This window comes from Flavobacterium reichenbachii, from assembly GCF_002217435.1.
GTDB classification, from domain to species: domain Bacteria; phylum Bacteroidota; class Bacteroidia; order Flavobacteriales; family Flavobacteriaceae; genus Flavobacterium; species Flavobacterium reichenbachii.
On record NZ_MUHF01000011.1, the window covers coordinates 1 to 115,343 of the forward strand.

The window sequence follows — 115,343 nt, forward strand, 5'->3', positions numbered from 1 at the left end:
TCAATCAACGGCACAGCTTTAACAGGTTCAGCGCAGACTATTGCAGTTCCAAACGGAACAGTTAATATCTCAGCTTCAGGAGTGATTACTTTTACACCTTCAGCGAATTTTAATTCAGCAACAGCGATCAGTTTCCCTTATGTGGTTTCTGATGGAAATTTAACAGCTACAGCCAATCAGATTATTAAAGTAGATGCAGTAAACGATGCGCCATCTGCAGTAAAAGACGATTATGCAGTTAACGAAGGCGGCACTCTTACCGTTACAACCGCTAAGGGAGTTTTACTAAACGACAGTGATGTTGATGGTGATGCTATTACAGCTGTTTTAGTTTCAGGTCCATCAAACGGAACTTTAACTTTAAATGCAGACGGTTCTTTCACTTACGTTCATAACGGAAGTGAAACCACAACTGACAGTTTTACTTACAAAGCCAATGACGGAAATCTGGACAGTAATACAGTTACAGTTGAGATTACAATTAATCCGGTAAATGATGCGCCAATTGCAGCATTAGACAAATATTCAGTAAACGAAGGAGAAACACTTACAGTTACAACAGCAACTGGAGTTTTATCAAACGATACTGATGCAGAAGGAAATACCTTAACAGCCATTTTAGTTTCAGGTCCATCAAACGGAACTTTAACTTTAAACGCAGACGGTTCTTTCACTTATGTTCACAATGGAGGCGAAACTACATCAGACAGTTTTACTTATAAAGCTAATGATGGAAGTTTAGACAGTAATACAATTACAGTTGAGATTACCGTAAATCCAATTAATGATGCACCGGTTGCAAACGATGATACAAATCAAAGTATTCCATCAACAGCTGCAGCGACATTAATCAATGCGCTTACAGCAACAGATGTTGACGGAACAATCGTAAATTATACAATTCTGACTTTACCAGCAAAAGGAACTTTAGCCTTATCAGGAAATCCAATTGCAGTAAATCAAGTATTAACACCTGCAGAAGCAGCAATGATAACATACGACCCAAGTGGAACTTTCACAGGCGTAGATTCGTTTACTTTTACAGCGACAGACAATTCAGGTGCATCAGCAGTTGCAGCGATTATTAGTATTCCGGTAGGAAATAAAGCACCAACAGCAAATGATGATACAAATTCAAATATCCCTTCTAGAGCTGGTGCAACAGCAATCAATGCTTTAACAGCGGCAGACACAGACGGAACAATTGTAAATTATATCGTTCTGACATTGCCATCTCATGGAACTTTAGCTTTATCAGGAACCGCAGTTACAGTAAATCAAGTTTTAACTCCTGCACAAGCAGCGATGCTGACTTATGATCCAAGTGGAACATTTTCAGGAAATGATACTTTTACTTTTACAGCAGCAGATAATAGCGGAGCAGTAGATGCAACGCCGGCAGTAGTTACAATTCCGGTTGATAAATCGGTATTAGTTGCCACACCAGATCCAGTTGGTTCTGTGGTAGGTATTAATGAACTGGTAGAAGTGGTAAATGTTTTAACAAATGATACGCTGAACAACAATCCTTTAGTACTTACAGATGTTAACTTAGATGTTTTAGTTAAAGATCCAAACAATGTAATAACGCTAAGACCAGACGGAACAGTTGAATTAATTCCAAATGCTCCGGCAGGAACTTATACTTTGACTTATGAAATCTGCGAAAAAGCAAATGCATCAAACTGTACTTCGGCAACAGTTACAGTAACAGTTTCGGCTCCTAAAATAACCGTAACAGCAAGCAGTTATTGTTCAGATAACACACCTTATGTTACTTATAAAGTTGTTGCAGAGAATTTTACACCAAAAACTTTAGTAACCATTAACTGGATTGACAGTGCTAATAATATCGTAGCAACGCAAACAAACATGCCTTTGAGCGGCAATGTATTGTGGCCTGGAGCTGTAGTTGACAGCAATAAACTGCCAATTGACTGGCCGGGATGGGTATTGGTAAACGGACAATGGGTGGAAGGTAATGATGGATTTGAATTAACAAGACCGGCAGTTACTATGCAGTTTACATTGAATCCAACAGAATCTGTAATCGTAAATTATCCTGCGCCATCAGCTGGTTGTAATGCAAAACCTCAATTTGGAATTGAAGCAGGAAACGATGATGATATCGCTATTGCAGACGGAATTAACGGTTCTCTTGAAATTATCAATGTTTTAGACAATGATAAATTAAATGGTGTTCCGGTTAATCCTTCTGATGTTATTTTAATAGGAAATAATTTTCCAAAAGGAATCACGCTAAACAGCGACGGAACTATTGATGTAGCTCCGGGAACTAAAGGCGGAGATCACACGTTGACGTATCAAATTTGTGAAAAAGCAAATGGATCAAATTGCAGTACAGCAACAATCCACATTTTTGTAGAAGTGCCTGCAATTGCACTTGTTATGAAAGTAGAATTTGACGATAATAACAAAAACGGAAATGCAGAAGCAGGAGAAACTTTAACGTATACTTTTACAGTTACAAATACAGGAAATGTTCCGCTTCAAAACATCAAGATTTCAGATCTTTTGCCAGGAGTTGTAATCAGCGGAGGACCAATAACTTTAGGAGTTGGCGCAAGCGATACTTATACTTTTACGGGAACCTATGTTTTAACTCAGGCAGATGTTAATGCCGGAACTTTCAGCAATCAGGCAGCTGTTTCGGGAGTTACGCAAAGCGGCATCAGCGTAGTTGATAAATCAGATTCTGAGAATGCCAGCGGGGATAATGCAACAGCAATTGAACTAAACAGCTGTAAGTTAAAAATCTTTAATGCAGTTTCTTTAAATGGAGATGATAAAAACGAGAGATTTTACATTCGAGGAATAGAATGTTATCCAAACAATACAGTTCAGATTTTTAACCGTTGGGGAGTTTTGGTTTTCGAAAGAGAACATTACAACAACAATGATATTGTATTTAAAGGTTTCTCAGAAGGAAGAACAACCGTAAAAGAGTCAAATGGTTTACCAGAAGGAACATATTATTACATAGTGCGATATAGTGACAATAATGCTAAACCGAAAGAAGAGGCAGGATATTTATATCTGACTAAATAATATTCTATGTAAAATAAAATGGCTTAGCTGCGGTTAAGCCATTATCCTAAAAATAAAGTAAATGAAAAAAATAGTTTTAGTTTTATTGTTTTGTTCTGCCGTAAGTTTTGCCCAGCAAGACGCGCAGTTTACACAATATATGCACAATACCATTAATATAAATCCTGCTTACGCAGGTTCTCGCGGCGTAATGAGTGTTTTTGGTTTATACCGTACACAATGGGTTGGACTTGACGGAGCACCAGAAACCGGCACATTATCATTAAATACACCCGTAAATAATAATGTAGGATTAGGATTCTCAGTAATCAATGATAAAATTGGTCCAACAAATGAGACGAATTTTGCGGTAGATTTCTCGTATTCAATTCCAACATCTGCGACAACAAAACTTTCGTTTGGTATAAAAGGATCGGCTAATATTTTTAATCTTGATCCAAATAAATTAAATCCGGAAGATCAGGGAGATCCTCAGTTTTCAGATTTTAAAAATAAGTTTTCACCAAACGTTGGAGCAGGGGTTTACTATCATTCAGATAGAGGATATATTGGTTTATCGGTTCCGAATTTTATTGAAACAAATCGTTACGATGATAATGAAACGGCCATTTTTAAAGAACAGATCAATTACTATTTAATTGCCGGTTACGTGTTTAATTTAGATCGTTATGAAATGATCAAATTCAAACCAGCAGTATTAGCAAAAATGATCGAAGGTTCTCCGCTTCAGGTTGATGCGTCGGCAAACTTTATGTATAATGACAAATTTGTTTTGGGAGTTTCTTACAGATGGAGCGCCGCATTAAGCGCAATGGCCGGATTCCAGGTAACGAAAAGTATGTATATAGGTTATGCTTACGACAGAGAAACAACCAAGTTGAACAATTACAATTCAGGATCGCACGAAATATTCCTGCGTTTTGAATTCTTAAATAATTACAGCCGAATAACATCACCAAGATTTTTCTAAATATGAAGATGAAAAAAATAGTATATACCCTTTTTATATCCTTTTTCTTTTTTAGCGGAATGGCACAAAAAGCACTTCTAAACAAAGCCGAAAAAGAATATAATAATTACGCTTACGCAGATGCCATTTCTATTTATGAAAAGCTGGCAGTTAAAGGTTACGAAGATGAAAAAATGTTTCAAAGATTAGCAAACGCTTATTATTTTAATGCCGAACTGCCAAAAGCAGCAGTTTGGTATGAGAAGCTTTTTGCTATGAACGCCAAGCAGGAACCGGAGTATTTTTATAGATATGCACAAGCACTAAAATCAATTGGTGATTACGCTAAAGCGGATAAAATGCTCGAGGAGTTCAATAAAAAAACAAATACAGACAGCAGAGGAATTTTGTTTGAAAACAACAAGAATTACTTAGAGCAGATTAAACTAAATTCTGGCCGATTTGAGATTTCAGATCTTAATATAAATTCAGAAAGCTCAGATTTTGGAAGTTCATTTTTTAACAATAATCTGGTTTTTAGCTCAGCAAGAAAAATTGGAAAAAAAGAAGGAAACACGTTTAAATGGACCAATAAATCTTTTACCAATCTTTATATTGGAGCCATAAAATCAGATGGTACTTTAAGTACGCCTGTTCTTTTAAACAAAGAGATTAATTCGAAGTTTAACGAATCGACTCCGGTATTTACAAAAGATGGGAAAACCATGTATTTTACCCGAAATAACTTTTTGGATGGAAGACGCGGAAAAGACGATAAAAAAATTACGCTTTTAAAATTGTACAAAGCCAGTTTTGTGGATGGAAAATGGACCAATATTGTTGAACTTCCTTTTAGCAACAATGCCTATAGTACAGCACATCCGACTTTAAGTTTAGACGAAAAGAAATTGTATTTCGCATCAGATATGCCGGGAACTTTAGGTCAGTCTGATATTTACAGTGTTACGATTAATTCTGATGGAACTTTCGGGAAACCCGAAAATCTTGGAAAAAACATCAATACCGAAGGAAGAGAAACTTTTCCTTTTATTTCAGGAGATAACGAACTATACTTTGCAAGTGACGGACGTCCAGGACTTGGCGGACTTGATATTTTTGTTTCGAAAATTTTAGAAAACGGTGCATTTGACGCGGTGCAGAATATCGGCGAACCAATCAATACAAAATTTGATGACTTTGCTTTCATAATAGACAGCAATACACGCAAAGGTTATTTCTCTTCGAATAAAAATGGAGAAAAAGGAAATGATGATATCTACAAGTTTACAGAAACAAAAAAACTGCTTTGCGAAAGAACATTAACCGGAACTATTTTTGACAGTAAATCCAATGAAACGATAGAAGCGGCAAAAGTTACTTTATTGGATGAAAATAACAAGGTAATTGAAGAAGTGACAACCGGAAAAGATGGTGTTTACAGTTTTAAAGTAAACTGCAGCAAAAAGTATTTAGTTAGAGTTGAAAGAAAGCAATATCCAGCCAAAGAAAATTACATTGCCGTTGGAACTGGTATAGATAACAAGTTAGATTTTACTTTAGAGAAAGAAAAAATTGCACTTGTAGAACAGCTTCCGGCATTGAAAAAAATTAAAATCGGAACAGATTTGGGTAAAACATTAAACATTTCGATGATCTATTTTGATTTAGGAAAAGCTGTTATCACAGAAGCCGCTGGAGTTGAGTTAGAAAAAATCTATGCCGTGATGCAGGAATATCCAAAAATGAGAATTGACATTCGCTCGCACACAGACAGCAGATCATCGGCAAAATCAAATTTGGTTTTATCAGATAAAAGAGCAAAATCAATTATGGCTTGGCTGGTAAACAAAGGTATCGATGCAAAACGCTTAAAAGGAAAAGGTTTCGGTGAAAGCCAGTTGCTAAATAAATGTAAAGATGGTGTAAAATGCAGCGAAGAACAGCATCTTGCAAACCGAAGAAGTGAGTTTATGATTTTATCAATTTAGAAAATAAATATCATTTAAATAAACGGCAAGTTTGAAAGCTTGTCGGTTTCAACAACAAAAAAGCCGAGAAATCTATAATTTCTCGGCTTTTAATTTTTACTACAGTTTTCTTCATTTTATTTGAAAAAACATGTATAGTAGTTTATTTTTTCCTTTTAAAACTGCGTGGAGCTTATTCAGAATCAAAGTTTTCTAGATTACAAAAAAGGTTCAGTCAACTGATGATTAAACGAAAATAATACAAGCCCTACTTTTGATTTGATATTGTACTTCTCAAATAAAGCGGCCCTGTAAGTTTCAATTGATTTTATGGACAAATTCATAATTTCTGCCATCTGTTCATAGGTTAATTCTCTCTCGTCGCAAACCAATCTAAGGAAATCTAATTCTCTTTGAGTTAAAACAATATTCCTTTTTTTCTCACCGTTATGATCATAATTCCGCACGCGCTTAAGAATTTCAGAAACGTTGTTGTATCCTATTTTTATAATGTTATCAATGGCAAATTTTAAATCGTGGGCTGTACAATTTTTATGCAAAAAACCTCTCGCACCATGATGATAAGCGGCATCGATTATTTGCTCGTCAAGATGTTGTGTCAACAGTAATATTTTGTATTCTTCTGCCTTTTCTTCCAGTGACTTTAATACCTCAATGCCATTCATATGAGGCATGGAATAATCCAGGATATAAATATGCGGCGAAGGTTTTAGTGGTAAAGCCTGCAGGAAATCATCACCATTATCAAATTCATAAATTACTTTGTAGTTGCCTATTTTATGCAGTAATTCCTTTAGACCTTGTCTTACAATAGCATGATCATCGATAATACAAATAGTAGTCTGTTCCATACTTTAAATTCTTTTATTTTCAGAAAGTGTAATTTCAGTACCTGATCCCACCTGACTTTCTACAGCCAAATGATACGCTATACTATCTGCTCTGTTTGCCATGTTGATCAATCCTAAAGATAATTTGTCTTTTTTGTCGATAGAATCAAATCCTTTACCATTATCTGAGATTATCATTTTGAAGTCAGGGCTGGTCGTTATAAAAATATTCAATTTAGAAGCTTTAGCGTGTTTAAAAACATTATTTATGCATTCTTGAAAAATGCGATAAATAATTATCTTTTCATTATCATCAAATCTTTTTACTTCCATCTCTTCAAAAGAGTATGAAATGTCAATTTTGCTGTTTTTTTTCAACCGCTTTATTTCTGTGGCTATAGCTTTTATCAAATCTTGCTGTACTAACAATTGACTGTTCAAGGCATGGCTGATGCTTCGTATGGATTTTGATAAATTTCCAAGTGATTGCGATACAGGTTCTAATGTTTCTCCCAGTTCGGGAGAATCCAGCTTTATATTTTCAATTTGAAAATTGATGTATGTCAGCTGCTGTCCAGCATCATCATGAAGATCGTTAGAAATATTATTGAGTACCTGTTCCTGAGTTTCGATTACAGTTTGAGTAATAGCTTTTTGGAAATTGAGATCTTTCTCATGCAGAAGTTCTGTGTATTTTTTTATCTTATTAAAATAAAGACGGATCAGAATAACACAAAAAGTCAGTATTAAACCAATAAAAATGAAGGCTATTATTATTCCAATTACGACTTGATTCATTTGTAGTTATTATTTTCTCTGTAGATGTAGATATTAATTAAAGAGTAATAGGCGATGCAAACTATATTAACAATGAAAACATATAGTGTAACCTGGCCAAATAAAAGCATTTTGGTAACTCCTAAGGCTTTGAATCCCAACATTAAACCCATGCCGAAAAAGAAATACACAGGAGCAAACAAAAGGAGATAATTATTAGATAAGAAATACATTAAATTTTCTTCTTTTAACTGTTTGTAACTTTCATAAATGAAAAGTGAGACGTATAATAAGGCGCCAAAAACAAAAGTGTAGTAATTATATGCATCTGTAATTTCTATAACTATAAAATTAACAACTGAAAACAGTACAAAAAGGCAGAGTATTATGTTGGACATTTTTTTACGATTTATGATTTCTCTAAATGCGAGCATCCAAAAAATATCATGAAAAATAATACTGATATTAAATGGTATTCGAATTGGTCTACTGTTATAGACCAGAATAGAATTTATCAGTTCCGTAAAAAAAACTACAAAAAGGATATACAGTACATAGCGGTGCATTTTAATTTTCCATCGCAAGTTCCATAATGCAAAAAGCAGCGTTATTAAAACGCATGCTTTTATGGGATTTATAATGTCTAGTATATTCAAATTGCGTTATTTACAGAGGTTTATTAATATTAGGATTAGGATTCTGATCCTTTTTTGAAGGATCAGTTGAATAATCAAAATATGGGGTCTCATTTGCTGATTGTGTGTTATTAGGATTTCCATTTACCTGAATAGCAACAACTGGTTCTCCAGATTTATCTATCATGGCAAAACTGAAATGAAATTCGGCATTATCATTGTTTTTACCATATTCTTTTGCCAAACTTCTTATTAAAGCTGTGGAAAAACGATAATAAGGGCCTCCTTCTTTTGATATATATTCAGACACCATTTTCAATGTATCAATTTTATTATCTTTATGTTCTATATTTAGATAGGCATCATATCCATGATTCTTAATAATTTTTTTAAGATTCCCCCATGTAATAACATACTTCCCTTTTTGATCAGTTAAAGTACCTTTTACTTTATGATCTCTTAAAACCGCTTCTTCTAATACTTTGCGTTTAACTTTATCGCCATACTGTTTTAACCATTTCGCTTTTTCTTCAGTATTGGGCAACTTGTAATAGTCATCTAAAGTCAAAGAATCACTTTTAGAAGCTAGTGTATCAACATTAGTTTCGGTGGCCACAGTCGTGCTTTCTTCTTTTTCTTTTTTACACGCCGTAATGGTTAAAATAAACATTAAAATTAGGGTACATTTTTTCATGATTAAAGTTATTTAAGGGTTAATAATTTATTCTTCAAATTTTACAATTATGCTCACCTTCATGGTAGGGTAAAACCCTATTTTATCAGATTTTACCCCTATTAATCATTTCTTTAGCTAAAGTAGCGATTTTCCTGTAAATAAAATATAATTTATTAAAATCTAAAGGATTAGTTAAAAAACTGCATTTTTCTTAGGTATTTACCCTAGTTGTTAAATTATAGACTGAGGTACTTTTGGAATGCATATTAGAAATAATGCAGCCAGGCAGCCGAAAAGGGAATTATAGAGTAGGCAGAATTAAACACTTAAAATTATGTCTAGAGAAATTAAATCTATGAAAAATTTATTTACCCTTTTGCTGCTTTCTTTTGTCACTGTACTGTTTGCACAAAACGATCCACCTGAATATATAAAAAATGCCGTTGATAAATATTATCGAGATATTGGTATTAGTATAGATAGAACTAAACTTCCTAAAATAGAATTTCTTAATTCAGATGATAAAAATATAAGGCAGCAAAATGCTAATGGCAAGGATGGTAAAATGTTATTAACCCCGGCTGCAATAAATCATTTTTTTGCCTCAGAAATATCAAGTTATGTCACATCTTCCAAAGATCTAACTTTTCAAAAAGCTTATGCGGTTTTGAGCACTTCTGATAAAACATTGTTTTTAGGAGGCACTTTTGATACCAGAAAAGATGACACAGATGCCGTCAGTTTTTTACTTACTACTGGTATTAAAGCCAAAGTTGATGATGATTTTACATCAATTTATAAAAATGGAAAATTACAGAACGATTTAGGATTTATCATAAAGTTCCACTGGATAGGAAATGGCAGCATTTATTATGAGGGAGAACAAGAAGAAAAAATGAGCACTTTCCGAGAAAATGCAATTGAAAAACTTATTAAGGAAGCAGTTTATGATAATGCCTCAGATGATAAAACTACTAAGGAAAAACAAACTGATTTCTATAAAAAAATTGCTAAGGAAGAAGTGGATTATATACGGAAATTCAGGTTATATACTCTAAGTACAGATCATTGGTTTTCATTTGAAACATATATACCTGTTTCACCACGTCAGTACGAAATAATAAACGATATATCGACGACTGATGTCAAAAAAGAAAATTTTTATCCTTGGTACATTACTGCTGGAGCTACAAAATATTGGAAATGGAGTAGTGGAAAGTCCTGTTACATAAGTGGATTTGGGAATATCAAAAATAATAATACTATAGAAACAGAAGCACTTACAAAATATACTCTTCCCGTATACAGCCCTGAAAATAGTTCTCTTATTGAAGAAAATAAAACAGTTTATGGAGGTGATTTTCAACAATTCATAACTCCTTCTTTAAGTGCCGAATTTGTCAGCTTTTTTGTCCTAGATGGTACATTTGGTTTTAGTTCTGGGGTAGATAAGACTTTTGGAAAGTATGATACCTTAAACTGGAAACTTGGAGTGCCTTTTAGTTTAAAAGATAAGGAAGGAAAGCCGTCTGTTAATTTTGAACTTGTATGGAAAGAAGTTGATAAAGATCATTTTGTGGGAATTAATGTCGGATTTACTTTTGGAAAATTCATACAGTAATTTCAAATGAAACTTAATAGAATGAAAATAGTTTTAATTGTAAAATAATTTATTAAAATAAAAATGGAAACAAAGAAAACAACCACAACAGATTCAGTTTTTGATTTAAATACATCAACATTTTTGCCAGCTGAAGAATATCGACATGTTTACAATAATAAAATAATTTGTGTTACAGATTCTAAAGGTTATCCTGAGCCAGATAATTGGAGTCCGACTAAAATTAGGGTAGAGGCTACAGATGGATTTATACCTCTCTGGGATATCGGGGTAAGTTTGAACTGGCGATTTAGTAAATCGTTTGATAGTTATTTTAAAAATCCAGAAGCAGCAAAAAATGGGGTAAGAAATCTTTTTGTGCAGGCAGCAGTGGGCTGGAAAGAAGCATGTCCAATTAAATTTCATGAAGTCAAAGACGGATGGGACTTTGAAATAGATATGCACACAGAGGACTGTGATACTTCAGGTTGTGTATTAGCATCTGCATTCTTTCCCGGAGCAGGCCAAAACATATTCTACATATACCCAACCATGTTTAAACAATCTTATCAGGAACAAGTAGAAACGATTCAGCATGAAATGGGACATATTTTTGGCTTACGCCATTTTTTTGCTAACATTAGTGAAACAAGATGGAAAAGCGAATTGTTTGGAACCGATACACCTTTCTCAATTATGAATTACGGTGATAAAAGCAAGTTAGAAAACAGTGATGTTGAAGATTTAAAAAAATTATATCAATTAGTATGGAGTAATCAATTAACTGAAATTAATGGAACCCCTATAAAAAAGTTCGTTTCTTATCATATGAGTAAGAGTGGAACAATTGATTCTGCGATGACTCAGGGTTTACAGCTTTTGCAGATTAGCGCTGAGCCTTCTTCAGACGGATCTGTAAATTACTTAAGGGCAGATAATTATTATGCAGATCAGTTTTCATGCGTAGTACCTGGATACAGTTATTACAGACTCACCAATATGCACACTACTAAAACCATTACAGGCTGTGTTACAAAAAGCTGGCTCTACGACGGAAAAGAAGTTTTTGAATATATAGCTTTTACTTTAGCTCCGGGTGAGTGGAAAATATTTGGATGTTTTTTTGTAACAGTGAGCCAGCGTATAACCTTCAAAATTTGTTCTTTTTATGGAACTGAACAGAAATGTTCATGTTCGGGCAAATAAGTTAAACAGAGAAACTACGACAAAATTATAAACAAAACATTAAATAAAAGATCATGGGACAAACAGACTTAAATTTAGCAGCTGAATATCAAACAGCTATATACACGGCAGATCCGCTTAAGATCGCATTTATTTTAAACAAGGTTATTCATAATCCCGATACCTCTATCATTGTCGAAACGGGTAAAAATGAATATTGGGTTTTTTATACCGGAAATGCTTCGTTATTTCCAGAAGATGCTAGTATTAAAAACTTTAAAATAGAAAATAAAGAAAGTAAAAATATAAAAGTACACGACGATTCTGTTTCAGGACCTGATCGTTGGGTGTCAGAAATCGTTAAAATACAACGTGGTGATTTCTTTTTTACAGATATCTGTAATGCTATAAACAAGATACGAAATAAGAATACCATCAGGATAGTTGTTGAACAAGGAGAAGATGTGAATCGAAAATTACACTTTTATTATAAAAAATAATCTTAGGATTTAATTTTTGTGAAATCGAAAAATTGAGCAGCAGGCAAGATAAAATAAACAAATTGACTGTTAATAAAAGCATGTCTGTCCCAAGTTTATAAAATGATTACAAATATTTTTAATACTTTATTAAACATGAAAAATTTAAGCTTTATTTTATTTCTATTGATCTTTTTTCCATCCAAATCTTTTAATCAAAATACTGTTCACGGACCTTCCATAAAGATTGGGTATAGTACATTGGAAAAGTATTCATTTGGAGTCGGATATAATTTTTTAAAATTCAAAGATGATTGGGGTTGGTCTAGACCCTCTCATAACTATTATGTTGAGTACATTCCTGAATATAAAGCAATTGGTTTGTCAGCAAATTTACAATACACTTTAATATTTGTTGAGGCTGGAATGGAAGCGAGTTTTCGTTCAAAAAATGAAAATGACCAATCTTATTTTTCATTTTATCCTCATATAGGTTTTGATTTGATTAATCTTGATTTATCACTTGGTCCTGAATTCTTAACCTATAAATCAGATGGTAAGAATATTGGTTTTAAAATATCTCTTAAAATTCATCCGAAACTATTTAATCAAGGTGCAAACAGATTAAAATTTAAAAAAAATGAGTAATTGGTTTTTTTGTTACTGCAAAAGGTGCTCCAATAGAAGCAATAATTGGGTTACAAGCTCAAACAAAAGATTGGTCTAATAACCGTAATTCTGAAAAAGATAGATGGGAAAGAACTTCCATCGTACTTACAGCAGGTTTTCCATTCAATTAAAAATCTCAATTTTCAGGCTTTATATTTATTATAGTGCTGAAACCTTAAAACACAAAACCTGCGAATCTTTCGATTTGCAGGTTTTACACTTTTAAAAAACTCTTCTTTAAGTTTTTTGCAATAATTGTTTTTCCAATCTGTAACAATTATATATTTTTCACTTAAAATACATAAAAATAAACGAGTAAGATTTTAAACTCCCTCATGAATCAATTGAATGATCAGGTCCAAAAAGCGAACTGTAAGTTATTACAAAGTTTTTCAGTGTTATTACAAATTAGCTCTACTGCTCTTTGATAAAGTTTTATTTTGTTATAAAATTGCGCTTGATTTAAAGAAAAAAACTGCTTTATTCCAGTACTTTTTTCTACTTAAAATGTAGTTGAGCATGAAATACAAAAATATATTACTAGTCAATGATAATACTGATGATGCAGAGATATTTGTATCGGTATTAAATGCAATTAATCATAAAATCAAATCTTCAGTAGAGGACAGTGCACTTGAAGCCCTAAAAAAGCTTCAAGATTCAAAATTATCACCAGATATAATTTTCCTGGATTATAATATGTCATATCTTGACGGAAGTGTATTTCTTAAATTACTTCGTGATATTAAAAGTCTGAAAAAAATCCCAGTTGTGCTTTATTCCCAGAATTCAGGAGTTATGCTGCAGGATGCATTAAGCAAATTCAAAAAAGTAAAGTTTTTGAAGAAGCATTCGAATTTTAGAAAGCTTTTCGAATCACTTCAAAAGATAATGATATCTGAAAAGGCTGTAAAAAAAAAGAATAATGGGTTTAAAATTGAAGCTTCGGATGAAGGTATTTAATCTAAGTTAAAAACCGTCTTCACCATTGGGCTTATTTTTTATTTATTTTGGATGTTGTGCTACGCTGTAAGCAGCAGTTTAATTGTAATACTCAGATATTGTAATAATTGTTCTTTTTTCTTTTTCTAAAATTTCTATCCCATCAGAGACTAAATTATCTTCTGGATCTTCATCTACAAACTCCAAAAAAAATGATGAATTGCCATTGTCAATTTTTTTAAATCGACCTTCAATGAGCTTTTTACAATAGCTGTCAAATTTAAATTTACATGCTATATCATTAATTTTTCTTATTAAAGTACTGTCTAATTCCTGATTTGGGTAAATATCTGTTTTAATTTCTACTGAACTGACAAAATGGTCACAACCCCCTTTATATACAGTTAGAGTATCACCATTGTATAGGAATGTGGCTTTGTTAATTTTTGAATCCCAAACATATTTTTTGATTTCAAGTTCATTCAGCCATTCTTCTGTTATTTTTTTATAATTGTCATCAAACGCACAATCTGAATTGTTTTCTAATTCCTCATTATCTATTTTAGAAACCGTATCGGATTTAATATTTTTAACTATAATATTTTCTTTTTGTGTTTTCTTTTCTGAACAAGAAAGAGTTATAATTAATAACAATGTATAATAGAATGTTTTTTTCATAAAATTATTTTTAAACTAGGATATATTTCTAACGATGTCCGGCTTTATCTACCCTAATTAGGTCGGTATTTTTGGCAGTATTAGTGTTTTTCTGTTTTCAAAAATAGAATTTTTATTTTATAAAACTTCAGACGTACTGATTATTAATTTTATAATTTTTGTATTAATATGAAATTAAATTTAGATGTTCTTGGTACTTTGAACAATTAGCAGGAACAAGGATAGAACCCGTCAAGAAAAATAATTATAATAAGCAGTCTAATACAGTTTCGAACCCTAAATTCGGCAGGTTTTGATTCTGCTGGATTTCTAGTTTTAAAGATCTCCATAAGCCACGATTCTGCCGCAAAACTTAATTTAAAGATTTCAATATAGTTAAAGATGCTTTTTTAGCAGCAGGAAGCATTCAAATATCTAACCGCTTTATTGAGGATTTTTATGAAATAGCATATTTGATTTGTGATCTAGAATAAAGTTATTAAACAGATTTATTAAATGAATTTTTTGCATGCTGAGGAAATTGTAACAATTTTGATTTTAATTTATATATTAGCGCTGAATACACTCTTTTTCTGCATCAACAAATTGAATTTTTTATAAGTAGTTTGTTATTGTTGGTAAAAGCCATTGACAGCCATTTAATTCTCAATAAGAATCAAATTAATTAATGAAAAAAGAACTCACCGATCAGCAAATAAAAGAAATTAAAGAAGCATATTTAAAAGATAATTTATCTGTTGAGAATCAAATTATAAAATTAATTGTTGCAGGATATGATGAGAATACTGCAGAAGAACTTATTAATAAAGTAATTAAAGAGTACAAAAAAGAACTTGTAGAAGCGGCTCAGGAAGAAAGCGAAAATAAAGAAACCCAAAAAATTACAGGAAGTATCATATTTTTAGCGGCTGTTTTAGGTCCGGTTTTAAGTATTAAAGGATATGAGTGGTATATATTGGCAGCGATTGTTGCGGGAGTTGCTGGATATTTTGACTTGAAAAAACAACCAATAGCAGGGCTGGTCAGATCAATAGTTTTAGTTGTTTTATTCCCGTTAGCCTTTGAATTATATATAAATACCAGAAGTTCTTATTATGTTGTCGAGCTGTTAATTCCCTTTTTTATTTGTTTCCTTATCTCATATTTATTCCAACTCATAATTTCTAAGATATTTTATCCTGAAGAAATTTAAATTTAAAAGTATAATGATGTTATCTAAATACAATTATAATGAAAGTTTAAAACGCTTTGAACCAAAAGAAAAAAGATGCAGCTATTGTTTTCAAAACGAAAGTGAAAATATTAATAATTATGATTTTATTAAACTTTATAAAGTAAAAGACAGAACTAATTTTGTTATCTACAGGAGTTTAAAGTATGAAGAAATGGAGATAGGTATTTCAAGATGTAATAGTTGTGTTGAATTTCATGAAGAAGCTTCCCGTAAATCTCCAATATTAAAATATGCAGCTTATATGTTAATTCTAATTTTTGTATTACCTGCTTTTGGTCTTAAAGTTTTTATAGTTGGTATTTCATTGAGCGTAGTCTTGTTTTTGCTATTACATAAATATGCAGCAAAAAAAAATAATCCAACAGAGAGATTAACATTAAAACAGGGAATTACATCAAATGTGACCATTCAGGATCTTGTTATTTCAGGCTGGATATTCGATAAGCCCTCGGCATAATTAAGAAAGAACACATAGCTGTTGATCGTGTATTTGAAAATACTGTTTATATAGCGGGAAGGAGACTAGAACACTCCTGATAAAAAACTAAAAAACAACGTATTTCTAAAAGAAAAAAACCTGCGAATCCTGGGATTTACAGGTTTTACCACATTTTTTGAGGGTATTTGAAAAGATTGAAAAGGTGACCTTTTTACTTCTTTTACCCTTTTGGTGGGGAGAGCAGGATTCGAACCTTATCGTTGAAGTCCTGTCTATACTAGGTTTTATAAAATGTCTTTGACAAAGTGCACCGATTCTGCACCCAAATTCAATTTTACTATTTCAATATTAAATCATGCACAAAAATTAAGGTACTAACTAATTAACAGACAGTAGTATTATTCTTTTTTTGTATTACAAATATATCAAAAATATTGAATATTTAGGTTTAAGAGATTAAAGCATTATTCTAGAGTAGTAAAAAAGGTATCAACTCCATTCCCACTATTGCCGAAATTATCATCTGGTATTGCTTAGTTTGAATGCAATCTTCAAAAAATCACTGTCGTCCTCATCATCTTTCAATTCGAACCAGATTGATTGTATTAATAACAAGCCGTTAATGTCATTTGTAAACAAATTTGTTTATATTTGCAGTATGAAAAGGGAATATGAGAAATATAAGGGAATTCATCCAGGGGCAGTACTGGAACGCGAGCTTGATAAACGAAATCTGGCACAGCGTCCCTTTGCACAATCCCTGTTTGAGCATCCCCAGACTATCAATGCTATTATAAAAGGGAAAAGAGATCTCAATACTGCCTTAGCGCTTAAAATAGAAAGTGCCCTTGGACTTGAAGAGGGTTCGCTTTTGGTGCTTCAAACGTATTATGACATAAAAAAAGAGAAGCAAAAAACATTACAGGGCAATCATCCCGAGATAAGCAGGCTTAGAAAGAGTCTTTTTTGGGATACTAATATCAATACGATTAACTGGGAAAGTCAGTCTAAGGCTGTTATCAGAAGGGTTTTTGAGCGTGGAAATATCAGTGAAAAAAAAGAAATCATCCGATTTTACGGGACTGAGAGAATCAAGGCCGTGATCAGAGAAGCCGTTGGAAAAACGTATATTAAAGCCAAAAGATCATGATGTACTGGAAAACAGTAAATCCATTGTTGAGAGAGAGTCTTCTGCAGCTTATGCAGGCGGATGAATTTAAAGTTTTTCGTCTGGTTGGAGGAACAGCGCTGAGTCTTCAAATCGGACATAGATTGTCTGTTGATATTGATCTTTTTACAGATGAAGATTATGGAAACATAGATTTTGATATACTTGAGAACTATTTGATGGCAAATTTTCCTTATACAGATAAAGGATTTGGGGGTATTGTAGGTATGGGTAAATCTTATCTTATTGGTACAGATAAAGATAATACTGTGAAGCTGGATGTTTACTACAGTAATGAGAAGTTTATTGAGGACGCCATTGTAATGGATGGAGTGCGTATGGCAAGTGTAAAGGAAATTATAGCCATGAAGGTAGATGTTATTTTAAGGGGAGGCCGTAAAAAAGATTTTTGGGACCTGCATGATCTTTTACCTAAGTACGATATAAAAAAAATGCTGAGCCTGCACAAACAGAGAAGTGAGTATACTCATGATGAAGAAAAAATCCTGCAAAACTTTATTGATTTTACTTCTGCTGATGATGATTTTGACCCTGTCTGTCTTAAAGGCAAATATTGGGAATTTATAAAGGAAGACATTCAGGCCGCAGTAAAGAGAAGTTAAAACAAGAACAGAGAAAATATTCTAGTAAATACAATCGTTTGCTAAAAAGAAAAAGCCTTTAGATATTACTCTTTAAAAGCTTTTGACTTTTAAAGTTTCTTTTGAAACTAGCAGAGTCCTCTCATCCAGAACCTGTCTTTTGAGATCAATGGTAGCAGTCTTTCCCAAACTGTCTCAAAAAAAGGTGCACCTATAGGTGCCCTCAGGAAAATTGTTGAGACAATACAGTAGCGGGAAGCATTAAAATATCTAACCAGATTATCTTGGATTATTATGATATTTTAAAATACGCATCTTAATTTTTTCTTTTGCATAGCCACTCAAATAAATGCGAAAAAGAATCAATCAAATTAAAAGGTCTTTTGATATTTGTAGTGAAAAAAAATATATATTTGAAAGTAAATAATGTGTGAAATTTATCACACATATCAACCCAAATTTATTTAGACTAGGTATTACAAATGTTGGCGACATTCTGAATAGGTTCTGCTTTAAAAATTTAGTTTTGTATTTGAGCAATAGAGCAGCAGTTTTATTTCAGATGGTTTTTAGTTTGATTTGACCGATTATGGGAAAGATAGCTTGAAAGGTTTGTTTAGTAAATGGGAGATTATTAAAAAGTTAGTTAATTAGTTATTTTTTTGTTTTAGAATGTTTGTATTTGTGATCTGTGTTTTCTTCAGTTTTTCCTCTTTTTAAGGTAGATATGTGTAAATTTTTGTTGCTTGGTAATTAATTTTTAAATCGCTGTTATGATTATAGAAAATACTTTAGAATCAAGTACTAGTCTTAAATTAATAGTTTGGCTACATATCAAAACGAGAATTTTAAAATTCATTATAATAAAGATATTTTTAAATCACGGCATCATTCCTAGCTTGCATTATTGATAATTTTTGAATTAATATGTATTAGGTGAAAAATTAACGAATTGTTAGTAATCTTTGAAAGAATTGGATAGGTTTTTATTTAAAAAATAAAAATACAGTATTTGAAATTAACTATTTAAGTATTTAACCCTTGTGTTAGCCTGACTTCAGCTATATTATTACGTTTTTAGTTATTTTTTAATTGTTTTCTCAAAAAGTTAAAGTGTTAATGAAAAGTAAAAATAAAAAGAGGGATTTTGTAGGAAAATAAAATTAAAAAAAACAATATTTGCTTATAAAACGAAATTTTAAAAGACTTTTCTCTCGATAAAAAATCTAAATAAATTTAAATTTTTGTCAAAACCGAAAGTCTAACAAATTATCCTTGAAACATATGTTTATATTCAGATAAATATAGAAATAAATTATAGAATCTACTTAAAGAATATATTAAAGTTTTAAACATTGGTTTTAAAAAGAACAATCACAATCTTATAGTAATAATCTAATTATAATATATGAATAAATTTTTACCTTTTTTTTTCTTTTTTCTTTTAAAGGCAGGTTATGGACAGAATATGCCAGTAATTACCCCTTTAAACCCAAACCAGGCTGAAATAAGTAAATATGCGTCAATGCCTCTAGGGACATTTACAGGAATTCCCCAAATAAGTATTCCTTTATACAATATCGAAACACCAAACTTTAATTTTCCATTATCAATGAGTTACCACGCCGGTGGAAATAAGGTTGATGCCTTGGCATCTGATGTTGGATTAGGTTGGTCTCTACAAACTATTCCTTCAATTACTCGAAGTGTTAATGGTATTGAAGACGAACATGCACAGGGATTTTTCAATAATTGGAATTACGCCTGGGGTTCGGGTGAAACATTTTTAGATTATTATCAAACTGATTTTGATTCTTATTCAGCAAAATTGTTTAGAGCATTTGCATACAACAATCCATATACTACCGATTTAGGCCCAGACGTTTTCTATTACAACTTGCCTGGTGAAAGTGGCAGGTTTATGTATGATAGATCGTCTAATCAATTTATAACATTTCCGAAATCTAATATAAAAATAATTAAAATACAGAATGGTTTTACTAGTGAATCTCTTAGTTTTAAAATAATAGCGACAGATGGTACCATTTTTATTTTTGATATTCATGAAAAGGGATTTGAAATATTTAATCAAAATGCCGGCAGAGAAATTACAACATCCTGGAAGCCTTCAGTAATGATGTCTGCAAATCAAAAAGATTCGATAACTTTTGAATATAATGATGAATATTATGATAATCCAGTTCTTATTCCTGAAAAGAAAACATTTAGTGATGAGTATGGAGGAGAAGGTCATTATCAAGAAACTCTTATAGCTTCACCCTGGACGCAGTTTGTAAGACATAACTTAAAAGTAATTTCTAAAATTAATTTTAAAAATGGTTACGTAGTATTTACTAAAAATTCGAGTGTACGTGAAGATTTAGTGAAAAAAGAAATTACTAATATGGTCGTAGACCCAAAGGGTTATAGTTTAAATAATGTAAAAATATTTAATAAAAATGACTTTTTAATAAAGCAGTTTGATTTTAAGTATAAATACATTTCTAATTCATTGATTACTATGGCTAAACCAGAAGGAAAGTGGATGTTATTGACTTCTATTGAAGAAAAACCAAACAGCCAAAATGGTAATGCTTTAGTTTATTATTTTTCTTACAATGAGAATAATGTTCCTTCTTCCAGAAGGAGTTATGGAAAGGATTATTGGGGGTTATATAATGGGGTAGAAAACAACGAAAAACTTCTTCCTACAGTTGTTTTTCAAGGAGGTAATTATGATGGAGCCAATAGGGATGTAAATCCATACCTTTCTACATTCGCTATTTTAAAAGAAATTAAATACCCAACAGGCGGAAGTACTGAATATGATTTTGAAAGTAATATGATTGATTTTGACAGCAGTTATCTTCCACCAACATTTAGTAAGGATGAAAATAGTAATACGTACGTAGGAGGTTTAAGGATTAAAGAGGTTAGAAATTATAGTGATGTCTTTTCCTTACCTACTACAAGGTTAAAGTATAAATATACAAAGAGTTATGCTTCTAAAAAATCTTCAGGATTATTATTTAACGATAACTTTTTTCCTGACATACCAGAAGGTGTACAAAATTTAGTTGCGACTTTAAAGTGGCTTGGGTATGATTTTTTTCTTCAAAATGCCCCAGCTCCATATTTTTATAATGCTGTGGTTATTAAATCTAATCCAACTGTGCAAGGTGTTGATTTTAGTCAAACTAATGCTATTGGTTATGAAAATGTAATTGTAGAAAGGGATAGTCTTGGAGTTACTTCAGGATATACGGAGTACAAATACTCAGTCAGTCAGAATGTGTATTCACAGCAACGTCATCAGTCAGGTAATACTTTGAAAATGGTTGCTTTTAATCAAGGAGAAGCTGATTGGGGTAATCTATTACAGACAAATATTTACAAGAAAAAAGCTAATGATCATGTTTTAGTTCAGAAAAAAAATAATCTGTACGATGATGGCTCTGGTTTGGGTGGAGTTTTATTTACAGAATTCAGAAAAAAAATAGTCAATAATTTGACCTTTTTAAATGAAAATTTTGATCCAATTTCAGCAGATGTAATTTATAATCACGTTAATGGTTATCATTATTCTGCATATGAAAATTTCGAAGATCTTGTAAATGATAAAATATATACTAAAGATGAATATACGGTTTATGTTGCAAATACATTTAAAAAGAATTTATTAAGCGAAGAAACAGTAGATTTTTTCAATAATGATTCTATAGCAGTAAAGACTAATTATTTTTATAATAATTATAATCAATTAATAAGAAAGAAAAGTAAAAATAGTTCAGGAAAACTGCAGTCAGTTGTTACAAAACATCCACTGGATATCGATATTAATTCTGCATCGCAGGCTGAACTAGCATTAATAGAGAAAAATGTAATTGATATTCCTATTGAAAGCGCTTCCTATATAGAAAGAAATTCAAATCAAGAAGAGAGACTTTCGCTGTTGAAAACGCAGTACAATGTATGGCCTCAAAATTTAGTTCTGCCTGGTGTAGTGCAAAGCTCAAAAGGAGCTGATAACTTAGAGAATAGAGTTGTTTATAATAATTATGATAGTTATGGCAATGTTGAGGAAGTGTCAAAAGAAAATGGGACACACATTATTTACCTGTGGGGATATAATAAACAGTATCCTATAGCAAAGCTTGAAAATGCTGTACGTTCGGCTGTTTTAGCTAATTTATCGGGACATAATACTCTGGAAGGATATACAGAAACTGATATTGTACAAATTGAAAATTTAAGATCGTCTCTGGTTGATGCGATGATCACTACATATGCTTATAAGCCTTTGGTCGGAGTCATTTCGGTTACAGATCCAAAAGGATACAAAGTTAGTTATGAATATGACCAATTTAATCGTCTTAAGACTACAAGGGATAAGGATAATAACATACTTTCTAATACTGAATATAATTATAAGGATATATTACCGCCCTTGGAAATTAAGATCAGCAGTTCTCAAAACAAAGCTATTGCTGGAGATATGCTGACATTTACAGCAGTTCCAGCTTCAGGATCAGGAAATTATTCATTTAAATGGACAGTAAGTAATAAAAATTTGAATCAAGTATTTACTACAACTACAGGATCTTTAAATATTACTTCAACAACTGCTCACGAACCGGGTTTTACAGTTATTTGTGAAGTAAAAGACATTACTACACAGGATTTCGCTGTTTCTTATCCAGTAAAAGTTGAATTGTTTAAAATGATGGAAGTACCGGATATTTTTCAAGAACAAAAGGGAAGAATTTTTAATTTAGGAGAACAGGTTGTGCTTAGAATAAACAGTAATAATATAATAAATGGTTCAGGGCAGTATGAATTTACATGGGAAAAACAAGTCCAGAACTACAGCATCCATACTTCTTCGGCCAGTGCTGTAGCGTATACTATTGATCAATACTGCTGTCCTTATTTTGGAGTTTTATGTAAAATTAAAGATTTAGTGACTGGCCAGGAGGTATTTAAAACAATAAATGTTACAGATATTGCGGGCTGTCCTTAAGAAATGAAGATTAAAAAGGTACAGTTTTTTAATGCCTTTAGCACAAAACTATCTTATGTAGATTTAAATCAGATTTACGGTTTAATCCACTTAAGAACGTTTAAAACTATTTCATTTTTTATAAAGCAATATTAAAAGTAAGCTAACGATTTATATGAAAAAAATAATTTATCTATTTTTAGTTTTGGCGCCTTTTCTAATGGCGGGCCAAACTGTTACAGAAAATTTTATAAAGACAACGCAGTATAAAATTCCCAGCCAAACTGTGATAAGTAATCCTTCGGCTTCTCAGGCTACCCAGAATATTACCTATTTTGACGGACTGGGAAGACCTATCCAGCAAGTTGCAGCTCAGCAATCCAATTCAGGAAATGATATTATTACCCATATCAAATACGATGGATTTGGCAGGCAGGTTGAGGAATATCTTCCGTTTAAATCTTCCAATGCCAATATGGCTTTTGATCCCCTTGCAGAAACAAATGTATTGTCTTATTATGCAAACCCTAATCCTGCCGTTAACGGAAATCCATCACAGGAGGCTACAACAAATCCTTTTAGCCGAAAAGAACTGGAAGCATCCCCTCTTAATCGCGTCTTGAAACAGGCTGCACCGGGCAACGACTGGAAATCCGGATCAGGGCATGAAATAAAAATGGACTATCAGGCTAACACAGCCAATGAAGTGATATTATTTACGGCCAGTACTACCTGGAATGCCAATCTGGGATTATACTCTATAACACTTTCCGGTAATGGATACTATGCAGCCAATGAGCTTTATAAAACCATTACCTATGATGAGAATACTGCCCCTGTGCCTTCTGAGACCAACGGATCAACAGTTGAATTTAAAAACAAGGAAGGACAGGTTATCCTGAAAAGAACCTATGGAACTGTTGGAACCGGAACTGTCAACGAAAAACATGATACTTATTATGTCTATGATGTTTATGGAAATCTGACGTATGTAATTCCGCCCAAGGCAGCTGATTTAATTGGTACAATAGCAAGTGAGGCTGATCTCACATCAACAGCAGTAGTTAGCTCAGGTAACACTTTGAATCTCAGGGCAACCAATTCCATTACATTAAAAGACGGATTCCATGCCCAGTCAGGCAGTGTTTTTTCGGCGGTTATAGATAACAGCAGTCAAAGTGTTCTGGATAATCTATGTTACCAGTATAAATACGACTACCGTAATCGATTGGTAGAGAAAAAACTACCGGGCAAGCAATGGGAATTTATCGTTTATGATAAGCTCGACAGGCCTGTCGCGACAGGACCTGCCAACTCTCCTTTTTCGGATATCACATCCGATGGATGGGTCATTACAAAATATGATGCTTTTAGCCGTCCGGTATATACCGGCTGGACGAATGGGACTGCTGCTACTACTGCCGGAAGAACAGCATTACAATCTGCCCAGAACGATCCTGCCCTTAGCGTCATTAATGAGGGCAAGCAAACCAGTGGAAGTCTTGACAGTATAGCTGCCTATTACAGTAATGTCGTAGCTCCTACGAGTTTCAAACTCCTTACCGTTAACTATTATGATAATTATACTTTTCCAAGCACACCCGCAATTGCAATACCAACAAGTGTAGAAGGACAGGATATTTTAACAACTACAAAAGGCCTCACAACAGCTTCCTGGACAAGAATACTAACCACAAGTGGTGTTGCCTTGGGAGAAACTACTGCCACTTTTTATGATGCCAAGGCAAGACCTGTTCGCATCTTTACGCAAAACTATCTGGGTGGTTATACTTATACAGACAGCAAACTGGATGCTTTTTCGGGACAATTGCAATATAGCATTACAAGACATAAAAGGACAGCCTCGAATGCTGAGCTCATGACAAAAGATGCTTTTACCTACTCGCCTCAGGATCGTTTGCTTACACAGACACATCAGATTAATGGAGGTGCAATTGAACTTATTGCCGACAATACCTATGATGAACTGGGTCAGTTGATTTCTAAAAAAGTAGGTAACAATATTCAAAATATTAATTACACATATAATATCCGTGGATGGCTGAAAGACATCAATAATGTAAATGCACTTACCCAAGGTAGCGATCCTAAAGATTTATTTGCTTTTAAGATCAATTATAATCTGCCAACTTCCGCAATTTCCGATGTAAAACCATTATACAACGGAAACATATCGGAAACCTATTGGGCAACCAATTCTGATGCAGGGATTATAAGATCTTATGGGTATCGTTACGACAATTTAAACCGACTCAAAGATGCCGTGTTTAAAAATGCAGATGCCCTGACCAATACCTATAATGAGGCATTAATTTATGATAAAAACGGAAACATCCTAAGCTTAAAACGTAATGGAGTAAATAGTGGAAGTTTTGCTCTTATTGATGACTTAACATACAGTTATGCAAACACTAATAACAGCAATCAGCTTATGATGGTGGTCGATAATGCCCCGGCAGCTTCCAAGGCAGTCGGTTTTCTGGACAGCGCTTCAAATGCGGCGGATGATTACAGCTATGATGCCAATGGTAACATGATAAAGGACAACAACAAAAACATTGCCTCTATCGCCTATAATCACTTAAACCTGCCGGTTAAAATTACCTTTGCCTCGAGTGGGAATATTGAGTATATTTACAATGCAGCAGGGCAGAAGGTGCAGAAAATCGTTAATGAAACAGCAAAACCTGTCATAACAACAGATTATTTGGGAGGTTACCAGTATGAGAATGCGACATTGAAATTTTTCCCGACAACTGAGGGCTATGTAGAACCTTCTGGAAGTTCTTATAAATATGTATACCAATATAAGGATCATCTGGGCAACATCCGCTTGAGTTATGATAAAAATCTTGTCATTCAGGAAGAAAACAACTATTACGCTTTTGGACTCAAACACGAAGGCTATAACAATGTAAAAAATGGTGTAGAGAATAAGTATAAGTACAACGGCAAGGAGCTTCAGGATGAGCTGGGGCTTAACATGTATGACTATGGAGCACGTAATTATGATCCAGTTTTAGGACGTTGGATGAACATTGATCCTTTATCTGAAAAAGGTAGAAGATGGTCTCCTTATGCTTATTGTTATGATAATCCTATTATATTTATTGATCCTGATGGTATGTATGCTACTCCTCCTGATTGGTATATTGATGAAAGGTCAGGAAAACTCTTAGGACAGGATGGAGCTGAAACAAATAATGTTAGAATTATTAATGCAAATAATTTTAACGATATTAAAGAAGCAAATGGTGGTTCTACTAAATCAGCAGAAGCAACTGCTCAATTACAAAACTCAGATGTAAGTAAGACGGTTACGGTTAATGACACACAAATTCAGCAAGAACTGCAAGCTGTGGGAGATCAGTCACGTAAAATTGAGCAACAAACTTATATTGTTTTGGATAGAGATAAAGCAGAAGTTAAAGCTGTAAGAGGCGCTCCAGGAGTTGACGGAGAAACCACTATGTCATATAACACTATTACAACTAAAGACGCTGAATACAATACTGTAGGTGGAAATTTGCTTTTAGGTCAGGCTCATGGACATAATAAAACACAAAAAAGTGGTATGGAAAATGGAGTAGGAACATCAACAGTGGACAAGAATACAGCCGCAAGTTCGGGTGTGACAATTTATGCAATTGAAGCTTATGATGCAGTAGTGGGCGGACAATCTAATATTAGTAGAGTTACACCAGCCGGGACAGCAACAACAAATATAGGGAAAACTAAAGGTTATGGCGGAACAGGAGAAGGGACTTTTAATGTGGGTTTAGATACATTAAATAGGTGGAGTGGTATTGGTAAATAACTATTAATTTAAACATTATGAAAAATATAATTAATCTAGGCTTTTTATTTTTATTTACTGGTTGTTCATCAATTAATACAAAAGATATAATTCCGTACTTTATAGGTTTTGATGCTGAGAAATCAATTTACGAAGAAGTTTCTAAATCCACAGAAAAAGATGTTGTTTTCTATATAGAACATCTTGCAGATACAACTTTAAAATTTCATTTGATAAATTCAAGAGATAATGATTTTTTAATAACAAATAGAAAACTCTTTATAAATGATAGGTTTTATCCAGTGATTTTTGATACTGATTATTTATTTTATTCAGAAATAAAGAATGGTCATCCAATTATTTCTTTTGAAGTAAAAAAAAATACTTATGAAGATATTAGTATACCAAGTATTGAGGAAAGAGAGAAGAACATTGAGTTATATGGATATAAAAAAAAACTCCTTATAATTGATAATAGTATCTATTGGGTTGTTGATAAAAAAGGGAAATTATTGCACACTAATTCAATTAACAAAAAATAATAGTGTGCAAAAAGTGAAACCATTTCTTTTTGAGGTAGTGTTCCAGAATAGGCATTTTTATAAAGTAATGGGTAGTGTATCAGATTAAGAGACGGAGATGTAAAGCTTATATTATTTGAATGGAATAAAAAAGATACCGCAACTGTCGATAACAGAAAGTTCAAATCAATTTTTACTAATTTGGAAAAAAGAATCTCCGAAAAAATCGGACAATATTCATCGAAAAGAATTGTAAGTGAAAAAGTAAAAAATGGCAAGACTTACAGAGATGAAGTTAAATGGAAAACTTCCGAATTAAATGCTTATTTATTTAGATTTGGAGACAGAAATAACCAATTTAATCAAATTAGATTGTCAATATATAAAGATTAAGAAATAATAATGACAATGGCTGCTAAATAAAGTGGGCAATGTGATTATAGATTTCCTTCCTAAAATTAAAAAAATAGTTAAGGGTGCACTTTTTTGCACCCTTAACTATTTTAAATTCCTTTATAAAATTTCTTTTTCTTTTTTTGTTTAAACTGTTTCGAAACATACTCATTTACTTTTTCCCCGCGGAGCAGTATATCTGCAAGATTTTCTTTTACATACTCTTGCGATTCGATATTGTGAAAGTTTTCTGAAGTCGTTGAATTGGACTTTTGAAATTTCCTTTCAACTGCAAGAATATTTATGGCACAGCTTTCCTGAATTCCTTTTGCGCTGAATTCTTTTCCCAGACTGCTTCCGTTGAAAACGGATCTAGTTTTATGGTCAACGTAAGTTATTCCGTAAAGCTGTCCGTCCCTGCTTTTTCTTAGTATCATATGAATACTTTCTCTTTCCAATATTTTGGATAATTTTTCGGGAGAAAATATGCTTTCACGAAGGAAAGCAAGTTTTACGGCATTTTTCACATATTTTTTGCAAGATTCTTTCTTTGCCTCATTAGACTTAAACTTTCCTTCCAGAAATTTTAAGGTGGGTCTGCTGTAGAATTCGCTGGCTTTTATCGGCACGCCTATCGGTTTTGAATTCTGGTCAAGTATCTTGTAAAGCAGTCCATTATTTTTAAAAACTCTCGATTCCTCGCTTCCTCTGTCAGCATGAACATTGTAGAGGTTTAAAACTGCGTTGAGTTCAGGCAGACTTGAATATTTATAGTCAAACAACACCTGATTTAAAACTGAATTGATAGCCTTTCTGGACTCTGCTTTTCCGTATTGGACTCTGCCGACATCTATCGGATTTAACGAAAATTGTTCTTTCTGTTTTCTTCCTTCGGCTTTTACAAGTCCGAACATTTCTTCAATTTCTTTTCTTGCAGGTTCTGATTTTCTGATTCCCAGCAAATGCAGATCGATTCTTTTTCCGTCTCTCTGAATGTTGTTTGTCACGATATGGCAGTGCGGATGCCCTGCATCATAATGCTGATACACCAGATAAGGCTGTCTGCCAAATCCCAGTTTTTCCATATAGGTGTCTGCAATTTTAGCCAGTTTTTCTTTCGAATGATTCTCCGAGGGATCAAAGTTGAGCGAGATATGCACTGTGTTTCGTTTCACATTGGTATTGAGTTCTGCCAGTTTTAGGAAGCGGTTTAATTTTGAAGTGAAACTCAGTTTTTCCAGCTCCAGCGGATAATTCACAGCACTGATGCATTCCGCTTTTCCGATCTCAACTTTATTTTCGTTGTAATTCAGAATGCCTCTTATGGAAGAGCTTGTTTTTATCACTGCAACCATTTTTCTGCAATTTTCTGGGTGTGGCCTGAAACCTCTTCCATTTTATCAAAAAGTCTTTTTCTCTGGATTTCGAATAGATAAAGATGCCCTTTAAAATCGGGAACAGTTTTGAGCGTGTTTATCTTTCTGGCAATTTGGTTGATATTATTGCCTATCGCCCTTAATTCGGAAGTAAGCACAGCTGTCTCTTCCATCAGTTCGTCTAAGGACTGGTTTCTGTAAGTGGCTACAATTGGTTTGTTGAATAAGTGTCTTCTGATGTGGTCACTTAATTTTCGGCAGGTGCTTGCTCTGAAGGCCTAAAATAAAAAAAACCTGCAAATCGTTGAATTTGCAGGTCTTCAGACATTTTTTGTGGCTTTTTAAAAAGAATGAAAACTTTAAGTTTTCCGCCTTTTAGGCCTTTCCGTGGGGAGAGCAGGATTCGAACCTTAAGTCCCGGACCCCCCGTATTTCCTTCATTTTTATTTTTGCACCCAATGTTGCCATAAAACTCAAACTACCAATTTTCTAAAAATGGTTCAGGTAATTTTTGCTTTAATTCGTTTAAAATGAGTGTTATAATTCTTATGTGCTGAATTGCAAAAATTCATAATATTTCTACAATATGTAAAAAATATTTCAATCCTTTTTAATGAAAAGTTTTAAAAAATTAACGCTATAACTTTTAGTCGCAAAAAGGTATCAACTTCACATCTTTTTGAAGAACTCTATACAATTCCAAATCAATCAAATCAAAGTTCTCTAAAGAATAATTATCTGTTTTTTTAAATATTATATCTGTAAAAAGATTAATTATCTTTAAAAAATAAGTAAAAAGGAATATTTGTCTGATTTTTGATTTTAATTAAAATTATTAATCTTTTATTTTGAAATTTGTAAGGTAAAAAAACTAAACACCATCATCAAATGAAAGCGAATATACCAGAAGATTTAAGAATAAACGAAAAGAAAGATATTGAAAACACCCATAATACAATCAAGAATGATTTTGCATTCACATTAAAGAGTATTTATTTCAATGAAAACTATATTCCGTCCAACAGCACACGTGCAACAACCAACTTTGCAAATTTGGCAAGAGGAGCGAGTCGCCAAGAAAACTTACGCAACACTATTAATATGATTAACAATCGTTTTAATGCATTGGCGAACTGGGATAATCCTAATAACGATCGCTATTCGGTTGAATTAGAAATTGTTTCTGTTTATATAGATATAGATGGCAGTGGTAAAACATTCCCATCTATTGAGATTTTAAAAACGCATATTATCGATCACAAAACAGGTAAACGCATTGAAGGCATTGTTGGAAATAATTTTTCTTCTTACGTACGCGATTATGATTTTAGCATATTGCTTTCAGAGCATAACAAGGATAAAAACAACTTTAGCATTCCTGATAATTTTGGTGAATTACACGGGAATTTGTTTAAGTATTTTGTAAATTCAGAAACGTACAAAAAAAACTTTATCAAACCACCCGTTATCTGTTTGAGTGTATCAGACAGTAAAACGTATCACCGTACAGGAAATCATCACCCGATATTAGGTTTTGAATACCAAACCGACGATTCTTCTTTAACAGAGCAATACTTCAAAAAAATGGGCTTGCAGGTTCGTTGTTTTATGCCGCTTAACAGCGTTGCCCCTTTAACGTTTTATTTCTTTGGCGACTTGCTGACTGATTATACAAACCTTGAATTAATCAGTACCATTAGTACAATGGAAACGTTTCAAAAAATTTATAGACCTGAAATTTATAATGCCAATTCTGTCGCAGCAGTTTGCTATAAGCCTAGTTTGAAAAACCAAGACCATTCTTTAACAAAAATTGTATACAACCGAGAAGAGCGTGCCCAGTTAGCAATTGAGCAAGGTAAATTTGCAGAAGAATATTTCATTAAGCCTCATAAAAGTGTATTAGAACAGTGGTCTGCCAATTTTGCTCTTTAATTGATACAACAACACATTAAAATTATTTTATTATGAAGAAATTATTATTACCCACCTCAATTGTTGGAAGTTTACCAAAACCTGCCTGGCTTGCACCACCTGAAAAACTTTGGTCACCTTGGAAATTAGAAGGCGATCAGTTATTTGAAGGGAAACAAGATGCTTTGCGCATTTCTTTGCAGGAACAACAATTAGCAGGGGTAGATATAATTAGTGATGGTGAGCAAACACGCCAGCATTTTGTAACGACTTTTATCGAGCATTTAAGCGGTGTAGATTTTGAAAATCGTAAAATTGTAAAAATTCGTGACCGTTATGATGCGAGCGTTCCTGTTGTTGTAGGTGAAGTTGCACGTCAAAAATCAGTTTTTGTTGATGATGCTAAATTTTTACGTAAACAGACCAATAAGCCTATAAAATGGGCACTGCCTGGTCCGATGACAATGGTAGATACTTTATACGATGACCATTACAAAAGCCGAGAAAAATTGGCGTGGGAATTTGCAAAAGCGCTCAATGAAGAAGCAAGAGAACTTCAGGATGCAGGGGTAGATATTATTCAGTTTGATGAACCTGCATTTAATGTATTCTTTAATGAAGTAAACGATTGGGGAATGGCAGTATTGGAAAGAGCTATTGAAGGTTTAAAATGCGAAACTGCTATACATATTTGTTACGGCTATGGAATAAAAGCCAATAATGACTGGAAAAAGACATTGGGTTCTGAGTGGCGTCAATACGAAGAAATTTTTCCGAAAATTCAAAATTCTAAAATTGATATTGTGTCATTAGAATGTCATAACTCACGTGTACCTTTTGATTTAATGGAACTTGTTCGTGGTAAAAAAGTAATGGTCGGTGCAATTGATGTGGCAACCAACACTATCGAAACACCCGAAGAAGTAGCTTCTACGCTGCGTAAAGCGCTGGAGTTTGTAAATATCGAAAATCTTTACCCTTCTACAAACTGTGGTATGGCTCCGTTATCTCGAAACGTAGCTAGAGGTAAGTTAAGTGCTTTAAGCGCAGGAGCAGAAATTATACGCCAAGAATTGGCTGTTTAGTCCAATAAATATATTAATTAGAAAATGGGGTCTTTTTTTGATCCCTCTGTCCGTAGAGTTTAACGACTCTACGGACTAACAAATAAATCTAGAGACTCCAGTCCGCGATTGTTCCTTCAAACCAGCCCAGCCCATAAACAAAAATTACACTTCTTTTCGTCGAGCCATACTTTGAGCGATGATGCTGGCGGCAATCAATTGCAAGGCGTGGTAAAGCATGAGCGGTAACAATACGATGCCTGTGATGGTACTGTGCTGAAAAAGCACTTTAGACATGACGGTACCGTGTACCAATGACTTTTTAGATCCGCAAAATAAGACAGTAATACGATCTTCATCTGAAAAACCAAGCAAACGGCTGAGTAGTCCTACACAAAGGAATACTGCAAAAAACAGGATCATCATCCCAGCGACGAGTCCGGCAAGTTCAAGCGCAGTGAAGCCTTCGAAAAGATGTTGGGAGAATGATTTACAAAACGACGTGTAAATAATGGTAAGGATGACTGCCTGATCGAAATATTTGAGCTGTTTCTTATATTTTTCAGCAATGGCGCCAAAACGGGAGTTGAGGCTGATGCCAATGATGACAGGCAACAAAACTTGAAGAAGCAACTTTATGACGATATCAGTGACATCAAAATCGCCTGTTGCAGAAGCTATGAACAACCCAACCCAGAGCGGTGTAACGACTACTCCGATCAAACTGGAAATGCTCGCGTTAAAAATGGCTGCGGGAATGTTGCCTTTGGCGATAGAAACCATGACTACGGAAGAGGAAACTGTGGACGGTAAAGCTGCCAGAAAAAATACACCCAGCCAAAGCAGCTCGAAGCCGGCGTTCACGAACAAGGGACGAAATGCCAAAACGATGAGCGGAAAAAACAAAAAGGTTGTCAATTGCACGACAATGTGCATTTTCCAGTTAGCAAGCCCGGCTTTTAGTTTCTCAACACTCAGTCGCAATCCATAAAACAAGAAAATAAACGACACGCCTGCATTGGCAATGTCCTCTAACGAAACAGGTTCTTTGATCATACCTGGCTTCGGCAAAAAATAAGCCAGCAGAATCATGGTGCCTATCATTAACAGGAAACCGTCGAAACCTGCTTTACTTAATACTTTTAATAACTTCTTCAATTTGCTCTTAATTTTAATTTAGATTTTTATACGGCAAAAATAAGTTTTGCAGGTCATTAAATCTTCTATTTAATTAAAATAAGGTTTTTGTGTTGTTTTGTATTATATTTGAAGATTATAATTCTTTTTTATAAATTAATTCAGCCTTTTTTAAGTAAAATATTCTATGGAGCAGATAGACGATGTTGATCTTCAGTTATTAAATATACTTCACGATAATTCTAAATACACAGTAAAAGAACTAGCAAAGATGGTAAATCTTTCTGCATCTCCAGTTTTTGAGCGTATTAAAAGATTGGAAAACAACGGTTATATTAAGAAATATATAGCCCTGCTGGATGCAGAAAAACTAAACAGGGGATTTATCGTTTTCTGTAATATAAAACTTAAACAGCACGATCGTAATATTGGGAATCAGTTTGTTAGTGATATTATGAAAATAGAAGAAATTGTGGAATGTTACAATATCTCAGGAGATTACGATTTTTTGATGAAAGTTTATGCCAAAGATATGAAGCATTATCAGGATTTTGTGTTTAATAAATTGGGATCAGTTGAAAGCATAGGGAGCACCCAAAGTACCTTTGTTATGTCGGAGATAAAAAATCTCTACGGATAGAACTTTGTTTATTGTAGGAGAAAATGTATGAAGTCCAAATTTGCATATGCCACGATTCTGGCACAAAATGCAGCGTGTAGAAATATCTTGAAAAAATCGCCATAATTTTTAATCGCAAAAAAGATATCCACTCCAGAATACTGAAAATCAAAACCGAAACAGCTGCAAGAACTTACTTGCAGCTGTTTAATTAATTTTAATAAATCCGTATCGTTTTTTAGTACGAGGCATCTAATACTACCGATAAAGAATTAGATTTTTGCATTGGAAAGTAATTATTCAACCAATTCAAAATCTCCCTGATCGATGTACTTTATAACGTCCTTATAATTACTGCCAACTATTTGTGCAGCATTCTCACCATTAGTCAAAATAACAGGATTGATTTGAGAAGCCGCAACTGTAAAAGTCATTGTGTAAATAACTCCGTTTACAGAATAATCAACTCTAAAAGGCCTATTAACATCAACATAATTAGTTTCTATCTTTATTCCGTATTTCACATTTGGACTTATACATTCGTTTTTAGCTATTTTTGAGCCGTCAGCATGCACAAAAGAAATACTTCTCGATTCAATTGTCATGTCGTCTTCGTGATCTGAACAGCTAAAAGAGACTATCATAACTAATATTAAAATATAGTATTGTTTAATTTTCATTATTACTGTTTTTGATTTATTATTATTTCTTTACTAATACTGCCTACAGTAACAGTATATTTTCCTGTGTCTAAATTGTTAAAAACAGTTTCTCCATTCTGAATGTTTTGTGATGCAATTTTAACACTGTCTTTTGTCAAAGTAGCCAGAGTTTGATTTTCATCATATAAAACTTTAATAACGCCGCCGGTATAACATACCGCATCTTTTTTATAAAATACGGCACTGCCCAATTTAACCGTTACAGTATACTGTTTTATGGTAGATTGGTCTTCTGAAAGTACCTGAAATTGAACCGGATTACTAAAATCTATAGCATTTGTTCCTGAAATTTTATTTGCTGTTCCTATAAATAATCTGGCTCCGGGACTTAATTCAAATAGAGCGTTTAATGCAGAAACATTGGTTCCTTTACTAACATACAATGTGATCTGCGATCCTGAAATAGTTTTAGCGGTAGTTAAATCCTTAAAACTAAAATCAACAATTTCGGCATCAGTTTTTAATGAAGGGCTTGCAAAACTATAAGACTGGAATAGATCTCCATAGTGTTTATTGTTTTCGAATACTTTTGTCTTTGTTACTTCTTTTACAGCATTATTTGCAGAATCGTAGATTTTGAAATTAATTGTTTCGCCATCAGTATTAGAAAAAACCGTTAAATAAACTACATTTTTTTTCTCACTTGCTACATAAATTACATTGGCAATACCGCGGCATTCTCCGTTAACAAAAGCGGCTACTTTATCGCTCGTGCTTGATAAGTTTTTTCCATCAACATTGGCAAAACCTTCAAATGACATTGTGTATTGAAATTTATTTTCATTTACTGACCAGTTAGGTGATTGGCCAGATACAGTATTTCCTATTATAAAAAGTAATACTATTATATGGATATAATTTCTCATTTTTAATTGATTATAAACTCCTAAAACAAACTTAGAAAGATGTTTTAGGAGCTCAATTATTGATTATTTAATTTTTTATAGCTTTAGTTCTTACCTTTTTTCCATCAACTCCTGTCTCTATTATGTAGACACCCTGAGCTATATTTGGAGAAATCGAAATCACATTTCTGCCACTTTCGATAATCGTCTTTTGGCTGAATACCAATTGACCGGTTACAGAATAAAGCTGCACATTTACTTCCTGCTTTTTGTCTGCATTAAGCTCTATGTTTAACGTCGTTGTAAAAGGATTTGGATAAATGCTGTTTTCGCTTTTTGAAACTTCTTCTAAAATAACTGGATCAGCAATTGTTCCTAGTACATTATTACCTTTAAAGACGAACGATTTAGAGGTGTCTTTTTTAGAAAATCCATCTCCCAGAGTAAATGACAACTCTTCTGTATCTTCACCAAAAATGGTTATGAAACTCAGCTCTTTTCCATTGATCATCTGATTTCTTGAAGCTCCTTTTAAAACTCCTTTCGAATCATATACAAACAATTCATCAAATCCTTTTGGAAGTAAAACAACTGCATTCATGTTTTGTGAATACTGTTTGAATTCTGATGCGATTGTTTCCTGTTGGCTGTTAGAAGCAGATTTTCCTGTTTTGCTTTTCTCTAAATTATCTGGATACTTAAAAGTTTGTTCTTTACTTGATTTAATCATGTAGCCTTTACCGGCTTCTAAGTATTTTAAAGTTCCGTTCCATCCAATGATAGGATCATAGATCGCAAACAAATTTTGAGATTTAATAACATCTCCGTCAGCAGCATCAAAATAAGCCAAAGCTTCATTTGTAGTTTGGTTAGATGCTAAAGGATAAGCAAGCCAGTTCCAGTTTTCTTTAATTGGAAAACTCCATGTTGCCACATCTACACTTTTTCCTTTAATTTTTAATGTCTGTTCTTCTGTTACATTTATTTTGTACATTTTAGAAGAAGAAAGTCCTCCGTTTGCACTTATAGTACCAGACCATCTGCTGTTTGCAGGATTTGAATTATCTTTAAAATAAGTATCCAGCAATGCAGGAGAATGACTTAAAATACGGTTAGAAGTTTCTAATTTTAAATTCTTCGTTAATGCATTTAAATCTGTAAAATTTTCGTCATTGGTATTTAAAGAAATCCATGTCCATCCTCTATTCAGTTTAATTTCTTGTTCTGCCAAGCCTGAGTTTATAAATATATAAGGTTTGCTTAAAGTTCCTAATACTTCGTTGTCCATAAAAGTAACAGATGGATTAGACTCAATAGAAGCTTCTAAAATTTTACCTTGAGAGGCATCCCAAATTTTAAATTTCAGATTTTCACCAGAATTTGTATTGCTGTAAACCGTTAAAAAGGCAAAATATTCCTTATAAGCGTCATTATATACGAGCTTTACAGATCCTCTAACTTCTTCATTATAAAAAGCAGCAATTTTATCATAAGAATCAACAGACAGTACGCCGTCAACTTTTATTTTTCCAATGATATTCATACTGTAATCAAAATGAGTCGGATCCACATTCCAATTAGGTTCTGGAGCTAATACTCTTAATTTAACCTGTAATTTTTGATCGTAGCCAAAATCAGTCTGTAAATATAAATTCTCCAGATATTCTCCTATAGCGACGTTTTCATCTAATACTGCTTTAATAGTTGTTTTGCTATTAGGATCAATTGATCCGGTTGTTTTACTTAAACTTAACCAGCTTGGTACATTATTAATCGTATAAGGCTGTTGTTTTCCTCCTTTGTTAACCAATGTAATTTCAAAAGTTTTGGTTTCACCGCTATTCTTTGTAAGGTCTACAATCTCATTATATCCTTCGGCAAACCAGCTCACTTCATTACGGTTAACATAAGCTGTCCAGGTAACCGGAGATTCCTGCATATTATTGGCACTGTCAAACATTCTGTGCACGGTAATATCTAAGATTTGTCCTTCTAATGATGCCCAATCTGTAATAACTGGTGCGATAATCATCTCGCCGTCTTTAATAACATTTGTGGTCACAAATTTAACCAGCTGACGTTCTGGTTTTATCGCCGGAGCATCATTTGAATAATTTACAGTACCACTGCTTAAAACTGCGTTGTTTACCACTACTGTCTGATTTGCATCTGCATGATAATATCTTGGTCCGTTTGCTGTAACTGGATCCGGAACATTCATTCGGGAGTATAACAACAATCCGATGCTTTCTACATCTACTTCATTATAACTGTCTCTGTTTATTTGTTCGACATTACGAAGTGTATTCCACAAACGGAATTCGTCTATTTTACCTGTAAAAGTACGGTCAACTGTTTCTTTACCCGAAAGATCTTTTGCTCCTCTTGCTCCAAGCCAAATTTTATTTCCAGAGAAACCTCCAATGGCTGTCATCACGTTTGAAGATACTAATTTTGTATCTACATAAGTTCGTAACGATCCTGTTCTATTGAACAATAAAGTGACATGATGCCATGCATTATCAGAAAGTGCGTTTGTTGTTAAGGCATACGACTGGCCTTCGCTTTTCAACAAAAGATTACCAGAAGTATTCATGTCAACAGACCATTTATTAGATAAGCCATTGCTTTGAATAACATCTGTTCCGTCTCCTTTTCCGTTTGAGAATATAGTTGCTTCCTGCGAAGTTCCTGTTTTAATCCAAAACTCCATAGTAGCGTCCATTTCTTTAGTTAGCTGAACAAAATTAACATTGTCCATAACTAGATATTGTCCGTTATTCAAGTCATAGGAAGTTCCTTTCGGTTTAATATCCCACGAAGCATTTACAGTTGCATGTTTAAATCTGGCCAAATCTTTTGCTAAAGCATCTCTTCCTTCATTCATTGGCCAATAACCAGCCAGATTAGCTTCATTGCCTATTAATTTAGCATACATTTTTGCATAAGATTCTTCTCTGCTTACTGTTTTATTCCATAAACGAAGATCATGCAAGTTTCCGGCAAATGTATTTCCTCCAACTACCAAAACATTATTATTGGCAAGTTGTGCATTTGCTTTACCGCTTTTAGAACCAATTTCAGTATCATCTTCAAAAATTCTGTAATCACCGTTACTGCTGTTATATGTAAAAGCATAGTGATGGAATAAATTATCGTTTTTGAATCCTCCTTGTACGGTAATATCTCCTAAGGTAAAGGAAATGTTCCCGCTGTTTAATCCGATATTTAAACCGCCGTCCTGCGAAATGATAGAAGCGCTTGAAGCTTTGGTTTCATTATTCAACCAGAATTCAAGACTTAAATTTCCTGAACTAATTTTAGGATTGTTGATTACTGCGGTATTACCGTTTCCTTCAAAATGTAAACTTACATTGTGATCGATTTTTAACTGATTCGTCTGTCCTTTTATTTCGATTGTGCTTACTGCCGGATTGTAAAAGATATTTTCGTTAAAACTTACTTTTAAATCTTCGCCCGCACTCAAAATACCATTTGTTGGCAGAGGTGTGCCAAATAACTGAGGCGCACTTAAATCAACAAGTCCAGAAATAATTTCAGAAATAAATTCTGTATTATTTGTACAAGTACTTCTGGCTCTAATTTGATAGTTCCCATTTGATAACTTTAAAGATGCGATATCAAAATTGTAAGTTAAACTCACTGCTGCACCTATAGATGAAATTTGAGTTTCATTATTTTTTACTGCTTCATCATAAAATTCAGGAGTACCGTAATACGTATGCAGACGAATCCAGTTTGGACTTGTGGCTAGTTTATACTCCAAATCAATTTTCTTGAAACTTTTAAACTTGGTGTTATAGCCCGTTAAATTTATTGCTAACGGTTTAGTTGATCCATCTGTATTAAAAGCTTTCTCTCTATTGTACACCCAGTTGTTTAATGGTGCGCTTACTGTTACGCTGGAACATGAAGGAACGAAACTGGCCGAAATAAATACTTCTGAACTTACATCTTCTCCGTCGCATAATGACTGAAGTCTGATTTTTATGTCCTTATAATCATAAATATCCGAAATAGATTTACCTAAAGTCAGTTTGTAAATAACTTCTTTTCCATAAGGCACGTGAACAATTGTACCATTTGGTTCGATATTAATTACAGCATTACTTGGATTTGTAGTATTATCGACTACTAATAAAAAGTTAGTATCAATTCCTGCTGCACTATTATTGGTAAGCTTTAATTCAAACTCAGCATTTTTATTTTCCGAAACATTACTAATATCATTATCCGTAACAGTAAGTACAGGAACTTCTACTTTCTGAGTACCAAAATTTAATGATTCACGTTTGTTTTCAGCCAGCTCTTCGATTACTTCAGCAGTATCACTGTAACTTGCTTTATTGTAAAAAATCGTCTTATCCTCTGTTTCATGCGGACATGATGTTTTACCTCCCTGCGTGATGAATATAGGGCCGTTACCATCAAATGCATCGACTACATTTACACTTAAAAAGTTCGCAGCATCATTGTCTTTAATGGTGTAACTTATGTTAGTTGTAGTAGTCTCTTCTTTTGACAGCGAAGAATTAATATCCTGCTGAAAAAATGCATTTGTAGTTGTTATAATCCCTACATTATTGACCTGAAAGCCCAGTTTTAATGCCAGCGACTCGTCTATTACAAGGTTGTATGAATAAGAATCTGTGTCAATAACACTAGTCTCTACAGTTTGGGTATAAGATCCTAAACCTGCATCAAACGAAATGTTTTTCTGGAAATTTTCGTCTAATAAGCCTTTAATTTCATTAGACTGATTAAGCTGATTAGTCAGTTTTTGTTTGGCCACAGGATCATTTACCTCATTATAAACGCTGTTAATTTTACTTTTAAAATTGTTTATAACAGTTGTTAAACCTGCTTTGTATGCTTCGGGAGTGTTTTTTGCTGCATATTTAGCTTTTTCATTATCTAAAATTATCTTTCTCCAAAGTCTTATCTTTTCAGCATATTGCTTTCTTTTATTTACATTTTCTGTTGAATTTGAATCTGGTCCATTCAAATTATTTGTAATAAAAAGTTCATATTCTGGTATTAACACATTTAAAATATGTTTTTGCGAATACATAAAAGTAGTTGGACTGGTGCGATTATTAAACATTAAAGCCTTTTGCTTACTTACATAAACCGGATTTAAAGCCGTTCCCAGATTTACATAAGCTCCATTTGGAATAGTACTTGAAACTTCAACATTATCAAAAGAACCATAAAATACATTTTTAGAATTCCCTATATACAAATCTCCATCAGACCCCACATAATCTGCAGCGTCACTGGTTGATATTGCTTTATTAAAAGTATAGGTGCTCGTAATGGTTTTACCGTCAGAAGAGGTATTATTAAGACCAACACCAACGTCACCACCATTTACTACTTCTGATTCTGTTTCTGGTGTAGGAACAATACCACCACTGATTACAAATTTGATTCCGGAGTTGATATTTACATTTTGGGTAAAACCTTCCTGATGCGCCAAAGATGCCTCTGATGTAAATGAAATACTTTGTCCTTTCTCTATCGTTGCAGAACTGTTTGATCCCGGCGGGTCTCTCAAAATTATAGCAGGAACATCTGGAGCTTCTGTAACAAAAGTCTGGCTTCCGTCTGATGCACCACCTAAAATAATTCCGGTATCATTAAAATTCTCAACCAGATAATCGACTTCATTTAATCGATATTTCAAACTGCTTTTTATTTCAAAAGGCGACGTAACAGAAGGAACTCCGCCTTTAAATGCGTATGTTAAAGTATTGCCTTCTGCTGTAATTGTTTCTGAATTCGGCAAAGCTAAATTATTAGTTTTTACCAATTCTCCATCTGTTACGGGTACTTTAACTTCGACAGCACTTCCTGAATCATTATTGGTGTAACGTTCAAAACGATTCATTACAATTTTATACGCCATAAACTGCGTATAAATTGGTTTTGCAAAATTTTCTGTAGATATTTTTGTTCCTCCAACGTCAACAGTCTTATCAGAAGTCTGCTCGATTACCTGCAATACCGGAGTTGATCTATAGGTAAAACTTTTCTCGTAATGGTACGGTTTCCCTGTTAATGTTTTATCTACATTATTTTCTTTATACTTAAATTCCGGCGTTTTAACAGCTGGTATTTGCGCGAAATCAAATGTTTCTGTAGTCCCTGTTTTTAATAAAGAAATGCTGTTATTGGTTTTAATTACCAAATCATTAGCTTCCAGATTATATTTTAAAGGCATTACCGTAATTCTGTATTCTCCCGACTTGTCATTAGTAGTATAACTATACTTTGTATAATGGGTGACATTGGCTCCTACTGGTGCATATCCTAAAGTAAAACCAGCTGTACCAATGTTGTTTTTAGCGCTGACTTCAAGATTTTTTGTAATTCCAGAGTCTACAATGCTTTTTATTACTGCACCTTCACCTCCAAAACCAATAGGTTTTTCTGCCTCTACAGAACCTCCCACAACTTTACCAACAACAGTAACTTTAGTAGTGTCTATAAAATAAACCGGCTCATTAGAATCTTCAAAAAACTCTTTAAATTCACTTGTAGATGCCGGAAAACGTCCATTATAAACAAATTGATGTCCGTCTTTTTTTATTGTGATATAATGCTTTCCAATAGGGACACTTATATCAAAATACCCTTTATCATCTGTAACCACCGGAATATTATTGGCATCGAGCACAATATTTCCGTCAATATATACATTTGCTCCTACTGTATTAATTTCAGCATAGCGATCTAAAAAATCATCAGATGGGCTTTCCAGTTTTCCACCATTTTTCCAGTATTTCCCTTTAGGAAATTTTTCTCCGTTGACTTCATAGTAGTTATATCCTTCATCCAGAATATTAGCTCCGCCATCAATCCATACATCATTTTTATTTTCAGTTTTTATACCATCTATCTCTCCATAAGATTTAAAAATTCCTCTTGTATCAAATGCTACGATACCTTTAAAACTAAACGAAGATTGGTCGATAAAATCAATTTTGTTCACGACTTCAGAACCTTGTCCTAAATAAACCAGCTGCTGATTAGCTTCAAATTTATGCTGACCGTACATTGGCGTAATGTTATACGATTCTCCTGTACCGGAATATTGTATCGCACTAATCTGATAATTTCCTTTACTGTCTGTTACACCTAAAACACCCAATTGAGATGTGGTTGGATAATTATCTGCTTCTGGAGCCCATACAACTTTATTGGCAGCTGCTGTACTGGTATCCCAAAGTTTACCGTGGTTTTCGTTATAATTAAATCCGTTACGAGATAAATCATAAGCATAGCTTCCTGCTTTTTCATTTGCTCTTAGATACGTGACCATTCTGGCATCGTTACCGCTTATGAATCTTGAATAGTCTGTTCTAATTACAGCAGATTCTAATGCCGCTTTCCAAATTCTTATTTCATCGATATAACTAGATTTTCCTCCTCCAACTTTAGCATTATCCCAAGTCACACCAGAAAGTTTTGTTGTGCCTGCAGGAATTGCTGCCTCAAAATAAGGAGCTTTGTAAGTTGCATCAACACCTTTCAATTTGCTGTCAGTTTCTGTTACGTAAGCTTGTGTAATCTGTCTTCCGTTAACATATAATAGGGGAGTCTGATTGTCATTAATTACTACAGAAAAGTGAACGAAAGATTTATTAAAGTCTGAAACAGGTACAAGTAAATCATTTCCTCTCGAGTTTAAATTACCAGAAGGGAAATAATTCTTTAATACATATTTGTTTCCGCCAATATTAACCTCTATTGATTTAGCAACCGGATTTAACTTCACTGTAATATCAAGGTTATCAGCACTTTTAGAACTAGAGATATTTAACAATCTAATAGCAGCTTCAGAATCACTTGCATAAGCTCCATTTGGTTTTACCCATGCCTGAAAAGTTGCCGAATTCGAAATTGTTGTACTTAAATCTTTAATATCTACAAAACCCAAAGCAGGAATACTCAAACCACTTCCTTTTGAACTATCACTACCGCTTGGAGTTGCTGTAACTACAACATCTTTTACAGGGTTTCCGCCTTTATAACTAATATTACCCGTTACAACAGCTGTAGGATTTCTGTATCCTATACCCGTAATATAAGTACTATACAATTCAGGAACTGAACTAACTCCTTGTGCTTCTACTTTATATTCGTACAGAACGCCTCCTTCTACATATTTATCTTCGTAAGTTGTTTCGGTGGCAGAAAGACCAACTACTAAATTGTATGGTAGATTTCCGGCTTCTGTATAAACTCTTCTGTATATTTTTATACTTTTTGCCAGATTTTGATTGGCCCTTAAATCCCAAGTAATTAAAACTTTATCTCCATAAAAACCTTTTGAAACACTAAAAGATTCTTCTGCAAAAGTTTTATACAAATACAAAGTACTCCACGGAAAACGAATATCCGCAGGATTTGTAACTCTTACTCCACTTTTATTTTGTCCCAAAAAAGGAAGACCAACCTGGATATTAAAACCATTTTTTTGAATAGCCTGTGATACGGGTACTATTTTAGCTCCACTCGTATTTTGAGCATAAAGTCCCGCTCCCAGAACAAACATTCCGAGAACCGCAATTATTTTTCTCATAATTACAGCTTTATAATTTAATGATATAGTTTACACCATAACTAACTGGTCTTGTTTCTGAACCTCCAAAATCAGCCGTTGAGCCACTTATATTATGTGTATGATTACCAGCATCTAGTACTGTTGCTGCAGAAGCGATATCGGGCTGACCAACATTGTCATCTGTTTGAATAGCTGTATACTTTCCTGTCATACTTAAAAGTTGATCATAATTTCCATTTTTATGGTTATGATTACCAGCGGTTTCGGTAGTTAGTGTACCTTTACCATGTAAATGGCTTTTTAAACTTTCATCTTGTGTTGCTTTTAAAAGAGGTCCAGCCTGATTATTTACAGTATTGGTTCCTGTACCTCTTAAAAACATACCCTGCAGGTTAGGAGCGTTATTTCCTACCATAGCAATCAAAGCTGTAGCGGTAGTTGGCAGTGGTGCTCCGTTACAAAGTGCCCATCCATCTGGAGCAGCAGTACCAATAAAAGGCATAATTGAACCTGTTGGAACACCGTTATTAGCAGAAATCGCATAAGGTACATGTCGCAGTTTTTCATCAGAAATAACTTCTGCGCCTTTTTGAATTCTAAGATAAGCGACATTATTCGCAAACAAACTACTATTAACCGATCCTGAATCAATTACATCAGAAAAAACTCCAAATACATCAGTTGTTAAATTTTTGTTGGTCGTGTAAATAACTTTTTCACTTTTTGAAGGATCTTGATAATAAAGTGTAAATGTAAAATTAATCGTCTGATTTGCTAACGCAGTATTGCTGGCATCCCTGGCAATACCCTGTACCGCTATTCCTGATTCAGTGAATGAACTTTGAGCGTAATTTGAGATTGTTGCACAGAAAAAACACAACATTAAAAGTAATTTTGATTTCATAGATATCATTTAAAAAATTAATAATTTGGACTGGTAAAAGATGTTTTTAGCATCTTATAATAAATGCCGAATTTATTTTAAAATAATTACTTTATTAAATAATAGGTAGAGACAAAACGAGGACAAATTAGTGTTTCCAAATTCACAAAAAACTAATTTACAAACACTTCGAAAAACCGGTCTTAGTTCCTTTTATAAAAACTGTTTTTAAACAAAAACTCCACACTCAATGTTTGAATGGTCATCAGCAATTCATGATCATTTCTCCAATTAAAGATGATTCTTCAAATTCAATTTAATCATTCGATATCTGTACTACAAATTGTAATTGTAGTAATAAGAAGACTTTTTTTGAAACTTTTTTCTTGCTTTTTGTTAAGATTTCTGTTGATTTTTTTTTAGTTAAACCATTTATTTTATAGTTTAGCAACTTAAAATAAGCCCCTTTTCCAAAATGATTTTCTGTACAAAAAAAGCCACACTGTTTTTTGTGTTATATGCCTTTGTTTTTTTTACAAAATTACACGCTCGAGAACTATCTTCTTCTTCTGATTTAATTAAAAATATTGAATCTATAATTCTCAAAGAAAAAAATACTAAAAAAGACACAATAGCATTAAAAAAACGTCTGTCTTATTTAAAGGAATCTTCTAATAAAAAATCCCATATTTTATATGATGCGCTTCTGGCAAATGGTTTTTCTACTTTTTTTGATAAAACAAATAAGAGAAGTGAATATTATTTTCTAAAATCAATAGAAGAAGCCAAAAAGCATAATGATCCTGCGCTCCTTATTTGGACGCAATTGAATTATTCGCAATACTTGTACTACTATTGTCAGATTGACAAACTAATTCCAATTGTACTTGAAACAATGGAAGAAAGTAATAAAATTGATCCCTTGGATATGATTTTGCCTCAGGAAACTTTTAAATTCTTTGGCTGGATCATGTCTACAGTAGAAGATGATTCTGCTATTAATTTCTATAAAAAATCGATGCAGTACCTGACAAAACCTTCTTCAGAATCTGCCGGGGTTTTAAATGCAATTGGAAACTGTTATCTTAGAAATAAAGATTTATCAAATGCAATGCGATACTTAAATGAATCTGAAGCAGTTGCATTAAAAATTGGTGACAGTATCAGATATGCAAAAATATTAGGTGATAAAGCACTCATTTATGAAAAAAAGGGAAATCTAAAAGCGGCTTCAGATCTTTTAAAGCAAGATATTTCTTATTCTAAAAAATTTAAAATTGATAGGAATGAGATGTATGCTTCTATATTATTTGCCAAAATTCTTTTAAAACTAAAAGATACAGCTCAACTTGAAAAAATTTTAGATAGAGCGGGAGAAATTGCAAGTTCAAAATCTTACTACAGAAGTTCACTTAAAGAGGTGATCGAATTAAAGCTTATTATTTTAAACGGCAAAAACTCTGCAAAAGAGTTAATATTAAGACGCCAGCTCAAATTGATTGAAGAATATTTACTGAAAACAGACGGTAATACCGTATTGCAAAGGTCCTATTGGCTTGTTCAGAAAAAAAAGCATGACGATAATACCAGAAAAATTCAACTGCAATTAGAACAAGAAGCAAGCATGAAGAAAATCTATATTATAATTTTACTCTTAACGATTGTATTAAGTTTTACGACTTACCATTCTTTAAATAAAAGACTAATATCCAAAAAAATAAAACTTGAAAATGATAAATTATTTTTTGAAAAGATGCTTAAGGATGCTAATTCTAATATAGATACTTATGCTGAATACCTCAAAAATAAAAATAAAAAGATATCAATTTTAGAAAATGAACTTAATGAACTTAAAAACTTTTCTTCTGAAAATATACAAGATGAAAACGGAAAACTTCAGGAAATATTGAACTCCCATTTAATGACAGATGAAAATTGGGGTGCTTTTAAAAGAGCGTTCATAAAACAACACGGTGATTTTTATAATACCATAATTGAAAATTTCCCAGAATTAAAAGAATCTAATCTTAAAATAATAATGCTTCAAAAATTAGATTTTAATAACTACGAAATGTCGAATTTATTAGGCGTAACGATTGATGCGATCAAAAAAAGCAAACAGCGATTAAAGAAAAAATTAGGAGATAAATATGATTTACTTTTTGAGATTATAGATAATAGATAGTTCGATACTAATAAAACAACTGGTATATTATTTGTGGACTTTGTGACTGATTATTGGAGAAAACGATCAAATTGACCATTCTTTTTCAGTTCTTCTATTTCTTTTCGATCAAATAGATGAAGTTCTTTAAGGAATTGATTCTTCTAATGCAAAGCTGCTAATGCTTGCTTGTAATTCTCTTTTTCCAGGTATTTCAGTTTTTTTTCCTAGATGTTCTTTTCCAAGAATGATTTCAAAGGCTCTGTGCTGCGACTGGTCGATCGACTCCTTAAAATCGACGGATTTTGACGATTTACAGGAACTTATAATTAAAAAAAGAAATGCTGCCAGTAAAATGCCAAACTTCATCTTATTATGGTTCAATTGGCTTCAGATGGAAAATTTACTGAGAATACAGAGTTGAAAATTATTTATTGTACTAACGTCCACTTAGTATATATCGAAGGCTATAAAGCAGTATAAAAGAAAAAAACCTGTAAATCTTTCGATTTGCAGGTTTTGCTACATATTCTGAATTTTTAAATTAAAAGCAAAAAAAAAGTCCTAATTTTCATTAGGACTTTTTTGTGGGGAGAGCAGGATTCGAACTTTATGTATTGAGATCCCGTCTTTATTACGTTTTTATAAATGTCTTGAACCTAATGCACCGATTCTGCACCCAAATTCAATTTTACTATTTCACCATTAAATCATTCACAAAATTTTAAGTACTAACGTATTAACAGACAGTAGTATTATACTTTTTGTTTTGCAAATATAAGCTCTTATATGATCATTGTGTTACATATCATCAATTTTATATTTGATAAAAACTAAAAACTAATAAAATCATAAAGGGATTTATTAATATTCTCGAACTCTGCGATTGTCTTAAAGCCTAGAAATGTATGTCTTCTCTTTTTATTATACCAATTTTCGATATATTCGTATACTTGTACTTTCATTTGTTTCCTCGATACAAGATCATTTCCAACAAGCAATTCAGCTTTAAAAAAATTAAAAAAACTTTCACATACTGCATTGTCAGTAGAATTTCCTCTACCACTCATACTTCGTCTAACCAATTTATTAGAGTCCAATGTATTGGTAAACATTTTATTTGCATATTGAACACCTCTATCGGAATGGAATATTAATTCTTTGGTAATTTTCCTATTTTTAACAGCCATTTTCCAAGCACGGAGAGTAGTTTGTCTGGTACTCATTCCATAGCTTAAACTCCATCCAATAATTTTCCTGTCAAATAAATCCATAATAATTGTGAGATACATAAAGCCTATGATAGTTTGTATGTATGTGATGTCTGAAACCCATGCACTAGCAGGCTCACCAACTGTGAATACTCTATTTAATAAATTTGGTGATACATAATGATTATGGTACGAATCAGTTGTTACCTTAAATTTTCTTTTAACTTTGCTGCGAAGACCTAGCATTTTCATGTAAAATTTTACTGACGGGTATTGTATTTTAAATCCCCTTCTTTGAAGTTCTTTTGTAATTTTAACACCGTCATATTTTTTCTTAAATTCATAAAATATAGATGTAATTTCTTCTTTATATAAAATTATTCGGGTTTCTGTATCTGAAAGCTCTTGTTTTTTTCGATTATAATATGTAGTTCTTGATACTTCTAATACGGTACACATTTTTATTATTGAAAATTTAGATTTATTATTTTCAATGAAATCTTTAGTCTTTACATAGCCTTGAGAAGCAGGTTCAGTTCCTTTTTTTAAAATTTCAAGTGTTATTTTTGAATCTTTAATTTTCTTTTCCAGGTTAGCAATTATGGTTTGCTCAGGAGTTAATCTTAAATAACCTGCTCCGCAAAAGCTTCCTGTTCCAAACTTTTTATATTCTTGTCGCCATCTGGATAAAATCTTTGCGGTTATTCCAAGCTCTTCTGCAATAAATTTAGTTTGACTCTTGCCTCGCTCATAAGTTTGTTTAACTGCGTTCTCTTTGAAAGTCCGATCATAAATTCTACGTTTTTTCATAGGCTTAAAGTTGGTAATTTATAATAGCATGCCCTTTATTGTAGATTTCAAGATATTCAAATATTTTATCACTCATCTGTTTTTTTGTTAGAAGAACCTTTAAATCTATGAGTCCAAATTTAAGGGAATTAAAAAAGCTCTCAGAAATAGCGTTGTCAGAATGATTTCCTTTGCGACTCATACTGCGTCTTATAAACTCGTATGAGTCTAATATATTACTTAACATCTTGTTAGTATATTGGATTCTTCGATCAGAATGAAATAGTAAATCCTTCTTTATTGGTCTATTTTGAACAGCCATTTCCCAACATGGTATAATAGTTTCTTTGATAGTTAATCCATTACTAAGGCTCCATCCAATAATTTTTCTGTCAAATAAATCCATAATAATAGTTAAGAATAAAAGCCCTTCAGCCGTTTGCATTTGACTTATCCCGGAGACCCAGACCATAGATGGATTTTCAACATTGAATTGCTGATTTAAAACATTAGGAAAAGCATACGGATTAGCGGTTAGAATTCTTTTAAATTTAGCATTTCTTCTAACTTTGCTAACCAGACCTAGTTTTTGCATATGTACAGAAACTTGGCCTGTTTTTATTTTAAAGCCTCTACTTTGTAATTCGGCAGCAATTTTTGAACATCCATATATTTCATGGTATTCAAAAAATATAGAAGTTATCTCTTCATGTAACAAATTTACTCTACGTTGTATTGTCGAAATTACCTGATTGTTCCAATTGTCATATGTAGTTTTTTCTGTACCTAAAACTTTACACATTTTTGTAATCGTGTACTTATCTGTATGGCTTTTAATAAAATCGTAAATTGTAAGTTTTCCACCAGAAGTATATTTACTTGCATTTTTAAAAATTTCAAGTTCAAGTTCTGATTCTTGAAGCTCATGTTTAAGTTTCCTTTTTAGTTTAGAAAATCGTTTTTGTTCTGGGTCTAATCTTGTGGAGCTACGACCACAAAAACTTAATGTTCCAAATTCAAGAAATTCCTGTCGCCATCGACTCATAAACGTAGTCCTAATACCAAGTTCTCTTGCACCTTTTGTGAGACCTACTTCAAATCCTAATTGGACTGCTTTCACTTTAAATTCTCGGTCGTAAAATTTACGTTTTTCCATCTCTTAAAGTTTAAGTTCTATTCTTATGTGAATTTACGAAATATAATAGTGCTGATATATAATGATTTAAAGTTAATTTATGTGTACTAAAAAGTAAGCTTAACGGGATATGTCGTTTCATAAGATCAGACATTTAAATTAATAAGAAAAGTTGAAATATTACTAACTTTTTGTATCTTAGAGTAAAAGCTATTTTTATGGAAGTTAAGGTTGAACTATTAGAAAAAGCGCTCAAAATTCTGGCCCAAAATGCTGGCAAGTCGAACACGTTAGAAGAATTAACAATGGCTGTAATTCCGAATGACCTCTTAAATCACGATATTTCGTCTGAAAGAGAATATCAAGCTCAAGTTTTAAACGCACTTACTAGTTTAGAAAATGGATGGTATGATAGAATTAAATTCAGATAATGATACAAGCTCTATTACTTTGGAAGGAATTTCAAGAGTACAAAAGCAAAATTTTATTTTCAATATCTTTAATGATGTGTTTTTTGCATTAAGAAATAAGACAAGAATCATCCTAATTTTACAAGCCTGTTCAAATTACATAATATAATCTTTAAAATCAGATGGACCATCGAAATACGATTAATTAATTTTAAAAAATAGCAAAAGAGCAAATATTTCTATTTGCTCCTTTTTGTAATGATATATACTTTAATTAGACAAATACCTTCGTAAAGTCACTTTTTAAAAGTGGTAACCTGGGTATATTATTATCTTAAAAATTATCGAAAAAGAGAAAACTCCAATACTTGTCTATAATCTGGAAGTTGATGGTAATCATAATTATTTTGTTAGATAATTTTTTAAAGCATTTTCCCGTGTCATTTATAAATGAAGGCATTACAATCGAACACCTAATTCCTATATTTTTATTGATAAGCTTAGTAAAAATCTCTAATTTCTTATTTATATGAGGTTGAAGTGTATACTTATTTATTATACAGTTCTTTTAAATAGAAAAGGCCATTTTATTTTTTTAGATTTTATTTCATATTTTTATTCTAAAAATGAAAATATAACTTTTAAAATTATCGAAAGGTGTTCGACTGTCGAACACCTTCTTTCACTATAAATGATTAATTTTTTAATACAATATTTTCATACGATTGGAACGGAGAAAGAGGGATTCGAACAAAAATGTAACATCCCGCTTTTATACTGCATTTTAATATTTTTTTCTGAACTGTGCCACGAATCTGCCACGGAAATTTTCAGTGTTTTTATAAATATTGAAAAGTTCCGGAGCGGATTATCAGTTTAAATAATATTGTAATTCTTAATTGATTGAAAGGACAAATTTATGCATTTTTGTAACATACTAGACAAAATGTTAAACAAAACAATTAAGTATAACGGAAATGGAGTTGAAGAGTAAATTAAGTTAAGATTATAGTGTTCTTTCTAATTCTCCAGTTTTTGTTATCACATCCATATTGGATATGTATGAAAAAGCTTTATATCTTTAATGAAGTTTAAAATACCTAAACTTTGTCATCGTTTTTTTATTTTTCTGATTTTTAGATTATTTTTCAGGTAATAAAATCAAATGTAGAATTAATATAATCTTTTATGGATACATTCGCTGAAGACTACAGAAACTTGCAGTTTGCCAGTATGAGTGCGATGAGGAGCTGCACGTGCATTATCATGCTGAATAAGACCAGCTATAAAGCCCATGGAACAGGCGTGTTTATTCAGATTCAGAATCACTATTTCCTTGTATCGGCCGCCCATGTTATGGACAAACACGGAGAGTTTTTCATTTTTCTGTCACAGGAGAAAGAGATAATATATCCAGGGGGTGATACCTACATCAATCGAACAGAGAATCGCGAAAAGGACGAGCTAGATATTGCAGTCCTCCGATTGGACGACGACTGTCTGCCGCATATCAAGAGATCTTATAGTTTTGTGCAGGCCGAGGATCTAGCCATCAACCACATCTTCCAGCCTTGGGAATATTACTCTTTTCTGGGATTTCCCGCCAGCAAGGCAAAAGTCAAATATAAAACCGACATTTTCGGCATCACCATGCTATTTCATCTCACAGCTCCCATAGGAGCTGAATATTACGAAGAGTTTGGGCGAAATCCTTATGTAAATGTTGTGGCGACGTATAATAAAAAACAGGTGTATGACGGCAGAAAAGGAACTTATGGCACAGGTCCGGACCTTTATGGCATCAGCGGTTGCGGGTTGTGGTTCAGCGATCCTTCAGATTTGACAACTGGAATCATAAAGCCCAAACTAACGGCGATAATGACTGACTGGTTCACTAAGAACAAAAATATAATCATAGGTACCCGCATTGATGTTGTGACAGGATTGATCAACAAGTTTCTGGATATTGATTTTCCGGAATCGAGGATTGTAAGGATAAATTGAAGTGCGGCCTATTGGTACAATCCATGCTGTTTTTGTTTTTTGTTCCGGCAGTTTTCAAAAGAATATAGGAAAAAAGAATCTAACCAGTGGACCGTTTGTAGATGTAGAGTACTTCAAAACATGAAAGGCGGACAAAGGGAATCGGAATCTGTTATTCGCAGCATGTGGTGGACTGGACAGTATAATTTACCCTGTTTCGAATTGAATATGCTGCGTTAAAATCCTTTCAAACAGCTAAAAAAGGAAGTCTTATATTCTATTCTAATACTATTAAATAAATTAAATCTGCTCTGTTAAGAAAAGAGTTATTAACATGTGCTGATATTTTTGAAGCAGGAAAAGCCAGGAAAGATTTATCTTAGCAACAGCATATTTAATTTTTTAAAGGGCATTATGTATAAAGTAAGAAATTTCAGTTCGGCTTCAGAGTTTTTAGATACTAACGGGGACTATATTTACGCAAATCCGATGGAACATGTTCTTTTGATAAATGTTATAGAAGGGGTGAGGCATAATATGCTCCGCGTATTTCAGGCCTTTAATATAGAATCAGAAATAGATGGTACTCTGGTTATGGTATTTGTTGTGGACGGTAATTGCCTGATTTACAGCAGGCAGTATGATGAGGCTTATCTTGATATATTAGCAAGCGAGCTCCCATTTGATAAACTTAAAGACCTTGTATTTGCTGGAGATAAGAAGACAATTGAAAATTTGCTTTTATTTAAAAGTCTGCATTTTGAATTGGAAAAGCATCTGGTTATATATAGATGTGAAAAACTAAATCCTAAGTTTAGAGTTAGCGAAGGTCGCATGCGTTTAGCCGATCAAAATGAAGCGCAAGCGCTCATAAAACTAAGTCTTGATTTTACAGAGCAGTATGAAGGGATAAGGGAAAGCCCTTTCGAGATGAAAGCAGCTGTTGAAAAAGAAATAAGAGAAAAAATCCTATTCGTTTGGGAAGCGGATGGCATCTGTGGGTTAGCTGTTGAGATGAACAGGCAATCATTCGACTATCCTGAAATTGGAAAACTTTATACAGTGCCTGAAAAAACCGGACAAGGATTTGCGAGTTCTCTTCTTTATAAACTTACGGAAAAGATTCTGTCTGAGCATCCTTTTTGCATGCTCTACACCAAAGGAAACAACCTGGCATCAAATCGGGCCTGCATTAAGGCTGGTTATATGCCCATAGCTGATTATGCCCGTTTTGTGATTAAGGGGGATGCATAGATATATTTGTTGAAAAAACCTTTAAGATATTAACCATGAGAAAGTGAGAGTAAAACTTAAATTTTTAAAAGAATACATCTCTATCCGGAAAGTTCATTTTGCAGTTTGCTTTGATTTCATGAGAACTAGCAAAATTAATTTTGAAGATCTAAATATTTCATCTTTAGATGAGAATTTTAAAACTGAAAAAAGCTTTTATAATCATTTTGTAAGACCAATAGATTTCGTCGACTTAGGAACCAAACAAAGCTGGATTGCTGGAAAAACAATTTTAAGCTTTGACCCAAACAAAAAGAAAAGTTACCATTTTGATGATGAAGAGAGTAAATATGAATCATTTATAATTGGATATGAGGATGATGGAAATGAAAAACTTTTAGACTGCGAAAAGACCAATGACAAATATTTTATTACTACTTATTTTAAGAAAGAAGTATTAAATAAATATTACAATGAGCCATTGAAATATAAGGTTGATGGATGGCGCGTTAGTTCAAACTTTTTTTCTTTAAAAATAGATAACAACATTGAAGATTATGTAGCTGTATTTTTGGTGGAACTTTCTTCGTTGCCACATAAAGAACAGTTGCACTGGAAACAATACAATATTGCTCCGCAGAAGGGAATCAGTGCCACATATTACAAAACTATGGTTGAAGGAAACTGGGTGCAGCAGCCGGAAACAGCTGACCTGCTATTTAAACACCAATATGTAAAATTTAATAATGAATGGGAAAAGAAATTTGGCTGGAAATTTTATAAAGAACTTGCTTCTGAAGACCAGCATCTTTTTACTTCACTGCACATGCCGACCAGTAATAATGTAAAAGCCTTCAGTGAGCAGATGTTAACAGTAATAAAGCTTACAATTGACAGGTTAAACGAGGCTGGGCTTCAAAAGAATATTGTTCTGGAAAAAAATGATCGCGGAATTACAAAGCTGGAAAAGTTTTTAAAACAGCCGATATCGAAATTCCCGATATGATACTTTTTTTAAGGAATCTTTACGACTTACGTTCAGGCTTATTTGCCCATACTTTTAGCAATTCTAATAAGGCTTGTGTAAAAGCTATAAAGTATTTTAATATCACAAATGACAACTATACTGAGGTGGCAAAGGACATATTTATTAAATCAATTTACACCCTTAAGACATTGGAAAAAGTTTTTCTAAGAGATGATCAAAATGATGAAGTGATAGACTTAGAATTAAAAGATTTAAATGACTAAAAAAATCACTAATAAATAGTTTCAATCTTTTCTTTTTCATATTTTTACTCAAACTATTGAGAGCCTAATTTTGTACTGTACCTATGAGTGTACCAAGTTTTAAAAAACGCTGAAAACACCAGTTAATACTGAGATTTATAAACGGTTAGCGGGACCTCTTTCTCCGCTGAATAAAAAACCCCTGTAAACACAGGGGTTTTTCTCGTTTTGGGCGGAGCCAAAAACTCCTGAACCTACTTTATGTTTAATATACTAAACTTCGGATTTCAGTGCAATTACTGTGATTAAAAATTATTTGTATTTATAAATCAAGGCATTCGATAGATTAATTATACTTTTAAGGTGTACCAATTTTTGGTTTACAAATCCACTTAATTTACATGTGCATTATAAACTTTTTAATACATCTTACGAAAAAAAAGTTATTAAACAAAAACTCGCACCGGTGGTGCGAGTTTTTGTTTTCTTATAACTTGAGATAAGGTAGAAACTGCTAATTTTAAGACTTTACAACCTCTACATGTGTATATTTCCAACAATCTTCAAGTGCATCAACTACACGGCAGCGCTCCTGCAATATTTTAGCGCTGAACAGCCATTATTCATCTCCTATTTTACATTGTAAAAAAGTATGGGGCATTTCCTGAAAAAGAAAGGCCCCCATATTGTAAATTATATTTATCGAACAACAAAGATATCCTTAACATTTAGGCGGTCCTAAAAACAATGACCTGTCGCGCAGGAAAGCCGCAGTCCAGATCCAGACCAATGGTATGCTGAGGCTCAACAGAGATCAATATCATACAGATTGGGGAAATAAAATACATTGTTTAAAAGATTGCTTAACTTATAATATTTCATTTGCCAATTGCTTTTTACCCCATTGATGAATGTGATCAATAAACGGGATTAGCTCTAATCCTGTCTCACTTAATGAATATTCAACTTTCGGCGGAACCTCGTGATACATTTTGCGGATAATCAATTGATCAACCTCCAGTTCTCTCAGGGTCTGGGTAAGCATTTTAGTGGTAATATCAGGCAGCGTCCTGCTTAATTCTCCATATCGCAAAACCTTTTGCATACCTAAATGCCAAAGGATTCGGCCTTTATATTTCCCGCCAATACGTTTAAAAGCATATTCTACGCCACATTTCTGAACGCATTCGGGAATTTCGGATTTATTTTTCATCTTATTATTAATGTAACAAATTGATAATCAGCAACACATACTTTTTAGTATGTAGCATACTTATAAGTACATACTTGACAAAGATAATCAAACATACTAATTTTGTTACCAGAAGACAGATAATTGTCAATAAAAATATAGTTAATATGAAAAAAACTGAAAATATATCAGCAACACATGATACCCCGTCAGTAATGAAGGCTATCCGTCAACACGAGTTCGGTGGCCCTGAAGTGCTTCGTTATGAAGATGCGCCAGTTCCTGAGCTTATACCCGGAGAAGTACGTATTCGTGTCCATGCGATTGGACTTAATCCTCCAGATTGGTATCTCCGCGACGGGTATAAAATGCTTCCACCCGAGTGGCAGCCACAAGTGCCATTTCCCGTGATCCTTGGCACAGATATTTCGGGCGTGATTGAGGAAGTCGCCGACGATGTTAAGGGCTTCGCTGTTGGTGATGAAGTATATTCCATGGTTCGTTTTCCCAGCTTTGGACCCAGTAAGGCCTATGCAGAATACGTTACTGCCCCTGCTTCGGAAATTGCTCTTAAACCAGAGGGTATTGACCATATACATGCTGCTGCCGCACCAATGTCATTACTTACAGCGTGGCAATTCATGATTGATCAAGGCCATGATGTACAAAACCCGCTACAACCCAACCGACACGAACCGGTAGCTCTGGAAGGCAAAAGAGTGCTCGTTAATGGTGCCGGCGGCGGTGTTGGACACTTCGCAGTACAGCTGGCAAAATGGAAGGGCGCCTATGTGATAGCTGTTGCATCTACTAAGCATGAGGTGTTTCTAAGGGATCTTGCCGTAGACGAATTCATAGACTATACTAAAACCGTTGCCGAAGATACGGTACATGATATCGATCTTGTCATTGATTCGGTCGGCGGGCCAACTACCGGTCGTTTTTTGCGCACATTAAAACGTGGGGGCGCTTTGTTTCCGATATTTCCATTAGGATTTTCAGATTCAGAAGAAGCGGAAAGGCTTGGCGTAAAAGTCTCGGCAACCCAGGTACGTTCAAGTGGAGCCCAACTATTAGAAGTAGGAGAACTGCTCAATAATGGAACGGTTCGCGTTGCAGTTGACAGCATATATCCGCTTTCTGATGCCGGAAAAGCGCATGAACGTGCGGGTAAAGGAAATATTCAAGGCAAGATCGTTCTTACTGTTGCGTAAAGTGAATATTGTTGCAAGCCCATAGCTGCTAACTTGCCAATCGCTGTTTAGCTAATAATGTAACAAGTGGAGCCCAACTATTAGAAGTAGGAGAACTGCTCAATAATGGAACGGTTCGCGTTGCAGTTGACAGCATATATCCGCTTTCTGATGCCGGAAAAGCGCATGAACGTGCGGGTAAAGGAAATATTCAAGGCAAGATCGTTCTTACTGTTGCGTAAAGTGAATATTGTTGCAAGCCCATAGCTGCTAACTTGCCAATCGCTGTTTAGCTAATAATGTAAAAGGAAATATATTATGAATATTGAAGAAATAAAAGATAGGCTGGCGCTCAAAGAATTAGTCGATCGTGTATCTGTGCTGGGTGACAGGAAAGATTTTCATGCCCAAGTACAACTCTTTACTGAGAATGCGATTTCAGAAACCTTTGCGGGCGTTAATGAAATTTTAAAATTAAAAGGGCGAAAAGAAATGGAAAGCGCCTTTGAAAGTTTTCTTAGCGAAATTGAAATTGTATATCATTTCAATGGCCAGCAGGTAGTTGTGATAGATGGAGACGCGGCTACTGGTACCTGTTATTGTCTTATAACATTAATTGGGGATGAGGGAGGAAAAAAATTGAAAACCACAATCGGCGCAATTTATTATGATGATTACATACGAGAGGAAAACCGTTGGCTTATAGCCAAAAGGATAGGGAATTTCGACTGGCAGGAAAAAACCGAGGCCTGACAATAAAAAAGGGTTGCTAATACCTTAGCAACCTCTTTTTATTCTGTTGATATGAACACCTCGCTTTTTATGTACTAGATGTTGCCTTGCTAACTACCTTATAACTGGATAATCATTTTAGCATAGTTGAAAATTGATCAATTGGTAGACGAACTTTTGGCATTGAAGCCAGATAATCGTTTGCAGTATCACGATATCCTAGGGAGATAATCACTGAAGCGTGAAGATTCTTTCCTGTTAAACCTAAAATATCATTAAATAGTTGTGGATCAAAACCTTCCATAGGTGTAGCGTCTACTTGAAGTTCAGCAGCTGCGATTAAGGCAGTTCCTAACCCAATATAGGCTTGTTTGCTAGACCAAATCGCGTTTTGTTCGGGAGTTTGAGCAGAAAAATGAGAGATTAGGGTATCTCTGTAATCGTTAAGCATTCCTATTTCCAAATTTCGTTGTTTTTCCATCATTGCAACGTAATCTGCTATATACTCGCTGGTTATATTGTTAAATGCAGCAAAAACCAGCAAATGGGAAGAAGCCTGAATCTGAGAATTGAACGAGCCCTCCGCTAATTTTTGTCGTATTTCTGGATTTGTTACCACAATCAGGCGGTAAGGCTGTATCCCGCAGGAAGAAGCGCTGAGGTTGACGGCTTCAATAATTTGGTCAATCTTGTCTTCACTAACCAATTCATCTTTGTATTTCTTAACAGCATATCGCCATTGTAAATTTTTGATCAATTCCATATTTATATAATTTTAGTGCAAATCTATATCAGTTATGTGTATATTTGTCACTTAGTGACAATAAGTTATAGTGACAAACGGGTAACCACCTAAATACTATGGAACAGAAATTTGAACCAATAAAAGATTGCGCCCATAAAATATTGGCGATCAGCGATACAATGGATATTTTAAACGGAAAATGGAAAATGTCCATAGTTGCCTGCTTGTGCTATAAGCCGATGCGCTATTCAGAATTGCTCAATGAAGTAAAGGGCATTTCCGGCAAAGTACTCAGCCGCGAGTTGAAAGATCTGGAAATAAATGAGCTTATTGAGCGCAGAGTGTTAAGCACTGCGCCTGTCGCCGTCGAATACCGAATTACAGACTACGGCAATTCGCTTAAAGAGCTCATCAATACGATAGCGGATTGGGGCTTCATCCACAGAAAACGCATCATCGGCAGAATGAAAAAAGATTGAGCTGTTTATCACTAAGTTACTGCAGGTTGCCGCTGTACATTCCTTCGTCAAAATGGACGGCATCTGTTTTTGTGATAAACAATACAATATCGCTTGTTTCCACAGCACGGAATACTGGGTTATCATCTTCTACGAGGGCACTTTCGCCTGTAACAAGACCCATCGTTTCATGCACATTTACTTTCCCGGCAAATACATAAAAGAGGAAAGCACAATTTTCAGACGGCACCTCGGGGAGAACAATTTGCTGGTCTTTTTCCAGGCGCACATCCATCAGCCAGGTACTGCTTCTAATTTGCAGTGGGTAGCCGCTCCCCTTTCCTGCTATTTTACGCCAAAGATTTCTACTGTGAACTTTTGGCAGCTGGTAAAACTGAACCTGTGGTTTAAGTCCGGCAGTTTCCGGCCTGATGAATATATGCAGCCCTTCCAAGGCTCCACCCTCTTCCAAAACCCTTTCCTCGTGGTAATAACTTGCACCAGAGTTCATCATCATCAGCTTTTGATTAGAGATCTCCTGGCTATGGCCTTCTGAGTCGAGATGTTTTACGCTACCGCTTCGTAAATAGGTTAATATTTCGTCGTCTCTGTGCGGATGCATTGGAATTAATGTACCGGGAGTTATTCGTGCGTGATCAATTCTGCCAATGGTGAAAAAACCCGTATCATTTAACTGGGGCATGATTAGCCCGGGATATAATATCTGTATCCCGAAGCCTCCATGCTGCTTGCCATATTTTATGTTATTATCTATCTTGGTTACCATTTTCTTGTTGTTAATTTGTTTTATAAATGCGATGGCATGTGAAGTGGCCTTACCATTGCAAACTTTGTAAATGTTTACTGTATTTCAATGATCACTTTCCCGATATAGCCACCTTTTTCAGCATACTCGTACGCCTCTTTATACTGGTCGAATGAAAACACTTTGTTAACTTCGATATCCAGTCCATTCTCTACCGCAGCGAGTAAAATATTGGTGTATTTGGCAGATGGGTTTGAAAGTATTACAAGGTGTTTTTTGCTGGAAAAAAGGTTTTTGATAAGGGATAGTGGGATTTCAATGGGCTGTGGAGTGGGGTTCAGAAAAATGGCTTTGGATTTCATTATTGCTTTGGCATTTTTAAATCCCATTTTGCCTGAAAGATCAATAACAATATCATATTTATCAGCTTTAGAAAGCACATTATCTTTTTTATAGTCTATGACATAATCCGCTCCCCATTTTTTTGCATATTCGGCTCCATCGGTACTGGTTACCGCTGTTACTTTTGCACCCTTTCGTTTTAATAGCTGAAGCAGGACCATACCGAATCCACCGGTAGCGCCATTTACCAAAATATCGGTCTTTGCACTGATGTCGCCCATTTTTAGTAAAGAAGTAACAGCCGCAGTACCAACTACCGGAATTGAAGCAGCCTGGGCAAAGTTAATATTAGACGGTTTTTTCCAAACAAGTGAAGAGGTCACTGCAATATATTCTGCCGATACGCCTTCCTTCATCATATTTTTCACTACTCCGAAAACGGCATCGCCTTTTTTGAAGCCCTGTACTGAAGATCCGATCTCTTCAATAGTGCCAGCAAAATCTGTTCCTGTGTTTTTAGGGAATTTAGACCCGGACATTAATTTCATCTCACCTTTTCTAATTTTCCAGTCCATTGGATTAATAGAAAATGCTTTAACTTTCACCAGAACCTGATCAGCTTTGATCGTAGGTTTTAATTGTTCTACTGTCTGTAAAACTTCTGTACTTCCGAATTTGTGATATGCAATTGCTTTCATAATATTATTTTTTTAGTTGTTTAAAATGATATTACAAAGTTGCGAACAACAGCATCTTGAAACTTGTATCAAATCACTATTGTGTCTTGAATTATTACAAAGGTGCAATCCTTATAATAGAAGGTTTTGTAGATAAAAATGATGCACCTGCAAAAATTGCAAGTGCATCACTTATGATACTTAATATTAAGCGGAGACTAGTTTTGATCTGAGCTTTATGCATTACCTATTTAATAGTACCGCTGCAAATAGATCCAACTGCATTAGTATACTTGTATAAGATCACTACTGTATTTCAATGCCTTAGGAGGCATTCCAAACATTTCATACATATATTTGTTTAATTGTGGCAGGTCATAAAAGCCCGTATCATATGCAATGTCGGTAAGGCTTCTGTCCTTATCGGAAAGTGTCAGATAAATAGCCTGTCGCAGCCGTGTCCACAATAAATACTTCGATAAGCTGCTACCGGTCTGTTTCTTGAAGAGTGATGCTAGACGAGATGGTGAAAGAAAGACGATATCGGCAAATGTCTGCGGCGTGATATCAGATTGGAAGTAATTAGCCTTAATGTATTCAACAATTTTTGTAACTCGCTCATCATAATTTGCTATAGGTAATTTAGAGAGAAGGGCATCTATTATATTGTTAACGTCTAAAGTATCCTTTGCTGTCTGAAAGAATGCATTTGTCTCCGTGGGAGAGTCAAAAACAATGAAGTCTTCACCATCTTTAAATCTGCCTGCAAGTTCTAAACCAATACTTGAATAGGGCTCTATATTTAAGACATTTAGTGTTCCTTTTTCTGCAACGCAAAAATGTGTAACATGGGGCTTTATAAGAAAACCGTGGATTCGCTCGTTCAGCTTGCCGCTAATGGTCGAGTCAAACGGGGTGTCGTTTGATAGCACAATTTGATAGGCTGAATGATGATGGATTTCTACAGTAAGATTGCGGGCCTGAAGGGCTAAGATAAAAGGATTCATATATACGATTTAGCGTAATTGCCAAGAGCAAAACTTTTGAGCAATTAAATATTTATTGTAAAAATATCTAAAAATTCTTTATTATATCTTTCGAAGTGTTAAACGATTATTAACCATTAGCTGTGGATATCTATTTAAGAAAGTTTATACTACAATCAATTAAACGAGCTTCTAAATTCTATAGGCGATATATTTGTTTTATTTTTAAATAATTTAGAGAAGCTCTGGCTGTGTTCAAATCCCAATCATGATTTAGCAACGCTACAGACTCATAATTTAACGTTTGACATCTTCTTGCATATTTAAAAATAGTTACATAAATTTGCGTAACTAATTACGTAATTAATTATACTAATATGGAATTTTATAAAATGGCAGGCATAAAATCAATAGGCAGCAGGCTAAGAATGCTGACCAATAAAATTACTGATGATGCAGCGCAGATATATAAACTGTACAATATTGAGATGCAGCCTAAATGGTTTCCGGTTTTCTATGCCCTTTCAGAAGGCAACGAAAAAACGATTACCGGAATAGCGCAGGAAATAGGCCACTCGCATCCTTCGGTCAGTAAAATCATAAGTGAAATGATTGAAGACGGATTGATCGAAAAGAAAGACAATAGTGACGCAAGGCGCAGTATGGTGGGGCTTTCAGAAAAAGGGATGAGCTATAAGGAAAAGATCCAGGATCAGTATACCGATGTGGAAGATGCGATTGAAGCTCTTAACAGGCAGGCGACCAATGACCTATGGAAAGCAATTGAAGAATGGGAATTTTTGCTCGAGCAGAAAACATTACTCCGAAGGGTAATTGAGCAGAAAAAAAAGCGCGAAAGCAATGCCGTCTTAATTGCTAGCTTCAAACCCGAATATGCCAACGCTTTTAGGCAATTGAATGAAGAGTGGATATCTTCTTATTTTAAGATGGAAGAAGCTGACTATCGCTCGCTGGATAATCCGCAGGAATATATTCTGGATCAGGGAGGCCATATTTTAGTTGCCCTTCTAAATGATGAAGTTGTCGGCGTGTGCGCCCTAATGGCAATGCATGACGGGGAACATGCTTTTGAATTGGCCAAGATGGCGGTTTCTCCATCCGCGCAAGGCAAGAGTATAGGATGGCTGCTGGGACAGGCAGCATTAAACAAGGCAGCCTCACTGGGAGCTAAAAAAGTTTATCTGGAAAGCAATACGATACTCAAACCGGCAATAAGCCTCTACCATAAGCTGGGATTCCAGAAAATAGCCGGCCATCCGACACCTTATGAACGCTGTAATATACAGATGGCAGTTGATATCAACCCATCTCATAAAAAATCATAAATAACTATTCAATATGTACGATAAAAAAATAGCCGTCATTATTCTAGATACTTTAGAAGACTGGCAAAAATTAAATGTTACTTCTTTTCTCGCAAGTTCGGTTGCCATAGCTTTTCCCGAAACTCATGGAGCTCCGCTGGTAAGCGCATCAGGGACTTCCTACCTGCCTTTTATAAAACATCCCATACTTGTTTATGCTGCCCAGTCGGATGAACAGCTGCAACGTGCTTTTAACCGGTCGTCAGAAAGGGAATTGCACGTTGGCATCTACACTAAAGAGCTGTTTGCTACTAAAAATGAAGAAGAAAACATCAACGAAATTGCACAGCATGCAGATAATGAGGTAAACCTGGCGGGAATTATTATATATGGAGAGAATAAAAAAGTTGATAAAGCAGTTGACAAACTTAAGTTGCATTCTTAACGAAATATATTACAAATGCAAATGACATTATCAGGTATTTATACTCCTTCTGATCCTGCTCAGTGAAGACTGCGTAATTCCAAGATAGGAAGCCAGATAGGAAAGCGGCACCCGATTGGCAAGCTTGGGAAATCGGTTAAAAAAGTTAAGGTAGCGTTCGGTAGCATCTTCGGCCATCATCATACTGATCTTACTGACTTTTTCGACTAGTGCTTTGGAAATTACCTGATTCATTATATCATCCCAGACAGTTATTGTCATCGACAGTTCCTTTAGGGCCTCTCGGGACAGGGTTACATATTTGCAGTCCGTTACCGCCTGAATATATTCCGGTGATGGGCTGTTTTGGTTATAATTGTCCAAATCAACCACAAAGTGATTCTCATCAAGGAAATATTTGGTAACCTCGTCACCTTTGCTATTGTAATAGCTGACCCTGAAAACTCCCTGGAACAGAAATGCAAATTCTCTGGGAATTTTTCCGGCTTCCTGATAATATTCCTCCCTTTTGATCTCATGTTCAATGCATTTATCTAAAATGCAATCAATCTGTTGTTCATTGAGATTGCCAAACTGAAGTAAGAAATTAATTAGCTCATCCATAAGTAGACTTTTGTATAGGTAAATATAACCTTTTTATGATTTTTACACGCTGCCGTAATTGTGATAATGTCGGAAGCGGTTACTTTCCAAGCTCTTTAGCGCCTTTATTTGCCGTCTTTAATGTTATCCAAGTGTAACATTATATAAGGTAATACCTGTTCATCTTTCAGGTGCTTGCCAAGGTTTGCAAACCTTTCCAGATAGTTGGTCGCTGCATTATCCGGGTCGCCATCCTGCACATAAGGTATGATACGGATTTGTCGTTCCTCAGTGGCTCTTTGTGCAGCCCTGAGGGCAATATTATCCCAATTGGATACTGTAACTGATAATTCTTCCATGCCGCTCCTTTCTATAATTGATAGATCACATGCGGTCATCGCCTGTAAATAATAGGATTGTATAATTGGCGGGTATATCGGCATGGAAGAAGATACGAAATTACCTTCGCCAATCAGGGCGGTGGTTATATTTTCTTTCTCCCTGTTATAGTAATTGTACCGCAGGACACCACTGTTCACAAAAGCAAGGAATGAAATGGTATGGCCCGGCTCCGCCAGATATTCGCCTTTCTGTAAATGGACTTGTTTTGTCAGTCGATTAATCAGGCTGATTTGCTGCTGGTTCAGGTGATCAAACAACAGCAATTGGTTTATAAGTGTATTCATTGTGGGTGTTTTCGTTGCAAAATTATTTCCCTTTGCAGGACAAGCAAGCCTGCATGACAAAGGTGGAGTAAAACTAAAAGTAATAATTTGCCATTTGGCAAATAGTCATCTCCACGTCGCCGGGAAGATAGTGTCGGTGTTTCAGATGACAATTACACTATTTGCCATTTGGCAAATTGCACGAAAATATCTTTGCTGAATTTTGTCCTGTCACTATGATAGAACATTATATAAATCTTAAATAATTAAAAAAATGAAAACACAAACCACAACCCCTGCATCAGGTAAATATCCACAAACTACAGTTGTAATAGTAGTTGATGCAACAATTGAAAAAGCTTTTAATTATATCGCACCAATCTATCTCCCGCATATCTTCCCTGGTGCCGGACTTATCCCGGGTATCAAAGACACGAGCGTCAATGAGGGATGGAATAAGGCAGGCTTGAACAGAACCGTTTATTTTGCTGATGGCTCAACGAGTCAGGAAACAATGCTGACATATGTTGAGGCAAAATCATTTACATACAAAAATGAAAACTTTACTTCTCCTGTGCTGCGTGCCTTAATGCAGCGACTTGAAGGCGAGTGGTTTTTCACTACAGACAACGACGGCAGAACCCGAATTGAATGGACCTACCGCACGATCCCTACAAACTTTGTTGCAAGGATTTTTATTCGTACCGTTTTATTACGCTATTTTAAAAGAATGCTTCAGCAGGCAGTTGATATCTGCAAGGAGGATCTTGAGAGCGGTAATCTTCTTGGTGCCCACTTTCCATCTGCTGCAGCAATACCTGCTTAATAAAACACCACCTCACCAAAAAAAGCCACAATCGATTTTCGATTGTGGCTTTTTTGTATACCCAAAGTATTGACCTGATCAGTAATTGCTACAATAATCAGCCTTTTATCTATAAATGAAACTTGGGATCCTAAGTACGACAATAGTGATTTGATACAAGTTTTACTCTGGCAATCACTGCACCTTTGTAATGTAATAATCAATAACAAATTAAATATCATAAAAATGAAAAAGCAAATAGTAATACTTGGAGCCACCGGAACAGTGGGCAGTAAAATTTCAGAAATCCTTTTAAACGAAGGACATCATGTAACACTGATAGCAAGGCACACCGAAAAACTTGAAAAATACCGTGCCCTTGGTGCTGAAATCATCTCGGGAGATATCACCGATGTGCAAACAATAACAGCTGCTTTTGCAAATGCCGATAGTGCATTCGTGATTTTACCTGATAATGTAACGGCAGAAAATACAAGAGCCTATCAAAGACAGGTTACAGGCATCCTTATTGAAGCCATCAAAAAATCCGGTATCAAATATATAGTGAACATGAGCAGCCTGGGATCTCACATGCATGAAGGCAATGGCATTATGGGCGGTACCGGAGAACAGGAAGTGAGATTAAACCAACTGGAAGGTGTAAATGTGCTTCACATCCGTTCAGCCTATTTTATGGAAAATTTTTTGCGAACAATAGGTATGGTTAAAAATATGGGTATCAATGGAACAGCCGCAGACGGCGACCATTCCATCCCGATGGTAGCCACCAGAGATGTTGCGAAAATCGCTACCGGACATTTGGCAAACCTTGACTTCAGCGGTAAAAGTGTTCAGGCCGTGATGGGGCCTAGAGACTACACATATAGAGAATTCACCTCTATTGTAGGTAAAGCAATTGGAAAAGATGATTTGCAGTATGTTCAGGTTCCTGTAGAGCAGGTTAAACAAATATTCTTAGGTAATGGTTTTTCGGAAGATTTTACAGACAATCTACTTGAAATGGGGACAGCAATTAAAACAGGCTTCATGAATTATCAAAAAAGGGATGAATCGACTACGACGCCAACCACAGCAGAGGATTTTGTAAATGAGGTGTATCTGCCAATTTACATCAACTAAGAAAATCAAACAGATCCGAACTGTTCAGATACCTAAAACCTTTCTGCCCTGAACAGTAATTATAAATACAAATCATAAAATATTCAAAAATGAAAACAGCATTAATTACAGGTGCCAATCGTGGCATCGGGCTGGAAACAGCAAGGCAGTTATTAGAAAATGGCTATCATGTTTATTTGGGAAGCCGCGAATTGAACAACGGGTTGGAAGCCGCGAAAAAGCTAAAATCAGAAGGATTTACCAGTGTAGAAGCCGTGCAGTTGGATGTCACAAATGAAAACTCGGCAAAAGCTGCCCGAGTGGAAATTGGCAGGAAAACGGATACTTTGGATGTCCTTGTTAATAATGCAGGAATCAATGGAGGACAACCTCCCTATACTGCACTGGATGCTACCCCGGACCAGTTTTTGGCCGCATTCAATACTAATGTGGTCGGCACAGCAATTGTCACACAGGCATTTTTAGATATATTACGCAAGTCGCCTGAGCCCAGAATTGTAAACGTAAGCACAAGCGTTGGCTCTCTATCCCTACAGAGCAATCCGGAATGGCCTGCTTATCATTACGCCAAATACGCGGTTTATGCATCCTCGAAAGCCGCCCTGAATATGTATACCATTCATTTGGCCTATGAACTGCAGGACACTGCTTTTAAGGTAAACGCAGTCTGCCCTGGTTATACAAGTACCGATTTCACTGGCAATAATGGAGGCGATGTCGAAACTGCCGCAAGGCGAATTGTAAAATATGCAATGATGAGCCAGGATGGGCCGACGGGCAAATTCTTCAGTGAGGAAACTAATCCGCAAACCGGTGAAATTCCATGGTAAAATAAGCATACAGCAACAGCTGTAGTATAAATACCATCAATTAGAATAGTGATCTGGTACAACTTTATGAGCTGCAATACAGGCATCTTTGTATCATAATAATCAACAATAAAATTATAAACATCATGAAATTACTAGAAAAAATACAATTAGGAAATCTGGCATTAAAAAACAGAATGGCGATGTCTGCCATGACCAGAAGCCGTGCCGACCAAAATGGGATCGTAGGAGACCTTACGGTTCAGTACTACACACAAAGGGCTAGTGCAGGGCTGATATTCACCGAGGCGATCAGAATAAGTGAAGAAGCGACCGGCAGTCCATTGACACCGGGCCTTTATTCGAAAGAACAGATTCAGGCATGGAAAAAGTCACAAAAGCAGTTCACGACAATGGCGGTGTCATTATCGCCCAGCTTTGGCACACAGGCCGCGCAGGACATTCTATAGACCGAAATGGCAAATTACCCCTTGCGCCATCTGCGCTGCCGATTCAGGGAATGCAGCATTTTACTTCTCAGGGCATGAAGGATTATGAAGTTCCACAGGAAATTACACTAGCTGAAATTAAGCAGACTATTGCAGATTATGGACAGGCTGCCAAAAATGCAATCGAAGCCGGTTTTGACGGTGTCGAACTGCATGCTGCAAACGGCTACCTGCCGAGCCAGTTTTTAGCGGAAAGCTCCAACCAAAGGACAGATGGATATGGGGGCAGTATTCCCAACAAGGCCCGTTTTGTCCTGGAAGTAATGCAGGAATTGATCAACAAAGTTGGCGGAGATAAAGTTGGAATTAAAATCTCGCCTTTCCATCCTTATGGCAATATGATTCTGGATGACCCTGCCGGTACTTATACTTATCTGGTTGAAGAGCTAAACAAATTGGATTTTGCCTACGTGGAACTGATGAAACGCAGCCCTTACTTTCCTTCGCCTGAGCATTATCCGGCGGATGATGAAATAGAGTTATTTGGCAGCATGATACAGCAGACTGTTATTGCCAATGCAGGATATGACAAGGCATCCGGCGAAGCTGAACTTGAAAAAGGGATTGCAAGCATGGTCTCATTTGGGACGTTATTCCTGGCAAATCCCGATCTGCCAAAACGTTTTGAAACAGATGCACTTCTAAACGAACCGGACAGAGCTACAATGTTTGGCGGTGGAGAACAAGGGTATATTGATTATCCGTTTCTAAGTGAGTAATTGAATCAACAAATTATTAATTTAAAAAATATAAAGATGAACACGATATATAAATATATTTCATTAAGTATCTTACTGGTCAGCATCTTGCCAGGCAATGCACAGAGCGTTGACGCAAGTACAATGCAAAAGGTTAAAGCAGACAGGGCCTTTTATGAGACCCTGGGGAAATTATATCCTGCGGACAATACCGTTGCCGTAGATGTGGTAACGAGTTGTCAGTATGATTCAGTGGACACGTATTAGAGCGAAAGATGATATAGATGACGTATATACTTTAGATAACGTGACAACAAGCGTAGAATCGACTGAAAATACAGTTGCATTTACTACCTTTAGTCCAGATATATTTAGTTACTCAGATTACTATCCTTTTGGAATGCTGGTACCGAACAGACATAAGTCTGCGGCTAGCTACCGTTATGGCTTCCAGGGACAGGAAAAGGATGACGAAATTAGAGGCGGTGAAGGGAATTCGTTAAACTATACGTTCAGGATGCATGATCCTAGAATTGGTAGGTTCTTTGCTGTGGATCCGTTGGCTGGGGATTACCCTCATAATTCACCTTATGCTTTCAGCGAAAACAGGGTTATTGACATGAATGAATTGGAAGGCTTGGAAACTGGAAATTCAAATGCAAGGGCAAATCGTCCAATGAGAATGAGGCCTATGATTAGAAGAGCAAATGATTATATGAGAGGAGGAAGAAGTGTTTCTTATGCTTCTATGAGGACAGTTAATAGAATCTTAGGATTCAGTCCTAGTTTCAGGATGAGAAATACAATTGCTTTGAGAAATGCAGAAAGAAACATGAATGAATTTATAGCTAAGTATAATCTTAGTCCAAAGACTTTTAATTCAGAGTCTGGTGAACCTAATCCAATAGGGGTTACTCCTAAAAATTTAGAAAATTTAGGTATTTGGATTAGTTTTATTACTGATTTAAAAGAAAATTACAATTTATCCGTTCAAGAGGTTCAGGAACAAGGTAGAATTGATGATACAAGTACTCATGTTTCAGTATCAAATGGCTATCAATTTGGAGGAATAATGCAGTTAAAACTATCATTAGCAGAAGCTGCATATCAAAAATTATTTAACCAATTAGTTGAAGAAAATATTAAACAAAACACAAGTGAAGACCCTCTTGGAAACAACAAAGTTTCTAGCGCAAGACTTGCTGTCAAGATAAAGCTCGGACCTTCTCCTGTTGAACTTGTAAATAAGATTTTTGAAGAGGCCAAAAAAAATGGAGACTCTAAAGTAATTCAAATAGATGTTAAAGAACATCCTGTTATCAACCAAGGAAATTAAAATATGAATGAAAAAGAAATTTATGAAATAGAGAGATACTTAACAGATAATATAGAATTAGATCTAGATTATTTAAAAGATTTTTCAAATAAGCATGCTGATATTGAGGAATTAAAAGTTTATTATTTTTATGCTTTGTATAAAAATAATAAAATAAAATTGGCTTCTGAAGAGTTAGCTTCTTTAAATCAATCAATAAAACTTCAAGAAAACTCATTTTTCTTAATGGTAAAAAGTTTGGTTCAAATTAATCAAGATGACGAAATAGACTTACTAATAAACTCATTAGAGAAATGTTTACAAATTGATAATCGGAAAGAAAATAAATGGCTAAGGCTAGAACTTTTTAAACTTTATGAAAAAAAAGAAATTGATTATTTAGCCTGGGGATATCTAGAAGATGCAATATTGATTGATGAGAATTTCTATGAAGCAATTTTATTAAGAGCTCAGAGATTAGATTTAATTACAAATTGTTCAGATATTGTTCATCAAATACTACAGCTACCGCAAACGTATGTTAATTCTGACGTGCTTAACTTTTTAGGAAACGCATATCTAAACTGTAACGAGATAGAAAATGCATTAAAAATTTTTAACGGTTCGTTGGAAATAAGAGAAACTGAAGAAGCTTATTATTTTATTGGCTACATAAACCATTATAATTTTAGTGATTATGAAAAGGCAATGTTTTATTATGATAAGTCCATTTCTATTAATCCTCAGTTTATCGATGTATTAATTGAAAAAGCCTGGCTGCTTTATGATATGAACGAATATGAAACTTCAGAAACTCTATTTAAAGAAATAATAGATAGTCATCATGAAGAAATTAATGTATATAATCAAATTACATTATTCTATATAAGAACAGAAAAAATTAGTGAAGCATTAAACTATGTTGAAAAATCAAAAAGTAAATTTGGTATAAATTATATGAATCAAGGATTTGAATTAATATGTTTAGAGAAGATCAAAGATGATAAATATGTTAATGAATATCATGTATTTAAAAAGAAATATTCAGCAGATGAATTATCATGGTTTAAAACTCTCTTAAGCGAAATTTAAAATTCGACAACTACTAAGGGAGTATTCGAAGAATGCATATACAGAATATGAATAAGGTGTCTAGCTGAACTAGCGTATCACTCGTCAACTGAATAAATTAAAAAATTACAACTTTTTACAGTTGTAGTTTTTTAATTTATATTCTAAAACGCTTTTGCCTGTACCTAATCTATACTAGAAAAAATCTCATAATATGAAAAAAACGAGTCCGATAATACCATTATTCAACCAATTTATAAAAGAAACCGAAACTGGAAAAAGACTCAAAAAAAATGGAGAAAGAATAAAATCTGATTCAATACAAAACTATAAGTATGTATTAAATAATCTAATTCAGTTTTCAATTGATGCTAAATTCGAATTACGAATATGCGATGCTTCGAAACTAGATAAAAGAGAACTTGCATCAGAAAAAAGTTATTGGAAAAAATTCTATCAAAAATTTACTGAGTTTCTATATAAAAAAGGATGTCATGATAATTATGTAGGGGCTAATATCAAGGTAATTCGAGTGTTTTTTAATTATTTGAAAAATGATAAAGACATAAACACAGGCGATTTTCAGCGCCTGTTTTATGTTCGTAAAGAAGAAATTGAAATCTTTGTACTTTCTTCTGATCAATTAAAATTTTTAATTCACGACAAAGAGTTTGAACAAACTTTAATACCAAGTTATAGGCGTATAAAAGACATCTTTGTTTTTGGTTGCTCTACAGGTTTACGCTACTCTGATATCTTTTTATTGACTAATAAAAATTTTGAAAAAATAGATGGCGAATGGTACTTAAAACTTAAATCTAATAAAACTAAAACCTTTAGTTTTATTAAACTTTCTACTTATGCAATAACTATTTTTCAGCGTTATACCACATCAAACAATAAAGCTACTCTTTTTGGAAATATCAGCTTGTTTAATTTTAACAAAAGTCTAAAACACATAGGTGAACTGGCTGGTTTTACAACTCCAATAGAAGTTTCTAGAGAGAAACAAGGTAAAACTCAGAAATTAACCAAGAAAACGGATACTTCAAAAAATCGTTTTTGTGACAAAATGAGTTCGCATATGATGCGAAGAACCGCAATTACAACACTATTAATTCTAGGTATGCCTGAACATTTAGTACGCAAAATCAGTGGACACAGTCATGCCAGCACTTCTTTTAATCGATATGTCCATTATGCCCAAGCATATATGGATAAGGAAATTGAAAAGGTGCATAGTAAATTGGAGAGTTATTGATAAGCACTAGGTTTTATTAATTCTGATACTTCCTTACTCATCATTTAAAATTTTATTTTCCGAATAGTCAAATAAGTACTGATTAATATCAGTTAACAATAAGTGCTAAACCGCTGTAAACGTAAAGTTTACAGCGGTTTTTCTTTTTTATGCATTTTTGTTTCTGCTGTTTTTTAATCGTTTTTTATCATATATTTGTACCATATTTGTACCGGCACTTAAAGGGGGACAAAGTGTCCCTTATGTACCCTTATGGTACCTTAATGGGAGGCAAAGACTATGAAAAGATCTGATAAACAATGTCTTAATTGTGGGAAAGAATTCCTGCCTAAAACCGTGACTTCTGTTTACTGCTCGCATGTATGCAGTAAAAAAGCATACAAACAGAAGATGATACGGCTTAAAAAGGAAGTGGGGATCAAAGCGCTGGTAGATAAAATACCCCAGAACAGGGCATTTATTTCTGTCCCTGAAGCTGGCATGCTTTTTGGGATTGCCAAAAAGACACTCTATAGGCTTGTCGAAAAGGGAAAAATTCCTTCAGTTAATCTGGGGACTCGCCTTATAAGAATAGACCGCAGAGTTATGGAAGAGATGTTCGGCCCTGCAAGCATCCTGCAGCAGGCTAAAAGCCCACCGAAGAAAAAATTATACAGCCTTGAAAAAGAAGACTGCTATTCGATTGGTGAAATTGCTCAGAGATTTCAGATATCTGAAGGTTCTGTCTACAGCCATATAAGGAAATATTCAATACCTACCAGGCAGATCGGAAAGCATGTATATGCTCCAAAAAGCGAAATTGATAACTTGTATAACGGAAATGATTTTATATGAAACAATTAGCAAAAACCAAGGTAACTGTGCGTCTTCGAAAAGCAGAAGACCGAGAGGAATGGTATGTCTACATAGAAAGCTATCCTGTTGAGGTTTCCGGAAAGAAAACGCCACAGAGAATCCGTGAATACTTAAACAGAACCGTAAAAACCGTGGAGTGGGATAAGCAGAGAACCGCTCGTACGGATGCGCAGGGCATAAAATCCTATAAGCCCAGACGCAGCGATAACGGAATAATAATCACCAGAAGCGAAACCGACCGCGAGATAATGCTCTATGCCGACGGAGTGCGTAAAATCAGGCAGAAAGAATATGATAATACAGATCTGTACAGTGATGCTGAGAACCTATTGGTTCAGCAGAAAGAAAAAGCAAAAGAGGATTTTATCAAATACATTGCCTCTGTGGCAGCAAAAAGGCATGCCCGAAGCTCAAAATCCATTATGATCAATTGGGAGCGGACCAGAGAGTTTTTAAAAATCTATTCCAAAGGCAGGCTGATGTTTTCCCAGATTGACGGCCGAATGGCGGAAGATTTTAAGCTGTTTCTGCTGGCTGCGCCGCTCGGAGGAGGCAAAAAAGGAATACTTTCCCGTAACACTGCAGCAAGGTATTTTTCCATATTTAAAGCCGCTTTGAAACAGGCTTTTATTGATGGATATCTAACCGTTGATTTATCTTCAAAAGTAAGAGGCATACCTGAGCAGGAATCAAGACGCGAATATCTTACCATTAAAGAATTGAACGGATTGGCCCAAACGCCCTGCGAAAAAGATGTCCTTAAAAGAGCCGCGCTTTTCTCAGCGCTTACCGGCCTGCGGCATTCCGACATTCAGAAGCTCCGCTGGAAAGAGATAAGCATGGAAGACGGCATGGCCAAACTGCATTTTACGCAGAAAAAGACAAGGGGTGTCGAATATATGCCTATTTCTGAGCAGGCTTTAGATCTCTGCGGAGAGCCAAGGCTTCCCGGGCAGCTTGTGTTTGAGGATCTGATGGACCCGTCGTGGATTTCAAGGCCTCTGAAAAAATGGGTTGAATCTGCCGGCATTAAAAAGAACATTACCTTCCACTGCTTCCGCCATACATTTGCAACACTGCAGCTGTCCAGCGGGACAGACATTTATACGGTCAGTAAAATGCTGGGGCATACCAACGTAAAAACTACTCAAATCTACGCTAAAGTAATAGATGAGAAGAAAAACAGAGCTTCGAAGGCAATACAATTGGAATCTTTAAAGAAAAGAGCGCAATGAAAATAAAGTACTTTGAATATATCACAGTTTACCTGTCTGTTTTTTTAGTCTGTGTCTTTGTCGGTGTAATTGGAAGACTGGTGCTGCTGGAAAAAGGCGCCGATGAATATACGGCCGGCGTTTTCTTTTGGATCAGCACTGGATTTGGAGTTTTAATGTTTGCAATTCTAAGTTTATTTCTAAACGATTTGGCTGAGAGATTGGTGAATTGTTTTTTGAAGGCAAAAAAAAATGAATCGCCTGAAAGCCGCATTCCAGTTGAAAACCTTGAAAAAATAGAAGAGGAGCCACAGGATGCTTTAATTAAGCCCGAAATGCCTGAAAATAAAAATGCTGTCATTGATATTCAGCAGTTAAGGGAGCAGCAGCAAAATGCAATTAAAAATCAAAAACAGGCCAGGATTGATACTGCCCTCCGTTATGCGCAGCAGGAGTTTGCGCTGTACGTGTCGGATGATGATCTGGAACAATTGGGCAGCAATATAATCATATATGCTGAAGTCCTAAATTTTGAAAAGATTAAACCGATCAAAGTAAAAGATCTGTCCAATCTGGATCTGTATCATTTTGGCTGGAATATCTGGAATTGCTTTAAAGCCAGCAGACAGGACAGAGCCGCACAATTTTTAAAGCTGACTTTTGCCGATGCTTTAAAAGATGTTGAAGAGAAAAGCATTAAAACGCATCTCAAAGATGATGAACATAAAGGTCTTATAAAGATAATAGATGATTTTACAGATTTTTAAATGCCAATAGGTATAAAGCACTGTGTTTTTCAAGTGTTTTTGCTGTGAAGAAGGACACAGCAGAAACACTTTTTTCATTTGCATCATAACTGTTAAAAACGATAGCTATGGATACAAATGAAATCTCTTTTGAAAACCTGCCCAAAGCAGTAGCACACTTAGTGAAAGAAATTGCCGAGATTAAACTTCTGATTCAGAATGTACAGGTGTATGAATCGAAAGAAAAAAGTATTCCTATTGGTATTGAACAAGCAAGCCGGCTAATAGGCAAAGCAAAGCCTACAATTTACGCTCTTGTAAGGCAGAGAAAAATTCCGTGCTATAAATATGGTAAAAAGCTGTATTTTTTTGAAGAAGAACTTTTAGAATGGATTTCTAAAGGGAAAAAGAAAACAATACAGGAAATTGAATCAGAAGTATTGAAGTATAATGATAATCAAAAAAAATAGGGGGAATAACAGACCGCAAAAATACTTATGTCACTCTGGTAGATCATCAAAAAGCATTTAATACAAAGCGATATGTTATCTGTAAATGAATTTGAACAAAAAAATCCTGAAAAATCTAAATTTTTCAGGATTTTACTTTTTATAGTGATCTCTACTGTACAAATTTCTATAAATTTTTACGGAAGATTTGAAAAGATTGGCTATTACTAATTTGGTTTGGATGTCCTGTTGGGATTGAACTTTTATACATCAATAGTTATTTACAGCAAGTTTCAGGATCAAATTTGCTAACTTATTTGGGTATTTCTAATACAGATCGAAAATTGTTTGCAAAACCTAATAACGTCTATGAAAGATTGATCTTATATGTTTTTTCAATTTGAGAAGAAGAGTGTTTTGGCGCGAGCTGTCCAATTTGAAATACTTTTTCAATAAAGTCAATACTTTCATCCACGCAAGTATTTTCATTTTTCAAGTGGCTTGCAAAGTGGTTTGTTATTTTTTGAATGATCCTGGCGCTGATTAAATCAACCTGAGCGACATCAAAATTGCTTGTTTTCTTTCTCTGAATAGCCAATTCGCTTGCCGCAATATCATTTAGTTTAGCTTTTAACGCATGGATAATTGGCGCATATTTTCGAGTATTCATCCATGTATTGAATTCTAATTTCATATCCTCAATAATAGCTTCTGCAGCAGGAATATGTTGTTTTCTTCTCTCAAGCGTATCATCTGTAACCTGAGACAAATAATCGAGATGTATTAAAGTTATTCCTGGAATTTGCGCTACATCTGGATTTACATTTCGTGGAATGGATAAGTCCAAAATCAGTAATGGTTTCTTTCTGTTAAGTAGTGCTTTGTCTATAGTTGGATTTTGTGCACCTGTTGCAACTATGAGCACATCTGTCTGTTTTATTTCTTCTTGTAAGTTTAGAAAATCCTTTACAATAACGTTTAGTTTACCAGCTAATTCGATGGCCTTGTTCTTTGTTCTGTTTATAAGGGTGATATGGGTATTCTTTGTATGTTTTACTAAATTTTCACACGTATTTCTGCCAATTTTCCCTGTTCCGAATAGTAAGATATTTTTATTTCTAATATCTTCTACATTTCTGATAATATATTGAACAGCTGCAAATGAAGCAGATGTGGCACCGGATGAAATTTCAGTATCTGTTTTGACTTTTTTGCTAGCCTGTATAACCGCGTTTATTAAACGATCCAGGAATGTATTGATTAAGTCCTCGCGTTTGCTATTATTAAAAGCGATTTTAATTTGACTAATGATTTCAAAATCACCTAAAATCTGGCTATCCAACCCTGTTCCAACTCGAAACATATGGTTCACAGCTTCCTGATTCTTGTATATATAAGCAACTTGCTGAAATTCTTCTACGGAGCCCTTGCTGTTCTCACAAAGTAATTTGATTAATTCATATGGATGATTGGCAAAACCATATATTTCGGTTCTATTACAAGTAGAAGTGACAATTAATGATTCGATCCCTTCTGCCTTTGCCTGCAGCAAAAGATCAGATTGTGCTTTAGTATCCAAACTAAACTTCCCTCTAATTGCTGCATCTGCTTTTTTATAACTTAAGCCTAAAGCATAAAAGGTGGTATTTTTGGACATGTTATATTTTTCCATATTATGCTCTTTTTAAAGTTCAAAAAAATATTAGTAGGTTATTGTAAAACACGATGAAACTTCCTTTAATGCTAAAGAATAATGGATTCACACATAATTGCATTATAAGTTGCCGGCAGGATTTAAATATAAAACGCTACCTGAAAAACAGGTAGCGTTTAAGAGAAATTATTTTTGAACTATTGGAGTTCTAAGTGATTCTAAGACCGCAACAATATCTGTATAAAGCTCTGTATTTGAAGCTACACCATTTGCATTTGCAGCTGCTCCTACATATCCTTCAAATTTTGTATAATCCGCAGTACTTGATTTTGTCCCCATGCGAGGATTTTTCGCAGGATCGTGCGCAGCTACCATATTCAAACCAGAATAGGTATTTACGGCATTTGTACCACCAGTGTTAAACGAAAAGAAATCAGTCAGATTGTCCGATAGTTTAGCAATATTTGTAGACTGGGTAGTTCCTGTTTCGGCTAATACCGGGGCAAAATGCGCTTGTAGATTCCCCGCTGCATTCGACTGAACGTCGGCAACAATTAATCCTATAGTTGAATTTACCACCTTGCGGAAACTCAAACGCCCCTGCTCGATCATTTGGCCAGCGTTATCTGGATCTGAAACCATTTTAGTTCCGCCTAATCTTTCGTAAATAGATGCCTTTACAGGAGGAGTTACCGGGGCGTCATCATCATTACTACTGCACGAAGCCAGGGTTGCAGAAGCTGCGAGTAATACACTAAGTGTAATTTTGGAATAAATTTTCATAATAAAAATATTAAAGGTTAATTAAAAAAACGGTTTAGTTTTTGAGACAATCTGTAGCTCAAACTATTTTGATTCACTGGACAAACTTCTTTGCCAGCCAAATTTTCCGGTAAAATATAACGCTGAGCATCATAATGTCCTATGGCTATCAACTGGTCAAATACTTTTTTAGAATTCGTGATCTTGTTGTTATGGAAGTAAACAACCACATTTCTTTTTACGATTATAGAATCAGAGGTTAGTCCTTTGATAGATCTCAAATCTGAACATATTTGTTTGGCTTGTACCGAATCTATGTTTGTTTTAAAATCAATTCGGCTTACCTGCAGATTTGGGCTTTCATAAACAGCAGGCTTAGCGGTAATAATGTGGAATAGAAAAATGGCAAAAAATAGTACCAAAATGATCAATCCCGTCCAAAGGCCTTTTTTAATAAATTTGTTAATTTTCATAAAGCTGATTTTTAAAATGATTTTAGGTTTTCTAGATCATATACGAACCCTTTTTTGGCTTGGTTTTATTTAAATTGATAAAATAGTAGTTTAGATTTATTGTAAATAACAACACACTGAATTACAGGGTTTTTTAGAAAACTCTTGCCAAATTAAACCCAAAGAAAATATCTCCCTTAGTCCAGTCTCCCGTAGTTCTTCCAAGATATCCGGCTTCATCAATGGCTTGAGAACTGGTAAAATGCATTTGAAAAACGTGTCCGCCGGTTTCCAGGTCAAAACCAATGGATAATGGATTTTTATAAATAGAATTTGACGCCCTGTTTAAGTGTGCCGCATAATCCATATTCAATGACCAGCGTTTTGCAAACTTATATCTACCGCCAAAGCCAATGGCATATTGTGAATTGCTCTGTTCGGGGTCGAGCACAAAATTTTCATGGAAAAATGATGGAACTATTTCTAAAGATAATTTTTCAGATAATTTTCTGGAAATTAAAAGCTGGGCTACATAGGTGAGCCTATTTTTAAATTCAAGTTTAGGATATAGACTTTCCTTTAGCGTGTTGTTGATAGACAAACTATTAAACCCTGCAATAGTCACCGGAAATCCGTCTTTTATTTGCGGCAATAACATATATTTTGTTGCAAAGTCATAAGCAAATTCACTTCTGGCGGCACTTATATTAATCCCCGGGGTCAATCCGTATATGAATTTTATTTGTGTGTTGGCGTTATCCAGTCCATAGAATCCCTCAAAGCCGTCTTTTATAGAACCAAACCGGTGTGCTACAACAAAATACAAATCTCCTTTTGCCGCGAGTTTGGTCGATTCGAGATTGACAATCTTCAGGGCTTTAAATGCAGATGTCACCTTTTCTTTTGTGATTGGCGCATCAACTCCGGATAATAGGTCGTCTTGCGAATAGGTTAGTAATGGAAATAAAAACAATAATAGAATGAGCTTTTTCATGTGGTTAATTTTAATTGTTATTTGTTTTGGTGTACAAGGGAGGATTGATCTATTTTAAATTCTTGTAAGAGCTCATCATATCCTAAAAATCGTCCTTTAATTTTTAGCATTCTGCCAATTGCAATGTCTTTGGGCAAACTGTCTTTGAAGGTTGCAAATATCTTTTCGCTAATAACGATTCCCTTACTGGCGGGTTCAACAGCTGTTACAATTGCAGTTACTTCAATTGTTTTGTCCTGGTATTTGGCAGTAGCAAGGCTGTCATTGAAAGTAAATTCTTTTTCGAGTCCTTTAACCGTTACAGTATAATCTGCAGTTTCTGATTCGATATTCCTATGACCTTTGTAACTGTAGAGGTAAATTGAGATCCCGGTTATCAGGAAGAGGGGAATAATAATAAGTATTTTTTTTCTCATGGCTGGTTTTTAGTATTTGGATTATCTACGTTAAAAAATACCTATTGGATTTAAATGATCAAATATGACTGCTGCTAAATCTGTATCATCCATTTCACCGTATATGATTTGAAAATGCTTTAAATATTAAAATCATTTAGCCTTTCTAAAACTAAAAACCAATCCCATGAATTTAAAAACTCGTTTGCTTATTCCATCATTTGCTTTACTACTGGTAAGTTGTACAGATGATAATCCCAGTACTTTAATTGACACTCCACCAATTACCGGCGTTGCCACATACAATCAGAATGTGAAATCCATCATTGATAATAATTGTGTTGTCTGCCATGCAGCTGTTCCCAAAAATGGGGCACCTATGTCCCTGGTTACTTATGACCAGGTTAAAAATGCGGTCTTAAATCGCGGGCTGCTCAACCGGATTTCTTTAGAAAATGGAAATAGTTCATTAATGCCACAGGGAGGGCCAAGATTGCCTCAAACCACAATTGATGTTATTAAAAAATGGGAACAAGATGGATTATTAGAGCAATAATCCATAGTAAAAAACATGAAAAAAACCATAGTAATGCCAATGATATTGGCCTCGTTCCTTGTTTTTTCGCAGGAAAAAATATTAACTAAATCATCAACAATCACTTTTGAAGCTTCGGTCCCGTCTTTTCAGCCGGTTTTAGGAACCAATACCAATGTAACTTTTGTTTTAAATCCAGCAACAGGTGAAATTGCATCCTTAGCCCTGATAAAAGGATTTCAGTTTGAAATGCCTTTGATGGAAGAACATTTCAATGAAAATTACATGGAGAGCGATAAATATCCAAAAGCTATTTTTAGAGGAAAAATAGAAAAGTTTGATTCGAATAATTTAACTGAAGATTATAAAGATTACCTAATAAAAGGAAATTTAGAACTTCATGGGAAATCAAGAGATATAAATGCGAGCGCAAAGATCACCAGGACAGGTTCCAGAATTACCATCATTTCAGATTTTGCTGTTAATGCCAGTGATTTTGGCATTCCAATTCCATCGCTTATCAAGTATAAACTTGATGATAGAGTAAAGGTTCAAATTATTGCTGTTTTAAAATAAGCAAAAAATTGATTTTTAAACTAACATAATAATATAAAGAAAACCATGAAAAAAATTATACTCGTTTCCATGCTTTATGCTTGCGCTATTGGTCTGGCGCAAGAAAAAATGATCAGTAAAACAGGTAAAATAACTTTTGAAGCATCTGTTGCTTCTTTTGAAGAGGTTAAAGCTACAAATAACAATGTAACCTTTGTATTGAATACTACAACAGGAGAAATTGCAAGTTTAGCATTGATGAAAGGATTTCAATTTAAAGTTGCGTTAATGGAAGAGCATTTCAATGAAAATTATATGGAGAGCGATCAATACCCTAAAGCTATATTTAAAGGGAAAATAGAAGATTTTGATTTAAACAGTCTTACCAATTCCGCTAAAGATTTTACTATAAAAGGGAAGTTAGAGCTTCATGGAAAATCAAAGGATATAATAACCAAAGCAAGGATAATGATGTCCGGATCTGGAATTAGTATTGTATCTAATTTTGCCGTAAATGCCAGTGATTTTAACATCGTCATACCAACTCTCGTGAAAAGCAAAGTTTCTAATAAAATAAATATTCTAGTTGTTGCGGTTTTGAAATGACAGATCAAAAAAGTAAGATTTATAACTTTAAGAGAAGTATACTAAACCATTAAAAAGATTTAATTTTGAAAAACCAATTATTCGCTATTTCAAAAATGGAGGAAGAAATAAAAGTTGAAAACGACTTTGCACTTATCCGTTTTCAGAATGACGGTCCAGAACCTTTTTTTACACACCGTCAACTAACCACTGATTTCATACAGTTTCATTTCGTACTTAAAGGTAACGCCAAATTTTCATGTAATAATGGTAATTATGATTTAGCACTACAAGAAGAAAAATCCTTTCTTTTATACAATCCACAAAAAGAGCTACCATTTCATTTAGAGCTTTCACCAAATTCGTGGATGATTTCTGTTATTATTTCAATTAGGAAATTTCATGCATTGTTTTCTGTTGAAGCAGATTATATTACTTTTTTAAGTCCTGATAACAAGTATAAAAATTATTATAATGAAGGTTGTATAAGTCCTTCAATGGCAGTTGTTTTAAGCCAGTTGTTCCATTATAACCTTCATCCATCCATAAAAAATCTTTATTGTAAAGGTAAAGGATACGAATTACTTAGTTTATCTTTTAACAGGAGCGAAGATCCAAATGCGCATCATTGTCCGTTTTTAATTGATGAAGGTAATGTATTGAAAATAAAAAAAGCCAAAGAAATTATCATCGCCAATATGGCTGAACCGCCTGGTTTACAAGAATTAGCCGATGAAATTGGTCTGAATCTGAAGAAACTGAAAATGGGTTTCAAACAAATTTATGGGGATACGGTTTACGGTTTTCTTTTTGACTATAAAATGGATTTCGCCACAAAATTGCTTGACAGCGGTTCTTACAATGTAAACGAAGTGGGGTTGAAAATAGGTTACAGTACAGGAAGCCATTTCATTGCAGGATTCAAGAAAAAGTTTGCAACAACTCCAAAAAAATATCTGATGTCGATTAATACGAATGTTTAAGTTTTGTTGGCTATGAGCCTGGTGATAATGAACGGGCGAAGCAATCCACGAATTTTAATCTACTCAATCTGCAAAATCTGCGCGACAATTTTAACATCTATTCTATAGAACAAAGCAAAAAGTAAATGAAAGGCGTATTATTAGTAAACTTAGGATCTCCGGAAAGTCCAACTACAAAAGATGTAAAACCATATTTAGACGAGTTTTTAATGGACAAACACGTGATCGATGTTCCGTATTTGTTGCGAGCTTTTTTAGTTCGTGGCATTATCCTGAGAAAAAGACCGGAAGAATCTGCACATGCTTATACTAAAATTTGGTGGGAAGAAGGTTCTCCGTTAGTGGTGCTATCTGAAAGAATGCAGAAAAAAGTACAGTCTTTAGTAAATGTTCCGGTTTCGTTAGCAATGCGCTATGGAAGCATGACAATTGAAAAAGGGCTACAGGAATTACATGATAAAGGAGTCACAGAAGTATTACTTTTTCCTTTATATCCGCAATATGCAATGGCTTCAACATTGACAATTTTGGTTAAAGCGGAAGAAATTCGTAAAAAGAAATTTCCACAAATGACTTTTACCGATGTTCCTGCGTTTTATAACAAACCGGATTACATCAAGAATCTGGCTGATTCTATCCAGAAACATCTAGTTGGATTCGACTACGATCATCTGTTATTCTCGTATCACGGAATTCCGGAGCGTCACATTCGCAAAACCGATGTAACCAAATCACATTGTAAAATTGACGGCTCTTGCTGTAACACACCTTCGCCGGCACACGATTTCTGCTATCGTCATCAATGTTATGAAACCACAAAACAAGTGGTGAAATTATTAGGACTTCCAGCTGATAAATACAGTTTAACTTTTCAATCGCGTTTAGCGGGAGACAAATGGTTAGAACCTTATACCGATGTTGAAGTTGATAAAATGCCAGCAAAAGGGATCAAGAAATTGGCAGTTGTAACTCCGGCTTTCGTTTCAGATTGTTTAGAAACGCTGGAAGAAATCGCAATGCGAGCCAAAGAAGATTTTGAAGCAAAAGGAGGAGAGAATTTCTTAGCGATTCCGTGTTTGAATGATGATGATGAATGGTGTCAGACCGTGAGTAATTGGATTAATGACTGGGCTAGATAAATCTAAAATAAGAGCATAGAATATTACATTTACTATTTCTAGTTAGATTATCTAATCTTTTGGTTAAATCCCCCAACTTTTGCACCTGATCCGATAGTCGTTGCAGGTTATGGTTCTGTATCAAAAAAGACATCAGCTCCCTATATTTAAAGTATTGAGCTGCCAATAAAATGTTAAGCAGTATCTCATATATAATCTGCTATTACTATTGTTCAGGATAGTAATTACAGAAAAAGCCCTGAAATTTCAGGACTTTTTCTATAATTGTATTTTATTCTCGGAAAATTACATTTTCGGAAGCAGTACTGTATCCACTACATGTATAACACCATTGGATTGATTTACATCTGAGATTGTAACTTTAGCCTTATTGCCGCTCTCGTCACTGATGTACAAATCTTTTCCATCCATCCAGGCAGTTAAAGTTCCGCCGCTCACTGTTTTTAAAGTGGCTTTTCCTTTACCGGCTTTTATTGCTTTTGCAATATCAGAACTATTCATTTTACCGGATACTACATGATAGGTCAATATAGTTTGCAATGTTTTAATATTCTCAGGTTTCAATAATGTTTCAACAGTTCCGGCCGGTAATTTACTAAAAGCTTCATTTGTCGGTGCAAAAACAGTAAATGGACCTTTACCTTGCAGGGTTTCAACTAATCCTGCTGCTTTTACTGCTGCTACCAAGGTGGTATGATCCTTTGAGTTTACCGCATTTTCTATAATATTTTTATTAGGATACATAGCCGCTCCACCAACCATTACTGTTTTTTGTGCAAATGATGTAAATCCAAATCCTAATGCCAGGATTGCTGCTGCTAAAAATTTTCCAGTTTTCATAATTACTTTTTTTAAGTTATAAAGTCATTTACGCTTTAATATTCTTTTTGGTTTTAAAATAAGCCAAGAAATAAACTAAAAGAAAACCGGACTAACTATAAGGTATTATGGATGAGTATTTTAAGGGAATATTTTTTGATAACTTACTATGGTCAAAATAATTTCGCTGTTATCTTCACAATCAAAGCAGCCTGAAAAGATGAAATGGAATGCTAAAATTTCTTTTTCTTTAGTTGTGATATGTTTAGATCAGAAAAGCAGTTTAGATACTATACTTTTAATGTAACTTTATTAATCGTAAATTATGCATCAGGCTACTATATACTTATAGGGCTTGAATATGCGATTTAAACATGGAAGCGAATTATTTTTCAAATTGTTTACATTTACCAAATAATGTATCTCTTATGTACGAAGAATTAAAATATTGGTATTTGCGTGATCATAAATTGTTTAGGACTTTGAGTTTTTCTCAAATCAAGCAACTTTGCATAATCACAGGTTTTAAAAAAGCCTCAAAAGGGGAAATTATTTATTTTTCATCTTCAGATGTGCCCCGGATTTTTTTACTTAAAAAGGGGAATATCAAGATTGTTGCCCTGGATAGTAATGGCAACGAAACTATAAAGGACATTATCCAGAAAGGAGATTTGTTTGGTGAACTGACTTTGGAAACAGATAATAAAAACGAAGAATATGCAAAAGTCCTTTCAGACGATGTTGCCATCTGCAGCTTTTTAATGTCTGATTTTGAAGATTTATTGCTTCGTAATCCGACTTTAGCACTTTCATACACCAAGTTTGTAGGACTGAAAATGAAACGTATTAAAAACAATTATGCCAATCTAATTTCTAAGGATGCCAAAACCAGATTGTATCAATTCCTGAAAGACTGGGCAGAACAGGAAGGCGTTAGAGAAGAAAATTCAGTAGCCATTGAAAATTATCTAACCCAAAATGATATTGCCCAGATTATCTGTACTTCCAGACAAACCGCTACACAATTACTCAATGAGATGGAAACCAATCAGCTTTTAAACTACAACAGAAAAGAAATTATTATTCGAGATATTACCAAATTATAATTATTTTGGGCTAAGTGTAAATTAGCCGACATTTTGCTTTTTTATAGTATGATAATTTTACATTATTAAAAAGATGTAAAAACATACACTATGAAAAAATTACTTTTTATTTTTTTAGCGACCCTTACTTGGGCTGCTAACGCGCAGAACATGATTGCTAAATCTGCCACTGATATCGCTCCTTTGCTAATAGGAGAGAAGATTCCAAACCTTACTTTAAAATCATCGGATAATACAGATGTACAAATTTCAGACCTGCTAAAAAAGAAAAAGACAGTTCTTGTTTTTTATCGTGGAGGCTGGTGCCCGTATTGCAATATGCATCTGCAGGCATTGGCTGAAGCCGAAAAGCAAGTTCTGGATTTGGGATATCAAATTATTGCGGTAAGTCCTGATTCTGCTGAAAATTTAAAAATGACAGCAGAAAAAGATAAAGTAAAATATACCTTACTTTCTGACTCAAAAGGAGAATTAATAAAAGCCATGGGAATTGCTTTTGAGGCTCCTGAAAACTATAAAAGTGTAATTAACGTAAATTCTAAAGGAATGAATACTAGTTTTTTACCTGTTCCGTCCGTTTTTGTTGTGAATCCCCAGAGTGATATCCTTTTTGAATATGTCTCTCCTGATTTTAAGCATCGTATCACGACCGAATTACTTGTTTCAGTATTAAAAAATTTAAAATAAAAAAAATGAAAAAGTTAGTATTACTTGTATTGATTTTGGTTTTTGGAGTTTCTTCTGCTCAAAATGATGCCAAAAGAGCTAGCCAGTATAATTTAGAAAACAAAACTGCCATTCAGGGTTATGATCCGGTAGGATATTTTAGTCAGGGAAAAGCAGTTAAAGGGAAAAAAGGGATCTCAGCTTCTTACCAGGGCGTGATTTATAATTTTTCGTCAGGTGAAAATAAAAATGCTTTTCTGAAAAATCCATCAAAATACGAACCTCAATACGGTGGCTGGTGTGCTTATGCGATGGGAAGCGCTGGCGAAAAAGTCGAAATAAACCCCGAAACGTTTAAAATTACTGATGGCAAACTTTTTCTGTTTTACAATGCCTTTTTCAACAACACCTTAAAAAGCTGGAATAAAGACGAGGTAAATTTAAAAACACAGGCAGATGACAACTGGAAAAAAATCTATAAATAACACGGTCATGAAAAGGGAAATTTTAATATGGATTCTCAGAATTGCCGCCTCGGTAATTTTATTGCAGACCTTATATTTCAAGTTCAGCGGAGCAGAAGAAAGCATCTATATTTTCACTGCCCTAGGAGTAGAACCTTACGGAAGAATTGGTTCAGCAATAGCCGAATTGATAGTGGTAATTTTAATCCTCATTCCAAAAACCACCTGGATTGGTGCTTTGAGTGGAATTGGGGTAATGACCGGAGCTATTTTATCACATGTATTTGTTTTGGGACTCGTGGTAAAAGATGACGGCGGATTACTTTTTAGTCTGGCTATTATTACCTTATTATGCTGCCTGGGTTTGCTTTATTTCAACAAAAACAAATTGTCTAATCTTCTAAATTAAAAGATCATGTTACTAGAATCAATACGCCAGAGTTTAGATGAGTTAATTTATCTATTAGATCAATTGTCAGATCAGGATTATTCAAAATCTTGCCAGGCTTTAAGTAATGCCACAATTGGCGAACATACAAGACATATTCTGGAGATGTTTCAATGTCTGGAACAAAGTTATGATTCGGGAATTTTAAATTATGACAACCGCCAGAGAAATAAGCAAATTCAAACCGAAACAGAATTTGCTAAAAAATGCATTATTCAAATTAAAAAAGAATTGAAAAGCGAGAACAAAATAATCTATCTCGAACAGTTTATTGATGGTCTTAGCATGAGGATTCAAAGCAATTATTATAGAGAATTGCTCTATAATTTAGAGCATTGTGTGCATCATCAGGCGCTCATAAAAGTGGCCGTTTTGCAATTCGAAAATATTATCATTGATGAAAATTTTGGTGTAGCGCGCTCGACCATAGCATACAGAAAACAATGTGTACAGTAAGTTTTTTAAATAATAACGGAGTTGTAATGATCACTTCAAACAGGGATGAAAAAGTAATTCGTCCCAGTGCTATTGTGCCCAGGAATTATAAGCATAAGGGAAAAAATATGATGTACCCAAAAGATTCAAAAGCGGGGGGAACCTGGTTTGTCATGGATGAAAACGGAACAGTTCTGGTTTTGCTAAATGGCGGAATCGCAAAACACAATGTGATACTGCCTTATCGAAAAAGCCGCGGACTAATTGTTTTGGACATTATTTCGGATGATTCTCCAAAGGACTTTTGGAAACAAATTGATCTGGATAATATTGAGCCTTTTACGCTGGTTTTGTATCAGGAAAAAGAATTGTACGAATTGATTTGGGATGGCATTGAAAAAAAGAGCACAATATTAGATGAATCCCGAAATTACATTTGGTCATCAGTTACTTTATATACAGATCCGGTAAGAAAGAAAAGATCAGACTGGTTTTTTGATTTTTTGAAAGATAAAAATGAAATATCACCATTGGAAATGCTGGATTTTCATCGAAACACAAGCAGCGAAGACACTCAAAATGGTTTAATTATCAATAGAGAAAATAGGATGAAAACCCTGAGCGTAACCCAAAGCGTAATAGAGCAAAATAGGGGGGTAATGAAATATTATGATTTAGTCAAAGCAGAAGATTTTTCAACCTCATTTATTCGAATTTAAAAACATTCAGGTGAAACTATTTTTTCATAAAATTACCAATTGGGAATATTGGCCATTTCAGGTTCTGTATGTTCCTATCTATTTTCTTTGGGCCTATTATGCCATCAGAGCAAGATCGATTTTTTTCTTTAATGCCTCTAATCCGAAAATTAAAAACGGCGGGTTTATGATGGAAAGCAAAAAACAGATTTATGATCTGCTTCCTGAAAAATGCTACCCGAAAACCATTTTAATTAAAGAAAATACGGATTTTAAAACCATAGCAGATAAGGTATTAGAAAGGGAAATCTATTTCCCGTTAATTGCAAAGCCGGATATTGGCCTGCGTGGTTCGGGCGTGAAAAAAATTAAAACAATATCGGAGCTGAAAGACTATGCCCAAAAAGCAAATTTTGATTTTCTTTTGCAGGATTTAATCCCATTCAAGAATGAAGTGGGTATTTTTTATGTTCGTCATCCGCTGGAAAAATACGGAAAAATTACCGGAATTGTCTCTAAAGAGTTTTTGATTGTAACAGGTGATGGCAAATCAACAATTGAAAATCTGATCAAACAAACGCCAAGATTTCAGTTGCAGTTTAATGTTTTAAAAGAAGAATATGGTGATCAATTGGACCTGATATTACCCAGAGGCGAAACCATAAATTTAGTTCCATTTGGCAATCACGCCCGGGGCGCAAAATTTTTGGATGGCAGCCATTGGGTTACGCCAAAATTAACCAAGATGATCAATAAGCTCGCTGCTCAAATTCCTGAATTTTATTTCGGGCGTTTCGATATCATGTACAACACTTTTGAAGAATTAGAACAAGGAGAAAACTTCCAGATTGTAGAATTAAACGGTGCGGCAAGCGAACCTACACATATTTATGACCCCAAACATTCGGTTTGGTTTGCATGGAAAGAACTGGCACGACATATTACTTATATGTATGAAATAAGTGTTGAAAACCATAAAACGGGCGTTCCCTATTTAGATCACAAAGTGGGAATGCGTGAGTACAGATTGCATCTGGCACAAAACAATAAAATAATGAATTTCTAGAAATGAAAAAGGTAAAAAATATCTCCGTTGGATTTCTGGTAAGTTTTCTCGGATCAGTTCCGCTGGGATACTTAAACTTAGTTGGACTGGAAATCTATGCAAAATCAGGACTTCATAATTTGGTTTTCTTTTTGTTTGGAGTCATATTTATAGAAACCTTTGTGATTTATTTTACGCTGCTTTTCACCAGAGAGCTTATAAAAAACAGAAAACTCATGAAGGTCATAGATCTGTTTTCAGTTGGCTTCATGCTTACTCTGGCGTTTGTTTTTTATTTGAATTTCAATCACCCGGCAGAGTCTGATTATTATTTAGAGAGATATTTGATCTATTCTCCATTTATAATTGGCGTAATTTTAAATGGATTTAATTTTTTACAATTGCCTTTTTGGACCAGCTGGAATTTATATTTGCTCAATGAAAAATATATTACCATTCAAAGGAAGCTGAAATATTATTATATCGCAGGAACCTTAATGGGTATTTTTACAGGAATGCTTAGCGTAATAATAATATTGCAGTCTGTTTTACAAGACCCAAATCAATTCTCAAAGGGCATACTGCCTGTTTTTATTCCGCTTTTTTTTATTGCTTTAGCAGGTATTCAATTGTTTAAAGTATATAAGAAATATTTCAGTGTGTATTAGAATTTTAAAAGGGTAAAATTTATTATGATTTGCAGGTGATTTTTAGTGGAGACTATTAATTAATAATTTTTCAGGAGCTTTTCCCGCTATCGGTTCCACCCGAGCGCCAGCGTACTGGCGAAGCAATCTTTTGTGCCAGGCCCCGGCACAAAAGGATTTCACTGCCATCGAGGGTAGGGCTGCCACAGAGCCCTGTTTTGTCGTGGAGGACTGCACATTCAAACGCAATTCTTTGCAGCAAACCTGAATTTTACCTGCTGAAATGATAAATTACAGTCTGAATATTATTCTTTAAATCACACGAAAAATATTTCCATGCAGCCCTGTTTAAAATACAGTCTATTGGTTTTTGGTATATTTAATTGGAGGTACAGTTATAATGAGTTAAATTTGTATTTATGGCAAAACTCATAAATCTTAAGGTCTTTTCTCATTTTTTCCGATCCTCCTCTGCAGGTGGAATTATATTATTAATCTGTGTACTTATATCACTTTTGATTGCCAACTCGGGATGGTCGGATGGTTTTAAGGAACTGCTTAATTTTGAACTGGGATTCAATACTTCTTTGCTGCATTTAAAATATCCGGTACTACTCTGGATCAATGACGGGCTTATGGCTGTTTTTTTTCTTCTTGTAGGACTGGAAATAAAAAGGGAGATAGTGGAAGGGGAGCTTTCTTCATTTGCCCAGGCTTCCCTTCCGGTGCTTGCCGCAGTGGGCGGTGTAGCGGTTCCGGCCTTAATTTATTTCTTTTTTAATAACGGAGATCTGCATACGGCCAAAGGCTGGGGAATTCCAATGGCTACCGATATTGCTTTTGCGCTGGGGATTTTATCCCTTTTAGGCAGTAAGGTGCCTTCGGGCCTTAAAATATTTCTCGCCGCGCTGGCTATTGTGGATGACCTTATTGCCATTTTAGTAATAGCCATATTTTACTCTTCGGAATTGAATTTTCTCTATTTAGGATATGCAGGGGCATTGTTTGTTTTATTGATAATCTTTAATCGAATGGGTGTCAAAAATCTGTTTTTTTACCTGATCCCCGGAGTAGTTATCTGGTATTTTATTCATCACTCGGGTATTCATGCCACTATTGCCGGTGTTCTGGTAGCCATAACGCTGCCCACTACTGAGGATGATACGGAGTCTGCTCTTGAAAAACTGGAACATGCCCTGACCCGTCCGGTGAATTTTATTATCATGCCTATTTTTGCCCTTGTCAATACCAACATTACTTTTGAATCTGAGATGATATCAGGGCTTTTCAGTAATCTGGGACTGGGTATTATCCTTGGATTGTTTTTAGGCAAACCCATTGGAATTTTTATAATGTCATGGCTGTCGGTCAAGCTGAAAATTGCCGAACTTCCCCAGTCTGTTACCTGGATGCATGTGCTGGGGCTTGGTCTGCTGGGTGGGATCGGATTTACAATGTCGATTTTTATAGCACTTCTTTCCTTTGGAGATGCACTGCATCAAAATGAAGCCAAATTCGCGATACTCATTGCCTCTACAATTGCCGGTATTTCAGGGTTTTGCATTTTGAGCCTGTACAATAAGAAGCAGAAAAAAGCTCTTGGGGAAAATTAATGTTTCTTGAAAAGTTCCACATCTTTTACCAGCAGGCGCTCATTGAGCCACAGCTTGAGTTTGTCGCTCTCGGCCGGACTTAGAGTTTTAGCGCCGTCATAGATAACGGCCGTTATCGTTGTAATGCTGTCTTTTTGATTAACAAGGCTGCTTTTATTGATAGAGAGTGAACTTACCTCGGGAAATAAAGCCCGGGTTTCTTTTAAGATCTGACGATTATCAAATTTGTTCCTGGTCAGCTGCTTTTCCAGCTGCATGATCTTAACGTCTTTTACATTCATTTCATTCTCACTGCTTTTAATCTGGCTCAGGATATCGCCTTTTAAAGCATTGAAGCGGTCAGTGCTGTCCTGACGGATCTGCAATTGTGTACCGGCCAGGTATTTATTTTGGTTCACTTTTTCTTTAAGCTCTTTTATTTCTAATGCGGAAAACCGTCTGGAGAGGAAAGCCAGCTCGAGTTTTTTAGCTTTAGGCGTAAAATCAGTTTTTTTATACACTATGGTATATCCTTTATTGGTGAATTCACGCTCAATGAAAAGATCTGCATTTTTTTTGAACTGCTGCTCCCTGTACAGTGAGTAGGCCAGATAACTGCTGGGCACAAGCATAATTGTTATTAAAAAAGCAATGGTATACTTTACCCGTTTTTGGTGTCTTTCATCTACCTGTTTAACGGCCGGGTAGTTAAGGTATTTAATGATTAAAAAAGTAGCAATTCCTATAAAGACGCAGTTGATGCAGTAGAGATAAAATGCCCCTAAAAAAAAGGTCCACTGTGCGGTGGCAATCCCGTAACCGGCCGTACACAGGGGCGGCATAAGGGCCGTTGCGATGGCAACTCCGGGAATGGGGTTCCCTTTTCCCTAACGGCAATCACTCCCACAACACCTCCAAAAAAGGCGATAAGGATATCATAGATATTCGGGGAAGTCCTGGCCAGCAGTTCGGACTGCACATCCTTGAAGGGACTAAGGTAAAAATATAAGGTCGAAACCACCAGGCTTACTACTGTGGCAGTCAGTAAATTTTTAAGTGATCTTTTCAGCAATGAAAAATCATAAATACCCAATGCGAATCCTGCACCAACAATCGGCCCCATGAGAGGGGATATGAGCATTGCCCCGATAATCACAGCTGTTGAGTTTACATTTAACCCAACCGAAGCGACAATAATGGCGCAGGCCAATATCCAAAGGTTTGCTCCTTTGAATGTTATATTATTCTTTACCGCCTCCAGGGTTTTTACCCTGTCATCTTCTCCGTCTCGAAGGTTGAGCAGGTCTGTAATTTTTCTCATAATCTATAAAATTAGCAGGGCTGTACAATACTGTATTTTGTCATGCATTGCTAAGATAAGACTAATTTTAATAATTATTTATTGAAATCGGGCAAATGAGAACTCAAAGCCGGTTTGAGTGATGCTTATACAAGGGAAGGTTTTATTCAAAAATCATTGATTTTAGCCTGTTTCGATACGATTCCAGCACATCTGATTTGGTTATAAAACCATAGTACTTCCCGTTTTGAAGTACCGGCAGGAAGGCCTTATTGCTTTTTTCAAATTTATTCATAACGGTCTGCATGCTGTCAAAGAGATCCGCAGTCTGAATGGGCTGTACCATTATATCTTTTACCAGGATATTTTCCGCTTTGAGATTATCGAAAATTACTTCGCGGATATCATTGAAATACACCAGTCCCTGAAGGTCATTTTCACCGTTTACAACCCCAAAAATAACCTGATCCGAATGTGCCAGAAGATCGGCAACATTTTCAAGGTTTTGAGTGCTCTCTACAGTGAGGTAATCTTTTTTGACAAGGTCTTCAATTTCCAGGGTGCACAGGATATTGGTATCCTTGTTGCCGGTGAAAACATTTCCTTTTTTAGCCAGGTTCTTTACATCAAGGGAGTGTTTCTCAAATCGCTTGGAAACGGCAAAACTCACAGAGGCTACAATCATAAGGGGAATCATCAGATCATATCCTCCTGTTATCTCTGCAATAAGAAAAATAGCCGTTAGCGGCGCATGAAACAGGCCGCTGAGGATCCCTGCCATGCCCACGAGCGTGAAATTGCTGACGGGAAGATCAGTAAGTCCCGTGAGATTTAAAAATTTGGAAAAGAAATATCCGGCATAGGAGCCCAGAAAAAGCGAAGGGGCAAAATTACCGCCGTTACCGCCGCTTCCCAAGGTAATTCCCGAGGCAAATGCCTTGAGCATCATTGAAAAACCAACAAAGGCCAGCAGTACCCAGCTATTGTCGGCATAATCCCCAAAGAGCGTGTTTTCAAGCAATTTTCCGGGCTCTTTATCGGCAAGTGTTTTAATGCTTTCGTACCCTTCACCGAAAAGTGTGGGAAATATAAAGATCATCAGTCCTAAAATGCAGGCTCCGATTAGCGCTTTTTTATAGATGCCAAATTTTAAATGGGCAAAATAGTGCTCGGTTTTTAAAAATTTCCGGGCGTAAAAAACGGCAATAAAACCCGTGAAAAGCCCCATTAACACGTAAAAGGGAATATTATGGTAATCGAAAGTCTGTTTTTCCCTGAAGGTCAGCAGTATATTCTCATTAAGCACTATGGTAGAGACAAGTGTTCCGGTGGCAGCTGCAATCATAATAGGGGTAAAGGCCGAAATGGTGACATCCACCAGCAGCACCTCGATGGCAAAGAGCACCCCGGCAATCGGCGCATTAAAGGCGGCCGCTATACCGGCGGCCACACCGCAGCCAATGAGCAGAGTTCTCTCCTGATAGCTTAACTTGAACTGCTGGGCAAAATTGGAGCCAAATGCCGCGCCTGTGATCACAATGGGGCTTTCCAGCCCTGCAGATCCTCCGAGTCCTACAGTGAGCGAACTGGTAATAATCTGGGCATACATCTGCTTTTTGGGAATAATACTGGCTTTTCTGGCCACAATATACAGAATCTGTGAAGTCCCTTTCTCCAGGGTGCCCCCCAGTACTCTTTTTACCACAAAAACAGTTAAAAGAATACCTATTACAGGCAGGATGCTGTTTATAAAACTCAGCTTTAAAGTGCCGTTGATATAGGTGGCAAAAGAATAGACCCAGTGCGCAAAGGCTTTTAAGAAAATCACGGCAAAGGCGGAAATAATGCCGATAAGGACACTGGAGAGAAAAATAAACTGCTTTTTGGTTAATTTTTCCTGTCCCCAGATCAGCAGGTTCTTTGCCTTTACGAATTGTTTTTTGAACATTTTACTAAATTGTATTGTAGAATCACAAAGTTACCTCTTCAAAGGGGTTAATGGGAAAAACCAAACGTTAATGTAATGCTAATTTTAAAGGCGGGGTTTACCGCGCGTGATAATTTGACTGCCATTACCGCTTGTTTAGAATTTTTCCCGCTACGTTAAGCTCTGTATAAACAAGCAGGCAGATGATTGCTGTTTCAGCTAAAAAGTACATCAGATCAAGAATTGTAAGCTTGTTGTAATGAATAAATAAAAAAGCAATGGTCAGCGCGCAGTACAGTAAATTGGCAAAACTTATTAGTCTGATGTAAAGCGCCCATTTTGCTTTTAAAAATAAAAAGCAGGCAGCCGAGTAAAAGCAGAAACAAGCCGCTATGGAGAAGAGTAAATCCAGTGTTGTCTTGGGCATGCCAATATAGGGGCTTAGATTTGAAAGCACTGCAGAGAGCAGCACAGCGGTAAGCAGAGCCCCCGCAGAGTCAATTAAGAAAAGTCTTCCGGGATTTTTTGCCAGATGACCGGTTAATTTTTCAAAAATTCTATTCATTTTCTGTTGCTGTTCCCTGATTTAAAGGTAATGGTTTTTTATCAGAGATTCTTATCTGTTCTTTTTGTACCAGGACAATTTATCTTGATGCTGTGCTGTTATTCAAACACAAAGCCCAATTGGATTGGGCTTTGTGTTTTTAAATAATTAATTCTATTTGTATTTAATGCAGTTATTTGTTTGCATTGTGCAAGAAAACAGGAAAGTTCTTTTAATTTGGTTTGAGGCGTCGGATAAGGGAACTTTATAAAACGTGTGGCTGCAGCAAAGGCGATATAGATAATCAGGGATGTATTTATATTATTTTAGAGGAGCTCTTCCCGCTATCCGTTCTACCCGAGCAACAGCGAACTGGCGAAGCAATCTTTTGTACCGAACGCCGTGTCAATTGTATATAATATTATTTTTTAGGAGCTTTTTTCCCGCTATCCGTTCCAATCTTTTGTGCCGAAACCCGGCACAAAAGGATTTTTACTTCTATCTGGGCTAGGGCTGCTGAGGAGCCCATTTTTGATAAACCCGCCAGATACAATTAAGTACAGGGCGGGCTGTCCATAAACATAATCTTCCATTTTATGTTTACTTAAAAACTTTTTAGTATATGTTGAATTATCTACAAATTGAACTTCACAATTTGCAATAACACATTTGAGATAAGAATCTTTCAGTTTACCTATTTGTTTACAAGGTGCTAAAGATAAGAATCGGACTGTTTTAAAGGAAGGGTCACTGTAAATTCAGCGCCGTTGTCTTTCTCTCCCACAGCAGTAATAGAGCCATTATGCCTTTTGGCTATTTTTCTGCAAAGGGCAAGGCCAAGCCCGTTTCCTTCGAACTGGTCTTTGGAGTGCAGCCTTTCAAAGGCCGTGAATATTTTCTCTGTATCAACAATGTCCAGTCCAATGCCATTGTCCTTGATTTTTATTTCCAGCACCTCAATGCCTTCTTGATTCTTTATAATATCCGAAGTGATGATCACACGCGGCGGCTCATCGGCTTTTGAGAACTTAAGGGCATTGTGCACCAGGTTATAAAAAAGCTGGTGGATCAGTATCGGCGCCCCTTCTATCTGGGGAAGCTCACTTATGACCAGAATGGCTCCTTTTTCATTTATGATCAGTTCCAGATCGGTTTTGATATTTTCAATGACCAGGTCAAGGTTTATTTCCTCAACAGGCTGCGATCTTTTATCCAGGGTCGAGTAGGCAAGGATGCCTTCCACGATATTCTGCATCCTTTGTGCGGACTGGTCTACCTTTTGCAGGAATTTTTTAGCGTTCTCACTAAAATCAGCTTTGTACTCATTTTTTAAAATACTATTGAAAGTTTTAATTTTTCGAATAGGCTCTTTCAAATCATGGCTCACCACACCCGCGAAATGCAAAAGATCATCATTGGACCTTCTGAGTTCCTCGGTATTTTGTGCGACCTGCCTTTTGAGCTCTTCTTCAAAGGCTTTCTGCTCGTGGATATCCTGGATGATCCCGATAATGGCGGTATCATCGCCGTTCTGGTCTCTGATGACCCTGCCGCTAATTTTAATCCATCGTGCGGTCCCCTCGGGGCTTACAATCCTGCTCTGATAACTTATTTTTCCTGTAAGGCTGGCCTCTTGGTGCGCTTCTGCGCGCGCTGTTAAATCCTCTGGATGCAGTTTTGCAAACAGCTCCTGGTCTGATATCTCCCCGTCAATTCCTAAAATGGCATTAAAATTCCCGCAGGCTGTCACTTTTTTAGTGGCAAGGTCAATTTCATAGGTGCCCATGCCTGAGGATTCAATAGCCATTCTGAGCCTTTGCTCGGCACTCTGGGTCTGCTGTTTTGCCAGATGAAGCTCGGTTACATCCGAGCCTGTATTCATCACCGCATAGATCCCGCCTGCCTTATTAAAAAGGGGGATAAAGCTGTAATTGAAATAAAAGGTCCTAAGGGAACCGTCCACCATTAAATCGACCTGTTTGTCCTTGGCGTGGAAGGGCGTTCCGGTTTTCAGCACGGCCAGGGCCTGGCCCGCAAAAGCCTGGTTTTGAATTTCGGGAAGTACTTCAAGATATTTTTTTCCAATTACATCATCTCCTTTACCCCACGCCTGTATCATAGCGGGGTTGGCGAGTTCTATTTTTAGTTCTTCCCCTGTATAAACAGCGGTAGGCAGAGGGGTATTATCAACAATGTCTTTCAAAAGCAATAGATTGTCATACATCGGTGGGTGGTTTTTGTTTTTGCGAAGCTATACCTTAACTGTACTTACACTGTTATAGTATTCTTTTTCATTGTTTTAAAATTCCAACCCATAGAAAATACCTTGTCTCTGGCAGTACAACAGGGGTGGTGGAAACGGAAAACTAGTATAATATTTTTAGACAAATAATGCCCTGCCCAAAAGGGATTGTTATTAATTTGGGTCAGTCCTGCCGCGGGAGGCGGGGGCGGCACTATTGGTATTTAATTTAAAGCCGTCCCGGGCAGATGTAAAGCAAAGTGTAAAATGGGATGCAGATTTGATTTTTTACTGCCTGGCAGCATATAAATTAGTACTTTTGCCTGATGAAAATAAGCGGAGAAATAATAGTGATAGAAGATGATCAGGATGACAGGGATTTTCTTAAGGATATTTTCGACAGTCTGGGTTATCCAAACAAAATTGTGTTTTTTGAAGATTCTTCCAAGGTACTGGACTACCTCTCAGATGTAAGGGTAAACCCCTTTATGGTTATCTCGGATATCAATATGCCCAAACTCAATGGTTTTGAGCTTCGCGGTAAAATACTTCAGGATGAGCAGGTCAATAAAAAATGCCTGCCTTACATCTTTTTATCCACCTCGCAGAATCCCCAAAATATAGCACAGGCCTACAGTCTTTCAGTGCAGGGGTATTTTAAAAAACAGGAAAATTTTTCCCAGTACAGGGAAATGATAGACAGGATCATTCAATACTGGCTGGTGAGCCTGACCCCTTTGCCTGTTATTTGAGAATTACGGTGCTGTTTTGAATTGATCCCTGCTGTGATGCAAGGACAATTGACGTATTAATTTTAAAAGCTGGCAGGGAAATAGAGATAAAAAACGCTGCCGGTGGAGTTTCTTTTTGCAGGGTCAGGGTTTACAACCCAACACTTATTCCCTATATTGACATTTTTTGAAACTGTACCGTAAGTTTGCCATGGTATCATTAAAAAAAAATATTGCAAAACGTTTGGTCTTTTAACACCCTTATGCTATGTCTTTTTTCTGGCTGTTAGTATGGTATGGATGTCCATTTGGGTCTTTGATATTTTATATTCTGTTTTGAATATTTGAAGTTCCTGAAATTTATTCTGCAAAAATTTTGTTTTTAAGTCCTCTAAATTATAATAATAGAAGTAAATCCTTTCCCCGCTGCTTCCAGACTGAAAACCGGACCTGTCCGGGTCCCCTTCCACAAAACTCATATAAATCAGTCCGTTTTCACTCAGCAGATCATAACAGTCGCCGATGAGTTTTCGGCTGTCCGCAGGCGATAAATACGGCAGGCAGAACCCGCAGACTATGGCGTCATATTTGGTTTTGATCTGGTCAATCTCCCTGCTGTCCATTACTTGGAAACGGGCTGTGGGATTATTCGCTTTTGCAAGCTCTATCATGTTGGGGGCAATGTCGATGCCAAAAACAGCAAAGTCGGGCCGTTTTGATAACAGGTACTTTGTAATATTTCCAGGGCCGCAGCCAATTTCCAGAATTTTCGGGTCTGTTTTATCCATTGAACTGCATACAAAGTCATAAGTTTCATTATACAGGTCCAGGTCCATAAACCTGTCCTGATACAGTGAAGCGATCTTGTTCCAGGTTTCAAATGTTTCCTTGTATGGGTCCATTATCGTGTTGTGTTAAAAAATGATATATAAAGTTTTGTAAGGGTAAATAGTTTACAGCTTATCAAACTCAGGTATTTTAGCTAAGCTAAAATACTATTAAAAATAAAAATACACCAAAGAGGTAATTTTTTTGAAGGACAGCAAAGACATAAAAAAAAACTTAATTTTTTTGGAAGTTTTCTGGGGCGGTGATAGAGGGACTATGGCTGCAGTTTTTACCGGTGTGCCGCAGATTTCAAATTACTCGTTGTAAAGCTGCAGTTTATCCCGAGTTTTGAGCAATAGGTTAATTACGCAATACCGTATGATTTATTTTGATCAGGCCCTTTAGGGTGATACAGCTTTCATCTGTCGCCGGATTAAGGACAATATATCTCTGATCCTCCAGCGCGATCAGCGCATCGAGTATTTTTGCCTGGTTTTGCCTTTGGGCAGCAATATTTTCTTTAAAGGTTCTCAGGACATTGTAAGGGGGGATTACAACTGCTGTGAGCTCTTCCAGCGTGAAGGTTTTGGGATAGCTTGCGGCAAGTTTATTGAGTATGCTATCAGAATAATGGGATGATGTTTCCAAGATGTACTAGTTTAAATAATAACACAATAGCTTTGAATAAAGATACGAAGATCTGATAATTATTTAAATGATTTTAAATGTTTTCCCTGATATCCGATTTGAAATGCGGATATAAAAAGGGCTGATTACACAATAGCACTGAGATTTTTAATTCTCCAGGGTTATTCGTTTATTTTATCCTTGTGGTGCTCGTTTAGCCATTTTTCCATTCGCTGCAAGAGCTGTACTTCTTTAGGGTCGCCCTGCGGATTGGAAAGCCCAGTGATGGTCCTATGGAAATAAAACTTTTTATCCTCAAAGCGGCAGGTGAATTTTGGCACCTCGTTGTGGATCACCAGCCATTTGTCCCGGTCTGTACTTTTAATTTCAAACTTCTTCATTTTTCTTACTCTGCAGAGCAGCTGCAGGTACTTAAGTGTTATTGTTGTATACTGTTTTAATGCTGCATTGTAAACCACAAAATTAGAGGATTATTGCCCTTGTTTTGTTATATAATTTACAGCAGGGCATATTTTTTTGATGCCGCTAGTTATCGCTGAGATACATCGAGGTAGTAAGAATTGCTTACGGAATCTAATTCGGAAGATTAGCATCGTGAATTGTATGCAATATTAGTTTTTAGGTTTGATATTATTTTTTTGGAGCTTTTCCCGCTATCCGTTCCAATCTTTTGTGCCCAGCATCGGCACAAAAGGATTTTCACTTCTATCGGGGCTAGGGTTGCCGGAGAGCCCTGTTTTGTGTTGGAGAACTGTACATCCAAAAAAAATTGTATTATTATTTCATAATATAATTTGTGCCATTATAAAAACGAAATAGAAAAGGGTTTATTTTTCTTAAACTGGCTAGATTATTAAGGAATATTTTAAAGCAAGGTATAACGGAAACAAGATAGATTATTCTTTAGAATGTACATGCTATTGCCCGAATCAATTCTTGGTTGAAATTATTTTTAATAAAAGTTTGTAATAAGTGTAAGTTTTTTAGCTTTTTATCAACCAATAGTTAAAACCTAAATTATTATGGAATTAGAAAATCACTTATGGAAGATAAATTTACTGATGAGGTACTTAGGCATCAAGGATTGATTCACAAGATTTGCAGGATGTACCGCGATAGCAGCGAGGACCAGGAAGATCTTTTTCAGGAAATTGTATATCAGCTCTGGAAATCCTATCCCCAGTTTCAGGGCAAATCTAAAATCACAACCTGGATGTATCGAATAGGATTAAATACCGCAATGGCCGCTTTTAGAAAACCAACGGTGAAGATAGACCACTGCGGTGTCATGGCCGAACAAAAACTGTCGCAGGAACCTCAAGGTGATTCGTGGAAAGAAGATTTACTGTTTGCCGCTATTCGGGAACTCGACCAGGACGAAAGGGCATTTATCGCACTTTACCTGGAGGATTTGAGTTATGCGGAAATTTCTGAGGTCATTGGGATTTCCCAAAGCAATGTGGGTGTTCGTCTCAACCGGATTAAAACAAAACTTAAAACAATTTTAAATAAATAATTATGGATTTGGAAAATTTAAAATCAGCGTATCAAAACAAGCAAAAAACGGGGTTCTCTAAAGAAGGTATTCTCAAAATGATCTCAAAAAGCAACCCTCCCGCATCAAAAAGCATAAGGGTGCAATTAATTATAGAAACTGTTTTCTGGACTGTCTTTACAGCTGTATATTATGATATTTTTGACGGTCATTTAAAACCTGTCCTTTGGAACTTCTTACTTCTGGCAGCGGTTTGTTTTATATTAACCCACAATGCCTTGGGATTTAAATTAGTAAATAATCCCATAAATGGAGAAACTATTGTGGAATCTTTGAAGAATTACCAAGGCAGGATCAAAACCTATGCTATGGTTTCGATAGTCAGCCGTGTTTTGGCTATTGCGATACTTTTGGGATATTTTATGTCAACGATAACGCTAACCAATCAAAAAATAGTTTCTTTGGGTTTTATAGCTTTTATCTTTCCTGTCCAAATTTATCTCTTGAACCGGGTGTGGAAAAACAGGAAAGACCAGATAAATAAAGTACTGGTGAGACTGCAGGAATAAATCCTTTTATGGTTTATCACAATATTGAGCATCAAAGTTCTTGGTTTTTATAATCTTACAGGTAATACTAGGCTGCTAAACCAAATGAAGTATACTCCATAAATCTCTAGTATATTGAATTTTTATTTATAACATTTAGGTAATGAATATATAAGTAAACAAGGTGATTTTATAAAAAAAAAAAGTAAATTTAACAAGACTCTAAAAATAGCAACGATGATAAAATTTTGGTTAATTACAATTTCGATCTTTATTCTCTCAACCTATATACTGGCTAAAGTAACTTTAAAATCAAATAGGGAACAAACCGGTGAGAGGATCTGGCGTTATGGGAATGGAAGGTCTGTTTATTGGCGTTTACTTACTTTGTGCAGTATTGCAATAACTATGGCACTAATGTTTGTTTTTTATTGGATAGGAATACCCATTGTGTAAAAACATTAAACAGGCTGTTATTTCTGCTCCTGAATAACTGATTTTTCAAACACAAGACCATTTTTAAATTAAGCCGAAGTCCCGGCTTGATGGTAGCGCGCGTTGGCTGTTGGTTGTCTTATTTTCTTTCGCTTTTTTGTTTTAATAATTGTCTAATTGACGTTAAATGTCCAAACAATACAATTGGAACTATAAAAGTTGGCAACCAACTAAATGGAAAATTCAAAATCGCTATGTTGGGTTGTTCAAAAGCAAATTTTTGTATTGGTGATGGTGCTGAAAATAAAGCATTCACAACAATATTTATTAAAAGTCCAAGACAAATAAAGTTCCATATCAGTATTGCATTTGGGTTAATTTTCATTTTAGTCAAACCAAAATAAGCAATGACCGGAGCTGTTATTCCTACTATAATGTCAAAGTTCCGGCCTTCAAAAGTCATAAGCTGCGGAATTGCTTTGTTGAGAAAAAGCCAAAACAAAACTATTTCAACCGGTACCCTAACAATGTTTAAATAGGTCAAGTTTTTGAGGGGCAAACTGTCAATAAATTGTCTTCCTTTTAAAGTTGCAAACAATAGAATGATTGTCAAAATAGTTGGTAAGATCCCTATCAGCATTATTTTTGGCGGCAAGGAGTTTGTGTCAGTGTTATAAATACTTTCTAAAGTTAAAACAGCTTGAATAATCAGCCAAATTGTAAGACCGATAGAAATTGTTGCTGTTTTTTTTCGGGTCAATTCAGAATTCGAGCTTCTAATAGTCCAAATGAAAAGTAGTAAAGTCGCAACTGTTGTAATTACAAAAGCCAGTGATATGTATGCAGGTAAATTCTCTATCATTTTTTCTGTTTGTTGATTCTTTGCAGTTTTATCTACAATGACGGCTAACCCATTTTTACCAGCCATAAAATGGCAGAAATACTAGTTTTTTTAGCTGGCTTTGTGCAATTAGTCATTGCTTTTTTTAGCGAATATAATAATAAACTAGATCTCTTAGCTGCGCAGCAATAGGTACCAATGAGCTATTTTAATTACCTTGGCCGCTGTAACTATAGCTGGAAATCAGCTGATTTAGTTTTAGGATGGATTGATCCAGTATCTGGAATTTTTGCGCGAAACTGATTGGAGTGGTTATCGTGGTTATCATGGTCAATTGTATATAATATTATTTTTTTTAGGTTTGATATTGTTTTTTTAGGAGCTCTTCCCACTATGCGTTCCAGTTTTTGTGCAGAACCCCGGCACAAAAGGATTTCCACTGCCATCGGGGCTAGGGCTGATGAGTAGCCCTTTTTGTCTTGCACAACTTCAAATTCGAACCCGTTTTCATTTGAACTTATACATAACTGATCAATTATCTTATCTTCAATTTCGTGTCTTTAATAATCATTCAGATTTACCATAATTAGCCCTTGCTACTTTGAATTGGTCAACAGAATTAGCGATCCAGTACCAGAGTGGGGTTACCTTAACCAGCAAACCTCGTCCCAGATGAGTCAATTCATATTCTACTCTTGGTGGTACTTCCGGATAAACAGCTCTTGAAATTAATCCGTCGCGCTCTAGTTCGCGAAGGCATTTTGTCAGCATCTTTTGACTTATTCCGGTAATATGTTTTTGAAGATTGGAAAATCTCATTCGACCATCTATGCCTAAAGCGTGTATGATAAATAGCGACCACTTGTTTCCAACGTGATTTAATATATCACTCTTAAGATCATCATTGTCTTTATTTAGAACTTTACAAATATCATCCCATGCATTTACAATTTCATCATCAGTCATAAGTCTTTCCATGTATTTTAATTTATGTTTTAAGGCACATATGCTTTAATTATCTGTATTGAAAATTTTATCTGCGTATAAAGGTAGAATAATATACTTATAATGTTATTTCTAAAATTAGATGCTAATTAAATATTGCTCTTAATTTTTGGAAATACAATAAATACAAATTACCATGGTGTTAATTTATATATAAAGTTATAAGTAGTGGCGCTGGTATTCAAAATACTAACCTGTAAGTAACTAACATACATGCCAGTGCCTTATTGTTTTAAAACTTTGGCTGCCATAATTTTGTAGTTGAAAACGTATTTAGAAAGTTTAAAGTTTTCAAAAAAAGAATATTTCCAATTAACATATTTTTATAAAAACATGGAAAATAAATCAGTTTTAGTTTTGGGAGCTGGCGAACTAGGTTTGCCGGTAATCCGTAATTTGGCTCAAAAAGCGAAAAAGAACAATACAACCATTACAGTGCTGCTTCGCAAGGCAACTATTGAATCAGAGGAATTTGAAAAGAAACGAAATATTGACGAATTGAAAGCTGTGGGGGTAGAATTGCTTGCGGGGGACCTTTCGGCTCCTTGCTCAGAATTAGTTTCAATTTTTAAAAATTACGATGCTGTTGTTTCCTGTACAGGATATGGCACTGGCGCTGGTGGATTTCAGCTAAAACTGACCCGCGCGGTGCTGGAAGCTGGAGTAAAACGTTACTTTCCATGGCAATTCGGTGTTGATTTTGAAGTTATAGGCCGTGGCAGTGCACAAGATCTATTTGATGAGCAGCTGGATGTACGTGAGCTTCTTAGAGCACAAAATGCTACAAAATGGGTTATTATCTCTACGGGATTATTTACAAGTTATTTGTTTGAACCCTTTTTTGGTGTTGTAGATTTAGATAAAAAAGTTGTAAATGCACTGGGGAGTTTAGATACGGCAGTAACCGTTACCACTCCGGATGACATAGGGATGTTAACTGCTGAGATCTTTTTCGAAGAGCCGGTAATCCAGGACAGTATTGTTTACATTGCCGGTGATACCATTACTTACGGAGAATTGGGTGATGTTGTAGAGTCGCTGTCAGGACAAAAATTTGAACGTACCGTTTCTAATACAGAGGAGTTAGCAAATGATTTGAAAAATGATCCGGGAAATTTTGTTTACAAGTACAGATCTATTTTTGGCAAGGGGAAAGGTGTATCCTGGGACTTTAATACAAGCTTTAATGCTCAGAAAGGAATTAAAACCACTGCTGCCAAAGCATGGGCGAAAAAGAATATAGATTGGAGTTGCAGTAAAATTTAATTATAGTATGTAGTATCTTATGCTATTGATTCAAAAATCTGAAATACATTTATGTCATTTCAGATTTTTGAATCATAGAGAACTTTCCAAGAAATAAAAAATAGCGCTTAAAGAATTATAATAAAAAAAAGTTTACGAGAGCCCGATATTTAAAGTTAATCCGCTTAAAACTAAATCTCTTTAGACTCAAAGACTCAATTATTGCTATTCTTGTGGTGAAATAGAATAAAAAAATAAACTCAACATTAAATACATACCGATGAAAATTACATATTACGGACATGCTTCTTTAGGAATTGAAGTAGGAGCAAAACATATTATTGTGGATCCATTTATTACAGGAAACCCTTTAGCGAATGCAATCGATATCAATATACTTAAAGCAGATTACATCCTGCTCACGCACGCTCATTACGACCATGTTTTAGATGTTGAAGAAATTGCAAAGAATACGGACGCAGTGATTGTTTCAAATCCTGAAATCACTACTTATTATGAAAAAAAAGGTTTCAAATCGCATTTTATGAATCATGGCGGAAGCTGGAAATTTGATTTTGGAACCCTAAGGTATGTAAGTGCTGCTCATTCAAGTAGTTTTCCCGACGGTACTTATGGCGGAAACCCTGGAGGCTTCTTGATAGAAACTCAAAGCAAAAACATTTACATTGCCGGTGATACTGCATTAACGTATGATATGAAATTGATTCCGCTTCGTACAAAATTAGATTTAGCTATTCTTCCAATTGGAAACAACTTTACAATGGATGTTCAAGACGCCATTGTGGCTTCAGATTTTGTAGAATGCAACAAAATTATGGGGTATCACTACGATAGTAATCCATACATTGAAATCAATCATGAAGAATCTATCGTCAAATTTTTAGACAAAGGAAAAAGAATTGCTTCTTTTGGAGGTAGGTGAATCATTAGAATTGTAGCAAAGAGGTCATTAAGGTTATTCACGTCACTACCCTAAAATTACGGTATTATACAATGTTTTAATTTTGTTTTATACCAAGAACTTTATCAGTTCTGTCGCATCTAAAGCTAAGTTTTATCTTTGCCTTTTTAAATTCTTAAACTCATGAATACTAAAGGTCATTGCTATCCGAAATCTATTATACTGCAGGCAGTATATTTTAAGCTTAGGTCTGCATTAAGCTATCGGGATGTTGAAGAGATCATGAAAATGCGAGGAGTTCATGTTGATCATGCTACTATTCAGCGCTGGGTTTTTAAGTTTACACCTTTGCTTGAGTCAGAGATGAAGAAGAGAAAAGGTAAAGTAGGTACAAGCTGGAGATTGGATGAAACCTATATCAAAGTAAAAGGTATTTGGTGTTATTTATATAGAACAGTAGATAAACTAGGCAATACGGTAGACTTTCTTTTGACCAGAAGAAGACAAAGAATGAGCGCTCAGTCTTTTCTAATAACTGCATACGAAGAGTAATAAACATTGATAAAAGCGGTTCTAATACCGCAGCGATCAAAGTCTATAACAAGCGTTCGTTCTCAAAGATTAAAATTCGGCAGTGTAAATATGGCAACAATATTGTAGAACAGGACCATCGATTTATAAAATGGAGGATACAAAACGGGTTAGGCTTTAAAAGCTTTGAATCGGCTAGGCGAACATTGAGCGGAATTGAAGTTGTGCATATGCTTAGAAAGAATCAGATGGTCAAACCAGGGAAATTTATGTTTAAATCATTCTGTAAACTGGCGTGCTAAATTTTAAATTAGTTAAATTCTTATATTTGATTCTGATAGATGCGACAGAACTAAATACTTTGTAAATTAAATATATAATCAAAAATATAGACATTTTTCTTATGAAACTAAGACTTACAATAATGATATTTTGCTATAATTTTTTTTTTGCATTTAGTCAGAACTCAAACTCTTTACAAGTACAAAAAATTGATATTGAGAAACTAGCTTCATTATGCAAAGTGTGGGGTTTTTTAAAATACTATCACCCTAACGTTGCTAATGGTACTTATAATTGGGACGACCAATTATTAACAATTATACCCAAAGTTGAAAAAGCCGAAAGTAAAGATGAATTATCTAAAATTTATTTGGATTGGATTAAAAGTTTAGGAGAAGTTAAGCTTTGCAAATCTTGTGATACTGAAACTAAAAAAAAATATTTTGATAAGAACTTTGACCTTTCATGGACTCAGGATAATGATATGTTTTCTGCTGATTTGTCTAAAGTATTAAAGTACATTCAACTGAACAGATTTCAGGGAAAAAATCATTATGTAGCAATGACCAACAGTGGGAGTATTGAAGTTAAAAATGAAACTGAATATAAAAACTTTGAATTTCCTGAACAAAATTTAAGATTATTAAGTTTATTCAAATATTGGAATACTGTAGAGTATTTTTTCCCATATAAATATCAAACTGATCAAAATTGGAATGCTGTTTTGAGTGAAATGATTATAAAATTCAAAGAAGCTAAAAATAAAACCGAATATCAATTGGTTCTTTTGGAAACCGTTGTAAAACTTGATGACACTCATGCGACTTTTTATTCGGATAGTATTAATGCTTTTTTTGGAAGGAAGTGTATACCAGCAGCATTTAAAATAATTGATGAGAAAGCAGTTATAACAGAATTTTATGATGATTCTTTATCTATTTTAAATGACTTAAGAATTGGAGATGTCGTAGAAAAAGTTGATGAAAAAAGTATAGGCGATATTCTTAAGGAAAAAATAAAATACATTAGCGGGTCAAATTATAAAACAAAATTAAGAAATGCATATTGGCTAATATTCAACGGTCCAACAGATTCTGTAAAAATATCTTTAAATAGAAATGGAGTTTTACTACAAAAAATGGTTGGGCGCTATCTTTTCAAAGATTTTAAACAAAAAAGAAAAGTTGAGCAAAAATATAAAATATTAGAAGGAAATATTGGATATGTTAATATGTCTTATTTGCATATGAAAGATGTGGAAAAAATGATGTTGGAAATGGAATCGACCAATGCAATTATTTTAGATTATAGGGAATTTTTGAATTTTACGCCATATGTTATTGCAAGAAGATTGATACAAGCAAGGAAAGAGTTCGTAAAATTTATTGAACCAGACCTGTCATATCCTGGAAGATTTACTTGGAAAATGGATCTAATTGATCCTATGAAAAATAAATATTATGGAGGCAAAGTCATTGTACTAGTAAACGAAGAAACACAGAGTTCTTCAGAATATGCGACAATGTTATTACAGGTTGCTGATAAAGTGAAAACCATAGGAAGTCAAACTGCCGGAGCAGATGGTAATGTCTCTCAAATTGAATTTTTAGGTTTTAAATCAAAAATGAGTGGTTTAGGTGTCTTTTATCCTGATGAAACTGAGACACAACGAAAAGGAGTTAAGATAGATATAGAAGTTCTTCCGACAATCAAAGCAATTCAGGAAGGTAAAGATGAGGTTTTAGAAAAGGCGTTAGAATATATAAAAAAGTGAAATAATATTAATCCTTAAATATAATAACACGAGCGAAGCGAACTGGCGAAGCAATCGGGGCTAGGGCTGCTGATCAGCCCTGTTTTGTCTTAGAGAGATGCAAATTGGCCCATAACAATCAAATAAAAAAATATTTATCTAAAAGCAATTTTATGTTTTCTGTTTTCAACTTTAAAGTTATAATTCTAATACTAATTTAGAATGACCAATTTTCACTAGTTCTTTCAATGTTGCAGAGCTTGTACCATTAATTTTCAATGTTATTTGTACATTTTGATTCTTTGCTAAATTGACAAAATCTTTTAAATGTGCTGAACTGAATTTCCCTGTTACAGTTAAATTACCTCCAAGTTTTATTAACTCTTTTATTGTTGCAGATGTATAAGCCATAATATTAATTTTCTATATTTTCTTTTTAAAGATAAGGGTTGTTATTTACGTTTTTTCTCAAAATATCGCATAATGTTCTAAAGATGCTTCCAAATTAAATTTTAAATTTACTGGCTGAAACAAAATTAAGAAAGTTAATTACTTATCTCAATATGTTCACATGAAAGTTACTCGCCCATTTTAATGAAGAACTTAAACATATAAATGTACATACAATTAGAAGAATATTTTAAAACAAGAACTGAAATTGACGATAAGACACTTTCTCATATCTCTTCCTACTTTAAAATTAAAAAGACCAAAAGGAACGAATTTCTGTTGGAAGAAGGCGAAATTTGCAAACATTTCTTCTTTGTAAATAAGGGTTGTATACGACTTTTCAACATTAACAACAATGGAGAAGAAGGAACGAGATATTTTCATTTTGAGGATTCTTTTGGAACCGCGTTACCAAGTCTCATCAATCAAACAGCGTCGTACGAATTTATGCAGACTATTGAACCTTCGGAATTGTTGGTTATAGAACGTGACGACTACTTTCATTTGGTTGAAACTGTTCCACAGTTTGCTTTTATTTACAGAGAAATTCTGGAATCAGCATACCTAAAGTCTCAGGAACGTATTTATTGTTTTCAAAGTTTAGAAGCCATAGAAAAAGTTCGTTGGGTTTTGACAAATCAATCAAAATGGTTGACAAGAATATCAAATAAAATGGTTGCATCTTATTTAGGACTTACCCCTCAAACATTAAGCAGATTAAAATCAAAGCTGTAAAAATGTGAACATAGGACAATGTTTACAAAAAATACTCTGGTCATCTTTGTACTTCAACAAACAATAAAAAAGTTCAAATATGATTTTAGTAACTACGCCGACAGGCAACACAGGCTCAATGATTCTACGACAATTAATAGAGCGAGGACAACAGGTCAGAATTTTTGTCAGAGATCCCGAAAAAATATCAGCTGACATTTTAGAAAAAGTAGAAGTTTCAACCGGCTCTCTACTTAATGAATCTGAATTTACAGAAGCATTGCAAGGATGCGACACGCTCTATTTTTGTGTACCTCAGAGCAACACGCAAGAAGATGTAAATGCCTACTACGAAAGCTTTGCTAACGTAGCTTCAAACGCAATTAAAAATGCAGGCACAGAAAGAGTTGTTTATTTGTCAAGCGGTGGGAAGGAAAGCAATTTGCAGGCAGGTCTTATAACAGCACTCCATAAAGGTGAAGATATCATCAATCAGTCAGGTGCATCAGTCAGGGCATTGCGCTGCCCTGTATTTTACGAAAGCATTTTGTATCAAATTACATCATTAAAAAAAACGGGAATGTTCTTTTTGCCCATCGACGGAAATTACAAAATGCCACAAGTTGCGGTAAAAGACATTGCGTCGAAAGCTGTAGAACTTCTAATTGATAAAACCTGGGCAGGTGTAGAAGGATATGCGATTCAGGGTCCGAAAGATATCAGCTATAGCGACATTGCAATTCAACTGAGTGAATTGACAGGCAAACCGATCCGTTTTCAGCAGGTTTCAAATGAAGACTATATTAAAACACTATTAGGACAACACCATACATCGGAAGCATTTGCATTCTCTTTAACTGAAATGCTGACGGCAATTGGTAATGGCCTGTATGATGCTGAGCCGAGAACAGATGATACTACGACAACAATTAAGGACTGGATGATTGAAAATGTAGTTGATAAAATAAAATAAGGCTGAACAAAGAAGAAACCTGCAAATGGCATTGGTAACTTAACTTTACATTTATCCTCTTTTGAATATTTTATTTATTTTTGATACCTGCCAATCGACAGTTTTACATTATAATTATGGCAGAAATTCTGTTCTGCATCACTTATCAAGTTATTTAAGAAATCAAAAGAGGATAAATACAAACAAAACAAATAGATTATGATCAAAGTATGTATTGCAGGAGGAGCAGGTTGGGCTGGTTCCGAACTGAGCAAAGAAGTTTTAAACCATACAAACATGCAACTTGTTGGAGCACTTTCGAGAAACAACAAGGGCGAAAATTTAGCTGAAATACTTAATTTAGGCTCCAGAAATATTCCAATTTTCGAAGATATGGAAGCCACTTTGTCAACAGTAGATTTCGATGTTTTAGTGGATTAAAAAAACCAATAATGTAGACAATTGAGATAATAATTCATATGATTGCCAAATTTTTGGAGCAAAAAGTATCAAGTACATCAAATGTCTGATATGGTATGTTCTAATTTTTAAGTATTAATTTCTTTTTCTCAGTTTTCTTTTTTGTTAGTTTTTTCTTTTGAAAAAAATCGCTTAAAGCTTTTTCTTCAGCTAATGTTAGAGAACTTAGTCCACCAATACTGTCTATATCTAAATCTAATTTTTTAGTTTTCATAATTATTTATTTTGAAAATATTTATTGATTAATTTCAAAGCTGATTTTGTTTCAATTATCATAATTCTACCACCGAAATGGAATGCTCCAAGTGTTTTTTCATAATGATCAACTAATTGCGATTTTGAAAGAAAAGAAACATTTCCATCGTGACCGCGCTGAAAAGATAATTTACAAGCATAAGCAGCCAGATTACCAGCTGCACCAGCATAAACCTTTGTTTGTCCTTTATTGAATGGAGCACTTTCAACAAGATGCATATAGACATGATCTGACTTAACTTCTAAGCTTGAAGACCTTGAATTATTTTTGAATTTCCAAAAATTGTAAGTTTATAAACATCTCTAATTGGATTTTTAAATTCATTCCAATTAAAAAGCCAGCCGTTTTTCTTTGTTAAAGACTTTAAATCAGAATTTTGGAGCTTGTAGAATAGAAATTTCAGTCTGAAAACTATCTCCGGTAATCACGTTTTCTATTGAGTTTGTTAATTTGCCAATTATAAAATCGAGTCCTGATTCTGCTTCTTTATCCATACTGCTAATTTAATGGATATAATCTAATTTTGAAAACATTTGAAGATAGAAAATAAATTCTGCCGGCCCTCTCGAGAGAATTGCTGGACTGTAATAGTTTCGAACCTAAACTTGTTAGAGCCTTATTTTGTTATGGTTTTACTTTTTAAAAATGCAATGTGCCACGATTCTGCCACAAAACTTAATTTAAGGTTTTAAACCTAAATAAAAGTGCTATTAAGTGCGAAGGACTCGAACCAATGTTCTTCGATAATGATCTTGGAGTGCTGCTGTAAAACTTAGTTGATTGGTTGTTTTTTCTTTTTCTGTTATTTCTTTTAGATTTTTTCTTTAGATTTTGGTCGATGATAGGGGTGATGGATGGAAAGCAAGAATAAAATAGTATCAAATTTTTCAATATTGCCACTTGACTGCAGGTTTTTAAGACATTTGGACAATAAACTATAAGTGTAAATAATTTATACTAAAAGTGTAATTTATTATCTTTGTAAGGATGAATAAAAATCTCTATATAATTGCAGGCTGTAATGGTGCTGGCAAGACTACTGCTTCATTTACAATACTTCCGGAAATACTAAATTGTAAGGAGTTTGTAAATGCGGACGAAATTGCTAAAGGACTTTCGCCTTTCCAGCCTGAAAAGGCTGCCTTTGAATCGGGAAGAATAATGCTCCACAGAATCAATGAATTAATGGCAAATGATGAAGTCTTCGGCTTTGAAACGACTTTGGCCACAAAAAGCTATAAAGCGAAAGTGATTTCGGCTCAGGAAAAAGGATATAAAGTGGTTCTTTTATTTTTTTGGCTCGATAGTGTTGACCTGGCAATTGAAAGGGTCAAGACGAGGGTTCAGGAAGGAGGACACAATATTGAAACCGATGTTATTAAACGCAGATATAAAAACGGAATAACTAATTTGTTTGCTATATATTTGCCTATAGTTAATGAGGCATTGATTTTTGACAATACAGCTGTAAAAGCTGAATTGATAGCACAAAAAACTTTAGGCAATGATATTGAAGTTATAAATGAAATCAAGTTCGATAAACTCACAAAGAACCAATCATGAGAGAATACAAATCAACAACGACGCCAACTCAGAAGAAGATTATAGAGGCAATGGATAAAGTTTCTGAAAAATTAATTGAGTTTAAAAAGAAAAATAACAGCGATCTGGTTGTTATGCAGGATGGCAAGATTGTAAGGATAAAAGCCAGTTCTTTATAAAAAGTATAGCTCTAAGCATCGAGAGCTCTCAGAAATGAGGGCTGTTTTATCTTTCTATCTTTAGTAACTTAGTGTTTTTTCTTTTTCGTATCTAAAGTTTCGAACCTAAATTCGTCAGGCTTTGATATAGCTGATTTTTCATTTTTTCAAATTCCGATGTGCCGCGATTCGGTAGTGTTTCAAAGTTAGTGATATGAGATCTAACATTTGTAACGTATTGAAATAGAATAAATATGAGCAAAAAATAATTTAAAGATGAGCAGTAATGCTCATCTTTTTTGTTTTAATATTGCCTTAAATGAGCTAAAATGAGTAAAAATTCGACATGGTGTTCCAGAGTTAGTGATGATGTAAATTGTCCAAAATGTAACGAGAAAAAGGTTGTTAAAAATGGGAGGACTAAAAATTATAAACAGCAGTACTACTGTAAAATGTGCTGTCACCGTTTTATAGAAAGTTATACAAATCAAGCTTACAAATTAAATACAAACAAAAAGATTATCCAATTAACCAAAGAGGGATTAGGAATAAGAAGCACGGCAAGAATATTAAATATTTCTACTACAACATTATTGAAAAGAATCGTATCAATTGCCAGCAGTATTACTAAACCAATTATCAGCAAAGGCAAAACTTATGAAGTCGATGAGCTGTGCACTTATATCAGACACAAGAAAAATTATATCTGGCTGGTTTATGCATTGGAAAAGAATTCTAAAAAAGTTGTGAGTTTTAATGTTGGGAAACGAACCAATAAAACGCTGAACCGTGTTCTGGAAACTCTAAAATTATCTGATGCCAAAAAGATATTTACGGACAGATTAAAAAACTATCGATATTTGATCGAAGAGAAACTACATTCAGTAAAACGTTTTGGGACAAACCATATTGAAAGGAAAAATTTGACACTCAGAACTCATCTTAAAAGATTAAACAGACGGACAATCTGTTTCAGTAAAAGTTTAGTTGTTTTTACTGCTGTTTTAAAGATTTATTTTTGGACTTGATTTTTTAAATAGTTAAATATCTTGTTGAATAATTTACCCTAACGAGACTCGAACCATTTTTCCTTGAAAATACAGGGCGTTTAGATTTTTAAGAAATTGAAATAAAATTTATCAAACGGCAAAAAAGCCTGAAAAATCTTGATTTTTCAGGCTTTTGCTTTAACCTTGTAGCCCTAACGGGACAATTCTCGAACCATTTTGTGGATGATTTAAATAAAATAAATATCAAGCAATATTAAATTTTTCGGTTCAAATCCGATAACTGTCAATATAAATATTATTAAATACAGATCCTGATGCTACAAAATTCGAACCTTTTGTTGGAAGATTTAAAGATTTTAAATGATGTCTAATTTTGCTGTTTGAATGTAATATCACTGTTAGTTAGAGTGCGTTCCCACCAATTCATAAATGTAGCAAGAGCACCGAAATTTACATTAATGTTAATATGAAAAGTATCCAATAAATAAAAGTCCGTTTGGTGGTTTATGAAATAAAAATCCTATTTTTGAAAACAAATAAATACTGACATTTGTCAGACATAGCACCCTAATTTAGGGTGTATAAGTCTGATATA

At 34.8% G+C, this 115,343-nt stretch carries 106 protein-coding genes and 5 pseudogenes; 70 read left to right on the forward strand and 41 right to left on the reverse strand.

Features of this window, described 5'->3' with window-relative positions; translation table 11 throughout:
• From B0A68_RS10450 to B0A68_RS10460, 3 genes are all read left to right on the forward strand, one after another.
• Positions 1-3,069 (forward strand): Ig-like domain-containing protein (locus B0A68_RS10450; protein WP_035688503.1); only part of this gene is annotated, 3,069 nt, incomplete at its 5' end.
• A gap of 61 nt (positions 3,070-3,130) precedes the next feature.
• Positions 3,131-4,039, forward strand: a complete 909-nt coding sequence (locus tag B0A68_RS10455) for a PorP/SprF family type IX secretion system membrane protein (protein ID WP_035688505.1) — start codon at positions 3,131-3,133, stop codon at positions 4,037-4,039.
• A 2-nt stretch (positions 4,040-4,041) separates the two neighbouring features.
• Positions 4,042-6,006, forward strand: coding sequence for an OmpA family protein (locus tag B0A68_RS10460; protein WP_035688507.1), 1,965 nt, complete (start codon positions 4,042-4,044; stop codon positions 6,004-6,006).
• Positions 6,007-6,203: 197 nt separating this feature from the next.
• Here the strand turns inward: B0A68_RS10460 and B0A68_RS10465 are convergent, their stop codons facing one another.
• Both B0A68_RS10465 and B0A68_RS10470 read right to left on the reverse strand, forming a co-directional pair.
• On the reverse strand, positions 6,204-6,857 hold the full coding sequence (locus B0A68_RS10465) for a response regulator transcription factor (RefSeq protein WP_035688508.1): 654 nt from the start codon (positions 6,855-6,857) through the stop codon (positions 6,204-6,206).
• Between the two features lie 3 nt (positions 6,858-6,860).
• Complete coding sequence (locus B0A68_RS10470; RefSeq protein ID WP_051892818.1) at positions 6,861-7,634, reverse strand: sensor histidine kinase; 774 nt, start codon at positions 7,632-7,634, stop codon at positions 6,861-6,863.
• A 425-nt stretch (positions 7,635-8,059) separates the two neighbouring features.
• Here B0A68_RS10470 and B0A68_RS24440 point away from each other — a divergent pair, with 425 nt between their 5' ends.
• On the forward strand, positions 8,060-8,206 hold the full coding sequence (locus B0A68_RS24440) for a hypothetical protein (protein WP_165571359.1): 147 nt from the start codon (positions 8,060-8,062) through the stop codon (positions 8,204-8,206).
• A gap of 73 nt (positions 8,207-8,279) precedes the next feature.
• Here B0A68_RS24440 and B0A68_RS10480 read toward each other — a convergent pair whose 3' ends face one another.
• Positions 8,280-8,942, reverse strand: coding sequence for a hypothetical protein (locus B0A68_RS10480; RefSeq protein ID WP_035688512.1), 663 nt, complete (start codon positions 8,940-8,942; stop codon positions 8,280-8,282).
• 316 nt (positions 8,943-9,258) lie between these two features.
• On the opposite strand from B0A68_RS10480, the gene B0A68_RS10485 reads away from it, so the two are divergent.
• The 5 genes from B0A68_RS10485 to B0A68_RS10505 all read left to right on the forward strand — a co-directional run bounded on the left by B0A68_RS10485 (position 9,259) and on the right by B0A68_RS10505 (position 13,820).
• The gene (locus tag B0A68_RS10485; RefSeq protein ID WP_123947491.1) at positions 9,259-10,545 is read left to right on the forward strand and encodes a hypothetical protein; all 1,287 of its coding nucleotides are present in this window, start codon (positions 9,259-9,261) and stop codon (positions 10,543-10,545) included.
• Between the two features lie 63 nt (positions 10,546-10,608).
• Entirely contained in the window at positions 10,609-11,730 is a 1,122-nt protein-coding gene (locus tag B0A68_RS10490) for a matrixin family metalloprotease (protein WP_089069732.1), read from the forward strand.
• A gap of 53 nt (positions 11,731-11,783) precedes the next feature.
• Complete coding sequence (locus B0A68_RS10495) at positions 11,784-12,209, forward strand: hypothetical protein (RefSeq protein ID WP_035688516.1); 426 nt, start codon at positions 11,784-11,786, stop codon at positions 12,207-12,209.
• A gap of 102 nt (positions 12,210-12,311) precedes the next feature.
• Positions 12,312-12,836, forward strand: a complete 525-nt coding sequence (locus tag B0A68_RS10500) for a hypothetical protein (RefSeq protein WP_035688518.1) — start codon at positions 12,312-12,314, stop codon at positions 12,834-12,836.
• Positions 12,837-13,376: 540 nt separating this feature from the next.
• Entirely contained in the window at positions 13,377-13,820 is a 444-nt protein-coding gene (locus B0A68_RS10505) for a response regulator (RefSeq protein ID WP_051892819.1), read from the forward strand.
• Positions 13,821-13,898: 78 nt separating this feature from the next.
• Here B0A68_RS10505 and B0A68_RS10510 read toward each other — a convergent pair whose 3' ends face one another.
• On the reverse strand, positions 13,899-14,477 hold the full coding sequence (locus B0A68_RS10510; RefSeq protein ID WP_035688520.1) for a hypothetical protein: 579 nt from the start codon (positions 14,475-14,477) through the stop codon (positions 13,899-13,901).
• A gap of 667 nt (positions 14,478-15,144) precedes the next feature.
• Here B0A68_RS10510 and B0A68_RS10515 point away from each other — a divergent pair.
• The 7 genes from B0A68_RS10515 (at position 15,145) to B0A68_RS10545 (ending at position 27,278) form a co-directional block, all read left to right on the forward strand.
• Positions 15,145-15,669 (forward strand): hypothetical protein, encoded by a 525-nt coding sequence (locus tag B0A68_RS10515; protein ID WP_035688522.1) that lies wholly within the window; start codon positions 15,145-15,147, stop codon positions 15,667-15,669.
• Positions 15,670-15,682: 13 nt separating this feature from the next.
• Positions 15,683-16,168: a hypothetical protein gene (locus B0A68_RS10520; protein ID WP_123947493.1), complete on the forward strand. Its 486-nt coding sequence runs from the start codon at positions 15,683-15,685 to the stop codon at positions 16,166-16,168.
• A gap of 640 nt (positions 16,169-16,808) precedes the next feature.
• Positions 16,809-17,300, forward strand: a complete 492-nt coding sequence (locus B0A68_RS10525; RefSeq protein WP_035688526.1) for a helix-turn-helix transcriptional regulator — start codon at positions 16,809-16,811, stop codon at positions 17,298-17,300.
• A complete protein-coding gene (locus B0A68_RS10530) occupies positions 17,297-17,941 on the forward strand; it encodes a nucleotidyl transferase AbiEii/AbiGii toxin family protein (protein WP_035688527.1) in 645 nt (214 codons plus the stop codon). Before B0A68_RS10525 ends, B0A68_RS10530 begins: the two co-directional genes overlap by 4 nt.
• 1,387 nt (positions 17,942-19,328) lie before the next feature.
• The gene (locus B0A68_RS10535) at positions 19,329-22,940 is read left to right on the forward strand and encodes an RHS repeat domain-containing protein (RefSeq protein ID WP_035688528.1); all 3,612 of its coding nucleotides are present in this window, start codon (positions 19,329-19,331) and stop codon (positions 22,938-22,940) included.
• A gap of 154 nt (positions 22,941-23,094) precedes the next feature.
• The gene (locus B0A68_RS10540; protein ID WP_051892821.1) at positions 23,095-26,757 is read left to right on the forward strand and encodes a DUF6443 domain-containing protein; all 3,663 of its coding nucleotides are present in this window, start codon (positions 23,095-23,097) and stop codon (positions 26,755-26,757) included.
• A 17-nt stretch (positions 26,758-26,774) separates the two neighbouring features.
• Positions 26,775-27,278, forward strand: coding sequence for a hypothetical protein (locus B0A68_RS10545; protein WP_035688529.1), 504 nt, complete (start codon positions 26,775-26,777; stop codon positions 27,276-27,278).
• 482 nt (positions 27,279-27,760) lie between these two features.
• On the opposite strand, the gene B0A68_RS10555 is transcribed toward B0A68_RS10545, so the two are convergent.
• Positions 27,761-29,005, reverse strand: coding sequence for a relaxase/mobilization nuclease domain-containing protein (locus B0A68_RS10555; protein WP_035688531.1), 1,245 nt, complete (start codon positions 29,003-29,005; stop codon positions 27,761-27,763).
• Positions 28,993-29,265 (reverse strand): plasmid mobilization relaxosome protein MobC, encoded by a 273-nt coding sequence (gene mobC, locus B0A68_RS10560; protein ID WP_240475330.1) that lies wholly within the window; start codon positions 29,263-29,265, stop codon positions 28,993-28,995. Before mobC ends, B0A68_RS10555 begins: the two co-directional genes overlap by 13 nt.
• A gap of 649 nt (positions 29,266-29,914) precedes the next feature.
• Here mobC and B0A68_RS10565 point away from each other — a divergent pair.
• Together B0A68_RS10565 and B0A68_RS10570 are read left to right on the forward strand one after the other, a co-directional pair.
• Positions 29,915-30,961, forward strand: coding sequence for a DUF1852 domain-containing protein (locus tag B0A68_RS10565; RefSeq protein ID WP_084679150.1), 1,047 nt, complete (start codon positions 29,915-29,917; stop codon positions 30,959-30,961).
• Positions 30,962-30,993: 32 nt separating this feature from the next.
• Positions 30,994-32,025 carry a methionine synthase gene (locus tag B0A68_RS10570; protein ID WP_035688533.1) on the forward strand — a complete coding sequence of 344 codons (1,032 nt, stop codon included), beginning with the start codon at positions 30,994-30,996 and terminating at the stop codon, positions 32,023-32,025.
• A 144-nt stretch (positions 32,026-32,169) separates the two neighbouring features.
• Here B0A68_RS10570 and B0A68_RS10575 read toward each other — a convergent pair whose 3' ends face one another.
• Positions 32,170-33,162, reverse strand: coding sequence for a bile acid:sodium symporter family protein (locus B0A68_RS10575; RefSeq protein ID WP_035688535.1), 993 nt, complete (start codon positions 33,160-33,162; stop codon positions 32,170-32,172).
• 166 nt (positions 33,163-33,328) lie between these two features.
• Between B0A68_RS10575 and B0A68_RS10580 the strand changes: the two genes are divergently transcribed.
• Positions 33,329-33,781: an Lrp/AsnC family transcriptional regulator gene (locus B0A68_RS10580; protein ID WP_035688537.1), complete on the forward strand. Its 453-nt coding sequence runs from the start codon at positions 33,329-33,331 to the stop codon at positions 33,779-33,781.
• 275 nt (positions 33,782-34,056) lie between these two features.
• Here the strand turns inward: B0A68_RS10580 and B0A68_RS10585 are convergent, their stop codons facing one another.
• From B0A68_RS10585 to B0A68_RS10600, 4 genes are all read right to left on the reverse strand, one after another.
• Positions 34,057-34,440: a hypothetical protein gene (locus tag B0A68_RS10585; RefSeq protein ID WP_035688539.1), complete on the reverse strand. Its 384-nt coding sequence runs from the start codon at positions 34,438-34,440 to the stop codon at positions 34,057-34,059.
• Between the two features lie 2 nt (positions 34,441-34,442).
• Positions 34,443-35,348, reverse strand: a complete 906-nt coding sequence (locus tag B0A68_RS10590) for a DUF5018 domain-containing protein (RefSeq protein WP_035688541.1) — start codon at positions 35,346-35,348, stop codon at positions 34,443-34,445.
• Between the two features lie 67 nt (positions 35,349-35,415).
• Entirely contained in the window at positions 35,416-43,935 is an 8,520-nt protein-coding gene (locus B0A68_RS10595) for a LamG-like jellyroll fold domain-containing protein (protein ID WP_035688543.1), read from the reverse strand.
• A gap of 10 nt (positions 43,936-43,945) precedes the next feature.
• A complete protein-coding gene (locus tag B0A68_RS10600) occupies positions 43,946-44,821 on the reverse strand; it encodes a tail fiber protein (RefSeq protein ID WP_035688545.1) in 876 nt (291 codons plus the stop codon).
• 454 nt (positions 44,822-45,275) lie between these two features.
• On the opposite strand from B0A68_RS10600, the gene B0A68_RS10605 reads away from it, so the two are divergent.
• Positions 45,276-46,985: a tetratricopeptide repeat protein gene (locus tag B0A68_RS10605; RefSeq protein ID WP_035688547.1), complete on the forward strand. Its 1,710-nt coding sequence runs from the start codon at positions 45,276-45,278 to the stop codon at positions 46,983-46,985.
• Between the two features lie 126 nt (positions 46,986-47,111).
• Here the strand turns inward: B0A68_RS10605 and B0A68_RS10610 are convergent, their stop codons facing one another.
• The 3 genes from B0A68_RS10610 to B0A68_RS10620 form a co-directional block, all read right to left on the reverse strand.
• A complete protein-coding gene (locus B0A68_RS10610) occupies positions 47,112-47,333 on the reverse strand; it encodes a hypothetical protein (RefSeq protein ID WP_035688549.1) in 222 nt (73 codons plus the stop codon).
• A gap of 464 nt (positions 47,334-47,797) precedes the next feature.
• Positions 47,798-48,985, reverse strand: coding sequence for an IS3 family transposase (locus tag B0A68_RS10615; protein ID WP_084679156.1), 1,188 nt, complete (start codon positions 48,983-48,985; stop codon positions 47,798-47,800).
• Positions 48,986-48,989: 4 nt separating this feature from the next.
• Positions 48,990-50,120 (reverse strand): IS3 family transposase, encoded by a 1,131-nt coding sequence (locus B0A68_RS10620; protein WP_035688551.1) that lies wholly within the window; start codon positions 50,118-50,120, stop codon positions 48,990-48,992.
• 197 nt (positions 50,121-50,317) lie between these two features.
• On the opposite strand from B0A68_RS10620, the gene B0A68_RS10625 reads away from it, so the two are divergent.
• The 6 genes from B0A68_RS10625 (at position 50,318) to B0A68_RS24445 (ending at position 54,976) form a co-directional block, all read left to right on the forward strand.
• Positions 50,318-50,530: a hypothetical protein gene (locus B0A68_RS10625; RefSeq protein WP_035688553.1), complete on the forward strand. Its 213-nt coding sequence runs from the start codon at positions 50,318-50,320 to the stop codon at positions 50,528-50,530.
• A gap of 343 nt (positions 50,531-50,873) precedes the next feature.
• Positions 50,874-50,927, forward strand: a complete 54-nt coding sequence (locus B0A68_RS24840) for a hypothetical protein (RefSeq protein ID WP_394332273.1) — start codon at positions 50,874-50,876, stop codon at positions 50,925-50,927.
• Between the two features lie 770 nt (positions 50,928-51,697).
• A complete protein-coding gene (locus tag B0A68_RS10635) occupies positions 51,698-52,513 on the forward strand; it encodes a hypothetical protein (RefSeq protein WP_123947494.1) in 816 nt (271 codons plus the stop codon).
• Positions 52,514-52,906: 393 nt separating this feature from the next.
• A complete protein-coding gene (locus B0A68_RS10640) occupies positions 52,907-53,746 on the forward strand; it encodes a GNAT family N-acetyltransferase (protein WP_035688557.1) in 840 nt (279 codons plus the stop codon).
• Positions 53,747-53,864: 118 nt separating this feature from the next.
• On the forward strand, positions 53,865-54,731 hold the full coding sequence (locus B0A68_RS10645; protein ID WP_051892826.1) for a hypothetical protein: 867 nt from the start codon (positions 53,865-53,867) through the stop codon (positions 54,729-54,731).
• Positions 54,728-54,976 carry a hypothetical protein gene (locus tag B0A68_RS24445; protein ID WP_051892828.1) on the forward strand — a complete coding sequence of 83 codons (249 nt, stop codon included), beginning with the start codon at positions 54,728-54,730 and terminating at the stop codon, positions 54,974-54,976. The genes B0A68_RS10645 and B0A68_RS24445 overlap by 4 nt, the downstream gene beginning before the upstream one ends.
• Positions 54,977-55,823: 847 nt before the next feature.
• On the opposite strand, the gene B0A68_RS10655 is transcribed toward B0A68_RS24445, so the two are convergent.
• Positions 55,824-56,168 (reverse strand): winged helix-turn-helix transcriptional regulator, encoded by a 345-nt coding sequence (locus tag B0A68_RS10655; RefSeq protein WP_035688559.1) that lies wholly within the window; start codon positions 56,166-56,168, stop codon positions 55,824-55,826.
• Positions 56,169-56,314: 146 nt separating this feature from the next.
• Here B0A68_RS10655 and B0A68_RS10660 point away from each other — a divergent pair, with 146 nt between their 5' ends.
• From B0A68_RS10660 to B0A68_RS10670, 3 genes and pseudogenes are all read left to right on the forward strand, one after another.
• Complete coding sequence (locus B0A68_RS10660; protein WP_205623799.1) at positions 56,315-57,361, forward strand: NADP-dependent oxidoreductase; 1,047 nt, start codon at positions 56,315-56,317, stop codon at positions 57,359-57,361.
• Positions 57,362-57,438: 77 nt separating this feature from the next.
• A pseudogene (locus B0A68_RS24845) lies at positions 57,439-57,582 on the forward strand (zinc-binding dehydrogenase); the annotation flags it as partial.
• Positions 57,583-57,658: 76 nt separating this feature from the next.
• The gene (locus tag B0A68_RS10670) at positions 57,659-58,093 is read left to right on the forward strand and encodes a nuclear transport factor 2 family protein (RefSeq protein WP_035688561.1); all 435 of its coding nucleotides are present in this window, start codon (positions 57,659-57,661) and stop codon (positions 58,091-58,093) included.
• A 112-nt stretch (positions 58,094-58,205) separates the two neighbouring features.
• Here the strand turns inward: B0A68_RS10670 and B0A68_RS10675 are convergent, their stop codons facing one another.
• On the reverse strand, positions 58,206-58,835 hold the full coding sequence (locus tag B0A68_RS10675) for a nitroreductase family protein (protein ID WP_035688563.1): 630 nt from the start codon (positions 58,833-58,835) through the stop codon (positions 58,206-58,208).
• 98 nt (positions 58,836-58,933) lie between these two features.
• Between B0A68_RS10675 and B0A68_RS10680 the strand changes: the two genes are divergently transcribed.
• On the forward strand, positions 58,934-59,296 hold the full coding sequence (locus tag B0A68_RS10680) for a winged helix-turn-helix transcriptional regulator (protein WP_035688565.1): 363 nt from the start codon (positions 58,934-58,936) through the stop codon (positions 59,294-59,296).
• 16 nt (positions 59,297-59,312) lie between these two features.
• On the opposite strand, the gene B0A68_RS10685 is transcribed toward B0A68_RS10680, so the two are convergent.
• From B0A68_RS10685 to B0A68_RS24320, 4 genes and pseudogenes are all read right to left on the reverse strand, one after another.
• Positions 59,313-60,062: a pirin family protein gene (locus B0A68_RS10685; protein WP_035688566.1), complete on the reverse strand. Its 750-nt coding sequence runs from the start codon at positions 60,060-60,062 to the stop codon at positions 59,313-59,315.
• Positions 60,063-60,136: 74 nt separating this feature from the next.
• Positions 60,137-61,081, reverse strand: a complete 945-nt coding sequence (locus B0A68_RS10690; RefSeq protein ID WP_035688570.1) for an NADP-dependent oxidoreductase — start codon at positions 61,079-61,081, stop codon at positions 60,137-60,139.
• 263 nt (positions 61,082-61,344) lie between these two features.
• A complete protein-coding gene (locus B0A68_RS10695) occupies positions 61,345-62,067 on the reverse strand; it encodes a helix-turn-helix domain-containing protein (protein WP_035688571.1) in 723 nt (240 codons plus the stop codon).
• 155 nt (positions 62,068-62,222) lie between these two features.
• Positions 62,223-62,312 (reverse strand): annotated as a pseudogene (locus B0A68_RS24320) (AraC family transcriptional regulator); the annotation flags it as partial.
• A gap of 111 nt (positions 62,313-62,423) precedes the next feature.
• Here B0A68_RS24320 and B0A68_RS10700 point away from each other — a divergent pair.
• Together B0A68_RS10700 and B0A68_RS10705 are read left to right on the forward strand one after the other, a co-directional pair.
• Positions 62,424-63,392 (forward strand): bifunctional helix-turn-helix transcriptional regulator/GNAT family N-acetyltransferase, encoded by a 969-nt coding sequence (locus B0A68_RS10700; RefSeq protein WP_035688572.1) that lies wholly within the window; start codon positions 62,424-62,426, stop codon positions 63,390-63,392.
• 13 nt (positions 63,393-63,405) lie between these two features.
• On the forward strand, positions 63,406-63,816 hold the full coding sequence (locus tag B0A68_RS10705; RefSeq protein WP_035688574.1) for a DUF2000 domain-containing protein: 411 nt from the start codon (positions 63,406-63,408) through the stop codon (positions 63,814-63,816).
• 30 nt (positions 63,817-63,846) lie between these two features.
• On the opposite strand, the gene B0A68_RS10710 is transcribed toward B0A68_RS10705, so the two are convergent.
• Positions 63,847-64,419, reverse strand: coding sequence for a Crp/Fnr family transcriptional regulator (locus B0A68_RS10710; protein WP_035688576.1), 573 nt, complete (start codon positions 64,417-64,419; stop codon positions 63,847-63,849).
• Between the two features lie 104 nt (positions 64,420-64,523).
• Positions 64,524-65,084, reverse strand: a complete 561-nt coding sequence (locus tag B0A68_RS10715) for a Crp/Fnr family transcriptional regulator (protein ID WP_051892830.1) — start codon at positions 65,082-65,084, stop codon at positions 64,524-64,526.
• A 253-nt stretch (positions 65,085-65,337) separates the two neighbouring features.
• Between B0A68_RS10715 and B0A68_RS10725 the strand changes: the two genes are divergently transcribed.
• The 11 genes and pseudogenes from B0A68_RS10725 to B0A68_RS10775 all read left to right on the forward strand — a co-directional run bounded on the left by B0A68_RS10725 (position 65,338) and on the right by B0A68_RS10775 (position 75,956).
• Positions 65,338-65,889 carry an SRPBCC family protein gene (locus tag B0A68_RS10725; protein WP_035688580.1) on the forward strand — a complete coding sequence of 184 codons (552 nt, stop codon included), beginning with the start codon at positions 65,338-65,340 and terminating at the stop codon, positions 65,887-65,889.
• Between the two features lie 225 nt (positions 65,890-66,114).
• Positions 66,115-67,008 carry an NmrA family NAD(P)-binding protein gene (locus B0A68_RS10730; RefSeq protein ID WP_035688582.1) on the forward strand — a complete coding sequence of 298 codons (894 nt, stop codon included), beginning with the start codon at positions 66,115-66,117 and terminating at the stop codon, positions 67,006-67,008.
• A gap of 89 nt (positions 67,009-67,097) precedes the next feature.
• Positions 67,098-67,838 (forward strand): SDR family oxidoreductase, encoded by a 741-nt coding sequence (locus tag B0A68_RS10735; protein ID WP_035688584.1) that lies wholly within the window; start codon positions 67,098-67,100, stop codon positions 67,836-67,838.
• Between the two features lie 191 nt (positions 67,839-68,029).
• Positions 68,030-69,045, forward strand: a pseudogene (locus tag B0A68_RS10740) (alkene reductase).
• A gap of 223 nt (positions 69,046-69,268) precedes the next feature.
• A complete protein-coding gene (locus tag B0A68_RS10745; protein WP_051892832.1) occupies positions 69,269-70,360 on the forward strand; it encodes an RHS repeat domain-containing protein in 1,092 nt (363 codons plus the stop codon).
• Positions 70,361-70,363: 3 nt separating this feature from the next.
• Positions 70,364-71,431, forward strand: a complete 1,068-nt coding sequence (locus B0A68_RS10750) for a tetratricopeptide repeat protein (RefSeq protein ID WP_035688586.1) — start codon at positions 70,364-70,366, stop codon at positions 71,429-71,431.
• 193 nt (positions 71,432-71,624) lie between these two features.
• Positions 71,625-72,671 carry a tyrosine-type recombinase/integrase gene (locus tag B0A68_RS10755; protein ID WP_035688588.1) on the forward strand — a complete coding sequence of 349 codons (1,047 nt, stop codon included), beginning with the start codon at positions 71,625-71,627 and terminating at the stop codon, positions 72,669-72,671.
• 279 nt (positions 72,672-72,950) lie between these two features.
• On the forward strand, positions 72,951-73,505 hold the full coding sequence (locus B0A68_RS10760; RefSeq protein WP_035688590.1) for a helix-turn-helix domain-containing protein: 555 nt from the start codon (positions 72,951-72,953) through the stop codon (positions 73,503-73,505).
• Entirely contained in the window at positions 73,502-74,761 is a 1,260-nt protein-coding gene (locus B0A68_RS10765; RefSeq protein WP_035688592.1) for a site-specific integrase, read from the forward strand. Before B0A68_RS10760 ends, B0A68_RS10765 begins: the two co-directional genes overlap by 4 nt.
• A complete protein-coding gene (locus tag B0A68_RS10770) occupies positions 74,758-75,507 on the forward strand; it encodes a hypothetical protein (protein WP_035688594.1) in 750 nt (249 codons plus the stop codon). The genes B0A68_RS10765 and B0A68_RS10770 overlap by 4 nt, the downstream gene beginning before the upstream one ends.
• Positions 75,508-75,614: 107 nt before the next feature.
• Entirely contained in the window at positions 75,615-75,956 is a 342-nt protein-coding gene (locus B0A68_RS10775; protein ID WP_035688596.1) for a helix-turn-helix domain-containing protein, read from the forward strand.
• 346 nt (positions 75,957-76,302) lie between these two features.
• Here the strand turns inward: B0A68_RS10775 and hemA are convergent, their stop codons facing one another.
• From hemA to B0A68_RS10800, 5 genes are all read right to left on the reverse strand, one after another.
• Positions 76,303-77,607, reverse strand: coding sequence for a glutamyl-tRNA reductase (gene hemA / locus B0A68_RS10780; RefSeq protein ID WP_035688598.1), 1,305 nt, complete (start codon positions 77,605-77,607; stop codon positions 76,303-76,305).
• A gap of 168 nt (positions 77,608-77,775) precedes the next feature.
• Positions 77,776-78,372: a globin family protein gene (locus B0A68_RS10785; protein ID WP_035688600.1), complete on the reverse strand. Its 597-nt coding sequence runs from the start codon at positions 78,370-78,372 to the stop codon at positions 77,776-77,778.
• A 17-nt stretch (positions 78,373-78,389) separates the two neighbouring features.
• The gene (locus B0A68_RS10790) at positions 78,390-78,824 is read right to left on the reverse strand and encodes a hypothetical protein (RefSeq protein WP_035688602.1); all 435 of its coding nucleotides are present in this window, start codon (positions 78,822-78,824) and stop codon (positions 78,390-78,392) included.
• 133 nt (positions 78,825-78,957) lie between these two features.
• Positions 78,958-79,797 (reverse strand): DUF5777 family beta-barrel protein, encoded by an 840-nt coding sequence (locus tag B0A68_RS10795; RefSeq protein WP_035688604.1) that lies wholly within the window; start codon positions 79,795-79,797, stop codon positions 78,958-78,960.
• A 17-nt stretch (positions 79,798-79,814) separates the two neighbouring features.
• Entirely contained in the window at positions 79,815-80,213 is a 399-nt protein-coding gene (locus tag B0A68_RS10800) for an OB-fold protein (RefSeq protein ID WP_035688606.1), read from the reverse strand.
• A gap of 166 nt (positions 80,214-80,379) precedes the next feature.
• Between B0A68_RS10800 and B0A68_RS10805 the strand changes: the two genes are divergently transcribed.
• From B0A68_RS10805 to hemH, 5 genes are all read left to right on the forward strand, one after another.
• Positions 80,380-80,748, forward strand: a complete 369-nt coding sequence (locus tag B0A68_RS10805) for a hypothetical protein (protein WP_035688608.1) — start codon at positions 80,380-80,382, stop codon at positions 80,746-80,748.
• A gap of 15 nt (positions 80,749-80,763) precedes the next feature.
• Complete coding sequence (locus B0A68_RS10810) at positions 80,764-81,303, forward strand: YceI family protein (protein WP_035688610.1); 540 nt, start codon at positions 80,764-80,766, stop codon at positions 81,301-81,303.
• Between the two features lie 45 nt (positions 81,304-81,348).
• Positions 81,349-81,888: a YceI family protein gene (locus B0A68_RS10815; RefSeq protein WP_035688612.1), complete on the forward strand. Its 540-nt coding sequence runs from the start codon at positions 81,349-81,351 to the stop codon at positions 81,886-81,888.
• A 95-nt stretch (positions 81,889-81,983) separates the two neighbouring features.
• Complete coding sequence (locus B0A68_RS10820) at positions 81,984-82,850, forward strand: helix-turn-helix transcriptional regulator (protein WP_035688614.1); 867 nt, start codon at positions 81,984-81,986, stop codon at positions 82,848-82,850.
• Positions 82,851-82,975: 125 nt separating this feature from the next.
• Positions 82,976-83,989: a ferrochelatase gene (gene hemH, locus B0A68_RS10825; RefSeq protein WP_035688616.1), complete on the forward strand. Its 1,014-nt coding sequence runs from the start codon at positions 82,976-82,978 to the stop codon at positions 83,987-83,989.
• A gap of 285 nt (positions 83,990-84,274) precedes the next feature.
• Here hemH and B0A68_RS10830 read toward each other — a convergent pair whose 3' ends face one another.
• A complete protein-coding gene (locus B0A68_RS10830; RefSeq protein WP_035688618.1) occupies positions 84,275-84,829 on the reverse strand; it encodes a fasciclin domain-containing protein in 555 nt (184 codons plus the stop codon).
• Between the two features lie 407 nt (positions 84,830-85,236).
• On the opposite strand from B0A68_RS10830, the gene B0A68_RS10835 reads away from it, so the two are divergent.
• The 9 genes from B0A68_RS10835 (at position 85,237) to nhaA (ending at position 91,930) form a co-directional block, all read left to right on the forward strand.
• A complete protein-coding gene (locus B0A68_RS10835; RefSeq protein ID WP_035688620.1) occupies positions 85,237-85,914 on the forward strand; it encodes a Crp/Fnr family transcriptional regulator in 678 nt (225 codons plus the stop codon).
• A gap of 90 nt (positions 85,915-86,004) precedes the next feature.
• Positions 86,005-86,601 (forward strand): peroxiredoxin-like family protein, encoded by a 597-nt coding sequence (locus B0A68_RS10840; protein ID WP_035688622.1) that lies wholly within the window; start codon positions 86,005-86,007, stop codon positions 86,599-86,601.
• 5 nt (positions 86,602-86,606) lie between these two features.
• A complete protein-coding gene (locus tag B0A68_RS10845; protein ID WP_035688623.1) occupies positions 86,607-87,065 on the forward strand; it encodes a YHS domain-containing (seleno)protein in 459 nt (152 codons plus the stop codon).
• A 7-nt stretch (positions 87,066-87,072) separates the two neighbouring features.
• Positions 87,073-87,453, forward strand: coding sequence for a hypothetical protein (locus B0A68_RS10850; RefSeq protein WP_035689431.1), 381 nt, complete (start codon positions 87,073-87,075; stop codon positions 87,451-87,453).
• Positions 87,454-87,459: 6 nt separating this feature from the next.
• On the forward strand, positions 87,460-87,948 hold the full coding sequence (locus tag B0A68_RS10855) for a hypothetical protein (RefSeq protein ID WP_035688624.1): 489 nt from the start codon (positions 87,460-87,462) through the stop codon (positions 87,946-87,948).
• Positions 87,936-88,646, forward strand: coding sequence for an NRDE family protein (locus tag B0A68_RS10860; RefSeq protein ID WP_035688626.1), 711 nt, complete (start codon positions 87,936-87,938; stop codon positions 88,644-88,646). The genes B0A68_RS10855 and B0A68_RS10860 overlap by 13 nt, the downstream gene beginning before the upstream one ends.
• 10 nt (positions 88,647-88,656) lie before the next feature.
• Complete coding sequence (locus B0A68_RS10865; RefSeq protein ID WP_035688628.1) at positions 88,657-89,691, forward strand: D-alanine--D-alanine ligase; 1,035 nt, start codon at positions 88,657-88,659, stop codon at positions 89,689-89,691.
• 2 nt (positions 89,692-89,693) lie between these two features.
• Positions 89,694-90,338 carry a hypothetical protein gene (locus tag B0A68_RS10870; protein ID WP_035688631.1) on the forward strand — a complete coding sequence of 215 codons (645 nt, stop codon included), beginning with the start codon at positions 89,694-89,696 and terminating at the stop codon, positions 90,336-90,338.
• Between the two features lie 398 nt (positions 90,339-90,736).
• Positions 90,737-91,930, forward strand: a complete 1,194-nt coding sequence (gene nhaA, locus B0A68_RS10875) for a Na+/H+ antiporter NhaA (protein WP_035688633.1) — start codon at positions 90,737-90,739, stop codon at positions 91,928-91,930.
• Here the strand turns inward: nhaA and B0A68_RS24850 are convergent.
• The 4 genes and pseudogenes from B0A68_RS24850 to B0A68_RS10895 form a co-directional block, all read right to left on the reverse strand.
• Positions 91,927-93,230, reverse strand: a pseudogene (locus tag B0A68_RS24850) (DUF389 domain-containing protein). The gene nhaA and the pseudogene B0A68_RS24850 sit on opposite strands and share 4 nt — an antisense overlap.
• A gap of 142 nt (positions 93,231-93,372) precedes the next feature.
• A complete protein-coding gene (locus B0A68_RS10885; RefSeq protein ID WP_035688635.1) occupies positions 93,373-95,157 on the reverse strand; it encodes a chloride channel protein in 1,785 nt (594 codons plus the stop codon).
• 124 nt (positions 95,158-95,281) lie between these two features.
• Entirely contained in the window at positions 95,282-95,701 is a 420-nt protein-coding gene (locus B0A68_RS10890; protein ID WP_035688636.1) for a hypothetical protein, read from the reverse strand.
• Positions 95,702-96,392: 691 nt separating this feature from the next.
• The gene (locus tag B0A68_RS10895) at positions 96,393-97,904 is read right to left on the reverse strand and encodes an ATP-binding protein (RefSeq protein WP_051892835.1); all 1,512 of its coding nucleotides are present in this window, start codon (positions 97,902-97,904) and stop codon (positions 96,393-96,395) included.
• A gap of 344 nt (positions 97,905-98,248) precedes the next feature.
• On the opposite strand from B0A68_RS10895, the gene B0A68_RS10900 reads away from it, so the two are divergent.
• Positions 98,249-98,674, forward strand: a complete 426-nt coding sequence (locus B0A68_RS10900; RefSeq protein WP_035688637.1) for a response regulator — start codon at positions 98,249-98,251, stop codon at positions 98,672-98,674.
• A gap of 245 nt (positions 98,675-98,919) precedes the next feature.
• On the opposite strand, the gene B0A68_RS10905 is transcribed toward B0A68_RS10900, so the two are convergent.
• From B0A68_RS10905 to B0A68_RS10915, 3 genes are all read right to left on the reverse strand, one after another.
• Entirely contained in the window at positions 98,920-99,555 is a 636-nt protein-coding gene (locus tag B0A68_RS10905) for a class I SAM-dependent methyltransferase (protein ID WP_035688638.1), read from the reverse strand.
• A gap of 286 nt (positions 99,556-99,841) precedes the next feature.
• A complete protein-coding gene (locus B0A68_RS10910; protein ID WP_035688640.1) occupies positions 99,842-100,129 on the reverse strand; it encodes a hypothetical protein in 288 nt (95 codons plus the stop codon).
• A gap of 161 nt (positions 100,130-100,290) precedes the next feature.
• The gene (locus tag B0A68_RS10915) at positions 100,291-100,509 is read right to left on the reverse strand and encodes a hypothetical protein (RefSeq protein WP_035688642.1); all 219 of its coding nucleotides are present in this window, start codon (positions 100,507-100,509) and stop codon (positions 100,291-100,293) included.
• 662 nt (positions 100,510-101,171) lie between these two features.
• On the opposite strand from B0A68_RS10915, the gene B0A68_RS10920 reads away from it, so the two are divergent.
• Together B0A68_RS10920 and B0A68_RS10925 are read left to right on the forward strand one after the other, a co-directional pair.
• A complete protein-coding gene (locus B0A68_RS10920; protein WP_035688644.1) occupies positions 101,172-101,645 on the forward strand; it encodes an RNA polymerase sigma factor in 474 nt (157 codons plus the stop codon).
• 2 nt (positions 101,646-101,647) lie between these two features.
• The gene (locus tag B0A68_RS10925) at positions 101,648-102,193 is read left to right on the forward strand and encodes a hypothetical protein (protein ID WP_035688650.1); all 546 of its coding nucleotides are present in this window, start codon (positions 101,648-101,650) and stop codon (positions 102,191-102,193) included.
• Positions 102,194-102,746: 553 nt separating this feature from the next.
• On the opposite strand, the gene B0A68_RS10935 is transcribed toward B0A68_RS10925, so the two are convergent.
• Positions 102,747-103,535 (reverse strand): 3'-5' exonuclease, encoded by a 789-nt coding sequence (locus tag B0A68_RS10935; protein ID WP_240475302.1) that lies wholly within the window; start codon positions 103,533-103,535, stop codon positions 102,747-102,749.
• A 480-nt stretch (positions 103,536-104,015) separates the two neighbouring features.
• Positions 104,016-104,267, reverse strand: a complete 252-nt coding sequence (locus B0A68_RS24880) for a winged helix-turn-helix transcriptional regulator (RefSeq protein WP_240475304.1) — start codon at positions 104,265-104,267, stop codon at positions 104,016-104,018.
• A gap of 447 nt (positions 104,268-104,714) precedes the next feature.
• Between B0A68_RS24880 and B0A68_RS10950 the strand changes: the two genes are divergently transcribed.
• The 4 genes and pseudogenes from B0A68_RS10950 to B0A68_RS10965 all read left to right on the forward strand — a co-directional run bounded on the left by B0A68_RS10950 (position 104,715) and on the right by B0A68_RS10965 (position 109,207).
• Positions 104,715-105,719 (forward strand): aromatic alcohol reductase, encoded by a 1,005-nt coding sequence (locus tag B0A68_RS10950; protein WP_240475305.1) that lies wholly within the window; start codon positions 104,715-104,717, stop codon positions 105,717-105,719.
• Positions 105,720-105,978: 259 nt separating this feature from the next.
• A pseudogene (locus tag B0A68_RS10955) lies at positions 105,979-106,657 on the forward strand (metal-dependent hydrolase).
• A gap of 146 nt (positions 106,658-106,803) precedes the next feature.
• Positions 106,804-107,453 (forward strand): IS6 family transposase gene (locus B0A68_RS10960; protein ID WP_394332272.1). Its coding sequence is split into 2 segments (ribosomal slippage): positions 106,804-107,149 and positions 107,149-107,453, totalling 651 coding nucleotides; the frame shifts between segments, so codons are not numbered across the junction.
• A gap of 101 nt (positions 107,454-107,554) precedes the next feature.
• Positions 107,555-109,207, forward strand: coding sequence for a S41 family peptidase (locus tag B0A68_RS10965; protein ID WP_035688654.1), 1,653 nt, complete (start codon positions 107,555-107,557; stop codon positions 109,205-109,207).
• Positions 109,208-109,384: 177 nt separating this feature from the next.
• Here B0A68_RS10965 and B0A68_RS10970 read toward each other — a convergent pair whose 3' ends face one another.
• On the reverse strand, positions 109,385-109,597 hold the full coding sequence (locus tag B0A68_RS10970) for a hypothetical protein (protein WP_035688656.1): 213 nt from the start codon (positions 109,595-109,597) through the stop codon (positions 109,385-109,387).
• 204 nt (positions 109,598-109,801) lie between these two features.
• Between B0A68_RS10970 and B0A68_RS10975 the strand changes: the two genes are divergently transcribed.
• The 3 genes from B0A68_RS10975 to B0A68_RS10985 all read left to right on the forward strand — a co-directional run bounded on the left by B0A68_RS10975 (position 109,802) and on the right by B0A68_RS10985 (position 111,743).
• Complete coding sequence (locus B0A68_RS10975; protein ID WP_035688658.1) at positions 109,802-110,371, forward strand: Crp/Fnr family transcriptional regulator; 570 nt, start codon at positions 109,802-109,804, stop codon at positions 110,369-110,371.
• Between the two features lie 79 nt (positions 110,372-110,450).
• Complete coding sequence (locus B0A68_RS10980; RefSeq protein WP_035688660.1) at positions 110,451-111,323, forward strand: NmrA family NAD(P)-binding protein; 873 nt, start codon at positions 110,451-110,453, stop codon at positions 111,321-111,323.
• Between the two features lie 198 nt (positions 111,324-111,521).
• Complete coding sequence (locus B0A68_RS10985; protein WP_035688662.1) at positions 111,522-111,743, forward strand: Rossmann-fold NAD(P)-binding domain-containing protein; 222 nt, start codon at positions 111,522-111,524, stop codon at positions 111,741-111,743.
• 100 nt (positions 111,744-111,843) lie between these two features.
• Here the strand turns inward: B0A68_RS10985 and B0A68_RS24450 are convergent, their stop codons facing one another.
• The 3 genes from B0A68_RS24450 to B0A68_RS24770 form a co-directional block, all read right to left on the reverse strand.
• The gene (locus B0A68_RS24450; RefSeq protein WP_165571361.1) at positions 111,844-111,996 is read right to left on the reverse strand and encodes a hypothetical protein; all 153 of its coding nucleotides are present in this window, start codon (positions 111,994-111,996) and stop codon (positions 111,844-111,846) included.
• A 2-nt stretch (positions 111,997-111,998) separates the two neighbouring features.
• Positions 111,999-112,256, reverse strand: coding sequence for a hypothetical protein (locus B0A68_RS24700; protein WP_240475307.1), 258 nt, complete (start codon positions 112,254-112,256; stop codon positions 111,999-112,001).
• 150 nt (positions 112,257-112,406) lie between these two features.
• On the reverse strand, positions 112,407-112,532 hold the full coding sequence (locus B0A68_RS24770) for a hypothetical protein (RefSeq protein ID WP_262486766.1): 126 nt from the start codon (positions 112,530-112,532) through the stop codon (positions 112,407-112,409).
• 493 nt (positions 112,533-113,025) lie between these two features.
• Here B0A68_RS24770 and B0A68_RS10995 point away from each other — a divergent pair, with 493 nt between their 5' ends.
• From B0A68_RS10995 to B0A68_RS11000, 3 genes are all read left to right on the forward strand, one after another.
• Positions 113,026-113,601 carry a zeta toxin family protein gene (locus B0A68_RS10995; protein ID WP_035688664.1) on the forward strand — a complete coding sequence of 192 codons (576 nt, stop codon included), beginning with the start codon at positions 113,026-113,028 and terminating at the stop codon, positions 113,599-113,601.
• Positions 113,598-113,759 (forward strand): hypothetical protein, encoded by a 162-nt coding sequence (locus B0A68_RS24455; RefSeq protein ID WP_165571362.1) that lies wholly within the window; start codon positions 113,598-113,600, stop codon positions 113,757-113,759. Before B0A68_RS10995 ends, B0A68_RS24455 begins: the two co-directional genes overlap by 4 nt.
• 308 nt (positions 113,760-114,067) lie before the next feature.
• Positions 114,068-114,766, forward strand: coding sequence for an IS1 family transposase (locus tag B0A68_RS11000; protein ID WP_035688665.1), 699 nt, complete (start codon positions 114,068-114,070; stop codon positions 114,764-114,766).
• Positions 114,767-115,343: the final 577 nt, after the last annotated feature.

Bases quoted from the DNA above. Each gene is read 5' to 3' on its own strand.
- B0A68_RS10545 (WP_035688529.1), top strand. From the start codon at position 26,775: ATGAAAAATATAATTAATCTAGGCTTTTTATTTTTATTTACTGGTTGT.
- B0A68_RS10460 (WP_035688507.1), top strand. From the start codon at position 4,042: ATGAAGATGAAAAAAATAGTATATACCCTTTTTATATCCTTTTTCTTT.
- B0A68_RS24440 (WP_165571359.1), top strand. From the start codon at position 8,060: ATGAAAAATAATACTGATATTAAATGGTATTCGAATTGGTCTACTGTT.
- B0A68_RS10465 (WP_035688508.1), bottom strand. From the start codon at position 6,857: ATGGAACAGACTACTATTTGTATTATCGATGATCATGCTATTGTAAGA.
- B0A68_RS10900 (WP_035688637.1), top strand. From the start codon at position 98,249: ATGAAAATAAGCGGAGAAATAATAGTGATAGAAGATGATCAGGATGAC.
- B0A68_RS10830 (WP_035688618.1), bottom strand. From the start codon at position 84,829: ATGAAAACTGGAAAATTTTTAGCAGCAGCAATCCTGGCATTAGGATTT.
- B0A68_RS10885 (WP_035688635.1), bottom strand. From the start codon at position 95,157: ATGTTCAAAAAACAATTCGTAAAGGCAAAGAACCTGCTGATCTGGGGA.
- B0A68_RS10555 (WP_035688531.1), bottom strand. From the start codon at position 29,005: ATGGTTGCAGTGATAAAAACAAGCTCTTCCATAAGAGGCATTCTGAAT.
- B0A68_RS10535 (WP_035688528.1), top strand. From the start codon at position 19,329: ATGAATAAATTTTTACCTTTTTTTTTCTTTTTTCTTTTAAAGGCAGGT.
- B0A68_RS10540 (WP_051892821.1), top strand. From the start codon at position 23,095: ATGAAAAAAATAATTTATCTATTTTTAGTTTTGGCGCCTTTTCTAATG.
- B0A68_RS10600 (WP_035688545.1), bottom strand. From the start codon at position 44,821: ATGAAATCAAAATTACTTTTAATGTTGTGTTTTTTCTGTGCAACAATC.
- B0A68_RS10920 (WP_035688644.1), top strand. From the start codon at position 101,172: ATGGAAGATAAATTTACTGATGAGGTACTTAGGCATCAAGGATTGATT.
- B0A68_RS10845 (WP_035688623.1), top strand. From the start codon at position 86,607: ATGAAAAAGTTAGTATTACTTGTATTGATTTTGGTTTTTGGAGTTTCT.
- B0A68_RS24455 (WP_165571362.1), top strand. From the start codon at position 113,598: ATGAGAGAATACAAATCAACAACGACGCCAACTCAGAAGAAGATTATA.
- B0A68_RS10515 (WP_035688522.1), top strand. From the start codon at position 15,145: ATGAAAAAAGAACTCACCGATCAGCAAATAAAAGAAATTAAAGAAGCA.
- B0A68_RS10565 (WP_084679150.1), top strand. From the start codon at position 29,915: ATGAAAGCGAATATACCAGAAGATTTAAGAATAAACGAAAAGAAAGAT.
- B0A68_RS24450 (WP_165571361.1), bottom strand. From the start codon at position 111,996: ATGAAAACTAAAAAATTAGATTTAGATATAGACAGTATTGGTGGACTA.
- B0A68_RS10870 (WP_035688631.1), top strand. From the start codon at position 89,694: ATGAAAAAGGTAAAAAATATCTCCGTTGGATTTCTGGTAAGTTTTCTC.
- B0A68_RS10500 (WP_035688518.1), top strand. From the start codon at position 12,312: ATGATTACAAATATTTTTAATACTTTATTAAACATGAAAAATTTAAGC.
- B0A68_RS10815 (WP_035688612.1), top strand. From the start codon at position 81,349: ATGAAAAAAATTATACTCGTTTCCATGCTTTATGCTTGCGCTATTGGT.
- B0A68_RS10805 (WP_035688608.1), top strand. From the start codon at position 80,380: ATGAATTTAAAAACTCGTTTGCTTATTCCATCATTTGCTTTACTACTG.
- B0A68_RS10695 (WP_035688571.1), bottom strand. From the start codon at position 62,067: ATGAATCCTTTTATCTTAGCCCTTCAGGCCCGCAATCTTACTGTAGAA.
- B0A68_RS10745 (WP_051892832.1), top strand. From the start codon at position 69,269: ATGATTCAGTGGACACGTATTAGAGCGAAAGATGATATAGATGACGTA.
- B0A68_RS10735 (WP_035688584.1), top strand. From the start codon at position 67,098: ATGAAAACAGCATTAATTACAGGTGCCAATCGTGGCATCGGGCTGGAA.
- B0A68_RS10645 (WP_051892826.1), top strand. From the start codon at position 53,865: ATGAGAACTAGCAAAATTAATTTTGAAGATCTAAATATTTCATCTTTA.
- B0A68_RS10795 (WP_035688604.1), bottom strand. From the start codon at position 79,797: ATGAAAAAGCTCATTCTATTATTGTTTTTATTTCCATTACTAACCTAT.
- B0A68_RS10610 (WP_035688549.1), bottom strand. From the start codon at position 47,333: ATGAAGTTTGGCATTTTACTGGCAGCATTTCTTTTTTTAATTATAAGT.
- B0A68_RS10970 (WP_035688656.1), bottom strand. From the start codon at position 109,597: ATGGCTTATACATCTGCAACAATAAAAGAGTTAATAAAACTTGGAGGT.
- B0A68_RS10995 (WP_035688664.1), top strand. From the start codon at position 113,026: ATGAATAAAAATCTCTATATAATTGCAGGCTGTAATGGTGCTGGCAAG.
- B0A68_RS10480 (WP_035688512.1), bottom strand. From the start codon at position 8,942: ATGAAAAAATGTACCCTAATTTTAATGTTTATTTTAACCATTACGGCG.
- B0A68_RS10835 (WP_035688620.1), top strand. From the start codon at position 85,237: ATGTACGAAGAATTAAAATATTGGTATTTGCGTGATCATAAATTGTTT.
- B0A68_RS10690 (WP_035688570.1), bottom strand. From the start codon at position 61,081: ATGAAAGCAATTGCATATCACAAATTCGGAAGTACAGAAGTTTTACAG.
- hemH (WP_035688616.1), top strand. From the start codon at position 82,976: ATGAAAGGCGTATTATTAGTAAACTTAGGATCTCCGGAAAGTCCAACT.
- B0A68_RS10820 (WP_035688614.1), top strand. From the start codon at position 81,984: ATGGAGGAAGAAATAAAAGTTGAAAACGACTTTGCACTTATCCGTTTT.
- nhaA (WP_035688633.1), top strand. From the start codon at position 90,737: ATGGCAAAACTCATAAATCTTAAGGTCTTTTCTCATTTTTTCCGATCC.
- B0A68_RS10640 (WP_035688557.1), top strand. From the start codon at position 52,907: ATGTATAAAGTAAGAAATTTCAGTTCGGCTTCAGAGTTTTTAGATACT.
- B0A68_RS10660 (WP_205623799.1), top strand. From the start codon at position 56,315: ATGAAAAAAACTGAAAATATATCAGCAACACATGATACCCCGTCAGTA.
- B0A68_RS10485 (WP_123947491.1), top strand. From the start codon at position 9,259: ATGTCTAGAGAAATTAAATCTATGAAAAATTTATTTACCCTTTTGCTG.
- B0A68_RS10770 (WP_035688594.1), top strand. From the start codon at position 74,758: ATGAAAATAAAGTACTTTGAATATATCACAGTTTACCTGTCTGTTTTT.
- B0A68_RS10775 (WP_035688596.1), top strand. From the start codon at position 75,615: ATGGATACAAATGAAATCTCTTTTGAAAACCTGCCCAAAGCAGTAGCA.
- B0A68_RS24445 (WP_051892828.1), top strand. From the start codon at position 54,728: ATGATACTTTTTTTAAGGAATCTTTACGACTTACGTTCAGGCTTATTT.
- B0A68_RS10490 (WP_089069732.1), top strand. From the start codon at position 10,609: ATGGAAACAAAGAAAACAACCACAACAGATTCAGTTTTTGATTTAAAT.
- B0A68_RS11000 (WP_035688665.1), top strand. From the start codon at position 114,068: ATGAGTAAAAATTCGACATGGTGTTCCAGAGTTAGTGATGATGTAAAT.
- B0A68_RS10585 (WP_035688539.1), bottom strand. From the start codon at position 34,440: ATGAAAATTAAACAATACTATATTTTAATATTAGTTATGATAGTCTCT.
- B0A68_RS10680 (WP_035688565.1), top strand. From the start codon at position 58,934: ATGGAACAGAAATTTGAACCAATAAAAGATTGCGCCCATAAAATATTG.
- B0A68_RS10700 (WP_035688572.1), top strand. From the start codon at position 62,424: ATGGAATTTTATAAAATGGCAGGCATAAAATCAATAGGCAGCAGGCTA.
- B0A68_RS10715 (WP_051892830.1), bottom strand. From the start codon at position 65,084: ATGAATACACTTATAAACCAATTGCTGTTGTTTGATCACCTGAACCAG.
- B0A68_RS10965 (WP_035688654.1), top strand. From the start codon at position 107,555: ATGAAACTAAGACTTACAATAATGATATTTTGCTATAATTTTTTTTTT.
- B0A68_RS10710 (WP_035688576.1), bottom strand. From the start codon at position 64,419: ATGGATGAGCTAATTAATTTCTTACTTCAGTTTGGCAATCTCAATGAA.
- B0A68_RS10525 (WP_035688526.1), top strand. From the start codon at position 16,809: ATGAAAAGGGAATATGAGAAATATAAGGGAATTCATCCAGGGGCAGTA.
- B0A68_RS10850 (WP_035689431.1), top strand. From the start codon at position 87,073: ATGAAAAGGGAAATTTTAATATGGATTCTCAGAATTGCCGCCTCGGTA.
- B0A68_RS10670 (WP_035688561.1), top strand. From the start codon at position 57,659: ATGAATATTGAAGAAATAAAAGATAGGCTGGCGCTCAAAGAATTAGTC.
- B0A68_RS10785 (WP_035688600.1), bottom strand. From the start codon at position 78,372: ATGAAAATTTATTCCAAAATTACACTTAGTGTATTACTCGCAGCTTCT.
- B0A68_RS10655 (WP_035688559.1), bottom strand. From the start codon at position 56,168: ATGAAAAATAAATCCGAAATTCCCGAATGCGTTCAGAAATGTGGCGTA.
- B0A68_RS10605 (WP_035688547.1), top strand. From the start codon at position 45,276: ATGATTTTCTGTACAAAAAAAGCCACACTGTTTTTTGTGTTATATGCC.
- B0A68_RS10790 (WP_035688602.1), bottom strand. From the start codon at position 78,824: ATGAAAATTAACAAATTTATTAAAAAAGGCCTTTGGACGGGATTGATC.
- B0A68_RS10615 (WP_084679156.1), bottom strand. From the start codon at position 48,985: ATGAAAAAACGTAGAATTTATGATCGGACTTTCAAAGAGAACGCAGTT.
- B0A68_RS10510 (WP_035688520.1), bottom strand. From the start codon at position 14,477: ATGAAAAAAACATTCTATTATACATTGTTATTAATTATAACTCTTTCT.
- B0A68_RS10800 (WP_035688606.1), bottom strand. From the start codon at position 80,213: ATGAGAAAAAAAATACTTATTATTATTCCCCTCTTCCTGATAACCGGG.
- B0A68_RS10765 (WP_035688592.1), top strand. From the start codon at position 73,502: ATGAAACAATTAGCAAAAACCAAGGTAACTGTGCGTCTTCGAAAAGCA.
- B0A68_RS10620 (WP_035688551.1), bottom strand. From the start codon at position 50,120: ATGGAAAAACGTAAATTTTACGACCGAGAATTTAAAGTGAAAGCAGTC.
- B0A68_RS10725 (WP_035688580.1), top strand. From the start codon at position 65,338: ATGAAAACACAAACCACAACCCCTGCATCAGGTAAATATCCACAAACT.
- B0A68_RS10495 (WP_035688516.1), top strand. From the start codon at position 11,784: ATGGGACAAACAGACTTAAATTTAGCAGCTGAATATCAAACAGCTATA.
- B0A68_RS10855 (WP_035688624.1), top strand. From the start codon at position 87,460: ATGTTACTAGAATCAATACGCCAGAGTTTAGATGAGTTAATTTATCTA.
- B0A68_RS10505 (WP_051892819.1), top strand. From the start codon at position 13,377: ATGAAATACAAAAATATATTACTAGTCAATGATAATACTGATGATGCA.
- B0A68_RS10570 (WP_035688533.1), top strand. From the start codon at position 30,994: ATGAAGAAATTATTATTACCCACCTCAATTGTTGGAAGTTTACCAAAA.
- B0A68_RS10975 (WP_035688658.1), top strand. From the start codon at position 109,802: ATGTACATACAATTAGAAGAATATTTTAAAACAAGAACTGAAATTGAC.
- B0A68_RS10985 (WP_035688662.1), top strand. From the start codon at position 111,522: ATGATCAAAGTATGTATTGCAGGAGGAGCAGGTTGGGCTGGTTCCGAA.
- B0A68_RS10925 (WP_035688650.1), top strand. From the start codon at position 101,648: ATGGATTTGGAAAATTTAAAATCAGCGTATCAAAACAAGCAAAAAACG.
- hemA (WP_035688598.1), bottom strand. From the start codon at position 77,607: ATGGAAAAATATAACATGTCCAAAAATACCACCTTTTATGCTTTAGGC.
- B0A68_RS10840 (WP_035688622.1), top strand. From the start codon at position 86,005: ATGAAAAAATTACTTTTTATTTTTTTAGCGACCCTTACTTGGGCTGCT.
- B0A68_RS10935 (WP_240475302.1), bottom strand. From the start codon at position 103,535: ATGGCTGGTAAAAATGGGTTAGCCGTCATTGTAGATAAAACTGCAAAG.
- B0A68_RS10625 (WP_035688553.1), top strand. From the start codon at position 50,318: ATGGAAGTTAAGGTTGAACTATTAGAAAAAGCGCTCAAAATTCTGGCC.
- B0A68_RS10890 (WP_035688636.1), bottom strand. From the start codon at position 95,701: ATGAATAGAATTTTTGAAAAATTAACCGGTCATCTGGCAAAAAATCCC.
- B0A68_RS24770 (WP_262486766.1), bottom strand. From the start codon at position 112,532: ATGGATAAAGAAGCAGAATCAGGACTCGATTTTATAATTGGCAAATTA.
- B0A68_RS10760 (WP_035688590.1), top strand. From the start codon at position 72,951: ATGAAAAGATCTGATAAACAATGTCTTAATTGTGGGAAAGAATTCCTG.
- B0A68_RS10895 (WP_051892835.1), bottom strand. From the start codon at position 97,904: ATGTATGACAATCTATTGCTTTTGAAAGACATTGTTGATAATACCCCT.
- B0A68_RS10755 (WP_035688588.1), top strand. From the start codon at position 71,625: ATGAAAAAAACGAGTCCGATAATACCATTATTCAACCAATTTATAAAA.
- B0A68_RS10635 (WP_123947494.1), top strand. From the start codon at position 51,698: ATGGATACATTCGCTGAAGACTACAGAAACTTGCAGTTTGCCAGTATG.
- B0A68_RS10685 (WP_035688566.1), bottom strand. From the start codon at position 60,062: ATGGTAACCAAGATAGATAATAACATAAAATATGGCAAGCAGCATGGA.
- B0A68_RS10530 (WP_035688527.1), top strand. From the start codon at position 17,297: ATGATGTACTGGAAAACAGTAAATCCATTGTTGAGAGAGAGTCTTCTG.
- B0A68_RS24700 (WP_240475307.1), bottom strand. From the start codon at position 112,256: ATGCATCTTGTTGAAAGTGCTCCATTCAATAAAGGACAAACAAAGGTT.
- B0A68_RS10675 (WP_035688563.1), bottom strand. From the start codon at position 58,835: ATGGAATTGATCAAAAATTTACAATGGCGATATGCTGTTAAGAAATAC.
- B0A68_RS10705 (WP_035688574.1), top strand. From the start codon at position 63,406: ATGTACGATAAAAAAATAGCCGTCATTATTCTAGATACTTTAGAAGAC.
- B0A68_RS10580 (WP_035688537.1), top strand. From the start codon at position 33,329: ATGGAGCAGATAGACGATGTTGATCTTCAGTTATTAAATATACTTCAC.
- B0A68_RS10980 (WP_035688660.1), top strand. From the start codon at position 110,451: ATGATTTTAGTAACTACGCCGACAGGCAACACAGGCTCAATGATTCTA.
- B0A68_RS10860 (WP_035688626.1), top strand. From the start codon at position 87,936: ATGTGTACAGTAAGTTTTTTAAATAATAACGGAGTTGTAATGATCACT.
- B0A68_RS10520 (WP_123947493.1), top strand. From the start codon at position 15,683: ATGATGTTATCTAAATACAATTATAATGAAAGTTTAAAACGCTTTGAA.
- B0A68_RS24880 (WP_240475304.1), bottom strand. From the start codon at position 104,267: ATGAGATTTTCCAATCTTCAAAAACATATTACCGGAATAAGTCAAAAG.
- B0A68_RS10470 (WP_051892818.1), bottom strand. From the start codon at position 7,634: ATGAATCAAGTCGTAATTGGAATAATAATAGCCTTCATTTTTATTGGT.
- B0A68_RS10915 (WP_035688642.1), bottom strand. From the start codon at position 100,509: ATGAAGAAGTTTGAAATTAAAAGTACAGACCGGGACAAATGGCTGGTG.
- B0A68_RS10730 (WP_035688582.1), top strand. From the start codon at position 66,115: ATGAAAAAGCAAATAGTAATACTTGGAGCCACCGGAACAGTGGGCAGT.
- B0A68_RS10455 (WP_035688505.1), top strand. From the start codon at position 3,131: ATGAAAAAAATAGTTTTAGTTTTATTGTTTTGTTCTGCCGTAAGTTTT.
- B0A68_RS10750 (WP_035688586.1), top strand. From the start codon at position 70,364: ATGAATGAAAAAGAAATTTATGAAATAGAGAGATACTTAACAGATAAT.
- B0A68_RS10590 (WP_035688541.1), bottom strand. From the start codon at position 35,348: ATGAGAAATTATATCCATATAATAGTATTACTTTTTATAATAGGAAAT.
- B0A68_RS10905 (WP_035688638.1), bottom strand. From the start codon at position 99,555: ATGGACCCATACAAGGAAACATTTGAAACCTGGAACAAGATCGCTTCA.
- B0A68_RS10595 (WP_035688543.1), bottom strand. From the start codon at position 43,935: ATGAGAAAAATAATTGCGGTTCTCGGAATGTTTGTTCTGGGAGCGGGA.
- B0A68_RS10810 (WP_035688610.1), top strand. From the start codon at position 80,764: ATGAAAAAAACCATAGTAATGCCAATGATATTGGCCTCGTTCCTTGTT.